A 114963-nucleotide genomic window follows, 5' to 3' on the forward strand; every position below is an offset into this window, starting at 1 on the left:
CCTGCCGCGCCGGACGATCCTGCTCCGGCACATCATGCGCAACTCGGTCATCCCGGTGATCACTTACCTCGGTATCTCCTTCGGCGGTCTGCTCGGCGGTGCGCTCATCACCGAGACGATCTTCAACTGGGACGGCATCGGACTCGCGCTGATCACGGCGATTCAGTCGCAGAACAACCCGATCATCGTCGGCGTGGTGACGTACAGCGTTGCTGTCTTCATCCTGCTGAACCTGATCGTCGATCTGCTCTACGCCGCACTCGATCCGCGAATCCGCCTCTCCTGACCCTCAGGGTCGTCCCGAATTAGGAGTCACACCATGACTGAGGTCGTCACGGGCATGGATGGGTCGGGTACCGCGGCCGGTCCGATCCCGGCCGCGCCGAGCGCAGCCGAACCGAGCGTCGCGAGGGTCAGCAACTGGAGCGAGATCCGCGCCCGCTTCCTCGCCAACAAGCTGGCCGTCGTCGGCCTGCTCATCATCGTCATCCTCCTGGTGGTGGCGGTGTTCGCCCCGCTCATCGCGCCTGCGGACCCGCTGCACCAGGATCTGATGAACACCCTGAAGGAACCGAGCGGCAAGCACTGGCTGGGGACCGACGCCCTCGGCCGTGACCAGCTCTCCAGGATCATCTACGGCAGCCGGATCGCCATGATCGTCGGCCTTGCCTCGATCCTGCTCGCCTGCGTCATCGGCGTCACCCTGGGTGCGATAGCCGGCTACTTCGGCCGCATCTGGGACACCGTGATCATGCGCGTGGCGGACGTGTTCTTCGCCTTCCCGCTGCTCGTCGGCGCGATCGTCATCATCCTGCTGATGGGTCGCGGCGTACTGCCCGTCGTGATCTCGCTGGGCATCTTCTCCTGGGCCACCTTCGCCCGTCTGCTGCGCAGCCAGATCCTGTCGGTGCGCGAGATGGACTACGTGCACGCCGCCAAGGCGCTGGGCGCGACCCGGCGCAGGATCGTGCTGAAGCACATCCTCCCCAACTCCGTGACGTCGGTGGTGGTCTACGCGGCCAGCAGCGTCGGCATCGCGATCGTGGCGGAGGCGTCGCTGTCCTTCCTCGGTGTCGGGGTCAGCCCCGAGGTCGCCGAGTGGGGAAACATGATCTTCGCGGGCAAGGACTTCATGGGGGTCAAGGACTACCTGTGGCTCTACCCCAGCCTGGCGATCGTCATCACCGCGCTCGGCTTCGTCTTCCTCGGCAACGGCCTGCGCGACGCGCTCGACCCGAAGCTCCGGTGAGGCGCCCCCATGAGTCGGACCCCCACGAGCTACGAGCAAGCAGGACGAAGGTGACGGCATGACCACGGTCGAAACGGCCGCCGAGAGCACTGGAACGACCGCCGCCGGCGGGCCCTTGCTCGAAGTGCGCGACCTCCACGTGGAATTCAAGACCCGCGACGGTGTGGCCAAGGCCGTCAACGGCGTCAACTACAGCGTGAGCGCCGGTGAGACGCTGGCGGTGCTCGGCGAGTCGGGCTCCGGCAAGTCGGTGACCGCCCAGGCGATCATGGGCATCCTGGACAGCCCTCCCGGGCGCGTCGCGCACGGCGAGATCCTCTTCCACGGGCAGAACATCCTGGCCCTGCCGGAGAGCGAGCGGCGCAAGCTGCGCGGCAACAAGATGGCGATGATCTTCCAGGACGCGCTGTCCTCGCTGAACCCGGTGCTCTCCGTCGGCTTCCAGCTGGGCGAGATGTTCCGCGCGCACCAGGGGGTGTCGAGGAAGGACGCGAAGAAGAAGGCCATCGAACTGATGGACCGCGTCCGGATCCCGGCGGCCCGGGAGCGGGTCGGTGACTTCCCGCACCAGTTCTCCGGCGGTATGCGCCAGCGCATCATGATCGCGATGGCGATCGCCCTCGAGCCCGACCTGATCATCGCGGACGAGCCGACCACCGCGCTCGACGTGACGGTCCAGGCCCAGGTCATGGACCTGCTCGCGGAGCTCCAGCGCGAGTCCAACATGGGTCTGATCCTGATCACCCACGACCTCGGCGTCGTCGCCGACGTCGCGGACAAGATCGCGGTGATGTACGCGGGCCGGATCGTCGAGACCGCCCCCGTGCACGAGATCTACGCACGGCCGGCCCACCCGTACACCAAGGGCCTGCTCAAGTCGATCCCGCGCCTGGACCAGAAGGGCCAGGAGCTCTACGCGATCAAGGGCCTCCCGCCGAACCTGCTGGCGGTTCCGTCCGGCTGCGCGTTCAACCCGCGCTGCGAGATGGCGCAGGACATCTGCCGGACCGATGTGCCGCCGCTGTACACGGTGACCGAGGCCGACGGCGCCGAACTGCCGGGCCGTGGCAGCGCTTGCCACTTCTGGAAGGAGACGATCCATGGCTGATCTCAGCAAGGACGATGAGACGACAGTCGAGGCCGTCGAGGCGGCGATCAACGCCCCGGTCGACCGCGGCGAGCCGATCCTCCAGGTCCGGAACCTGGTCAAGCACTTCCCGCTGACCCAGGGGATCGTGTTCAAGCGGACGGTCGGCGCGGTCAAGGCCGTCGACGGCATCTCGTTCGATCTCTACCAGGGCGAGACGCTGGGCATCGTCGGCGAGTCCGGCTGTGGCAAGTCCACGGTCGCCAAGCTGCTGATGAGCCTGGAGACGGCCACCGCGGGCGAGGTCCTCTACAAGGGCCAGGACATCACCAAGCTGTCGGGGAAGGCCCTCAAGGTCGTCCGCCGCAACATCCAGATGGTGTTCCAGGACCCGTACACGTCGCTGAACCCGCGCATGACGGTCGGCGACATCATCGGCGAGCCCTTCGACATCCACCCCGAGGTGGCGCCCAAGGGCAGCCGTCGCAAGAAGGTCCAGGACCTGCTGGACGTCGTCGGCCTCAACCCGGAGTACATCAACCGGTACCCGCACCAGTTCTCCGGCGGCCAGCGCCAGCGCATCGGCATCGCCCGCGGCCTGGCGCTCAACCCGGAAGTCATCATCTGTGACGAGCCGGTCTCCGCGCTCGACGTGTCGGTGCAGGCACAGGTCATCAACCTGATGGAGAACCTGCAGGACGAGTTCAACCTCTCCTACATCTTCATCGCCCACGACCTGTCGATCGTCCGGCACATCTCGGACCGGGTCGGCGTGATGTACCTCGGCAAGATGGCCGAGATCGGCTCCGACGCCGAGATCTACGAGTACCCGACCCACCCGTACACCCAGGCGCTGCTCTCGGCCGTCCCCGTCCCGGACCCCGAGGCCCGCGCCCACCGCGAGCGCATCATCCTGACCGGCGACGTCCCGTCCCCGGCCAACCCGCCCTCCGGCTGCCGGTTCCGCACCCGCTGCTGGAAGGCGCAGGACAAGTGCGCCACGGACGTCCCCCTGCTGGCGATCCCCGAACGCTTCAAGGACGTCGACTCCCCCGCGGCCCACGATTCGGCCTGCCACTTCGCCGAAGTCAAGGACGTGGTCGGCGCCGCGTAACGCTCGCAGTCGCGGTTCCACGGAAGGCGCCCCCGGCCCAAAGGCCGGGGGCGCCTTCCGTTGCCCCGCAGGGCCGGGTAGAGGGCGGGGGTTGGGGTGGTACGCGGCGCTTTCCGCGGGGGTGAGCTGCGGGTGCGGTTATGGCGGGGGTTCAGGCGGGGGTTCAGGCGGGGGTTCAGGCGGGGGTTCAGGCGGGGGTTCGGGCGGTGCGGAGGGGTGCGTCTGCGTCGCTGCGCTCCTTGACCGGGGGGAGGGGAGGGCCCTGGCGCTGCGCGCCCGGCAGGGGGGCGGGGCGCTGCGCTTCCCGGGAGGGGGCGGCGGGTAGGTGCGGGTGGGTTGGCGGCCCGGGTTGGGCGGTGCGGAGGGGTGCGTCTGCGTCGCTGCGCTCCTTGACCGGGGGGAGGGGAGGGCCCTGGCGCTGCGCGCCCGGCAGGGGGGCGGGGCGCTGCGCTTCCCGGGGGTGAGCTGCGGGTGCGGTTGTGGCGGGGGTTCGGGCGGGGGTTCGGGCGGTGCGGAGGGGTGCGTCTGCGTCGCTGCGCTCCTTGGCCGGGGGGAGGGGAGGGCCCTGGCGCTGCGCGCCCGGCAGGGGGGCGGGGCGCTGCGCTTCCCGGGCCGGCTGGTGGGGTTGCTTGCGTCGGGGTGCCCGGCTGAGGCGGGTGGTGGGAGGGGTGGGCATGCAGTCCCCTCTTCTCGGCAGGATGTGCGACCGGTGGGACTGGTTGTGACTCAAGTGGTTGGTGAGGCGACTTCTGGGAGGATGTGGATCACTTAGGAGGGATAGAACTCGCTATAGCCGAGCTCTGGGCCCACGAAGTGATCCACTTGTGTCTCGCAGGGGGTTAGCCCGCCGCAGCGCCCCATCACTGGTACCCACCCCTACCCCCGCGCGGGAAGCGCAGCGCCCCGCCTCCCTGCCGGGCGCGCAGCGCCGGGGCCCGCCCCTTCCCCCGGTCCAGGAGCGCAGCGACGCAGACGCACCACTTCGGACTGCCCGAACCCCGGCCGGGAGCTCACCCGCGGCCCACCCCTTGCCTCATGCCCACCCCCTGCCGCACGCCCGCCCCTGCCTCACGCCCACCCCTGCCGCACGCCCGCCCCTGCCTCATGCCCGCCCCCTGCCGCACGCCCGCCCTGCCTCATGCCCGCCCCCTGCCTCATGCCCGCCCCCTGCCGCACGCCCGCCCTGCCTCATGCCCACCCCCTGGCTCACGCCCGCCCCTGCCGCACGCCCGCCCCCCGCCTCATGCCCACCCCCTGCCGCACGCCCGCCCTGCCTCATGCCCACCCCCCCCGCCGCACGCCCGCCCCGCCTCACGTCCCCGCCAAGCTCGTTGTGGCGATGCGCATGTTCATGGCGCAGGGGATCGTGCCGTCCGGGAGGGCGAGGGAGGCCGCGCCCGCGGTGAAGGTCTCGCGCAGGGCGTCGATGGCCGCCGCCGGGAGGAGGCCGAGATCGTAGAGGGTGGAGAGGCTGACCCATACGTCGTCGAGCGGGCCGCTCAGGTCGATCCGTACGGTGTCCCACGTGACCGGCGCGAAGCCGGCCGGGGTGAGGATCGCGTCGAGGCCCGCGCGCTCGCGGGTCCGCGGGTCACCCATGCGGGGGATCCGGTCGGAGGCGGGCGCGGCGTCGACGACGGGGCGGGTGAGGGCGATGAAGAGCTCGTAGGCCTCGCCCCCGGCGGGTCCGCCGCCCAGCGCCAGCGCCAGCAGGCCGCCGGGGGCGAGCACCCGGGCCAGTTCGGCGGCGACCCGGTCGACGTCGTTCATCAGCATCAGCGCCATGTGGGAGACGCACGCGTCGAAGTGGTCGTCCGGGAAGGGCAGGTCCTGGGCGCGGGCCTCCAGGAGCGTGGCGCCGGCCAGCGCCGGGCGCCGGCGGGCGAGGGCCAGGTCGTCGGGGGAGAGGTCGACCCCGCTGAGCTCACGGTCACCGACCGGAGTGCCGGCCGCCACCTCCTCCAACAGGACCCCGTCACCGCACCCCAGGTCCAGCACCCGGCGCCGCCCCGCCACCAGGTCGCTGAGGAGCTGGTAGCTGGAGCGGCCGGTCGCGTCCCTGCCGCGGGACAGGGAGCGCGAGGTGGCTGCCGGGTGCTCGGCGTGGAACGTGCGCAGGAACGATTCTTCAGCTGGCGTCTTCACCCTTCTGACCCTAATTGGGGCGACCGCGCTGAGTGAGGCGTTGGCCCACGTGGGGTGTCGGCTGACGGTTCGTGGGGCGACACGGGTGCGCTAGAGGTGCGTCACTGATGGGTTTGCGGTGTCATGAGGGACTAAGTGTCATTTGTGACTCATGAGGAGGCACGCGATGCGCGGAGCCACGCGCTTGAAGTGGGCCGTCGGTGCGACGGTCGTCGCCCTGGCGGCCACCGCCTGTGGCGGCGGGGGCAGCGACAGCGGTGGTGGAGGCGGCGCCTCGGGGATCGTCAGTGCGTCGTGGGGAGACCCGCAGAGCCCGCTGGAACCGGCCAACACCAATGAGGTGCAGGGCGGCAAGGTGCTGGACATGCTCTTCCGCGGTCTGAAGAAGTACAACCCGAAGTCCGGCAAGGCCGAGAACATGGTCGCGGCGTCGATCACCACCACCGACTCGCAGAACTTCGCGATCAAGCTGAACCCCGGCTGGACCTTCAGTGACGGCGACAAGGTCACGTCCGACTCCTTCATCAACGCCTGGAACTACGGCGCGCTGCTGAAGAACGCCCAGAAGAACGCGAGCTTCTTCCGCTTCATCGACGGCTACGAGGCGGTCCACCCGGAGAAGGAGGGGGCGGCCTCGACCGCCCAGACGCTCAGCGGGCTGAAGAAGGTCGACGACCTGAACTTCACCGTGAAGCTCGGCGACAAGTTCTCCACCTGGCCGGACACGCTGGGCTACGCGGCGTACGACCCGCTGCCGAAGTCGTTCTTCGTCAACCACGCCGCCTGGCTGAACAAGCCGATCGGCAACGGTCCCTACACGGTGAACTCGTACACCAAGGGCCAGAGCATGAAGATGCGCAAGTGGGCCGGTTACAAGGGTTCGGACGCGGCCCAGAACGGCGGCATCGACCTGCGGGTCTACACCGACAACAACACCGCGTACACCGACCTGCAGGCCGGCAACATCGACCTGGTCGACGACATCCCCGCGTCGCAGCTGAAGAACGCGAAGGCGGACCTGGGCGACCGGTTCATCAACCAGCCGGCCGGCATCATCCAGACCGTGTCGTTCCCGCTGTACGACCCGAAGTGGTCGGGCGCGAACGCGGACAAGGTCCGCCGCGGTCTGTCGATGGCGATCAACCGCGCGCAGATCACCGAGCAGATCTTCCAGAAGACCCGTGAGCCCGCCAGCGACTGGACCTCGCCGGTGCTCGGCGAGGCGGGCGGCTTCAAGGCCGGGCTGTGCGGTGACGTCTGCACGTACAACCCGACCGAGGCGAAGAAGCTCATCACGGAGGCCGGCGGCCTGCCCGGCGGGCAGGTCACCCTGACGTCCAACGTGGACACCGGTTCGCACAAGGACTGGTCGGACGCGGTCTGCAACAGCATCAACAACGCGCTCGGCAACGACAAGGCCTGCGTCTTCAACCCGATCGGCACCTTCGCGGACTTCCGCTCGAAGGTCACGAACAAGCAGATGAACGGAATGTTCAGGACCGGCTGGCAGATGGACTACCCGCTGATCCAGAACTTCCTGCAGCCGATCTACTACACCAACGCGTCGTCGAACGACTCGCACTACACGAACGCGAACTTCGACAAGCTCATCAACGAGGCGAACGCCGAGCCGGACACCGCGAAGGCCATCTCGCTGTTCCAGGACTCGGAGAAGCAGCTCGCCATCGACATGCCGGCCATCCCGCTCTGGTACCAGAACGGCACCGGGGGCTACTCCACCAAGATCTCGAACGTGGCGCTGAACCAGTTCAGCGTCCCGGTCTACAACGAGATCAAGGTCAGCTGACCCGCGCGGTGGCCCGGCGCGGTGACCCCGTGCCGGGCCACCGCCCGACTTTGGGGAAGGCCCCATGGGACGCTATGTGATCCGGCGCCTGCTGCAGATGATCCCGGTCTTCATCGGCGCCACCTTCCTGATCTTCGTGATGGTCTACGCGCTCGGCGACCCGGTGGCCGCGTTCTTCGGCGACCGCGCTCCCGACCCCGCCACGGCCGCGCAGATCAGACACCAGTACGGCCTCGACCAGCCGCTGTGGCGGCAGTACGTCGACTACATGGGCAACATCTTCACCGGTGACTTCGGGACGGCCTTCAACGGGCAGCCCGTCACCGAGCTGATGAAGAGCGCCTTCCCGGTGACCCTGCGGCTGACGCTCGTCGCGATCTTCTTCGAGATCGTCATCGGCATCACCCTGGGCGTCGTCACGGGCATGCGCCGCGGCCGCCCAGTCGACACCTCGGTTCTGTTGATGACGCTGGTCGTGATCTCCATCCCGGTCTTCGTGCTCGGTTACGTGCTGCAGTACGTGATCGCGGTGCAGTGGGGCATCGGCGAGCCTTCGGTATCGCCGGAGGCGCCGCTCAACGAACTGATCCTGCCCGGCATCGTGCTGGCCCTGGTCTCGCTGGCGTACGTCACCCGCCTGACCCGGACGTCCATCGCCGAGAACACCCGCGCCGACTACGTCCGCACCGCCGTCGCCAAAGGGCTGCCCCGGCGCCGCGTCATCCTGCGCCACCTGCTGCGCAACTCGCTCATCCCGGTGATCACCTTCATCGGGACGGACATCGGCGGCCTCATGGGCGGCGCGATCGTCACCGAGCGGATCTTCAACATCCAGGGGGTCGGGTATCAGCTCTACCAGGGCATCCTCCGGCACAACTCAGCGACGGTGGTCGGCTTCGTCACCATCCTGGTGATCGTCTTCCTGCTGGCGAACCTGCTCGTCGACCTGCTCTACGCGGTCCTGGACCCGAGGATTCGGTATGCCTGAGTCGCATGACCCGTTCAATGAGCACGAGTCCGTCGCCCCCACCGGTATGGGCGGATCGATGGACCTGGCGTCCTCCGAGGCCCAGACGCTCGACCACGGGCCCGGCCACTCGCAGCAGGCGGGCGGCCCGACGGGCAAGCCCCGCAGCCTGTGGTCCGACGCCTGGCACGACCTGCGGCGCAACCCGATCTTCATCATCTCCGCGCTGCTGATCCTCTTCCTGATCGTCATCTCGCTGTGGCCGTCGCTGATCGCCAGCGGCAACCCGCTCTCGTGCGACCTGTCCAAGTCGCAGCAGGGCTCGTCGTCCGGCCACCCCTTCGGGTACGACAACCAGGGCTGCGACGTCTACACCCGCACCGTGTACGGGGCCCGCGCGTCGGTGACCGTCGGCGTCTGCGCCACCGCGGGCGTCGCGCTGCTGGGCGGCATCCTGGGCGGTCTCGCCGGCTACTTCGGCGGCGCGTGGGACGCGGTGCTCTCCCGGATCAGTGACATCTTCTTCGCCATCCCGATCATCCTCGGCGGTCTGGTCTTCCTGTCGGTCGTCACCAACTCCACGGTGTGGCCGGTCATCGGCTTCATGGTGCTGCTCGGCTGGCCGCAGATCGCCCGCATCGCGCGCGGTTCCGTGATCACCGCCAAACAGAACGACTACGTGCAGGCGGCCAAGGCGCTGGGGGCCAACCACTCCCGCATCCTGCTGCGGCACATCGCGCCGAACGCGGTCGCGCCGGTGATCGTGGTCGCGACCATCGCACTCGGCACGTACATCGCGCTGGAGGCGACGCTGTCCTGGCTCGGGGTGGGCCTCAAACCGCCGACCGTCTCCTGGGGCATCGACATCTCGGCGGCGTCCACCCAGATCCGCAACGCACCGCACATGCTGCTGTGGCCCGCGGGCGCGCTGAGCATCACCGTGCTCGCGTTCATCATGCTCGGCGACGCGGTGCGCGACGCCCTCGATCCCAAGCTGCGCTGACGGAGGCGTTCCATGACCAGCCTGATCACGCAGGCGGAGCAGGATCCAGGGGTCCCGCAGGGCGTCCTGCTGGAAGTGCGGGACCTGCACGTCGAGTTCCGAACCCGCGACGGCGTCGCCAAGGCCGTCAACGGGGTCGACTACACGGTGAGCGCGGGCGAGACGCTCGCGGTGCTCGGCGAGTCCGGCTCGGGGAAGTCGGTGACCGCGCAGGCGGTCATGGGCATCCTGGATTCGCCGCCCGGATTCGTCACCCAGGGCGAGATCGTCTTCCAGGGCCAGGACCTGCTGACGATGGGCAAGGAGGACCGCCGCAGGGTGCGCGGTGAGCGCATGGCGATGATCTTCCAGGACGCGCTGTCCTCGCTGAACCCGGTGCTGAGCGTCGGCGAGCAGCTCGGCGAGATGTTCACCGTCCACCGGGGGATGTCGCGCAAGGACGCCAAGACCAAGGCGATCGAGTTGATGGAGCGGGTGCGCATCCCCGCGGCCAAGCAGCGGGTGGGCGACTACCCGCACCAGTTCTCCGGCGGCATGCGCCAGCGCATCATGATCGCGATGGCGATGGCCCTGGAGCCCGACCTGATCATCGCCGACGAGCCGACCACCGCGTTGGACGTGACGGTCCAGGCCCAGGTCATGGAGCTCCTCGCGGAGCTGCAGCGCGAGCTGCGGATGGGTCTGATCCTGATCACCCACGACCTCGGTGTGGTCGCGGACGTCGCCGACAAGATCGCGGTGATGTACGCGGGCCGGATCGTCGAGACCGCCCCCGTGCACGACATCTACCGCAAGCCGGCCCACCCGTACACCAAGGGCCTGCTCAACTCGATCCCCCGACTGGACCAGAAGGGCCAGGAGCTCTACGCGATCAAGGGCCTGCCGCCGAACCTGCTGCACATCCCGCCGGGCTGCGCCTTCAACCCGCGCTGCCCGATGGCGCAGCCCGTGTGCCGGACCGACGTGCCGCCGCTGTACGACGTCAGCGAGACGCGGGCCAGCGCCTGCCACTTCTGGAAGGAGACCATCGGTGAGTGAGCCCACGACCCACTTGACGAAGGTGCCCGCCCCGGCGCCCGCCAGGGAGCCGATCCTGCAGGTCCGCGATCTGGTCAAGCACTTCCCGCTGACCCAGGGCATCGTCTTCCGCAAGCTGGTCGGCGCGGTGAAGGCGGTCGACGGGGTCTCCTTCGACCTCTACCGCGGCGAGACGCTGGGCATCGTCGGCGAGTCCGGATGCGGCAAGTCCACCGTGGCCCGGCTCCTGATGAACCTGGAGACGGTGACGGCCGGCCAGGTGCTGTACAAGGGCGAGGACATCAGCAAGCTGTCGGGGAAGGCCCTCAAAAGCGTCCGCCGCAACATCCAGATGGTGTTCCAGGACCCGTACACGTCGCTGAACCCGCGCATGACCGTCGGCGACATCATCGGCGAGCCCTACGAGATCCACCCGGAGGTCGCCCCGAAGGGCGACCGCCGCAAGGCGGTCGAGGACCTGCTCGACGTCGTCGGCCTCAACCCCGAGTACATCAACCGCTATCCGCACCAGTTCTCCGGTGGCCAGCGCCAGCGCATCGGCATCGCCCGCGGGCTGGCGCTGCGGCCGGAGATCATCGTGGCGGACGAACCCGTATCCGCGCTGGACGTGTCGGTGCAGGCGCAGGTGGTGAACCTGATGGGGCGGCTGCAGGACGAGTTCGACCTGTCGTACATGTTCATCGCCCACGACCTGTCGATCGTCCGGCACATCTCGGACCGGGTCGGCGTGATGTACCTCGGCAAGATCGTCGAGATCGGCGGCGACGCGGAGATCTACGAGCACCCCACCCACCCGTACACCCAGGCGCTGCTGTCCGCCGTCCCCGTTCCCGACCCGGACGCCCGCGAGCGACGCGAGCGGATCATCCTCGTCGGCGACGTGCCGTCCCCGGCCAACCCGCCGTCCGGTTGCCGGTTCCGCACCCGCTGCTGGAAGGCGCAGGAGCGCTGCACGCTGGAGGAGCCGCTGCTGGCCGTCCCGGCGGTCTTCCGCGGGCTCGACTCACCCGCCGCGCACGACAGCGCCTGCCACTTCGCGGAGGAGAAGCGGGTGGTCCCGACCGACGACTGACGACCGACGACTGACGACTGACGGACTGACCACCGACGGACTGACCACCGACGGACTGACCACCGACGGCTGCCGTCTGACGTCCTGGAGTGGACGCCGCACCCCCTCGACCTGATAGCGCACCTCCGGCCGACCGGGGCCGGCCGGCCAACCCGGGCGCGACGTCGGCGACCCGGCCTACTGCGCCGTCCCCTCGATCGCGGCCAGCGCCGGGTCCAGGACGATGTCCTCGCCCCGTGCCGCGATCGTCGGCTCCTCGGGGAAGTGGCACGCGGTGAGGTGGCCGTCCTGGTTGCCGCCGAGCTGGATCAGCGGCGGTTCCTGCGACGCGCACAGGTCGCGCGCCTTCCAGCAGCGCGTACGGAACCGGCAGCCGGACGGCGGATTGATGGGGGACGGGACGTCGCCCGCCAGCCGGATGCGCTCGCGGTCCGCACCGTCGATGTTGACCTCGGGGACGGCCGAGAGCAGCGCGTGGGTGTACGGGTGGCGGGGCCGGTTGTAGATGGAGTCGCGGTCGCCGACCTCGACGATCTTTCCGAGGTACATCACCGCGACCCGCTGGGTGAAGTGCCGCACGATGGCCAGGTCATGGGCGATGAACAGGAAAGCGATCCCCGTCTCCTCCTGGACCTTCCGCAGCAGGTTCACGACCTGCGCCTGGATCGAGACGTCGAGGGCCGAGACGGGTTCGTCGGCCACGATGAGTTTCGGTTCCAGGGCGAGTGCCCGTGCGACCCCGATGCGCTGGCGCTGGCCGCCGGAGAACTCGTGCGGAAAACGGTTGTAGTGCTCCGGGTTGAGACCGACGGTCTCCAGCAGTTCCCGGACGCGTTGTTCGCGGCCGCCCGCCGGATTGATGTCGTTGATCTCCATCGGGCCGCCGATGATGGTGCCCACCGTCTGCCGCGGATTGAGTGAGGAGTACGGGTCCTGGAAAATCATCTGGATTTCCGAGCGGATCGGCATGAGCTCCTTGCGGGTGGCGCGGGTGATGTCCCGGCCCCGGTAGGAGATCCTGCCGCCCGTCGGTTCCAGCAGCCGGGTGATCAGCCGGCCGGTGGTGGATTTGCCGCAGCCGGACTCGCCGACCAGACCGAAACTCTCGCCGGTGTGGATGGTCAGGTCGATACCGTCGACCGCCTGGACCGCGCCGACCTTGTGTTTGATCGGAAATCCCGCGTGGATCGGGAAATGCTTGGTGAGGCCGGTGACTTCCAGCAGCGCCTCTCCCGAGGCGCCGTCGCGCGGGGAAGGAACCGCGTCGGCTTTGGTGATGGTGGTTTCCTCGCTCATGATGCTCGCCCCAGTCGACCGGTCAGCCCAGCCGGGGCTGAATCTTCTCGATGAATACGGACCGCTTCTGCTCCGCGGTCAGGTGGCAGGCGGAACCCCGGCCGGCCGGCAGGTCCGGCCGCTCGGTGCGGCAGCGCGTACCGCCGACCAGTTCGGTGAACTCGCACCGGGGGTGGAACGCGCAGCCGGTCGGCGGATGGAGCAGGCTCGGCGGGGTGCCGGGGATCGGGCTCAGGGGTTCGTCGACGTTGGAGGAGAGCCGGGGCATCGAGCTCAGCAGACCCCAGGTGTAGGGGTGCTGCGGGGACTTGACGACCTCCCGCACCGAGCCGCGCTCGACGGCCCGGCCCGCGTACATCACCAGCAGATCGTCGGCGATCTTGGAGACGACGCCCAGGTCGTGGGTGATCAGGATGATCGCCGAGCCGAACTCCTGCTGCAGGTCCTTGAGCAGGTCCAGGATCTGCGCCTGGACGGTGACGTCGAGCGCGGTGGTCGGCTCGTCGGCGATGAGCAGGTCGGGGTTGCAGATGAGCGACATCGCGATCATCGCGCGCTGCCGCATCCCGCCGGAGAACTGGTGCGGGTAGTCGTTCACCCGGGTCTTCGGCTGCGGGATGCCGACTTTCTCCAGCATCTCGACGGCCTTCGCCCGACCTTCGCGCCGGCTCGCGCCGGTGTGCTTGATGAACGGCTCGGCGATCTGCCGGCCCACGGTGTAGTACGGCGAGAGCGCCGTCAGCGGGTCCTGGAAGATCATCGCCATCTTGTTGCCGCGCAGCTTCTCCAGGGTGCGGTTGCTCGCCCCCGTCAACTCCTGCCCGTCCAGCAGGATCTCGCCGGTGACGGTGGTGCTCATCGGGTTGTGCAGCCCGAGCACCGTCAGGTTCGTCACGGACTTGCCGGAGCCGGACTCGCCGACGATGCCCAGCGTCCTGCCGCGTTCGAGGTCGAAGGAGAGCCCGTCGACGGCCTTCACGATGCCGTCCTCGGTGGAGAACCGCACATGCAGATCACGCACGGAGAGGAACGGATCGGTCCCGGCCGGGGCCGGCCCTCCCTCGGTCTTGGTCATGGTGGTCACTGACGGGCTCCTAGAGGCGCACGCGCGGGTCGATGAACGCGTAGGTGGCGTCCACGATGATGTTGAACAGGACGATCAGGGCGGCGCTGAAGAGCATCACGCCCATGAGCATGGGCAGGTCCGTCCTGAGCACCGAGTCCACGGCCAGCCGTCCGATGCCCGCCAGCGAGAAGGTGAACTCGGTGATCATCGCGCCGCCCAGCAGGGTGCCGATGTCCAGGCCCAGCATGGTGACGATCGGGATGAGCGAGCCGCGCCAGGCGTACCGGAAGAAGACGTAACGGCTCGACATGCCCTTGGCGCGGGCGGTGCGGACGTGCTCCTCCTGCAACTGGTCGATCATCGTGGACCGGGACATACGCGTGTAGCCCGCGGTGAAGATGATCGACAGCACGCACCAGGGGATGAGCAGCCCGCTGAACCAGCCGACGGGATCCTCCGAGATCGGAACGTACTTGGGCTGGTCCATGATCTGGTTGTTGTAGACCAGCAGCGCCAGCACGATCGGGCCGACGAAGTAGATCTGCATCGAGCTGAGCACCAGCGAGACCGAGCTGAAGAACTTGTCGACGAAGGTGCCGCGGCGCCAGGCCGCCAGCATGCCGGCGCCGAGCCCGACGAGCAGGAAGACCACGATGCCGCCGGCCGCCAGCGAGAGCGTCAGCGGGAAGCGGTTGAGGATGGTCGGCCAGACCGGGTCGGAGTTGGCGAAGGAGTAGCCGAAGCAGGGGGCGGCGCAGTCGCCGACGCTGAAGTGGCGTCCCGCGAAGACGCCGACCATGTAGTGGAAGTACTGGACCGGGATCGGTTCGTCGAGGCCGAGGTTCCGGTGGATCAGCGCGATGTTCTCCGGCGTGCAGTTCTTGCCGCAGGACAGCAGCGCCGGGTCGTGCGGGATCGCGAAGAACAGGAAGTAGGTGAAGGCGCTGATGAAGAGCAGGATGACGAGCGCGCCGAGCGTCCGGCGTACGAGGAATCGAAGCATGGGTCGCAGCTCTCAGGGGACGGCGGCGGTGGGCGGTGCCGCCCCCGGCGGGACCGGTGGGCGGTCCCGCCGGAGGGCGTCTGCGGTGCTTACTGCTTGACGAAGAGCTTCGTCAGGTCGATCTGGGAGGTGATGTTGTTGTAGACGACGCCGCCGACCTTGGAGCCGAAGAGCTGGAGCTGCTTGTAGAAGACCGTCGGGACGGCCGGGATCACCTCGGTGGTGATGTAGGTGTTGAGCTTGAACCACTCGTCGGCGGCCTGCTTCGGGTCGGTGATCGCCTTGATGCGGTCGATCTCCGAGTTGATCTTCGGGTCGTTGACGTGCGAGTAGTTCGGCGCCTGGTCGGCGATGGTGCGGCCGTCGAAGACCGGCGGGATGACGGTCAGGGTGCTCGGCCAGTCCGCGCCCCACGCGCTCGCGTAGATGTCGTACGGGTTGTCGACCTTGCCGATCAGGTCGTAGTACGTGTCGGACGGCAGGTCCTTGCGCTGGACGTCGAAGCCCGCCTTCTTGAGCGCGTCCGCGATGGCGACCGAGTACTCCTGGCCCGCGGTGGTGTTGACGTACGCGTAGGTGATCTTGGTGTTCAGCTTCCCCGCGTCGGTGAGGATCTTCTTCGCGGCGACCTGGTCACCATCGGGCTTGGCGACCTTGCCCAGCGGGTCGGCCTTCTGGTAGCCGGCGAGGGTCGGGCTGATGAAGCCGCCCGCGTACTCGGCTCCGTACGAGGCGCCGAGGGCCTGCCAGACCGGCTTGGTCGGGATGGCCAGCGCGAGGGCCTTGCGGACCTGCAGGTCGGTGACCTTCTTCATGTTGAAGTTGATCTGGCCCACGAACGGCTGGTAGCCGGAGACCGTGCGCTTGAAGATCGACGCGGTCCCGACGACGGTGGGGGTGCTCTTGGTGTCGACGGCGTTGGAGAAGCTCAGCGACGTCTGGTTCTCACCGGCGTCCGACATCAGGCGCTTGGTGGAGTCCTCGTACTGGTGGTTGAACGTGATGTCGAAGGTGTCGACGTACTGGTGGCGCGCCGAGTCGGTCTTCGGGTCCCAGTTGGTGTTCTTCACGAGCGTCATGGCCTTGCCGCTCTCGAAGGACTTGATCTTGTAGGGGCCCGACGCGACCGGCGCCTTGTCGTACTTCTCCTTGGTGTCCTTCGCGGAGTCGACCACCGCGTACCCCGCCATGGCCAGCAGGTAGGGGGTGTCCGCCTGCGCCGCGGGGAAGTGGAAGACGATCGTCTTGGCGTCCGGGGTCTGCAGCACGGAGTCGGGCAGGTGGCCGCCCTTGTAGGGGCCGTCCGGCAGCAGCTTGCGGTAGTCGGACCCTGCGGTGTTGGCCAGCCACTGCTGGAGGTAGGCCGGGCCGTTGGTGACGAACGGGGCGAACAGCCGCTCCACCGACCAGCGGATGTCCTTCGAGGTGATCGGCGTGCCGTCCTCGAACTTGATGCCGTCCTTGAGGGTGTACGTCCAGGTCTTTCCGGCGTCGGACTGCTTGCCGCTGTCGGTGGCCAGGTCGCCCACGACGGTGTAGTGGCCCTTGCTGTCGAACTTGTACGTGGTCAGGCCGCGGTGCAGGAGGGTGGCGAGCGCGCCCTCGTTCGCGACGTAGATCTGAGCCGGGTCCAGGTGGGTGTAGCTGTCCCGTTCCAGGGCGTGCAGGGTGCCGCCGGGCTTGGCTCCCGCCACCTCCTCGGCCGGGCCGGTGGAGGCGGCGGCGTCCCCGAAGGTGATCTGGGACTGCTGCTGCTTCGCGTTCTCGTTCTGCTTGTCCTTGGTGTCGTTCTTGCCCGTACCGCCGCCGCCGCTGCTGCACGCGGTGAGCATGAGGGCACCCGCCGCCAGGGCCACCAGGGTGGCCTTCGTCCTACGCATGTGGACCGTCATGGCTGTCTCTACACCTACCTGTTCGTCGATGGTTGATGTGCTGACTGGCTGGCTTCAGCGCCCCGATTTCGGGTCGAACGCATCCCGGACCGAGTCCCCGAGCAGGTTGAACGCGACGATGAAGATCACCATGGCGATGCCGGGGAAGAACATGTAGGTGATGTCGTTCTGGGCGATGTCACCGCCCTTGGCGAACATCCGGCCCCAGTCCGGGGTCGGCTCGATGATGCCGACGCCCAGGAAGGAGAGGCCGGCCTCCGCGGTGACGAAACCGGGAAGCATGAAGGTGGCCTGCACCAGGATCGGTGTGACCAGGTTCGGCAGCAGTTCACGGCGGACGATGCGCCAGGACGAGGCACCGGTGACCTTGGCCGCCTCGATGAACTCCCGTTCCCGCAGGCTGAGTACCTGGCCGCGCAGGATGCGGGAGAGGCCCATCCAGCCGAGGAACCACTGGACGACGATCAGTGCGGTCACGCGCAGGTAGGTGGGCGTCTCGTCCTGCGGATCGACGAAGATCGCCACCACGATCGGCATGAAGGCGACGAAGAACAGCTGCGAGGGGAACGCCAGCAGCAGGTCCGAGAGACGGCCGATGAAGTAGTCGGCCTTGCCGCCGAGGTAGCCGGAGGTGATGCCGAGCAGGATGGCGGTCGTCACCGTGGCCACCGTGACCGCGACGCTGATGAACAGCGAGGTGCGGATCCCGTACAGCAGCTGGGTGAAGACGTCGCGGCCGAGCCCGGGCTCGATGCCGAACCAGAAGCTGCCGCTCACCCCGCCGTTGGGGGCCACCGGGTACCCGAACTCGTTGAGCAGGTCGGAGTTGTTCTGGCCGTAGAGGGTGTAAGGGTCCTTGCCGTAGAGCTTGGAGATCACCGGCGCGAGGATCGCGATGGCGAAGAAAAAAACGACTACGCACGCGGAAAGGACTCCTGTACGGTCGCGTTTGAAACGCCGCCACATGAGTCGGCCGGGGGAGAAGCCGACGATCTCGCCGGCCTGTCCGCCCAGGCCGTGGGTCTGGGCCGCCGGGTCGATGGAGCCGTCATCGGCTTCCGCGGCCACGGCCTGGGTTTGACTCGTCATAACGAATGCCCCCACACCAGGAGTCTGTCGTCGCGACGGAAACGCCGTCGCGGGTTGAGCGGACTTTGGCAATGGATTCATCCTCCAGTCAAGGGGGCGGCGGGCGAAGAAATGGCGCAGCGGCTCTTCTTTGGCGAAGATTGTGCAGATTGCTGCGGCCGCGTGCTTGACAGCGAGTCTTTGCGCACGGCAATTACGGATTTATGTGGATCAAACGCGTTTACACGTTGGCCACTTGACTGTCGCAACACCGATATACGGACGTAGCACTCTGGGCAGCGTACGGACGGGCGACGCCAGGGGGCCGGCAGACGGCGACCGCGGGGAATATGGCCGACTGTCGTCGGGGGAAAGGCTGTTCCCCTCCTTGATGTGCGGGTATATCTATGGGAACGGTGTGCCTGGGGGGAGACGGCCTTGTATCAGGGCAATGTGCTCGCGCGAGGAGCGCGGGTCGCGGGTGGGATCATTTGTGTCGTTCTTATTGCTGCAGAGATCATTTGGATCGGCCGGGACTTCAGCAATGTGGGCGCGAAAGACACGTTTCTGACCTGGATCGGCCGGATTTTCGCGGGTCAGGGGCACGCGCCCCTCGGAACGTCCATCACGGACCTGATTCTGGTGGTCGTCTATCTGGGCGCTCTGCTGGCGGCCGCGAGGCCGTCCGCCGCCGGGGCCTTCGTGACGGTCGGCCTGCTCACGTTCCTCTACCGGCTCCCGCTGCTGTGGATCCTGACCGAGGACAGCACCAGGGGGCTGCCCCTGCGGGACCGGGCGCTGTACACCGCGCTCGGCGCGGTCATCGCGGCCGTGGCGCTCATCGTCATCGCGGCCTCCGGACGCCGCCCGGCGGTCTCACCGGCCGACGGTGAACCGCCCGCCCCGCCGCGCACCGGGCCCGCGGTCTTCGCCGGGCTGCTGCTGACGCTCCTCGCGCTGGCGGCCGTCGCCTGGGAGGCGTACTACATCGACCGGTTCACCTCGGACCGGATGGGGCCCTTCTCGTACTGGCGCCAGTTCAGTGGTCAGCAACCGTCCGGCATCCTGCTCGCCCCGCCGGGTTTCTGGATCGACTGGGCGACGGCCGCGCTGTGCATGGTCGCCGCGATCCAGGCGTTCGCCAGGAAACCGATGGCGCGGCCGTTGGGCGTGGCGCTCGGCTGGGTGGCGGCCGGGTACGCGGTCTACACGCTGAACCTCTACGCCAAGCAGAAGCTGCTCTTCGAGTTCGACGACATCGGGACCCCCGACATCCTGCAGCAGCTCACCTCCCTCGCGGAGGTCGTCGCGGGGTTCCTGATCATCGTGTTCCTCGCGCTGCGCGGCACGTCCCGGCCGCCGGTGCCGGTGCCCGGAGCCTGGGGGGCGCCGGGCGGTCAGTACGGCGCATGGGGCGCACCGCCCGCACCCGCCCCGTACAACGACGCGCCGTACGGGCAGTCGGCGTTCGGCGGCCCGCCGCCGCTTCCGCCGGAGTACCCGCCGGACGCGCCACCGCGCCCGCAGTCACCGCCCGGTTGGTAAAGGCGGTGCCGCGGGCGCGGTCCGGATGGCTGGGGCTACGCGACGCCCAACGTCCGCTTCAGGAACGCGACCTGGAGCAGCAGCAGGTTCTCCGCGACCTCCTCCTGCGGGGTCATGTGCGTGACCCCGGAGAGGGGGAGCACCTCGTGCGGCCGGCCGGCGGCCAGCAGCGCGGAGGACAGCCGCAGCGAGTGCGCCACCAGGACGTTGTCGTCCGCGAGTCCGTGGATGATCATCATCGGCCGGACCTGGTCCGCCGCGCCCGACAACCCCTGGTCGGTGACGACGGAGTTGGCGGCGTACACCTCGGGCTGCTCGTCCGGGTGGCCGAGGTAGCGCTCCTGGTAGTGCGTGTCGTACAGCCGCAGATCGGTGACGGGCGCGCCGACGACCCCCGCGTGGAAGACGTCGGGCCGGCGCAGCACGGCGAGCGCGGAGAGGTAACCGCCGTACGACCAGCCGCGGATGCCGACCCGGTCCAGGTCCAGCGGGTACGACCCGGCCAGCGCGTGCAGCGCCTCGACCTGGTCGTTCAGCGTCACCGCGGCGAGATCGCGGACGACGGACTTCTCCCAGGCGGGGGAGCGGCCCGGGGTCCCGCGGCCGTCCGCGACGATCACCGCGAAGCCCTGGTCCGCGAACCACTGCGAGACCAGGTGGGCGTTGTGCGCGGAGACCACGCGCTGGCCGTGCGGCCCGCCGTACGGGTCCATGAGCACCGGCAGCGGCCCGTCCCCCTCCCGGTACCCGGTCGGCAGCAGGACCGCCGCCGGGATCCGGCGTTCGCCCGCCTCGGTCAGCCGGACGACCGCCCGCAGCGCCGGTTGCTGCGCGTGCGAGGTGATGACGGCGACGGGCTTGTCGTCCCGCAGCACCCGCGCCCGGGCGCCGGCGGTCTCCAGCGTCGCGGAGGTGAGCACCGTCAGGGCCCCGGAGCGGACCGCGGAGTGGACGCCCGGCTCGTCCGACACCCGGGTGACGCCGCGCTCGCCGACCCGGTAGACGTGGATCTCCCCGATCTCGGGGAGCTCCGCCGTGGCGCCGGCGGACGCCGAGACGAGGACGTCGTCCGCGGTGATGTCGAGCACCGCCCTGATGTGCAGCTGTGAACCGGTCAGCGGCCGGTCCCCGACGCACAGGACGCGGGCCCCGCCCTCCTCGGCGATCCGGACCAGCTTCCCGTTCGGCGTCCAGGCCGGCACCCCAGCGAAAAGATCAAGCCAATCCTGATCTTCCTCCGCGTGCACCGGGTGGGTGTGGCCGGAGCCGAGGTCGACGCTGAGGAAGAGCTGACTGCGCTGGTCACGGGCCTGGACCAGCAGGACGGGCGGGCCGGCCGCCGACCAGTGCACCCGGGCGAGGTACGGGTAGCGCTCCCGGTCCCACTCCACCTCGACCCGCGAACCGTCCAGGTCGACCAGGGCCAGCGTCACCACGGCGTTGGCCGTACCGGCCGCCGGGTAGGCGACCTCGGCCGGGCGGCGGTCCGGGTGGGCCGGGTCGGCGATCCACCAGCGCTGCACGGGGGACTCGTCGACCCGCGCCGCCAGCAGCCGCCCACCGTCCGGCGACCACCAGAAGCCGCGGCTGCGGGACATCTCCTCCTGCGCGATGAACTCCGCCAGCCCCCACGTCACCTCGGGTCCGTCCGGTTCCGCGAGGGGCCGGTCGTTCCCACCGTCGGCGTCGACGACCCGGAGCGCGCCCTCCGCCACGTACGCCACCCGGCGGCCGTCGGGCGAGGGCCGGGGGTCGACGACGGGACCCGCGGTGGACAGCTCACGCGCCGTCCCGGCCCGCAGCTCGGCCACGAACAGCCGACCCGAGAGCGCGAACGCCGCCAGTTCCACGGCTTGGTCCACCGCGTAGCCCACGACCCCCGAGGACCCCTCGCGGCTGCGCTCACGCCGCGCCCGCTCCTGCGCGGAGAGCTCCTCGCCGGCCCCCGCCAGCAGCGCCGCCGGATCGGCCGCGATCCGCTCCTGACCCGACCCCGGGTCCAAGACCCACAGCAGGTTCGACGCGTCGGTCCCCGACCGGGACCGCAGGAACACCACGCGCCCCCCGTCCGGCGAGACGGTGAACGCGCGGGGCGAGCCCAGGGTGAAGCGCTGGGTGCGGGCGTGCTGACGCGGGAACGAGAGCTCTTCAGTCATGGCACCGACCCTAGAGGCCTGCTCCGGGGGCTCACATGGTCTGGCGAAAAACCAGCTATGCGCCCCCGCGTGCTTCCGTGCACCGAGATATGCGGTGGCACGGAAAGTTATGATCAGTCGCCCTGTGTGGGTAAGGGTTAGTAGCAACTGGCAAGTGTCGTCGTGCCCCTGCGTACCTGGGAGGTGAGCCGTTGTGGCGCTTTCGATTTCGGCGGTGCTGCTGCTGCTGATCGTCGTGGCCCTGCTGGTCAAGAAGTCTGGGCTCAAAGGCGGTCACGCGGTGGTCTGCGTCCTGCTCGGCTTCTACTTGGCGAGCTCTTCCGCGGCCCCGACGATCCAGCAGTTCACGACGAGCGTCGCGGGCATGATCGGGGGCTTCAAGTTCTGAGGCTTACGCTCTCTCCATGAGCGATCTCCCTCCCCGGCGGCTGCTGCTCGTCCACGCCCACCCGGACGACGAGTCGATCAACAATGGCGCGACGATGGCCAAGTACGTGGCAGAAGGCGCCCATGTCACCCTCGTGACCTGCACTCTCGGCGAAGAGGGCGAGGTCATCCCGACCGATCTCGCCCATCTGGCCGCGGACCGGGACGACACCCTCGGGCGGCATCGCATCGACGAGCTCGCCGATGCGATGACGGAGCTGGGTGTCACCGATCACCGCTTCCTCGGCGGGGCCGGCCGCTACCGCGACTCGGGGATGATGGGGGTCGTCCAGAACGAGAACCCGGACTGCTTCTGGCAGGCCGACCTGGACGAGGCCGCCGGCCATCTCCTGGACGTCGTCCGCGAGATCCGGCCGCAGGTCCTGATCGCCTACGACCCGAACGGCGGCTACGGACACCCCGACCACATCCAGGCGCACCGCGTCGCGATGCGGGCGGCCGAGCTGGCCGAGGCCGAGGGCCTCGGCATCGAGAAGATCTACTGGAACTGCGTACCGCGCTCCGTGACGGAGGAGGGCTTCGCCGCCCTCGAGGCGGCCGGGAAGGCCATCCCGTTCGAGGGGATCGCCTCGGTCGACGACGTACCGGGTGTGGTGGACGACGCCGAGGTGACGGCCGCGATCGACGGGACCGCTTACGGGGAGCGGAAGGCGGCGGCGATGCGCGCGCACTTCACCCAGATCGCGGTGGACGGCCCGTTCTTCGCCCTCTCCAACGACCTCGGGCAGCCGCTCTTCGCCGCCGAGTACTACACGCTGGCCCGCGGTACCGCGGGCGCGGAGCGCGAGGACGACCTGTTCGCCGGGGTGGGGGTATGAGCGCCGGTAAGGGAGCCGTCCCGGGGGTGGCCGAGCCCGCGGGGATGAGCCGCGCGTGGCGGGTCGTGTCGTACGTCGCGCTCGGAGTGCTCGCCGCGCCGGTCGGCGGGGCGGGCGCGCTGGTCCAGGACGGCTGGTTCCCGGGCGGGCTGCTGCTCGCGCTGGCGGGCGTCGCGGGGTTGTTCTACGGCGGTGTGAAGCTCACCGGCACCCGGCTGGGTGTGGTGGCGCCGGGCGCCGTCTGGCTCGCCACCGTGATGCTGCTGAGCTCCGCCCGGCCCGAGGGCGACTTCCTCTTCGCGGCCGGTATCGGCCCGTACATCTACCTGTTGGGGGGAGTGCTGGTAGGTGTGGTCTGCTCCATTTTGCCGCTATTGCCCTCATCCGGGGCTAATGCCGCCCGACTTGGCGGCTGACCCGCTCTCCATGGTGTGCTGAGGCGAGCGTTCCCCCGGTCACGGGGATCGCTCCGGCGTCGCCCAGTATGGTGGTGCGCGCTGGCGAGCCGCCTGAGGATGGCCGTGAGGTGGCGAAGCTAACCGGGAGAACCTGCTTTGAGCCGTGAAACTGACAGTTCGTCCTCCGGGAACCAGGGGGGTCGCGGCGGCGCCGCGTACCCGTCGGGGACCCCGCCGTACGGAACCCGCCCGTTTCCGTCGCTGCACCCGCAGGAGGGGTCGCAGGACGGCGACGCCGCGCCCGAGGCGCCGGTGCCGCCGGCTGCCGAGGAGCCCAGGACCGAGACCACGATGACCACCCGGATCCGGATCAACATCCCCGGATCCCGGCCGATCCCGCCGCTGGTCATGCGCACCCCCGTCGAGGACCGCACGCCGCCCCCGCCGCCGCCCGCCGAGGACGGGCCGGGGCGCCCGGCGCCCGCTTGGAACGCCGTGCCGGCGCCCGCGCCGGCCGCCGAGCCGCCGGCCGAACCGGAGCCGGACGCGGCCCCCGGGCCGGAGCGGACCAGCGACTGGTTCGCCCCCCGCAAGGCCTCCGCGGCGACGCCGTCCCCCGCAGCCGACACGGCGCCGCCCGCGCCGCCGGCCGCCGGACAGCCGACGGCGGGCCCGTACCTGGCGCCGCCGATGGGCACTCCGCTCGGCGGCGCGGGAGCCGTCCCCGCGAACCGGGACGACGGCAGGGACGACACCCCGTGGCCCGGCTCGAACCCGCTGACCCCGCAGGACCCCGTGTTCGGCGACCCGTCCTACTCCGATCCCGGCTACGCCGACCCGGAGTTCAACGGCCCGCCGTTCGGACCGGGCGGAGCGCCCGGCGCGGGTGACCGCACCACGCCCTTCCCCGCCTACCAGCCGCCCGCGGGCCACTCCCCACAGGGACCGGCGGGCCCCACGGCCGGTCCGGTGACCGGCGCGGCGCGGCTCCCCGGCGCGGGCCAGGCCGCCCCCGGCGCTCCCGCCGCCCCCGGTTCCCCCGGTGGACGGGTGTCGGGTGACACGCTGGTCAGCGGTATCCCGACGGTGCCCGCCGGCCCCCGGACGCCGAAGCCCCCGGCCGCCGGTGAGGAGTCGTACCGCTTCGAGGCGGACAGCACTCCGGCGCCCAAGGGCCGCTCCAAGGTGCTGCTGGCGGGCGGCCTCCTGGTCTTCCTCGCGGGCATCGCCTACGGCGCCGGCCTGCTGATGAACCACGCGGAAGTGCCCAAGGGCACCACCGTCCTGGGCGTCGACATCGGCGGGAAGTCCCGTGACGAAGCCGTCAAGGCGCTCGACGCGAAGCTCGGCTCCCGCATCACCGCCCCGATCAAGGTGAAGATCGGCGGGCCGGACGCTGGAGCTCAAGCCCACGGTGGCGGGCCTGTCCATCGACAACCTGGCCACCGTCCGCTCCGTCGCGCACACCGACTACAACCCGGTTCCGGTGATCGGCTCGCTCCTCGGTGGCGCGCGGCCGGCGGAACCGGTGATGATCGAGGACGACGAGAAGCTGAAGTCCGCGCTGCAGAACCTGTCCAAGCAGGCCGGCGGCGGATCGGGCTCCGAGGGCATGGTGAAGTTCACCAACGGCAAGGCCGTCGGGGTTCCGGGCACCCCGCGGCAGGCCATCGACGTCGACGGGTCGATGAAGAAGATCACCGAGGCGTACCGGACGCGCGCCGAGACGGGCCGCGACCAGCCGGTGGAGCTGACCTCCACGACGGTGCAGCCCAAGGTCACCCGGGCCCAGCTCGACGAGGCGATCGCCGGCTTCGGCAAGACGGCGATGGCCGGGATCGTCACCGTGAAGGCCGACGGCTCGCACAAGGTCCCGTTCGGTCCGAACAAGTCGCTGCCCAAGTTCCTGACGATGGTCGCGGACGCCGACGGCAAGCTCCAGCCCTCCTTCGACCTGGCCGTGCTCAAGGACCTGTACGGCAAGTCGTACAACGGCGTGCTCATCGTGCGGGACAACGGCACGAAGACCGCCGTCACTCCGAAGGACGTCGCCGACGCGATGCTGCCGGCGCTGAACTCGTCGGACCCGTCGAAGAAGACCGTGGTGATCCCGCGCGTGGCGAAGTAGCGCGAGGCCCCCGGCAGTTCCCCGGCCGTGTCTTCCGCATGACATCTGTCATGCGGAAGACACGATGTCCGACACTGCCGGGAGGCCCAGCCGCTGCGCGAGGCTGATGCCATGACCGCACCAGCCGTACAGACCCCGACCGGCGGGCCCGCCACCGGCGAACCCGTGGTCGGATTCAGCGGCGTGAACAAGAGCTTCGGCCCTGTGCACGCTGTCGCCGACCTCACCTTGACCCTCCACCCCGGCGAGACCGTGGCACTGCTCGGTCCCAACGGGGCCGGCAAGTCCTCGGCCCTCGACCTGCTCCTCGGACTGCGCAACCCCGACTCCGGCACCGTCCGGGTCTTCGGCACCACCCCGGCACAGGCCATCGCCCAGGGCCGGGTCGGCGCGATGCTGCAGAGCGGCGGTCTGATGGAGGACGTGACGGTGCGGGAGATCATCTCCCTCGCCTGCGCGCTGCACCCCCGGGCCTACCCGGTGGACGAGGTGCTGGCCACCGCCGACCTCTCCGACATCGCCGAGCGCAAGGTCAACAAGCTCTCCGGCGGCCAGGAGCAGCGGGTCCGCTTCGCGCTCGCCACGGCGGGCGACAACGAACTGATCGTGCTGGACGAGCCGACCGTCGGGATGGATGTCACCGCCCGTCAGGCGTTCTGGGCCACGATGCGCCGCCGGGTCGACGAGGGCCGCACGGTGCTGTTCGCCACCCATTACCTGGAGGAGGCGGACGCGATCGCGGACCGGGTCCTGGTCCTGCACCGCGGCCGGCTCATCGCGGACGGCACCGCGGCCCAGATCAAGGCGCGGGCCGGCGCCCGCCGGATCACCTTCGACCTCCAGGGCGCGATCGACGAGCAGGCCCTGCGGGCGCTGCCGCACCTGGTGGGCGTCGAGGTGTCGGGGGCCACCGTCCGGATCCGTTCCGACGACGCCGACGCGACGGTGCACGCGGTCTACGGCCTCGGGCTCTACCCCCGCAACCTCGAAGTCGCCGGGCTCGGCCTGGAGCAGGCGTTCCTGGCCATCACCGACGCGGCGTCCGCCGAGGAGGCGGAAGAGCGATGAAGACTCTGATCAAGCTGGAGATCCTGCGCGTCCTGCGCAACAAGAAGTTCATGTTCTTCTCGGTGATCTATCCGCCGCTGCTCTTCCTGATCATCACGGCGGGCACCGACCCCCACGAGAAGCTGCCCGGCACCGACCTGTCGACGGTCGCGTACTTCATGGTCGCGATGTCCGCGTTCGGCGCCATGACGGCCGTCCTGATGGGCAACGCCGAGCGGATCGCCCGGGAGCGCGAGAAGGGCTGGGTGCGCCAGTTGCGGCTGACCGCGCTGCCCGGCCGGGGGTACGTCACCGCGAAGATCGCCTCGGCGGCCACCATCAGCCTGCCGTCGATCCTGCTGGTCATGGTCGTCGGCGCGGCCGTGAAGCAGGTGCGGCTCGACGCCTGGCAGTGGGTCGCGATCCTGCTGTGCAGCTGGGCCGGCAGCTTCGTCTTCGCGGCGCTCGGGGTGGCCATCGGCTATGTCGCCTCCGCCGACGTCGCCCGGCCGATCTCGATGATCGCCTACTTCGCGCTGGCCCTGCTCGGCGGCCTGTGGGTGCCCTTCTCGGCCTTCCCACAGTGGATGCAGGACATCGCGCAGTACCTGCCCGCCCGGCCCTACGCGGCGCTCGGCCAGGCCGTCGAGCTCGGCGACGCCCCGCACCTGAAGGACATCGCGATCCTGCTGGTCTATCTGCTGGTCTTCGCGGGCGGCGCGGCCTACCTGTACCGCAAGGACACCCAGAAGGCGTGACACCGTGAAACGCGTGAAGTCCGTGAACGTCGCAGACGGCGCCCGTGGCGCGTGGCGCGAGGAGCTGGAGGCCGCCGACTCCACCTCCATGGGCCGCGTGCCCGAGAACCGCCGGCAGGCGGTGGTCAAGCTGCTGTGGATCTCCATCTGGATGCTCTACCTGGGCGCTCCGCTGGACGATCTGGTGCACGGCGGCCACGGCCCCGTCGTGGTCGTGCCGGCCTCGCTGGGCCTGGCGGCCTTCGTGGTCGCCTATCTGGCACTGGTCTTCCTGCGCACCAACACCGAGGAGCAGGAGCGCTGGGTCCACTGGGTGCTGTGCGCCCTCGCCGTCCTGGCGCTGGCCACCTCGGCCACCCTGGGCGAGCCCTGGCTGGTGCTCTTCGTCTACGTGTCCGTGGTGTGCGGGGCGGTGCTGCCGCCGACGTGGTCCCGCTGGTCGATCCCGGCCGCCACGGGGGCGCTCGCCCTCGTCGGCTCCTTCGTCGACACCGCGGGGGACCTCTACCCCGCGCTGCTGATCCCCTGCCTGCTCGGCGGGTTCGCGATGGTGGGCATCAGGCACCTCGTCCAGACGATGCGCGCGCTGCGGGAGGCGCGGGAGACCGTGGCGCAGCTGGCCGCGACCGAGGAACGGCTGCGGCTCGCCCGCGACCTGCACGATCTGCTCGGGCACTCGCTGTCCCTGATCACGCTCAAGAGCGAGCTGGCCGGCCGGATGCTGCCGGGCCGGCCGGAGGACGCCGCGCAGCAGGTCGCCGACATCGAGAAGGTGAGCCGGCAGGCGCTCGTCGACGTCCGGGAGGCGGTGAGCGGCTACCGCCGTCCCACCCTGGCCACCGAACTGGCCGGCGCCCGCATCGCGCTGGCCGCCGCCGGGATCGCCGCCGAGCTCCCCGTGGAGCTGCCGCCCACCGCGGGAGCGCGGGCCGACGGCTCGGCCCCGCCGTCGCTCGCACCCGACACCGAGGGCGCGCTGGCCTGGGCATTGCGCGAAGCGATCACCAACGTCATCCGGCACAGCGGCGCGACCCGCTGCGTGATCACACTCGTCGAGCGGTCCGACGGCGGCTGCGCCGGCACGTTCGTCCTCACCGTCACGGACAACGGCCACGGGTCGGCAGACGGCCCCGGGAGCCCCGGCAACGGCCTGAGCGGTCTCGAGGAGCGCCTGCTGCTCGCCGGCGGGAGCCTGTCCACCGGCCCGGCCGCCCCCACCGGCTTCACGCTCAGCGCGAGCGTGCCGCGCCGCACCCCCGCGGTCACGGTCCCGCCCCTCGGCTGACCCGGTACGCGGCGCCGGGGTGCCCCGTTCGGCCGTATGCCGGTTTCCTCCGGGGCTCCGTCGGCAACCTATCTCCAGCCGAACGCCGCATCGGCCGGCGCCGGTCCGCCGATCGCCGTTCGTGTCCCAGGGCTCCAGGGAGAACGCATGGCTTCACCACGTGCCACGAGCACCGGCCCGGGGCCCGGCTCCGCCCGAGCGGGAGCGCTGCGCAGGCTCGGTGAATGGTGCGCCCGGCGCTTCGTCGTGGTCATCATCGTCTGGCTGGTCGCCCTGGCCGGGCTGCACGTCCTGCAGAACACCTTCGGCGGCACCTACTCGGACGACTTCAACCTGCCCGGCACCCAGTCGAACACCGGCCAGCAGGTGCTCCGGGAGAACGCCCCGTCCTCCAGCGGCACCGCCGGCCAGGTGGTCATGCACGACTCGAAGGGCCAGCTGGCCGTCGTCACGGACGAGATCAACCAGACCGTCGCCGCTCTCCAGAAGGTCCCGCACGTGACGTCGGTGGTGAGCCCGTTCTCGGCCTCGTCCGCACCGCCGACCGGTGCGATCTCCGAGGACGGCACGATCGGCTACATCACCGTCCGCTTCGACAAGAACCCCACGTCGCTGGGGGAGTCCCTCGTCGAAAACGTCGACGGCGCGGTCGCCCCGCTGCGGTCCGCGGGCATCGACGTCGAGTACGGCGGACCCCTCGGCGAGGCCGCCCGGCCCGACACCAAGGACTTCACCAGCGAGGCCATCGGGTTCGCCGTCGCGGTGGTCGTCCTGCTGGTGGGCTTCGGGAGTGCCATCGCCGCCGGTCTGCCGCTCGTCAGCGCGCTGATCGCGGTGATCGTCGGACTGAGCTGCCTGAGCCTGCTGGCGGCGGCCTCCACCTTCGCGAGCGTCTCGCCGACCCTGGCCACGATGATCGGGCTCGGCGTGGGCATCGACTACGCGCTGTTCCTGATCACCCGATACCGGCAGCTGCTGATGGACGGCGACGATCCGCCGGTCGCGGCGGGCCGGGCCGTGGCCACCAGCGGCCGGGCGGTCCTGGTCTCCGGCTGCACCGTGGTCGTCGCGCTGCTCGGCCTGTACGTGTCGCGGGTCAGCTTCATCGGCAAGCTGGGTGTGGCGGCGGGCGTCACCGTGGTCACGGCGGTGCTCGGCGCGCTCACCCTGGTCCCGGCGCTGCTCGGACTGATCGGCCGCCGGATCGACCGCTTCACCGTCCACAAGCCCGTGGCGGAGGGTACCGAGGGCCCGGGCGGCGAGGCGCACGGCGGCTGGCACCGGTACGCCAAGCGGGTGGAGCGGCGCCCCTGGTGGTTCCTGCTCGGCGGGGTGGTGGTGATCGCGGTCCTGGCGATCCCGCTGTTCTCGATCCGGCTCGGCCACATCGATGACGGCGCCGATCCGACCAGCTTCACCGACCGGCGGGCGTTCGACCTGATCAGTGAGGGGTTCGGGCCCGGTGCCAACGGCCCGCTGACCATCGTCGTCGACCAGAGCGACGTACCGTCCGCCGACCGGGACGCGCTGGCTACCTCGCTGCAGAAGGCACTCACCGGCGTGCCCGGTGCGGCGAGCATCAGCCCGCCGCAGCCCACCGACAACGGGCAGGTGCTGATCTCCACCGCCATCTCCGAGGTCGCTCCGCAGGACGCGGGCACCACGAATCTGACCAACCATCTCGAGGACGACGTCCTGCCGCAGGCGGTGTCGGGCACCGCCGCCCGCACCTATCTGACCGGGACGACCGCCGCCCAGGTGGACTTCCTGGACCTCATCTCCGCGCGGCTGCCACTGATCATCGCGGTGGTGGTGGGACTGGCCTTCCTCATCATCCTGGCCGTGTTCCGCGGTCTGCTGGTGGCACTCAAGGCGGCCGTGCTCAACCTGCTGTCGATCGCCGCCTCGTACGGGGTGGTGGTCGCGGTCTTCCAGTGGGGCTGGGGCGGCCCCTCGCTCGGGGTCAACGGCACCGTCCCGATCGAGAGCTATGTGCCGATGATGATGTTCGCCATCATCTTCGGGCTCAGCATGGACTACGAGGTGTTCCTGCTCTCGCGGGTGCACGAGGCCTGGGAGCGCACCGGGGACAGCAAGAACAGCGTCGCGCACGGTCTGGAGATCACCGCGCGGGTGATCACCTGCGCCGCCCTCATCATGGTGAGCGTCTTCGCCGCGTTCATCCTCAGTGACAACATCGTGGTCAAGATGCTGGGCCTGGGCCTGGCGGTGAGCGTGCTGATCGACGCCACCATCGTCCGGCTCCTGCTGGTGCCGGCGGTCATGACGCTGCTCGGCCGGCACGCCTGGTGGATGCCGCGCTGGCTCGACCGGGTTCTGCCGCACGTCAACGCCGAGGGCACGGCGGCCTGACGGCGGCGCGGCCCTACTCTGGCGGTATGACCCAGGCCAGTGCCGAGCCCCCCGCGCGGAACGTACGAGTCCTCCTCGCCGAAGACCAGTCGATGGTGCGGGAAGCGCTGGCCACCCTGCTGGGCCTGGAGGACGACATCGAGGTCGTCGCCCAGGTCGCGCGCGGCGACGAGGTGCTCGCGGCGGCCCGCGCGCACCGGCCCGACGTGGCGCTGCTCGACATCGAGATGCCCGGCCTGACCGGGATCGAGGCGGCGGCGGGGCTGCGCGCGGCGCTGCCGGACATCAGGATCGTCATCGTGACGACGTTCGGCCGCCCCGGGTACCTGCGGCGCGCGATGGAGTCCGGCGCCGAGGCGTTCCTCGTCAAGGACGCCCCGGCGTCCCAGCTGGCCGACGCGGTCCGGCGGGTGCTGCGCGGGGAGCGCGTCATCGACCCGACGCTCGCGGCGGCGGCGCTGGCCGACGGCGCGGACCCGCTGACCGCCCGGGAGCGGGACGTGCTGCGGGCGGCGGCGGACGGCTCGGTGAACGCGGAGGTCGCGCGGAGCCTGCTGCTCTCCGAGGGTACGGTCCGCAACTACCTCTCGACGGCGATCCAGAAGACGGGCGCCCGCAACCGGGCCGAAGCGGTGCGCATCGCCCGCGAGAAGGGCTGGCTCTGAAACGTTTCCGCGCGGCTCAGTTCAGCTGGGCGCGCGCCGATCTGGCCTGCCGCTGAATGGTCTCCGCGGTCTGCGGATCGATCCCCTTCAGCATGTCCGCGTAGGCCTCCATCTCGGACGCGCCCTGCAGGAAGTCGCCCCGCCGTACGAGGAGCTGGGCGCGTTCGTAGCGCAGCCGGGCCGGGTGCCGGGGGAGCAGCAGGGCCAGTTCGACGGCCCACAGCTGCACGCCGGTCTCCTCGGGCCTGGCGGCCGCCCAGGCACGGATGTTGTTCAGCACCCGCAGCACGATGTCGAGCGGGTCGGCGGGCACCAGCATGCCCGGCGTCGGCGGGGCGCCGGTCGCACCCGCGACGAGCAGCTCCGTGTCGTCGGAGGTGAGCACCCGGCCGCCGCGGAACGGGTCGGCGAGCACGAAGTGCCCGGCCGGATCGCCCAGCCCGACGACGAAGTGGCCGGGCAGCGCCACCCCGTAGACCGGCGCGCCGGCCCGCCGGCCGACCTCGATCCAGACCACCGACAGCAGGATCGGCAGGCCGCGCCGCCGCCGCAGCACCTCGTGCAGCAGCGAGGACTCCAGCCGCCCGTAGTCGGCGGGCAGCCCGGCGAAGCCGCAGGTGCCCCCGAGGAGCGCGGAGAGCGCGCGGGCCCAGTCGTCGGGCGTCGCGAGGCCGTAGGGCAGCATCCCGGCGAGCCGGTCGAGTTCGATCTGCGCCGCGTCCAGGCCGTTCTGACCGAAGTCCGGGTCGGCCTCCGCGCCGATCAGCAGGCACAGCTCCGCGAGGTCGGGCCGCTCCTCGCGGGCCGCCTCGGCGAAGCGCTCACGCCACTGGCCCGTCACGGCGACGGCCGGCGGTAGTGGTAGCCGTGGTGGGTGGTGAAGCCCATCCGGTCGTACAGCGCGCGCGCGGCGTCGTTGTCCGCCTCGACCTGGAGGTACGCGAAGGACGCGCCCTCCTCGACCGCCCGGCGGGCCAGCGCGGCCATCACCGCGGTGGCGAGCCCCTTCCGCCGGAACGCCGGCTCGACCTCGACGGCGCCGAACAGCGCCCACCGGCCGTCCACCACGCCGCGCCCGATCGCCCCGGGCGTGGTGGCGAACCAGACGGAGGGCCCGCCGAGCACGACGGCGAGCGCCTGTTCCGCCAGGTCACCCGTGCGGTGGTACGAGGCGAGCCAGGTGTCCGCCGGCTTCCGGGCCAGGGTGACGGCGTCCGCACCGGGCAGTTCCGCGACGGGCGCGAGGGGTGCGGTGCGGACCAGGGTGTCGGCCTCCCGGAGCCAGCCGCGCCGGTCCAGCTCCGCGGCGAGCGGCGCGTCGTCGGGGACCTGGAGGTACGGGGTCGTGCCGCGTTCGCCGTACCAGCGCACGACGGACTCCAGCGCCTCGTCCAGCGGTATCCGGGGATCACCGTAGGCGAGCACGGAATTGGCGCGTCGCGTGAAGGCGCCGGCGCTCCTCAGCGTCCACTCGCCCAGCCGCTCCTGCTCCGTCGCGGGCCAGGCCCGCGAGGCCGTCTCCTGGAGCTCCGCCACGCTCACCCGCGCGCTGCGGCGAACCGGAGCGGGGGGCACCACTTTGCCCGCGACCAGCGCGGATTCCTCGATCCGGACCGTTTCGCCGTCCCGGCGAGTGACGCACACCACGCCGTGATCCCACGATGCGAGAACACCGAGGGTGTCGCTGAACGTAGGCTGCCCGTCAGCGATCTCCAGTACCCGCCGTACCGAAACGCGTTTTCCCACGTCAGCAGGGCTGATGCGGACCACGAGCCGTCCTGTGGCGGCAAAATCCATAGTCATCAGTGCCCCTCTTGTTCGTCTCATGCCCAGGAACGGAGATACTAGGGGCGGGCATCGACGACGCCGCGCTCCCGCGCGAGATGAGCCCTACCGAGGAGGAACGACAGCGTGACCTACGTCATCGCGCAGCCTTGTGTCGACGTCAAGGACAAGGCGTGTATCGAAGAGTGCCCGGTCGACTGCATCTACGAGGGCTCCAGGTCCTTGTACATCCACCCGGACGAATGCGTCGACTGCGGCGCCTGTGAGCCGGTCTGCCCGGTCGAGGCCATCTTCTACGAGGACGACACCCCGGAGGAGTGGAAGGACTACTACAAGGCGAATGTGGAGTTCTTCGACGAGCTCGGATCGCCCGGTGGCGCCTCGAAGCTCGGCCTGATCGAGCGGGACCACCCCTTCATCGCCGTGCTGCCTCCGCAGAACCAGCCCGGCTGATCAAGACCGCACGTCGCGTCGGTCCCGTACGGGGAGGGTTCCGTACGGGACCGCCGTCGTTCTCCAGTCCAGGAAAGTGAGCACCAGCGTGGCGCCAGTCTCCGACCGTCTCCCCGTCTTCCCCTGGGACCGGCTAGAGCCGTACAAGGCCGCGGCCGCCGCACACGCCGACGGCATCGTCGACCTGTCGGTGGGCACCCCCGTGGACCCGGTCCCGGCCGTGATCCGCAGGGCGCTGTCCGCCGCGGCTGACAGCCCGGGCTACCCGCTGACGTACGGCACCGGATCGCTGCGGGACGCCATCGCCGCGTACCTGCGGGACCGGCTCGGCATCGCGGGCGCCGAGCCGGCGAACGTACTGCCGCTGATCGGCTCCAAGGAGCTGGTGGGCTGGCTGCCGACGCTGCTCGGGCTGCGCGAGGGCGACCAGGTCGCCTACCCGGAGCTGGCCTACCCGACGTACGAGATCGGGGCGCTCGTCGCCCGCGCCGAGCCGGTGACGTACGCCGACCCCGTCGCCGACCTCGACCCGGCGCGCGTCAAGCTGCTCTGGCTCAACACGCCGTCGAACCCGACGGGCCGGGTGCTGGACGCCACCGAGCTGCGCCGCATCGTGGCGTGGGCGCGCGAGCACGGCATCCTCGTCGTCTCCGACGAGTGCTACATCGAGCTGGGCTGGGACACCGCGCCGGTCTCCGTCCTGCACCCCGACGTGTGCGGCGGCGGCCACGACGGGCTGATCGCCGTCCACTCGCTCTCCAAGCGCTCGAACTTCGCCGGGTACCGGGGAGCGTTCCTGGCGGGCGACGCCGCCGTCGTCAAGGAGCTGCTGGGGGTGCGCAAGCACACCGGCATGATCGTCCCGGCGCCCGTGCAGGCCGCGATGATCGCCGCGCTCGGCGATGTCGAGCACGCCGTCGTGCAGAAGGAGCGCTACGCCCGGCGCCGGGCCGTCCTGCGGACCGCCTTCGAGGCCGCCGGGTTCCGGATCGAGCACAGCGAGGCCAGCCTCTATCTGTGGGCCACCCGCGGGGAGTCCTGCTGGGACACCGTCGGCGACCTGGCCAAGCAGGGCATCCTGGTCGCGCCCGGCGAGTTCTACGGTCCGGCGGGCGCGCACTTCGTACGGGTCGCGTTCACCGCGCTCGACGAGCGGGTGGACGCCGCGGTACGCCGGCTGGCCTGAGCCGGCCGGACGGTCCCGGCCGGACATTCCCGGACAGCGGGAAGGGCCCCGGGGAGCGCGCGCTCCCCGGGGCCCTTCTCCGTGCCGGCGCCGTGCTCAGCCGATCGGCAGGCCGTTCAGCGGCAGTCCGCTGGTCGGCAGCGAGTTCGTCGGGAGGGTGCTGACCGGGAGGGTGCTCGCCGACGGGAGCGAGGGGCCGCCCGGGAGGCTGGAGACCGGGAGGGTCTCGGCGGCGGGCAGGCCCGCGTCGCTCACGGACTTGGTGGTCGAGCCGAGGAGGTCGCTGGCCGAGCCCGCGGCGTCGCCCGTGACCTGCTGGGCGGCCGGGGCGACGGTCTTGCCGCCGGCGGTGGCCGCGCCGCCGGCCTGGTGGGAGGCGCCGTCGAGGGCGGTGCCGAGGCTCGCGCCGTCGAGGTTGGTCAGTCCACCCAGGTCAGCCGTCTGCGGCAGCCCGGCGGCCGAAGCGGCGCCGGCGCCCAGCAACGGAGCCGCGGCCGCACCGATCAGGAGGGCGGCACGGGCGATCCGACGCGAAAGGGGGAGGGACATGGTGCTCCTTTTACGGAGGGGACGGGACGCGTCCGCTGGGCGGACGTGCTGACTACCGCTCCAGAAGCCGGAAGGTTGCGGTCGTTCGAAGTAAAGAGTTGGCAATGCGTCGCATAATAGTGCTCCGGCAAAAGCGGCCATTCCGGTCACTTCGAGAATGGCTGAAGAACCGTCACACCGCTTGCGCCGCAAGGGAATTGGCGGCCAGTCGAGGGAATTCCCCGGCTTCGGGGTTTGGCACGGCCGCCATGCCCCTGCGGGTGACGCGCCGCACTATTGCGCGACCGTGATCCGCACGTCTCCGTCGGCCCTCTCGGCCGCACTGGTGTCGGACTTCTGCCAGCCCTTGCCGGAATCCGCCGCCCGCCACTGCTTGTCCTGGAACGAGACCTTCTCGACCTTCAGGTCGGCGGAGTGCGCGACCGCCCACTGCGCCAGCTCCCAGCCGCGGCGCTTCCGGTCCCCCTCCGCCGAGCCTCCGGCAGGGGCCGACGGCACCTGGACGGTCCGCTCGCGCGCCGTGCCGCCACCGGCCCGGCCCTCCGCCGGGCGCGGGGCGACCTGCGGTCCGAACTGGCGGGCCAGCTGCTTGCGCACCTCCGCGGCATCGCCCGGCGCGACGGTCTCGCCCGAGCCCCGGGTGCAGCTCAGCGCGCCGGGCTGCCGGCCGGTCAGCGCCGAGGTCAGCAGGGACGCGTCCGCCTCGTGCTTCGCGTACGCCTGGGGGAAGCCGCTCTTCTGCACCCGCTGGGCGGCCACGGTCAGCGGCAGCCGCGAGTAGCCGTCGATCTGCACCAGCCCGTCGAAGAACGCGTTCGTGGCGTGCACCGGGTCCATGATCTGACGCGGTGTGCCCCAGCCCTGCGAGGGCCGCTGCTGGAACAGGCCGAGCGAGTCCCGGTCGCCGTGGTCGAGATTGCGGAGCATCGACTCCTGCATCGAGGTGGCCAGCGCTATCGTCAGCGCCCGCGCCGGCAGGCGCCTGGACGTCGCGACCGCGGCGATCGTCGAGGCGTTCGCCGCCTGCTGCGGTTCGAGGTCCAGGGTGTCGCCGCCCGCCCGGACGGTGCACCCGGCGCGCTGCGCGCGGTTCTCGACGACGTAGTAGACGCCGTACCCGGCGATCCCGAGCAGGAGGAGGGCGGCGACGGCCAACCGCAGTCGGCGGCCGTGCCGGCGGGGGCGCCGTTCCGAGGTCGTCGATGGCTGGGACATGACGCCCACCGTACCCAAACACCGCTCCGGAGCCTCGAACGTCTACGCCGGGCGCGGGCCCGGCGCGGGCCGCCGACCCGGGCGTATCCGCCGGCCGCGCGCACCTCGCGGGCCGCCGTCGGGGGCCGCCGGTAGGGTCGGGGGCATGACCGCAAGCCCGCTCGACCTCAGCCAGGATGCCGCCGCCGTCACGGCGCAGCTCGTGGACATCCCCTCCGTCAGCCTCGCCGAGAAGGCGCTGGCCGACATCGTGGAGGAGGCGCTGCGCGCGCTTCCGCACCTGACCGTGGACCGGGACGGGGACGCGGTGGTGGCGCGGACCGACCTCGGCCGCGCCGAGCGGGTGGTGCTCGCCGGCCACCTGGACACCGTGCCGATCGCGGACAACCTGCCCTCCCGGCTCGACGCCGACGGACTGCTGTGGGGCTGCGGCACCACCGACATGAAGTCCGGCCTCGCCGTCCAGCTGCGCCTCGCCGCGACCCTGCCCGAGCCCAACCGCGACCTCACCTTCGTCTTCTACGACGCCGAGGAGATCGCGGCCCAGTTCAACGGCCTCAAGCGGCTCGTGGAGAAGCACCCCGAGTGGCTGGCCGGCGACTTCGCGGTGCTCCTGGAGCCCACCGACGCCCAGGTGCACGGCGGCTGCCAGGGCACCCTGCGGGTCAGGGTGCAGACCACCGGCCGCCGGGCGCACTCCGCGCGCAGCTGGCTGGGTGAGAACGCCATCCACAAGGCCGCGCCGATCCTCGCCCGGCTGGCCGCCTACGAGCCCCGCCGGGTGGTCATCGACGGGCTGGTCTACCCCGAGGGCCTGAACGCGGTGATGATCGAGGGCGGGCACGCCGGGAATGTGATTCCCGACACGTGCGCGGTGATCGTCAACTACCGGTTCTCGCCCGACCAGACCGAGGCCGAGGCGCTCGCGCACGTCGTCGAGGTCTTCGACGGGTTCGAGGTCGTGCCCACCGACAGCGCGCCCGGCGCGCTGCCCGGGCTCTCCCAGCCGGCCGCCGCCGCGTTCGTCGCGGCCATCGGAACGGAGCCCTTCGGCAAGGAGTCCTGGACCGACGTGGCCCGTTTCTCCGCCCTCGGCATCCCGGCGGTGAACTACGGTCCCGGCAATCCCAAGCTGGCCCACACCCGCGAGGAGAACGTGTCGGTGGCCGCCGTCCTGGAGGCCGAGGAGCGGCTGCGGGCCTGGCTCACCGCCTGACCGACCGGACGCCGCCGGGGGCACGGCGGGGGGCACGGCGGGAACCGTGGGGGCCGATATCAGCGTGATGTTCTCGCCGAGGTGTGATCGGATGAACGATCGTACGGGGGGAAGAAGGCCGTTCCATGGGACTGACCAGTCCGCTGTTCTTCGTGGTGCTCATCGTCGCGGCCGTCGCGGCCGTGGCGGGCGCCGTGCTGCTCTGGGGGCGCGTGCCGGGCCCCCGGCTGATCCGGCTGCCCGCCCGCGTCGGGATGATCGTGGTGTGCCAGCTGACGGCGGTCTTCGTGGTCATGGCCGGGGTGAACAACCAGTACGGCTTCTACGCCTCCTGGGACGACCTGCTGGGCGGCGGCAGCGGTGGCGGCAACCTGAACGCGAACGCCAAGCACAAGGCGCCGCCGCCGGGACCGGCGCAGCTGACGGTGAAGTTCGACGCGTACGCGCAGGGGTTCCGCAAGGCGGACGTGCACGGCTCGAAGTCCGGCGCGTCGGGGGACGTCATGGTCTGGACGCCGCCGCAGTACGACAAGAAGGAGTACGCGAACACCCGTTTCCCGGTGATCGTGGTGCTGCACGGCCTGCCCGGCAGTCCGCGCAGCTTCCTGCGCGCGATGCGGCTCGGCAAGATCATGGAGCGCCAGATAACCGAGGGCAAGGCCGAGCCCGCCATCCTCGTCCTGCCCACGATCACCCCGAAGGGCGCCAAGGCCGGCTGCACCGACGCGCCGAACCGCGGCAAGGGCGGCACCTGGCTCGGCCAGGACGTTCCGGACGTCGTCGCGCACAACTTCCGTACGCTGCCCGCCCCCAGCGGGTGGGCGGTGATGGGCATATCGACCGGCGGCTACTGCGCCGCCCGGCTCGCCCTGGACTACCCCAGCCGGTACGTGGCGGGCGCCGCGCTGGCCCCCGACAACCCCGCCGAGGGCCCCCGTTCGCCGCTGTGGCTGGCGCACAACACCAAGCCGAACGTGGACCTCCTGGTGGGATCGAGCGTCCAGGACCCCGAGAGCCCGCCGCGGTTCGCCGAATGGCTCGGGCACGCGGTCCAGGCACCGACGACGGTCACCCCCCTGCTGCTGGACACCGGTGGCCACAACTGGAAGACGTGGGGACGGATGTTCCCCGAGGCGCTCACCTGGGTGAGCAGCCACCTGGAGGCGCCACGCGCCGTGCCGCTGGCCAGCCCGGACGCGCCGTGATGCGTCGTACGCTGCTCGCATGAGTACCGCACGCAGGGACACGGGAAGCGCGCAGGAGGCGGCAGCGGCGGCCAACGAGGCGGCCGAGCACTCTTCTACGCCGGGACAGAGCTGGCCGGAGCGGCACACCGGACCGGTGGTCAGGCGGCGCGACCAGGTGCAGGCCGGCACCACCGACCAGCGGTTGCTGGACAGCCGCGACCCCGCGGAATGGGTGCACGGCGATCCCTGGCGGGTCATGCGCATCCAGTCCGAGTTCGTCGAGGGGTTCGGCGCCCTGGCCGAACTCGGCCCGGCCGTCAGCGTGTTCGGCTCCGCCCGCACACCGGTGGACTCCGTGGAGTACGCGGCGGGCATCGAGATCGGCCGGGCGCTGGCCGAGGCCGGCTTCGCGGTGATCACCGGTGGCGGCCCCGGCGCGATGGAAGCCGCCAACAGGGGCGCGGGCGAGGCGGGCGGGGTCTCCGTCGGGCTCGGCATCGAGCTGCCCTTCGAGCAGGGCCTCAACCCGTACGTCGACATCGGCGTGAACTTCCGCTACTTCTTCGTCCGCAAGACGATGTTCGTGAAGTACGCGCGCGGGTTCGTCGTGCTCCCCGGCGGATTCGGCACCCTGGACGAGCTGTTCGAGGCGATCACCCTCGTCCAGACGAAGAAGGTCACCCGCTTCCCGATCGTGCTGTTCGGCACCGCGTACTGGAGCGGCCTCGTCGACTGGGTCCGCGGCACTCTCATCGAGGGCGGCAAGGCCTCGGCGGCCGATCTCGACCTGTTCCACCTGACCGACGACATCGGCGAGGCCGTGGCCCTGGTGACGAAGGAGACCGAGGGCTGAGTTCCGGGTCTTCGGAAGCGCCGCCGGCTACGCCAGCCCGCGGCGGGCCACCGCGGGCGGGCGGTGGCCCGCGATGGAGGCCACCATGTCGAGGACCTGACGGGTCTCGGCGACCTCGTGGACGCGGTACACGCGGGCGCCGAGCCAGGCCGAGACCGCGGTGGTCGCCAGTGTCCCGACCAGGCGCTCCTTGACCGGGCGGTCCAGCGTCTCGCCCACGAAGTCCTTGTTGGACAGCGAGACCAGCACCGGCCACCCGGTCGCCGTCATCTCCGGGAGCCGCCGCGTCGCCTCCAGCGAGTGCCGGGTGTTCTTGCCGAAGTCGTGCCCGGGGTCGATGAGGACCGCGTCGCGTCGCACCCCGAGGGCGACGGCCCGCTCCGCGAGGCCCACGGTGACTCGCAGGATGTCCGCCATGACGTCCTCGTACCCCGCCCGGTGCGGGCGCGTGCGCGGCTCGGCGCCGCCCGCGTGGGTGCAGACCAGCCCGACGTCGTGGCGGGCCGCGACCTCGGCCAGCTTCGGGTCGACGCCGCCCCAGGCGTCGTTCAGCAGGTCGGCGCCCACCGCGCAGACCGCCTCGCCCACCTCGTGCCGCCAGGTGTCGACGCTGATCACGACGTCCGGGTGCCGCCGGCGCACCTCGGCGACGAAGGCGACTGTGCGGCGGATCTCCTCCTCGGCCGAGACCTCCTCGCCGGGGCCGGCCTTGACCCCGCCGATGTCGATGATCGCGGCGCCCTCGGACACCGCCCGCTCCACGCGCAGCAGGGCCGGTTCATCGGTGAACGTGGCGCCCTGGTCGTAGAACGAATCGGGTGTCCGGTTCACGATCGCCATGATGAGGAGCTCGTCGTCGCCGAACTCCCGCCTGCCCAGCCGCAGCATCTGCCTGTGCCTCCCTGTAGATCGTCTGCCGGCGACGATAGCCGTAGGAACCCCGCGGACCTGTCCGCCGGGGCGACCCGCCGCCCTGCGAGCGCCCGCGTCGGGTGCCGCCGGGGTGCCCCCCGCGGGCGGACGCCGCCCCTTCGACGCCCGGCCCCGGCCCCCACGGGCGGACCCGGCGTCAGCCGGGCATGGCACCATCGTGCCAACACATCGCGCGGCCCCGGGAGACGGTCTTGTTCTGGTTCATGCTCATCGCGCTGGTCGCGGTCGTCGCCGCAGTGGCACTGGCCGTACTCGGCGACGGCGGGACGCTCCGCGACGCGGATCCGGACCGGATCGACGACCGGCTGCCCGCCGACCGCCCGCTGGTCCGCTCCGACATCGACGCGCTGCGGCTGCCGGTGGCCCTGCGCGGCTACCGGATGCTCGACGCGGACGAGGTGCTCGACCGCCTCGCGGCGGAGCTCGCCGAACGGGACGCGCGCATCGCGGACCTGGAGGCGGCCCTGGCCGGCGCCCAGGCGACCGCCCTGGCCACGCCGTCGCTGCTGGACCCGCCGATGTCGCTGTCGGTCCTGGACCAGCCGCCCATGCGCCCGGCGCCGCCGTCCTCGCCGCCGGACGGCCCGCCCTCGCTGCACAAGGAGCGGCCGGAGGACCACCCCCATGAGTGAGCGCGCCGCGATCACCGGCGAGGACGGTCTCGCCCGCTGCCCGTGGGGGCTGTCGGCGCCGGAGTACGTGGAGTACCACGACGGCGAGTGGGGCCGCCCGGTGCGCGGCGACGACGCGCTGTTCGAGCGGCTGTGCCTGGAGGCGTTCCAGTCCGGGCTCTCCTGGATCACGATCCTGCGCCGCCGCGAGAACTTCCGCGCCGCCTTCGCGGGCTTCTCCATCAAAGCGGTCGCGGAGTTCACCGACGAGGACCGGGCCCGGCTGCTCGCCGACCCCGGCATCATCCGCAACCGCGCCAAGATCGACGCCTCCCTCGCCAACGCCCACGTGGCCGCCGGGCTGGGCGCCGGTGGCCTCGACGAGCTGATCTGGTCCCACGCCCCGGACCCGGCGGGCCGGCCGGTGCCGCGCACGCTCGACGACGTGCCGGCGACCACGCCCGAGTCGGTGGCGCTGGCGAAGGACCTCAAGAAGCACGGCTTCCGGTTCGTCGGGCCGACCACCGCCTACGCGATGATGCAGGCCTGCGGCCTTGTCGACGACCACCTGGCCGGCTGCCACGTGCGGGTCTTCTCCCCCTCGCCTCCGGCCGCCTAGGCCGTGTCTGACACATCCCGCCTGGCCCGGGACGCCTGGCACGCGCGCTTTCCCCCAGCTACCGCTGGGAGGGGCCCCCAGTTGTCGGGCCCGCCCCGGTACGTCCAGTACAGGGGCGACCCTCCGCCTTGGGATCGCATGCACCAGACGCCCCGGGCCCCGCCCTCCGGGCGGACGCCGGTATGTGTCAGACACGGCCTAGTGCTCTGGGCGGAAGGGTTTGCCTGGTTGGCGGCGTCCGGCGCGGTGTGGCGCACGGCGGAGGGTCGTCCTCGTACCGGGCGTACTCGGACGACTCCGATACCGCGGCGAAGTGCCGTGCCGGGCGTCGCGAACCGGTGAACCTCTCCGGCCAGAGCACTGGAACGCCTGGCGCGGCCCTTTGCTCGTCGGGGCTCAGCGGCCCAGGTAGCGCGGCGGCTCCTTCTTGAGGAATGCCTCCACGGCGATCCGGTGGTCCTCGGACGCGCCCGCGACCGTCTGGAGCTCGTCCTCCTTCTCCAGGGTCTCCAGGAGCGAGTGGTCCGTCCCGTACGCCAGCGACGCCTTGATCGCCGCGTAGGCCACCGTCGGCCCCGCCGCGAGGCTCCGTGCCACCTTCAGGGCCTCCGCGGCCAGCTCGGCGGCCGGGACCACCTTGTTGGCGATACCGAGCTCCAGGGCCTCCTGAGCGGTCACCTTGCGGGGGAAGAGCAGCAGATCGGCGGCGCGGCCGTGGCCGATCAGCCGGGGGAGGGTCCACGACGCGCCCGAGTCCGCGGTCAGCGCCACTCCGGCGAAGGACGTGTTGAAACTCGCGGTGTCGGCGACCACCCGGTAGTCCGAGGCGAACGCCAGCCCCGCCCCGGCGCCCGCGGCGACGCCGTTGATGCCCGCGACCACCGGCTTCGGCATCGTCGCGAGGGCGGTGACGATCGGGTTGTAGTGCTCCCGGACCGTCGACATCGTGCCGCCGGTGCCGGACTTCCGGTCCTCCATCAGCAGCCCTACGTGCTCCTTGAGGTCCTGGCCGACGCAGAACGCGCGACCGGTCCCGGTCAGCAGAACCGCCCTGACCTGGGGGTCCGCCGCCGCGCCCCGAACGGCCTCGCGGAGCGCCACCTTGGTCTCGACGTTCAGGGCGTTCATGGCATCGGGACGGTTCAAGGTGATGGTCGCGAGCCCGTCGCTCACCTCGTACAGCACGCTGTCGGACATGGATGATCCCCTTCGTCACGGCTCCGGTCCTGGCCAGCATGCCGGACATCGCGACGGGCGGACATGTGACGTACGTCAAACATTCAACGGGTCGATTGCGGCACGGAACGGGAGTGCTGAGGCGGTGTATCGCGGTCTCGTCACCGAATTGGCCGGTTTTGTGGGAGGGGTTTCTCGAACGGATGGGAACCGATGTTGGTCATCGGGTCGGGACATGCGGGATAATGGTCGAGAACCAATGTGTTCGAGTCCGAGCTGGTTTCAGGAAGGGGAACGAGCATGGCGGCCATGAAGCCGCGGACGGGTGATGGCCCGCTCGAGGTCACCAAGGAGGGGCGGAGCATCATCATGCGCGTTCCGCTCGAGGGCGGCGGACGGCTTGTTGTCGAGCTGACTCCTGACGAGGCGGATGCCCTCGGCGACGCGCTGAAGAAGGCCATCGCCTGACACGAGCGCGTTCCCGATAAACGTCACGGCCCCGATTCCTGACCGTTCCAGGTCCGGAACCCGGGGCCGCTGCCGTGTGCCGGCGCGGTCAGCCGCCCCGGCGGACCGCGCACAGCAGTCCGTCGTCGGTGGGCAGCAGGACCGGCGCGAACGCCTGGCTGTCCCGCACCGCGCGCATCAGCTCGCGCAGCCGCACGGCCTCGGCGTCCTGGTGTGCCGCGTCCAGGGTGCGGCCCTGGGCGAAGGTCCCCTCGAAGCAGACGAGTCCGCCGGGACGCAGCAGGCGCAACGATTCGTCGAGGTAGTCGAGGTACTCCAGCCGGTCCCCGTCGCAGAAGACGAGGTCGTAGCCCCCGTCCGCCAGCCGCGGGAGGACCTCCAGCGCGCGGCCGGGGATGAACCGCGCGCGGTTGGCGGCGAAACCGGCGTCCCGGTAGGCCTCGCGGGCCAGTTGCTGACGGTCGGGTTCCGAGTCGACGGTGGTCAGCACCCCGTCCGGGCGCATCCCGAGCAGCAGGTGGATACCGGACACGCCGGTTCCGGTGCCGATCTCGACGACGGCCTTCGCGTCGGAGGCCGCGGCCAGCAGCCGCAGCGTGGCGCCGGTTCCGGGGGACACGGGGCGCAGACCGGACTCGTGGGCACGGCGCCGGGCTCGTATCAGGGCGTCGTCTTCGGCGACGAAGGCGTCGGCGAACGCCCAGCTCGCCTGCCGGTTGCCGGTAATGGCCCTCTCCCTGTCCCCGTCGGTGATGCGGCCCGCCCGGCGACTGTATCCGCCCCCAGCTAACGCTGGGTGGTGCCCCCAGAGCTAACGCCGGGTGGTGCCCCCAGAGCTAACGCCGGGTGGTGCCCCCAGAGCTAACGCCGGGTGGTGGCCCCGGAGCCAGCGCCGGGTGGTGCCTCCGGAGTCAGCGCTGGGTGGTGCCCCCGGAGCCAGCGCCGGGTGGTGCCCCCGGAGCTGGTGTTGGGCTGCCCCCGGGGCCGGGAACCCGTTGAGGAGAGTACGCGTTAGTAGGGCGGGACCGAGAACGTGCGGTACGCGGGAAGTACGTCCGCGTAGCCGTCCGGACCAGGTCCCCGGCGAGACAGCGCACTTATCCGGAGCTAACGGGCGAGGTGGATATGGTAGTGGCTCTACTGGAGACCACCAGAGCCGACAGGGGAGGTGCGGCTGCGGCCGGTGATCGGGGAGTGCTTCGGCATATTCTCAGGTCTTCCGGACAGCCGAAATCCGTGACCAACACTGCTGACCGTTCACGCAACGACGTACCCGCCAACGCGACCTTCGCCAACGACGGGGAGAACCAGGCGTGGACGCCTCCTTCCTGGGAGGAGATCGTCAGCACGCACAGTGCCCGCGTCTACCGCTTGGCGTACCGCCTGACGGGCAACCAGCACGATGCCGAGGACCTCACCCAAGAAGTCTTCGTCCGCGTCTTCCGTTCCCTGTCCACGTACACGCCCGGCACCTTCGAGGGCTGGCTGCACCGCATCACCACCAATCTCTTCCTGGACATGGTGCGGCGACGTCAGCGGATCAGGTTTGACGCGCTCGGCGACGACGCGGCGGAGCGGCTCCCGAGCCGCGAGCCGTCCCCCGCGCAGCACTTCAACGACACGCACTTCGACGCGGACGTCCAGCAAGCCCTGGACACCCTCGCGCCCGAGTTCCGTGCCGCGGTCGTGCTCTGCGACATCGAGGGGCTGTCGTACGAGGAGATCGCCGCCACCCTCGGCGTGAAGCTCGGCACGGTCCGGAGTCGGATCCACCGCGGTCGTTCCCACCTGCGCAAGGCCCTTGAGCACCGTTCCCCCGCGGCCCGTCCGGGTCGTGCGCTGGCCGCCGCCATTCCGAATCCGGGCCTGGAGGGCGGAAGAACGTGAGCAGTAGCGGTACCGGCCAGCAACACGTCTCATCTGCCGAGCAGCATCTCGGCGACCGACTCGCCGCGTTCGTCGACGGTGAGTTGCCCGATGACACCCGGGATCGGGTGCTCGCGCATCTGGTGACGTGTCCCCAGTGCAAGACAGCCGCCGACGAGCAGCGCCGGCTGAAGAACGTCGTGGCGACCACGGCGCCTCCCACCCTGTCCGCCGGCCTGCTGGCCCGGCTCCAGGGGCTGCCGGGTGGTGGCGACGACGATGGAAGAGGCCCGTTCGACGGTGGCCTCTTCGGCGGTGGTGACGTCTTCGGGAAGAGCACGGTGGAGGAGTTCTCCTTCCTGTCCCCGGGTCCCGACCTCGCCGCACCGACCGATGTGCGCTCCCGCGGTTTCCGTATCCATGAGGTCGAGCGTCCGGTGTCGGGCCCCGGTTCCGCCTCGCGCGGCCGGCGGTTCGCCTTCGCGGCGGCCGGCGCCTTCTCCATGGCGGCCATCGCGCTCGGCGGCGCCCTCCCGATGGACGCGGCGATCGACAGCGGCGCCCGCCCCGAGGAGCAGGGTCCCGCGGTCGCCCCGCTCAGCGGCGCCGACCCGGTCTCCGAGCTCAAGCCGCTGCGGAGCGACCTGGTGAGTTCAGCGCAGGACCGCTACCTGCGGCACCCCCCGATGACGGGCGTGACTCCGGCCTCGCTGGCCCGTCAGCTGATGGCGCCCGTAGCGGCCACGACTCCCGCGCCGACCGCGCCGCCGACCCCGATGGCCGCTCCCGGACCCGCCGTCCACCGCTGACGTGGGCGTGCGGTCCTGACGTGTACGGCTGACGTGCTGACGCCATCCGGCCGTGTGTCGCTTGCGGACCTCCGTACACCGCCCGCAGGCTCGGGGAATGAGCGATGAGGCCGACCGGCCGCAGTGGTGGAGCCACCCGGCGGGCCCGGCGCCCGGCGCGAGTGGCGCGGGGACAAGAGGACCCGCACCGGACGAGGCGTTCCCCGACCCGTACCTGCTGAACCGGACGTCCGGTGGCCACCCCCACCCCGTTCCGGGCGGTCCGGCCCGTCCCCGTGGCGGCCGGGCTGCCCCGCTGATCGCGGGTGCGGCCCTGGTGGCGCTGCTCGCCGGCGGGATCGGCGGAGCGGCCGGTGTCTACGTCGAGCGGCACGGTGCCGAGGAGGCCACCGAGCCGGTGACGCTGCCCCAGGCCTCCGAGGTCAGTGTCGACCGTGCGCGCGACAGCGTCGCGGGGATCGCGGCCCGGACGCTGCCGGGCGTCGTCTACATCCATGTGAAGGGCGCCTCGGGCGAGGAAACCGGTACCGGGTTCGTGCTGGACACCAAGGGCCACATCCTCACCAACAACCATGTCGTCGGATCCGCCGGCAAGGACGGCGGTGACATCCAGGTCACCTTCACCGGCGGCCGGCGCGCCACGGCGAAGGTGGTCGGCGTGGACAGCGGCTACGACCTCGCGGTCATCGAGGTCAGTGGGGTGTCCGGGGCTGCGGCCGCTCGTCTTCGGCAACTCCGACTCGGTGCGCGTCGGCGACCCGGTGGTGGCCATCGGAGCCCCGTACGGCCTCGAGGGCACCGTCACCGCGGGCATCATCAGCGCCACCCGCAGGCCGGTCACCGCCGCCGGCACCACCGACGGCACGGACGTCAGCTATGTGGACGCGCTGCAGACCGACGCACCGATCAACCCCGGCAACTCCGGGGGCCCGCTCGTCGACGGGCGGGGAAAGGTGATCGGCATCAACAGCGCGATCCGGGCGGCCGACGACGGCGGCGGCCCGGCCGGCGGCCAGGGCGGCAGCATCGGCCTGGGCTTCGCCATCCCGGCCAACCAGGCGAAGCGCGTCGCCGAGGAACTGATCAACACGGGGAAGGCCACCCATCCGGTGATCGGGGTGAGCGTCGACATGACCTACGAGGGGGACGGCGCCCGGATCGGCGGCAAGGGGGACACCCCTGCGGTGACCCCCGGTGGTCCCGGCGACCAGGCCGGCATCGAGGCCGGCGACGTCATCACGGCAGTCGACGGCGAGCGGGTGCACCGCGGCGACGAGCTGGTCGTCAGGATCCGCAGCCACCGCCCCGGCGACCGCCTCACCCTCACCCTGCTGCGTTCCGGCGCGGAACGTACCGTCGAGCTGACCTTGGGTTCGGCCACCGGGAACTGACCCTTTACCCGGTGGCGACGTAGTGTTGGCCCAAGCCACTCCCACGCCGACCGCGCGGCCGGGTACGGTGAGTGAACCCGGACCCTGCCCACCCGGCTGTGGACGTCCCAAGGAGCTGCAAGGTGTTCTTCGACATAGGCCCGATGGAGATGATCGCGCTCGTCATCCTTGCGGTGCTCGTCTTCGGGCCGGACAAGCTGCCGAAGGTCATCCAGGACACGATGGCGTTCATCCGAAAGGTGCGGGCCTTCTCGGACAGCGCCAAGGAGGACATCCGCAAGGAGCTGGGGCCCGAGTTCAAGGACTTCGAGTTCGAGGACCTGAACCCCAAGACGTACATCCGCAAGAACATCCTGGAGAACGAGGAGCTCGGCCTCCAGGACCTGCGCAACGGGTTCGACTTCCGCAAGGAGATGGCCGAGGTCACCGATGCCGTGAACGGCACCGACACCACGGCCGCGGCCGCCTCCGCGGGTGCCGCGGGCGCCGTCGCGAGCACCCCTGACCGCCTCCGCAAGCGCGAGTCGTTGGACAAGGACGAGCCCCCGCCGTTCGATTCCGACGCGACCTGAGTCAACCCGTTTGTCCGGATCCACCCCTTGGGGTGGCTATTCTCCATGTGTTCGCCATCACCGTGCGCCGTTTTGGCCCCCGTGCCCGGCTTCGGTCCGGCAAAATGGCGAGTCGCCCAAAAGGGCATGGAGGAGGCGCCACCCCGATGGAGACGAAGACCGGCAGAGCGGATCGAGCGGTCGACGGCTACTTGATGGCCGATTTCCCGTGGTACGGGCTGGATGAGGCGTTCACCGGACGCCGTTGGCTCACCACGGTCGGCACCAGCGCGGACGGAACCGTGGAGCACGGCTCGATAGGGCATGGCGACGAACCGTCCATCAAGGCGGAGACCACCGACCCCGACGCGCAGCGGTTCGCCGTGGTCGTCACGGTCGCCCGGCGTCCCGGCCGCCGCAGCGCGGACGGCACCGGTGTACTGGAGGCCACCTCGGTGTCGTCGGCGGCCTGGCTGGCGGGCTCCGGGCTGCTGTCCTGCACCTGGCCCACCCACATGGAACGCGCACTGCGCCAGGACTGGCTCGACCAGCAGATCGCGACCGCCTGGGATCTGGCCGACGACCTGGCCGGCCCGCACTGGTCGACCCTCACGCTCCCGGTGGACGGCGAACCCACCGTGTTCCACTACCGGGAGTCCGAGTACGGCTGGGTCCTGGCGGGCTCCGCGCGCGGCGCCCACCTGGGCGCGTACGGGCGCGGCATGAGCGCGTACGGGCTGGGGCTGGCCGTGGTGAAGGACGTCACGACGTACGACGGCTGAGCGTGCTCATGACGGTGCCCCCGACCGCACGGCGGTCGGGGGCACCGTCATGAGCCGAGGGGCCGCTCAGAACTTGTTGCGCGGGGTGATCCCCAGCGACATGCCCGCCAGGCCGCGGGCCCGGCCGCCGAGCTTGCCGGCGATCGACTTGAGGGCGAGCGCGGCGGCGGAGTCCGGGTGGCTCAGGACGACCGGGCGGCCGTCGTCGCCGCCCTCGCGCAGCCGCACGTCGATGGGGATCTGGCCCAGCACCGGCACCGTCGCGCCCGTGGTCCTGGTCAGGCCCTCGGCGACCCGCTCGCCACCGCCGCTGCCGAAGACGTCGACGATCTCGTCGCAGTGCGGGCACGGCATCCCGGACATGTTCTCCACGACGCCGACGATCTTCTGGTGGGTCTGCACCGCGATGGAGCCGGCGCGCTCCGCGACCTCGGCCGCCGCCTGCTGAGGCGTCGTCACCACGAGGATCTCGGCGTTCGGGACGAGCTGCGCGACGGAGATCGCGATGTCGCCGGTGCCCGGCGGCAGGTCCAGCAGCAGGACGTCCAGGTCGCCCCAGTACACGTCGGCGAGGAACTGCTGCAGCGCGCGGTGCAGCATCGGCCCGCGCCACACCACGGGCGCGTTGCCCGGGGTGAACATGCCGATGGAGATGACCTTCACGCCGTGCGCCGACGGCGGCATGATCATGTTCTCGACCTGGGTCGGCCGGCCGTCGACACCGAGCATGCGCGGCACCGAGTGGCCATAGATGTCCGCGTCCACGACGCCGACCTTGAGGCCGTCGGCGGCCATCGCCGCCGCCAGGTTCACCGTCACCGAGGACTTGCCGACGCCGCCCTTGCCGGAGGCGACCGCGTAGACCCGGGTCAGCGAGCCGGGCTGCGCGAAGGGCACCTCGCGCTCGGCGGTGCCGCCGCGCAGGTTGCCGGCGAGCTCCTTGCGCTGCTCGTCGCTCATGACGTCGAGTTCGACGGTGACGCCGGTGACGCCCGGGACCGCCTCGACGGCCGTGGTGACGTTCGTGGTGATGGTCTCGCGCATCGGGCACCCCGACACCGTCAGGTACACGGCGACCTTCACGGTGCCGTCTTCCGCGATGTCCACGGATTTGACCATGCCGAGATCAGTGATCGGCTTGTGGATCTCCGGGTCGTTCACCGTCGCGAGCGCCGCGCGCACGGCGTCGGCGGTCGGAGCGGATCCGTGTGTGTCGGTAGCCATACGGTCGATGGTACGGCGCCTACCGGTCGGTTCCGGCGTCGCCTTCGTCACGCCGCTCCTCGAGCTCCTTCAGCAGATCCTGGAGCTCGGAACGGATCCAGTCGCGGGTGGCGACCTCCCCGAGATTCATCCGCAGCGACGCCACCTCCCGCGTCAGGTACTCGGTGTCGGCGATGCTGCGCTCGTTCTGTTTGCGGTCCTGCTCCTGGTTGACGCGGTCGCGGTCGTCCTGCCGGTTCTGCGCGAGCAGGATCAGCGGGGGCCGCGTAGGACGCCTGGAGCGAGAGCATCAGCGTCAGGAAGATGAACGGGTACCGGTCCCAGCGCATCGAGTCCGGGGCGAAGATGTTCCACAGCACCCACAGGATGATGAGGACGGTCATCCAGACGATGAAGCGCCCGGTGCCCAGGAAGCGCGCGATGCGCTCCGAGAACCGGCCGAACTCCTCCGGGTCGTAGGTCGGCAGCAGCCGCCGCCGGGTCGGCCGGGGCTGGTCCAGGCGCACCCGCGGCCGCGGCGGGCCGGCGGAGCCGGCCGAGGACTTCGCGCGCTCGCGCTCCACGTCAGCGGGCATCGTCGGGCTCGCTCTCGTCCGCGCGCGTGTCGCCCACGTGGTAGGCGGCCGTCGCACCGTGCAGATCGGTCTCGCGCCAGTCGTCGGGCAGCAGGTGGTCCAGCACGTCGTCGACCGTCACCGCGCCGAGCAGCGACCCGCTCTCGTCCACGACGGGCGCCGAGATCAGGTTGTACGTGGCGAGGTAGCTGGTCACCGCGGACAGCGGGGTACCGGGCGGCAGCGGCAGCAGGTCGGTGTCGACGATGGAGCCGACGAGGGTGAACGGCGGGTCGCGCAGCAGCCGCTGGAAGTGCACCAGGCCCAGGTACTTGCCGGTCGGGGTCTCGTCGGGCGGCCGGCACACGTAGACCTGGGCGGCGAGCGCGGGGGAGAGGTCCGGGTTGCGGACCCGGGCCAGCGCGTCGGCGATCGTGGCGTCCGGCCGCAGCACGATGGGCTCGGTGGTCATCAGGCCGCCGGCGGTGCGCTCCTCGTAGGAGAGCAGCCGGCGCACGTCGGCCGCGTCCTGCGGCTGCATCAGCGTCAGCAGGCGCTCCTGGTCGACCTCCGGCAGCTCGGAGAGCAGGTCGGCCGCGTCGTCCGGGTCCATCGCCTCCAGCACGTCGGCCGCGCGCTCCTCCTTGAGCTTGCCGAGGATCTCCACCTGGTCGTCGTCCGGCAGCTCCTCCAGGACGTCGGCGAGCCGGTCGTCGTCCAGGGCCGCGGCGACCTCGCCGCGCCGCTTGGGCGACAGGTGGTGCAGGACGTTCGCGAGGTCGGCGGGGCGCAGCCGCTCGAAGGTGGCGAGGAGGTTCTCGGCGCCCTGGCCGTGCTCCTCCAGCGAGAAGCCGGTCACGGCCGACCAGTCCAGCGTCAGGGTCTCCCCACGCCTGCGAAGGGCCCCGCCCTTGCCGCGGCGGACGAAGACCTTGTCGATCTCCCACTCACGGCGGGCCGGCAGCTGCACCATCGCGATGTCCAGCACCGTCACCTCCTCGCCGGTCGCGACGATCCTGACCCGTCGGTCGAGCAGTTCGCCGAGGACCAGGGTCTCCGTCGGCCGCTGTTCGAAGCGCCGCATGTTGACGACGCCGGTGGTGATCACCTGCCCGGACTCGACGCCCGTCACCCGGGTCATCGGCAGGAAGATCCGCCGCCGGGTGACCACCTCGACGACCAGCCCCAGCACCCGCGGCGGCTTCCCGCCGACCCGCAGCATCACCACGAGGTCGCGGACCCGGCCCACCTGGTCGCCGCCCGGGTCGAAGACCGCGACCCCCGAGATGTGCGAGATGAACACGCGCGGGGCACCTGCGGCCATCGGTGCCTCCTGGCGTCGTGCGGGTCACGGTTCGTCGCTGCCAGGCTAACCCGCCGGGATCTTGGGTGCCGCACGGCGCTGCTCCGCGGCGGACCCCGCTCTGCCTGCCGCGCGCGGAAGAGTCGGGTCCGGGTCTCGGCAGGGAGCTGTACGCTGCGGTAGCTTCGGGTCCCCCCACCCCGTTCCCCTGCCGCTGGAGGAAGAGAACACGTGTTTCCCGGCCGCCGATCCGCTGTTCTCCTCGGGGCGCTCTGCGCCGGACTGACACTCGCCGGCTGCGGCGGCGGCGATCCGGACGCGGGGACGAACGGAGTCGCCAAGCTGCCCCCCAAGACGATCGAGCAGCGGGCCCGCGAAGCCGCCGCGACGGCGCCGACCGTACGGCTCTCCGGCACCGTGGTCAGCAAGGGGAAGACGTACAAGCTCGACATGCGACTGCGGGCCAACGGCGGCGTCGGGGACGTCACGACGCAGAGCAGCACGTTCCAGCTGCTGCGGGTCGGTGACGACCTGTACCTGAAGGCGGGCGCCGACTTCTACGGCGACGAAGGCTCCGGCAAGGACAGCCAGGCCGCCGCGGCGAAGCTGAAGGACAAGTACGTCAAGGTGCCGACGGGCGACCCCGCCTTCCAGCAGTTCAGCGGCTTCACGGACAAGAAGGTGCTGCTCGACGCGCTCTTCGCGCTCAACGGTGAGCTGTCCACCGGCGACCACCGCAAGGTCGACGGCATCCGCACCATCGCCCTCGCCGCGGACGGCGGCGGAGGCGGCACCCTCGACGTCTCCCTCGAAGGCAGCCCCTACCCGCTGCGGTACGAGCGCGCGGGCGGTTCCGCCACCCTGACCATGGCCGACTGGGGCAAGGACTTCGCCCTGGCGGCGCCGGACGCCGCCCACGTCGTGGACTACGGCAAGTCCGTGACGGGCACGTCCGGCGGCTGACCGACCGGGGTCAGGCGCGCTTCCCGCGGCGCGCCAGCAGCCGCGGCAGCGCCTCCGGCATCGGCTGCCGGGTCGTGGCGGGGGAGGGGACGGGGGCGGCCGCACCCGAGCGGTCCGGCATCGCGCCCGGCTGCTCGCTCGGCGGTCCTGACGGTACGAGCCGCAGCACCTGGCACTCGCGCGCCCAGCGCGCGGTCATCGTCTCGGCGTCCGGAGCGTTCAGCCGCTTTCCCTTGAGCTCCTCGACGGCGGCGGTCCACGCGTCGCTGTCGGGGGCGAGCACGGAGACGGCGGCGGGCCACGCGACCAGCCGGCCGCCCTTGTCCTTGCTGCGCACGGTCACGACCGCGGTGCCGCCGTCGGCCAGTCCGGCGAGCGGCTGCTCCCCGGGGCCGCCGCCGACGAGGCACAGGGCGCCGTCCACCCACGCGTGCCACACCGCCTGCGGCGGCCGGCCGGCCGGGGCCTGGACCCAGACCAGGCCGGACTTCTTGGTGGCCTCCTCGACGAGGGCCGTCTGCTCGGCGGTTTCCGTCATGGGGCTCACCTTATGGGGTGCGCCCCCGCCCGCGGGGCCCCTGTCGGCGTCCCGTGCGGGCCCTCCACTCGCGTTCCAGGCTTCGGACGACAGGAGCATGCTCTTGTCACGGGCCTTACGCTGGTCGGTGACCCCGTTTTGACCGAGGAGAACCCGTGTCCGCCGAGCCGCGCACCGCCGCCCCGCCTGCCGCCGTGTCACCCGCGGCAGCCGTCGCGCACCGGCCGCTGGACCTCACGCTGCTGGCCGTCGCCATCGCCGGCGTCTCGTTCTCCGCCCCGCTGATCGCGGCGACCGCCGCCCCGGCGCTGGCCATCGCGTTCTGGCGGAACGCCATGGCGATAGGGGTGCTCACCCCGTTCGTGCTCCGCCGCAACCTCGGCGAGCTGCGCCGGATGGGCCGCCGCTCGCTGCTGCTGTCGGTGGCGGCGGGCGCCACTCTCGCGCTGCACTTCGGCCTGTGGCTGCCGAGCCTGTCGATGACGTCGGTCGCCACCTCGACCGCGCTGTGCACCACGACCCCGATCTGGACCACGATCATCCTGCGGATGCGCGGCCACCGGCCGCCCCGCCTGGTCTGGGCGGGCACGCTGCTGGCCGTGGTGGGCGTCATCATCCTGACCGGTATCGACATGTCGACCGACACTCGCGCGCTGGGCGGCGACGCGCTCGCGCTGGGCGCGGGCATGGCGGCCGCCGCGTACGTGCTGCTGGGCGCCGAGGTCCGCAGGAGCGCCAGCACCACCGCGTACACCTACATCTGCTACTCGACGACCGCGGCGGCGCTGCTCGTCGCGTGCCTGGTTTCCGGCGCCTCACTGGGCGGGTACAGCGGCGGGACCTGGCTCAAGCTCGTCGCGCTCACCGTCGCCGCGCAACTGCTGGGCCACTCGATCCTGAACCGGGTGGTGCACGGCCTCGGCCCGTCCACCACGTCGACGGCGATCCTCCTGGAGACGCCGGGCGCGGCCCTCATCGCGGCCCTCTGGCTGGGCCAGACGCCGCCGGCGATGGCCTACCCGGCCCTCGGAGTGATCCTGGCGGGCCTGGCCCTGGTGATCCTCGCGGACCGCCGGGATTCCGGCCCGGCCCCGGCGGACCTCCCGGCGACGCCCGGCGGAGCCTGAGCCACGGCCCGCCGCGCCGCCGCTACAACCAGCCGTTGCGCCGGAACCCGCGGTGGATGCTGAAGCAGATGGCGACCGTTGCGCACAGCACCATGGGGTATCCGTACCGCCAGTGCAGCTCCGGCATGTGGTCGAAGTTCATCCCGTACACGCCGGTGATCATCGTCGGGACGGCGAGGATGGCGGCCCAGGCGGTGATCTTGCGCATGTCCTCGTTCTGCGCGACGGTCGCCTGCGCCAGGTTGGCCTGGAGGATCGAGTTGAGCAGGTCGTCGAAGCCGACCACCTGCTCGTGGACGCGCGCCACGTGGTCGGCGACGTCGCGGAAGTACTTCTGGATCTCCGGGTCGATCAGCCGCATCGGCCGCTCGCTGAGCAGCTGCATCGGCCGCAGCAGCGGCGAGACCGCCCGCTTGAACTCCAGTACCTCGCGCTTGAGCTGGTAGATCCGGCCGGCGTCGCCACCGCGCGCGGACTTGCCCTGCGCGGCGGAGAAGACATCGATCTCCACGTCGTCGATGTCGTCCTGCACCGCCTCGGTGACGGCCAGGTAGTCGTCGACCACCTGGTCGGCGATGGCGTGCAGCACGGCAGAGGGGCCCTTCGCGAGCAGCTCCGGATCGTCCTCCAGCCGGTGCCGCAGCGCGCGCAGTGAGCCGTGGCCGCCGTGCCGGACGGTGATGACGAAGTGCCGGCCGGTGAAGACCATGACCTCGCCGCTCTCCACCACCTCGCTGGTCGCGGTGAGTTCGGTGTGCTCGACGTACCTGATGGTCTTGAAGACGGTGAACAGGATGTCGTCGTAGCGCTCCAACTTGGGGCGCTGGTGCGCGTGGACCGCGTCCTCGACGGCCAGCGGGTGCAGCCCGAACACCTCGGCGATGCCGGCGAACTCCTGCTCCGTGGGCTCGTGCAGCCCGATCCAGACGAAGCCCTCGCTGCGGCTGCCGCTGCGCACCTTCTCCAGGGCGGCGGCGGGGTCGATGTGGTCGCTGCAGCGCGCGCCGTCGCGGTAGACGGCGCAGTCCACCACCGCGCTCGTCGCACTGGGCGTACGCGTCGCGCCGTAGTCGTATGAAACGGCGCTCTTGCGCAGGGAGGGACGGACCACTGCACGCAGGTCACGGATCATCGACATGGCAAGCTCCTTCACGGACTGGCCGACGGCATGGAAGCCGCACTGAAATGCTGATCAAGGCAGGGTGATCACAAGGCAGTTCAGGGCGCTCTTCCGGCGCGGTGCCCATGGCAGGCGTTGATCCAGGGAGGAAGTCGGAACTTCGGTGACTCCCGTGTTTCCCGGCGACGGTGCCGGGTATGGAACGCGAGGGCTCAGCCGGCGAGGCGGCGGAAGGAAGAGCGGGCAGGACTGCACGGTCGACTATGATCCATGTCAACCCCACCTCCTCCGGCCGATCCCCGCTGAGGGATGACGTATGCCCATGGCAACGCCGGACTTCACGGCGGCCAACGCCCCACCTTAGCAAGCGCCTGGAGCGCTCCTGCCCGGCTTTGCCTCTTCCATACGCTTCCCCAGGTTTCCCCTACCTGCCGCGGGCGCGGCGGACCTATGCTCCGCGGTATGGGCGATCTTCTTCAGCTGGTCGAGGCGCGACTGCACTCGACGTTCGGTGAGCGGCACAGCAGGGCGGCGGTGACCTTCCTCGGCACCGACCGCATCGAGGTGCTGCGCTTCGTCGACGGTGACGTCCTGCGGTACGCCACGCTCGGCATGTCGCGGCAGCCGATGAGCGATCCCCTCGCCACCGTCGCCGACCCGCTGCGCGGCCCGCGCGCCGAGCTGGTGCTGTCGGTACGGGCCGGCCTCGCCCCCGTCGACCAGGTGCTGCGGCCGCTCGCGGTACTCGCCGCCTCCCCGCAGGTCGAGGGCGTCGTGGTGGCGCCCGGCGCCTCGTTGGACGTCGGCGGCCCGCTGTGGACCGACGCGCCGTTCTCCGCCGTGCTGGTCGCGGAGTCGGGCGGCCTCGTCGAGGACCTCGCCCTGGAGGACCCGTTGGACCCGGTCCGGTTCTTCCCCGTGCTCCCCATGACCTCGAACGAAGCGGCCTGGAAGCGCGTGCACGGCGGCGCCGCGCTGCAGGAGCGCTGGCTGAAGTACGGCACGGACCTGCGCGATCCGCTGCGGGCCTCGGTGCCGCTCGCCGACTGACCCCGCCGCGTGCCGTGAGCGTCGCCCAGCCGTTCGTACGGATGGACTCTCGACGCCGGACGGGTGATCGTCCTTGACGCGGGCACGTCGCGGGAGGACCGTTGGGCCCTATGAGGGGCGAACCCAGTTGCCCGAAGTGCGGTGGCCGGGTGCGCGCGCCCGGCCTCTTCTCCGATGCCTGGCAATGCGGCGCGCACGGGACCGTGCATCCGCTGCAGCCGGTCGTTCCGCCGAGCGTCGAGGCGCTCGGCGTCGTGGTGCACCGCGCGCAGGTCCCGGTGTGGATGCCCTGGCCGCTGCCGGTCGGCTGGCTCTTCTCCGGCGTGGCCTCCGCGGGCGACGACCGCAGCGGCGGGCGGGCGACCGCCGTGGCCTGCTCGGGGCCCGGCCCGCTCGGCGGCCCCGGCGAGCTGCTGCTGATCGCCGAGGAGCTGGGCGTGGGGCTGGGGGCGCGCTACGCGGGCATCCCCGGGCCCGATCCCGGTCCCTCGATGTGTGTGGACCAGTCCCCGCACACCAAGGTGCTGGCCGCGGGCCGGCCCACCCCGCTGTGGCACGTGAAGGACGCGCCCGGCGACCGGGCGGTCTTCGCGGGCGAGGCGCTCGGGCTGTGGCTCTGGGCGATCGTGTGGCCCGAGCAGTCCGGGCTGATGATGTACGACGAGCTGGTGCTCACCGATCTGCGGGACGCGGGGGCGGAGATCGACCTGCTGTCGTGCGGTGCCCTGTCCCCCCGGCTGCTCTCCTGAGATTCGCAGGTTCCCCGGCCCGCTATCCTTACTTTCCGAAAGCCTGTGCCGTATACCGCCTATCGCCGTTGGGAGCCGTGCCGCCGTGCGTATCGACCTGCACACCCACTCGACGGCTTCCGACGGTACGGACACCCCCGCCGAGCTGGTGCGCAACGCCGCGGCCGCGGGTCTCGACGTCGTCGCGCTCACCGACCACGACACGGTCGGCGGCCATGACGAGGCGGCCAAGGAGCTGCACGACCTGGGGTCGCCGCTGACGCTGGTGACCGGCGCGGAGCTGTCCTGCAAGGTCGACGGCATCAGCATGCACATGCTGGCCTATCTCTTCGACCCCGCCGAGCCCGAGCTGTTCCGCGAGCGCGAACTCGTCCGCGACGACCGGGTGCCGCGCGCGCGGGCCATGGTCGGCAAGCTCCAGGAGCTCGGCGTCCCGGTCACCTGGGAGCGGGTCGCCGCGATCGCCGGTGACGGCTCCGTGGGTCGGCCGCACATCGCGACCGCGCTCGTCGACCTCGGCGTCGTGGACAGCGTCTCGGACGCGTTCACGGAGCGGTGGCTGGCCAACGACGGCCGCGCCTACGTGGAGAAGCACGAGTTCGACCCGTTCGACGCCGTCCGGCTGGTCAAGGCGGCCGGGGGAGTCACCGTCTTCGCTCACCCGGGCGCACACAAGCGCGGCGAGACCGTTCCGGAGAGCGTCATAGCCGCACTGGCGGCGGCCGGACTCGACGGCATCGAGGTGGACCACATGGACCACGACGAGGCCACCCGGGCCCGCCTGCGCGGCTTCGCCGCCGAGACCGGGCTGCTCGCCACCGGCTCCAGCGACTACCACGGCAGCCGCAAGACCTGCCGGCTCGGCGAGTGGGTCACCGACCCCGAGGTCTACCGGGAGATCGCGCGCCGGGCGACCGGCGCCCTTCCGATCAGCGCCGTCTGACGCTCTTCCCCGCCCCCTGGCGGCCCCGACGCCCGCCCTCGGGCGGCGTCGACGCCCGGCGTACTGTTCGTTCTGCCGGACCGACCACCCCTGAAAGCCCCCACTGAACATGCTGGACATCACCCTCTTCGGGTCGGTATTCGTCACGCTCTTCGTGATCATGGACCCGCCCGGAATCACCCCGATCTTCCTCGCGCTGACCTCCGGGCGCGCCACCAAGGTGCAGCGCCGGATGGCCTGGCAGGCCGCCTCCGTCGCCTTCGGCGTCATCACCGTCTTCGGCCTCTTCGGCCATCAGATCCTCGACTACCTGAACGTCTCGGTGCCCGCGCTGCGGATCGCCGGCGGTCTGCTGCTGCTCCTCATCGCGCTCGACCTGCTCACCGGCAAGATGGACGAGCCGACGCAGACGAAGGACGTGAACGTCGCGCTGGTGCCGCTGGGGATGCCGCTGCTCGCCGGACCCGGTGCGATCGTCACGGTGATCCTGGCGGTGCAGAATGCCCACGGCTTCGGCCAACAGGCGTCGGTGTGGCTGGCGATCGCGGCCATGCACGTCGTGCTCTGGCTGGTCATGCGCTACTCGCTGGCGATCATCCGGCTCATCAAGGAGGGCGGGGTGGTGCTGGTGACCCGGCTCTCCGGGATGCTGCTCTCGGCCATCGCCGTTCAGCAGGTGGCCAATGGCGTGCTCGGGTTCGTACACGGCGAGGGCTGACGCGGTCCCGTGTCCCCGGACGCAAAAGCGCCCCTGTACGTCCTTCGTACAGGGGCGCCGTCGTCGAATGCTGTCTCAGATCGCCGGGCGGATGTAGATCCGCTGGCCGATGGCCGCGGCCTGCTGGACGATCTTGTTGACGGCGGCGGCGTCCACGACTGTGCTGTCCACAGCGGTGCCGTTCCGGTCGTCGAGTCGCATGATCTCGAAGCGCATGGTGCTTCTCCCTTCGTCGCACTGTCCATGAGTAGTCAACGAACCCCCTCGTTAAAACATTCCCTACGCTAACGAAAACTTTCCCGAGCCTAAGTACCCGCGAGTACGGGACAATGGCGACCTATGGACAACGACAACGCGCTGGCCGCCATGGCCGCCGGTATCGAGCGCACCAACGAGCTGCTGCAGCGGGTGCTGGCCGAAGTCGCCACCACTCCCGCCACCCACGCCGTGTTCGTGGACGCGGGCTACGTCTACGCCGCCGCGGGCCGCCTCGTCGCGGGCACCGAGGACCGCCAGACCTTCGAGCTGGACGCCGAAGGCATCATCGAGGCGTTCATCGACAAGGCCCGCGCGCTCTTCCCGGACAGCCGGCTGCTCCGCGTCTACTGGTACGACGGCGCCCGCCGCCGCATCCACACCCGCGAGCAGGAGCGCATCGCCGAGCTCCCCGACGTCAAGGTCCGGCTCGGCAACCTCAACGCCAGCCGCCAGCAGAAGGGTGTCGACTCCCTCATCCGCACCGACCTCGAATCCCTCGCCCGGCACCGCGCCATCAGCGACGCGGTCCTCATCGGCGGTGACGAGGACCTGGTGTCCGCCGTCGAGGCGGCCCAGGGGTACGGGGCGCGCGTGCACCTGTGGGGCATCGAGGCCACCGAAGGGCGCAACCAGGCGGACCCGCTGCTCTGGGAGGTCGACAGCCAGCGCGCCTTCGACCTGGAGTTCTGCAAGCCGTACGTGACCCGGCGCCCCGCACAGGAGTACGGCGACGGGCCGGTGCCCACGCGGGTGGACGTGCACTTCGTGGGCGCCCGCATCGCCGGCCAGTGGCTCACCGCCCGGGGCCGCGACACCCTCGCGGAACTGCTGCCAGGCCGGCCGTACCTGCCGCCCAACTACGACCAGGAACTGCTCGTCGAAGCCGAGGGCATGCTCGGCATCTCGTTGCGCGGCCACGCCGACCTGCGACGTTCGCTGCGCGACGGCTTCTGGGACCACCTCACCGCCCAGCTCTGACTCCTCACCCGCGACAGCGGCCCAGCCGGAAGGATCCGGGCCGCCGTGTCGCGCTCACTCGTCCTTCGGGCTCCAGAAATCGATCAGTGCCTCGGCCGTCGCCTCCGGCTGCTCCACGTTGGGCGAGTGCTCGGCGCCTTTGACGACCACTCTCCGCGCGCCCAGCCGCAGCGCCATGTCGTCCAGCCACTCCGGCGGCCACGCGTAGTCGATCGCGCCGGACAGCACCAGGATGCGGATCGGTACGGCGGCCAGCTCGGCGACCCGGTCGGGCTCCGTGATCAGCTGCTTGCCGGTCGCGATCAGCTGCTCCGGGACGTTGCCCATCCAGCGCCGGTACAGGAACTCACCCACGGCGGGCGGCACGTCCGGCGCGTCGGCGTTCTCCGCGTCCATCGCGCGCATCGCCTGCCAGACCCCCTCCATCCCCAGCGAGGGCAGCGCCTCGACGAGCATCCTCGTCCGCGCCTGCTGCTCGGCGTCGATGGCGGCAGGACCGGAACTCATGATCGTCAGCGAGTCCCACGACAGCTCGGGGGCGCCGATCGCCGCCGCCCGCACGATCAGCCCGCCCAGCGAGTGGCCCAGCACGTGCAAGGGCCCCGGAGCGCCCAGCGCCTCGGCCTGCGCGAGGACGTCGGCGGCCAGTTCGTCCTGCGCGTACGCGCTCTCCTCGGCCGGCCCGCCCGTCTCGTGCTGCCCCCTGCCGTCGACCGCGACCACCCGGTAGCCGGCCTGCGCCAGCGGTTCGAGCAGCGCGATGAAGTCCTCTTTGCTCCCGGTGAACCCGGGGACCAGCAGGGCGGTGCCCAGCACCGCCGTGCCCGCGTCCAGCACCGCGAACTCGCCCCTCGCGGTGGAGAGGCGGTACGCGCGGGCTCCTGCGGGCAGCTCGAGTGTCGGCGGTCGGCTCATGCCGTGAGATTACGCGAAGCGTGTGTACGACAGGTTGCGGACAGCGACGTAACACCGACCAACCGGCCGAACGCCGACGCCCCCGGTGAAGAACCGGGGGCGTCGGCGGTGCGTGCGGTGTCGTGCGGACCGGTCAGCCGTCGGCCGGCTCGGCCTTCGCGGGACGGGTACGGCGACGGCGGCGGGCCGGCTTGGCCTCGTCGCCCTCGGCGGCGGGAGTCTCGGCCGGAGCGGCCTCGGCCACTGCCACGGCCTCGGCCACTGCCACGGCCACCGGAGCGCCCTCGGCGGCCGGAGCGGCCGCGCGGGTACGGCGACGGCGGCGGGGAGCCGCCTTCGCCTCGCCTTCGGAGTCCGCCACGGCGGGTGCACCGACCACGGCCACGGCCGCGTCCACCGCGACAGCCGCGTCCACCGCGACGGCGGTCTCGGCCGCGGTGGTCTCCGCGGTGACGGTCTCGCCGGAACGGGTGCGGGTGCGCTGGCGCGGGGTGCGCGTGCGCGGCGGGCGCTCCTCGGTGACGGTCGCGGTCGCGGTCGTGGCCGCGGCCGCGGGCTTGCGCCCACCGCCCTTGCCACGTCCACCGGTCTCGCCCAGGTCCTCGACGGTCTCCGCGCCGAGCCCGGCACGGGTGCGGTCGGCCCGGGGCAGTATGCCCTTGGTGCCGGCCGGGATGTTGAGCAGCTCGTACAGGTGCGCGGAGGTGGAGTACGTCTCCTCCGGCTCGTCGAACGGCAGGTCCAGCGCCTTGTTGATCAGCTTCCAGCGCGGGATGTCGTCCCAGTCCACCAGCGTGATCGCGATACCGGTCCTGCCGGCGCGGCCGGTGCGGCCGACGCGGTGGAGGTACGTCTTCTCGTCCTCCGGCGACTGGTAGTTGATGACGTGCGTCACACCGTCGACGTCGATGCCGCGGGCGGCGACGTCGGTGCAGACCAGCACGTCCACCTTGCCGTTGCGGAACGCGCGCAGCGCCTGCTCGCGGGCGCCCTGGCCCAGGTCGCCGTGGACCGCGCCGGAGGCGAAGCCGCGCTGGGCGAGCTGATCGGCGATGTCGGCCGCGGTGCGCTTGGTGCGGCAGAAGATCATGGCGAGGCCGCGACCGTCCGCCTGGAGGATGCGGGAGACGAGCTCCGGCTTGTCCATGGAGTGCGCGCGGAAGATGTGCTGCGTGATGTTCGCGACAGTCGCGCCCTCGTCGTCCGGCGAGGTGGCGCGGATGTGGGTGGGCTGCGACATGTAGCGGCGGGCCAGGTTGATGACCGCGCCCGGCATGGTGGCCGAGAACAGCATCGTCTGGCGCTTGGGCGGCAGCATCGCCATGATGCGCTCGACGTCGGGCAGGAAGCCCAGGTCGAGCATCTCGTCGGCCTCGTCCAGGACGAGGGCGCGGACCGACTTCAGGTTCAGCTTGCGCTGCCCCGCCAGGTCCAGGAGGCGGCCGGGGGTGCCGACGACGATGTCGACGCCCTTCTTCAGGGCCTCGACCTGCGGCTCGTAGGCGCGGCCGCCGTAGATGGCCAGGACGCGCACATTGCGCACCTTGCCGGCGGTCAGCAGGTCATTGGTGACCTGCTGGCACAGCTCGCGGGTGGGGACGACGATCAGGGCCTGCGGCCCGTCGGGGAGGTCCTCGGCCTTGGCGCGGCCCGCTTCGACGTCGGCCGCGACGGTGACGCGCTCCAGCAGCGGCAGGCCGAAGCCCAGCGTCTTGCCGGTGCCGGTCTTGGCCTGGCCGATGATGTCATTGCCCGCCAGGGCGACCGGAAGGGTCATCTCCTGGATGGGGAACGGATGGATGATGCCGACGGCCTCAAGGGCTTCGGCGGTCTCGGAAAGGATCCCGAGGCTGCGGAAAGTCGTGGTGGTCAGGATGCTTGCCTCTTCTGTGAGACGCGGCACTGGGCTGTGAGGGGGGTCGAGCGTCCGCGTCCGGAAAGAACGCCGGGCGCTGACCGCGCAGGTGTCGTACAGCCGTGGGTGGCTGAGAAGCGCGGGACCACTGCCCTCGCACATGCCGCGAGTGGGCCCCTCCTGATGTCAGGAGGGCGGTCGGTGTAGGAGCCGATCGGGCCACCGACCGGGCATCCAGATACTGCGTGCAGTGCACAGGAAATTGCCGAAAATCGGCGGGGTGCATTACCACTCTACCCCGGAATCACGCAGCTGCACCCGATCAATTGTTTCCACCGGGACTGCGGGGGTGGTCCGGCGGGACGCGGACTTGGCTATTGTGCGCACCATGGAGACGCCTGACGAGACGACCGCACCTTCCGCCGGAATCGCTGCCCTGGACTGGGCCGGAGCCTCAGCGGACCCCCACTACCGGGCCGCGGTGGTCGATCTGCTGGGAGCGCTGGCGTACGGGGAACTGGCCGCGTTCGAACGCCTCGCGGACGACGCGAAGCTCGCGCCGGAGCTGGAGGACAAAGCTCAGCTGGCCGCCATGGCGGCGGCCGAATTCCACCACTTCGAGCGGCTGCGGGACCGGCTCTCGGAGATCGGGGCCTCCGCGAAGGAGGCGATGGAGCCCTTCGGCGCGGCCCCTGGACGAGTTCCACCGACAGACCGCCCCGTCGGACTGGCTGGAGGGTCTGGTCAAGGCCTACGTCGGGGACTCGATCGCCTCGGACTTCTACCGCGAGGTCTCGGCGCGGCTCGACACCGACACCCGCACGCTCGTGCTGGCCGTGCTGGACGACACGGGGCACGCCAGCTTCGCCGTCGAGAAGGTCCGCGCCGCCATCGAGGCGGACCCGCGGGTCGGCGGCCGGCTCGCGCTGTGGGCGCGGCGGCTGATGGGCGAGGCGCTGTCGCAGGCGCAGCGGGTCGTCGCCGACCGTGACGCGCTGTCCACGATGCTCGTCGGGGGAGTGGCCGGCGGTTTCGACCTGGCGGAGGCCGGCCGGATGTTCACCCGGATCACCGAAGCGCACACCAAGCGGATGGCGGCCCTGGGGCTGGCCGCCTGACCGACGGAACGCTCAGGGCTCAGGCTCGCCCCGCGACCGAGTGGCGGAGAAAGCGCCGGTCGTCCGCGGGGCGGACGAGCAGGCTGAGCAGCGCCGCCGCGACCAGCGCCGACACGGGGAGCGTGACCGCCGCGTGACCGCCGCCCAGGACGGTGCGGGTGATCAGGCCGCCGACCAGCGCCGCGATGGGGCCGGTGGCCAGGACGAGGGCGCGGGACGGGAAGCGCGCGGGCAAGAAGTGCGTGGCGGCGTAGGCGATGCCCAGACCGAGCGCGGCGAATGCGACTGCTTCCCACATGAACTGGGTCCTTCCCGAGGGGCCGACCGTTGCATAACGGTCCTACCCATTCGGGGCGCCGGACAAAACGGAGGGCCCGCACCCGGTTTCGGGTGCGGGCCCTGCGTCGTCGTCACATCGCCGCGCCGAAGCCGACCTTCCGGCTGGCGGGCTGACCGATCTCCACGTACGCGAGCCGGTCTGAGGGGATGAGGACCTTGTGGCCGTTCTCGTCCACCAGGCTCAGGAGCGACGAGGTGCCGGAGACGGCGTCCGCGACGGCCTTCTCGACCTCCTCGGCCGACTGCGCGCTCTCGATGCTGATCTCGCGCGGCGCGTGCTGCACGCCGATCTTGACCTCCACGGCTCTGTTACCTCCAGGTCTGGCGGTGTGCGCGTCTTCGCGCGGTACGCAGGAAACACTAGCCGGGCTCGGAGGTGTCGAATCCGAAGACGGGGAACGCCGGTAGCGAACAGCGACGGGGAATAACCTGCCGTGGGCACCCCCGGCGGCCGCCCCCGGTGGCCGTCAGCGCGGGCCGGCGACCGTCAGTGGTGGCCGTCCGTGCCGTGCAGCGGGAAGCCGGCGATACCGCGCCAGGCCAGCGACGTGAGCAGGTTGACGGCGGTGTCCCGGGGGATCTGGCTGTTGCTGGAGAGCCAGTAGCGGGCCACGACCTGGGAGACGCCGCCGAGGCCGACGGCCAGCAGCATCGACTGCTCGCGGGGCAGCCCGGTGTCCTCCGCGATGACCTCGCAGATCGCCTCGGCGCACTCCAGCGAGACCTTGTCGACACGCTCCCGCACCGCGGGCTCGTTCGTCAGGTCCGACTCGAAGACCAGCCGGAAGGCGCCGCCCTCGTCCTCGACGTACGCGAAATAGGCGTCCATGGTCGCCTCGACGCGCAGTTTGTTGTCGGAGGTGGAGGCCAGCGCGGTACGCACCGCTTGCAGCAGTGACTCGCAGTGCTGGTCGAGCAGCGCCAGATACAGCTCCAGCTTGCCCGGGAAGTGCTGGTACAGCACCGGCTTGCTGACGCCGGCGCGCTCGGCGATGTCGTCCATCGCGGCGGCGTGGTAACCCTGGGCGACGAACACTTCCTGGGCCGCGCCCAGGAGTTGTTCGCGCCGGGCCCGGCGGGGCAGGCGGGTGCCGCGCGGGCGTGCCTGAGTCTGCTCGATGGCTGTCACGCCGCCTCCCAATCTGTTGAAGGAACACTGCGGGTGCCATCGTACTTTTCGGTAACGGGGCTGTGCGCGGTGCGAGTGCACATTCTCACTAGCTGGGACCCTTCAGCGATAGTCCTCCTCGTCCAGCTCCACCACACGGCGTTGTTCCGCGACGTCCGCGGGATCGGCGGACGCGACGGGCGCTTCGGAGTCGCTCCCGGCCGGGGAGTCGTGCCGGGGGACGACTTCGGTGTGCTGTTCCGCGGCGTCGGCCTCAGGGGTTTCGATGTCCATCTCGGCGGCCGGATCGTCCGCGGCGGCCTCGAACTCATCCTCGGAAATCTGGATTTCGTCGGACACAATGACTCCCTTCCTCACTGTCGAGCGTAGGAGAGGGCGATCGCGGGCGCAGCCTGTGAGGGCGAACACACAGGCGCATGCGTGATCGTCTCGTAACATTGCCCCATGCCCTCGACGGAGTCTCCCCAAGCTGCGATCGCTCCCGCAGCCGTCCCCCCGCAGGGGCCGCGGCTCGGACCAGGGGAAACGCAGCGACATGTGAGCCTGCCCGGTCTCTCGCTGGTGGTCCGCGAGCGGACTTCGGAGCGGCAGGGACTCGAACCGGCCGTTCTGGTGCACGGACTGGGCGGTTCTTCGCAGAACTGGACACAGCTGATGGATCGGCTGGCGGACCGGCTCGACAGTCAGGCACCGGATCTGCCCGGCTTCGGCTTCTCGCCGCCGCCGGACGACGGCGACTACACGGTCGCCGGACACGCCCGGGCGGTGGTGCGGCTGATCGAGTCGGGTGGCCGGGGTCCTGTCCACCTGTTCGGGAACTCGCTGGGCGGCGCGGTGGCGACGAAGGTCGCGGCGGCCCGCCCCGACCTGGTCAGGACGCTGACGCTGGTCTCGCCCGCCCTACCGGAGCTTCCGCCGCAGCACACCGCCTGGCCGACGGCGTTCGTCTCGATGCCGGGGATCCCCGCGCTCTACCTGCGGGCGACCAGGGGCTGGGCGGCCGAGCGGCGGACGCAGGAACTGCTCGCGCTCTGTTACGGCGACCCCTCCTCGGTCGGCGACCGCGCGCGGGCGGAGGCGGTCGAGGAGTACGAACGGCGCATCGCGCTGCCGTACTTCTGGGACGCGATGGTGCGTTCGACACGGGGCATCGTCAACGCGTACACCTTGGGCGGACAGCACTCGTTGTGGCGGCAGGCGGAGCGCGTTCTGGCACCGACGCTGCTGGTCTACGGCGGGCGCGACAAACTGGTCTCCTTCCGGATGGCACGCAAGGCCTCGCTGGCGTTCCGCGACTCGCGGCTGGTGACGCTGCCCGACAGCGGGCACGTCGCGATGATGGAGCACCCTGACGTGGTGGCACGGGCCTTCCGGGACCTGCTCGACCACACGGGCGGGCACGGAACGCACGACATGCACGAAACGAACAGCGGCACGACGAGCGCTGCGGCGAGCAGGAGCTGATTCAGGGCGTGGGGAAGCACAGTGCGGGCGGCGGCCGACAGGGTCGTGACGGCGACATATCGAGCACCCTCGGCGGCGGCCGGTCAGGACAGGGCCGCAGACGGCGGGGCGATGTCGGCGTTCCCGTCTCCGTCCCGCCCCGGTCGCCGGCCCCGGGCGCCCGTTACGACGGCGGCTACGTCGTCGGCGACCACCCGGACTCCCGCCCGCACCCCGAGCACCCGGAGCACGCCGCCTGGGGTGCCCCGGAGGGCTGGGCGGCGGAGCACGGCCGCGACCGGCGCGCCGGGTACCGGCCGGACGAGCTCCCCGACCCGTACGACACCGGTCAGTGGCAGACGTTCGACGAGCCCGTCCTGCCCGCACCGGATCCGTACGACACCGGTCAGTGGCAGACGGCCGGCCGGCCCGGCAGCCCGGCCCCCGACCCGCACGACACCGGCCAGTGGCAGACGTTCGACGAGCCCGTCCTGCCGCCGCAGGCCTTCGAGTCCCCGTCCGGCCGCCGGATTCCGCGGCCGCGGGCCGAGCAGGAGCCGATTCCCGGGCAGGAGCCCGGCATGGACTCCGAGACACCGGCGGCTCCGGCCTCCGACACGGTCAGAAAGAACGGCGGCAAGGGCCGTACCTTCACCGGGATCGCCGCCGCCGCGGTGGTGACGGTGCTCGCCGTGGTCGTCACCGGGCAGGTCGGCGGCAGGGGCGCGGCCCACAGCGAGGCCGGGTCCTCCGGCAGCGCCAAGCGCGGCGACGACGACGCGGCCTCGCGGTCCAAGGACCGTCCGACGCCCGGCGCCGCGAAGGCGGACGCGCCGGCCGTCGTCGGTTACGACCAGCTGATGGCCCAGCAGTACCCGCTCGACCCCAAGCTGGCCCTGGGCGGCCAGTTCGAGACGATGCCGGGACACGACCCCGCGCCGGGCAAGGGCAAGGTGCTGCGCTTCCGGGTTGACGTCGAGAAGGGCCTGCCGCTTGATGCCGCGCTCTTCACCCAGACGGTCTTCAAGACGCTGAACGACTCGCGGAGTTGGGGACACGGCGGAACCAAGACGTTCGAACGGGTCTCATCCGGCCCGGCCGACATCGTCGTTACCCTCGCCAGTCCGGGCACAACCGCGAAGTGGTGTGCGAAGTCCGGTCTGGACACCACGGTTGACAACGTGTCATGTGACGCGGCGTCGACCGAACGCACCATGATCAACGCGTTCCGGTGGGCGCAGGGCGCCGACACGTTCGGCGTGGGCCGCATGCACGAGTACCGGCAGATGCTCATCAACCACGAGGTCGGCCACCGGCTCGGACACGGCCACACCGGCTGCCCGAAGGCGGGCGAGCTCGCCCCGGTGATGATGCAGCAGACGAAGTTCCTGTCGCTCGACGGCGGCCCCACCTGCAAGCCGAACGCCTGGCCGTTCCCGTAGACGCGGTCGGAAGTCCCGCCGATCAGACTTTGACATCGGCGGGATCATCGTTCACTCTTCTGGACATGTCGCATCGCCACGCCTCCGAGGACGCCAGCATCAAGCTGGTGCTCATCGGCGTGGCTGAAATCTGCGTAGCCGACATCCTCTGTCGGTGACCCACGGTTCGGTCGCGTAGAGGCTTTCCGCCTCCGCTCCGAGCTGTCCACCCGTGGGCAGACGCACCTCCCTGAGTCCGAGCCGTTCCCCCGTCGCGGGGAAGCGGCCGCTGCTGCCCGCGGGTCTTCGCCCATCCCGCCGTCACATCACGCAGCCGCGAAAGGCCGAACTCTCATGCGTCAACCGTCCCCCATATCCCGCCGCGTGGCAGCGGTAGCCGTCGGTCTGGCCCTCGCCGGAGGGGCCGCCGCCTGCGGCCCGGAGGACAGCAGCAGCGCCCAGGCCTCGTCCGACGGCAAGCCCGCCAAGGGCGGCACCCTCTACGTGCTGAACAACCAGGCGCAGGAGGACTTCGACCCGGCCCGCCTGTACACCTCGGGCGGCGGCAACGTCCCCTCGCTGGTCTACCGCACGCTGACCACCCGCACCCGCGCCAACGGCGCGGCGGGCTCCAAGGTCGCCGCGGACCTGGCCACCAACACCGGCGAGCCGAGCAAGGACGCCACCGTCTGGACGTACCACCTCAAGGACGGCCTGAAGTACGAGGACGGCACGGCCATCACGACCGCCGACATCAAGTACGGCATCGAGCGCTCCTTCGCGGCCGAGCTCTCCGGCGGCGCGCCCTACCTGCGTGACTGGCTGATCGGCGGCGCCGCCTACCAGGGCCCGTACAAGGACAAGAACGGCCTGGCCTCGGTGGAGACGCCGGACGCCAAGACGATCGTGTTCCACCTGAACAAGCCCGAGGGCGAGTTCCCGTTCCTGGCCACGCAGACCTCGTTCGCCCCGGTCCCGAAGGCGAAGGACACCGGCACCAAGTACGCCGAGCACCCGGTCTCCTCCGGTCCGTACAAGGTGGTCAAGAACGAGAACAACGGCGAGCACCTGGTGCTGGCACGCAACACCAACTGGTCCGAGGCCACCGACGACCAGCGCAAGGCGTACCCGGACAGCATCGACGTGCAGTCCGGCCTCGACCAGGCGGTGATCAACCAGCGGCTGTCCACCGGCTCCGGCAAGGACGCGGCGGCCGTCACCACCGACACCAACCTCGGCCCGGCCGAGCTGGCGAAGGTCAGCGGCGACAAGGCGCTGGCGAGCCGGGTCGGCACCGGCCACTTCGGCTACACCGACTACATCGCCTTCAACCCGAAGGTGAAGCCGTTCGACAACCCGAAGGTGCGCCAGGCCATCGCGTACGCGGTCAACCGCACCACCGTGGTCAACGCGGTCGGCGGCTCCTCGCTCGCCGACCAGGCCACCACGTACCTGCCCGAGCAGGCGTCCTTCGGCTACACGCCGTACGACCCCTTCCCAGCGGGCAAGACCGGCGACCCGGCCAAGGCCAAGCAGGTGCTGGCGGAGGCCGGCTACCCGAACGGGATCACCGTCTCGCTCACCCATGACGTCACCAAGGCCGACGAGCAGGGCCCGGAGGTCGCCACCGCCGTCCAGGACGCGCTGAAGGCGGCCGGCATCACCGTCAAGCTCGACGGCCAGGAGCACAAGGCGTTCGGCGACAAGATCCACAACGTGGCGACCGAGCCGGGCTTCTTCCTCACCGGCTGGGGCGCGGACTGGCCGTCCGGCGGTCCCTTCCTCGGCCCGATCTTCGACGGCCGGCAGATCGTCAAGGACGGCTACAACTTCAACAACGCGCAGCTGAACGACCCGGCGGTCAACCAGGAGATCGACCAGATCAACAAGCTGACCGACCTCAAGGCCGCGGCGGTCCGCTGGGGCGCCCTGGACAAGAAGATCGGTGAGCAGGCCGTCACCGTGCCGCTCTTCCACCCGGTCTACAAGCGGCTGTTCGGCAAGGACATCAAGAACGTCGTGATCAGCGACTGGACCGGCGTCCTGGACATCTCGCAGGTCTCGGTCAAGTGACCACCCAGGACCTGACGGCCGTCGGGGCGGGGGCGGTCGCCGATCCGGCCGCCCCCGCCCCGGGGGCCCGGCAGGTCTGGCGACGGCTGCGCGCACAGCGCGCGGCCGTCGCCGGCTCCGCCGTCATCGCACTCCTCGTCCTGGTGGCGCTCGCCGCACCCCTGCTGAGCGCCATCGAGGGCCAGAACACCACGGCCTACCACCCCGAGCTGATCGACTCCGCCTCCGGCGGCGTACCGCTCGGCTCCTTCGGCGGGATCAGCGGCGACCACTGGCTCGGCGTCGAACCCGGCACCGGGCGCGACATGTTCTCCCGGCTCGTGCACGGCGCCCAGATATCGCTGGCCGTCGCACTCGGCGCGACCGCCGTTCAGATCCTCGTCGGCGTCGGCACCGGCATCGCCGCCGGGCTCGGCAACCGCTTCGTGGACAACGTGCTCAGCCGCGTCACCGACGTCATGATCACCATGCCCGCGCTGGTCTTCGCCATCGCGCTGATGGCCGTGGTCCCCGACGGTTTTCCGCGCCCGCTGCTGCTCGCGCTCATCATCGGCTTCGTCGCGTGGGGCAGCATCTCCAAAATCGTCAGGGCGCAGGTGCTCACCCTCAAGTCGCTCGACTACGTGGCCGCCTCCCGGCTCGCCGGCTCCAGCCCCTGGCGCATCGCCCGCCGCGAACTGCTGCCATCGCTCGTGGCGCCCGTCATCACGTACGCCGCGCTGCTCGTCCCGGCGAACATGGTCATCGAGTCCGGCCTGTCGTTCCTCGGCATCGGCGTGAAACCGCCCACCCCGTCCTGGGGTCAGATGCTCTCCAGCGCCAACACCTGGTACGAGGCCGATCCCGCGTACGTGCTGCTGCCCGCCGCGATGCTCTTCGTCAGCGTGCTCGCCTTCACCGTGCTCGCCGACGGCGTCAGGACGGCGCTCGACCCGCGCGCCGCCAGCCGACTCCGCGTCGGCACCGGCCGCAAGCGCGAAGGGGCCGCGTCATGATCCGCTTCCTGCTGCGCCGCACGGTCTCCGCCGTGGTGGTCCTGCTGGTCCTGGCCGTCGTGCTGTACGCCGTGTTCTACCTGGCGCCCGGCGACCCCGCGCAACTGTCCTGCGGGCCCAAGTGCTCGCCCGCCCAGCTCGTGCAGATCCGCGAGCAGATGGGCCTGAACGACTCGGTGTACGCGCAGTTCTGGCACTTCCTGCAAGGCATCGTCACCGGTCACGACTACAGCACCGGCACCGGCACCGTGCACTGCTCCGCGCCCTGCTTCGGCCAGTCCTACCGCACCGGCGAGCTCGTCAGCGACATCCTCGTCGCGAAACTGCCCGCCACCGCCTCCCTCGCGCTCGGCGCGATGGTGCTGTGGCTGATCCTCGGCGTCGGCACCGGCGTGCTCTCCGCGCTGCGCCGCGGCCGGCCCACCGAACGGCTGCTCACCGGGCTCACGCTCGCGGGCACCGCCATACCGGTGTTCATCATCGGCATCCTGCTGCTGATGCTCTTCTGCTCGGTGCTGCGGTGGCTGCCCTACCCCACCTACGTGCCGTTCACCGACGACCCGCAGCAGTGGGCCTGGAACCTGCTGCTGCCCTGGCTGGCGCTCGCCCTCGCCGAGTCCGCCAAGTACGCGCGGCTGACCCGCAGTTCCATGCTGGAGACCCTCGCGGAGGACCACATCCGCACCTTCCGCGCCTACGGCGTCAGCGAGCGGGCGATCATCGGGCGGCATGCCCTGCGCGCCGCCCTCACCCCGGTGATCGCGCTGTCGGCGCTGGATCTGGGCGCGATGTTCGGCGGCGCGCTGCTGACCGAGTCGCTGTTCAACGTGCCGGGTCTCGGCCAGAAGCTCGTGCAGTCCGTCGAGCTCAAGGACCTGCCGGTCGTGGTGGGCATCGTGCTCGTCATGGGCTTCGCCGTCGTGATCGCCAACGCCGCCGCGGACGTGCTGTACGCGCTGGCCGACCGAAGGGTGGTGCTGGCATGAGCGCGGCCACCGACTCCGCTGTGGACCCGATCGCCCCAGCCGGCCTCGCCGAGCCGCTGGTGGAGGTGAAGGACCTCGTCATCGACTTCCCGACCGCGTCCGGCACCGTGCGCGCCGTCGACGGCCTGAACTTCCGGCTGGAAGCGGGCGGCGCCCTGGGCATCGTCGGCGAGTCCGGCTCGGGCAAGAGCGCCACCGCGTACGCCCTGCTGGACCTGCACCGGGGAACCGGCGCGCGGACCGCCGGCACGGTGCGCGTCGCCGGGACGGACGTGCTCGCCGCCGGCGACGCCGAGCTGCGGCGGCTGCGCGGCGGCCGGGCGGCGATGGTCTTCCAGGACCCGCTCTCCTCGCTCGACCCGTACTACGCGATCGGCGACCAGATCGCCGAGGTCTACCGGGTCCATGTGAAGGCCACCCGGCGGGCCGCCCGCGAGCGGGCCGTCCAGGTGCTGGACCGGGTCGGCATCCCGGACGCGGCCCGGCGCTCGCGCGCCCGGCCGCACGAGTTCAGCGGCGGCATGCGGCAGCGCGCGCTCATCGCCATGGCGCTGGCCTGCGAACCGCGGCTGCTCATCGCCGACGAACCGACCACCGCGCTCGACGTCACCGTCCAGGCCCAGATCCTCGACCTGCTGCACGAACTGCGCGCCGAGACCGGCATGGGGCTGCTGCTCGTCACCCACGACCTGGGGGTGGTGGCCGGCAGCGTCGACGACATCCTCGTCATGCGGAACGGCACCGCCGTCGAACACGGACCGGTGAGCGCCGTACTGGACGAGCCGCGCGAGCCCTACACACGGGCGCTGCTGGCGGCGGTGCCGCAGGTGGACACGGCCCGGCCGGCGGCCCTCGTGAAGCAGCGGACGGCGCCGGAAGAAGCGGCGCCACTCCTCGAAGCGGTAGGCCTACGACGGGAGTTCGGCAAGCGCGGTCGCACCGTGACCGCCGTGGACGGTGTCTCCCTGACCGTCCGGCGCGGCGAGACGCTCGGCATCGTCGGGGAGAGCGGCAGCGGGAAGACCACCCTCGGCCGGATGCTGGTGCGGCTGCTGGACCCCACGGACGGTGAACTCCGCTACGGCGGCCGAGACATCGGCTCGCTCGGCGACAAGGCGCTGCGGCCGCTGCGCCGCGAGCTGCAGATGGTCTTCCAGGACCCGGTCTCCTCGCTGAACCCGCGGCGCAGCATAGGCGAGTCGATCGCCGATCCGCTGCGGGCGACGGGCGGGATGGACGACAAGGCGATCGTCGAACGGGTCAGGGAGCTGCTGGAGCGGGTCGGTCTCGAACCGGACTGGTACCACCGGTACCCGCACGAGTTCAGCGGCGGCCAGCGGCAGCGCGTCGGCATCGCGCGGGCGCTGGCGCCGTCCCCGAAGCTGATCGTCTGCGACGAGCCGGTCTCGGCGCTCGATGTGACGACGCAGGCCCAGGTCGTGGCGCTGCTCGGCGAGCTGCAGCGCGATCTGGGGCTCTCGCTGGTCTTCATCGCGCACGACCTGGCGGTGGTGCGCCAGGTCAGCGACCGGGTCGCGGTCATGCGGGCCGGGAAGATCGTCGAGGAGGGTCCGGCGGACGCGGTGTACGACGCGCCCCAGCACGCCTACACCCAGGGCCTGCTGGCGGCCGTGCCGGTGCTCGACCCGGCCGAGTCCGCGGCGCGCCGCGCGGGCCGCAAGGGGCTCGCGGGGGTCTGAGAACGACCACCGTCGGCTGAGCGAAGTGTGGTGTTCCGCGCACTTTAAGCGACACCAACGCATTGTGGTGCGAGAAGTTACGACCGTTCACCCCTTCCGGTGGCGCGGCGGACAACCGTCCGTCGCGCCACTGTCGTCCCGGCATACCGTCGTCGCGCCGGGCAGACGTATCCGCCCTTCCCCGGCCGATGGCTCCGGCGGACCGGCGAAGGAAGGGGGCGCACACATGCGCATCGCGTTGCTCACCGAGGGTGGCTACCCGTACGCACGGGGTGAAGGCGGCGCTTGGTGCGACCGGCTCGTGCGCGGGCTTCCGGGCCACGAGTTCGAGGTGTACGCCCTCAGCAGGTCCGAGCGGACGGAGGCCGGGGGACAGGTCGAACTGCCCCCGCAGGTGCGCCGGGTACGCAGCGAGCGCCTGTGGGGCGCGCCGCCCGAGAACCACGGCAACCGGGTCCGGACGGCCCACCGCCACCGTTTCCTGCACCACTACGGGGAGTTGGCCGCCGCGCTGACGGGCGGCGGTGCTCCCGGCGTCCTCGGCATAGCCGACGCGGGATCCGACGGCTATGGGGGCGCCCGGGCGGACCGTTTCGCCTCCGGTCTGTACGGGCTGGCCGAACTCGCCCGCGAGGAGGGCGGCCTGCCCGGGCTGCTCCGGTCGGAGCACGCGTTACGCGCCCTGGAGAGCGCCTGCCGCGCCCCCGGCGTACGACCCCTGCTGACGGGGCTCGGGGTGGCGGACCTGCTCGCCGCCGCCGAACTCCTCGAACGCGCGCTGCGACCGCTGTCGGCGCCCTGGTACGAGCCGGACGAACTCGGCGCCGCAGATCTGTGCCACGCCGTCTCCGGCGGGCCCGCGACCCTTCCCGGGCTGCTGGCCAAACGGTTCTTCGGAACGCCGCTCCTGGTCACCGAGTACGGCGTCCGGCTGCGCGAGGCGCTCCTCGCGCACCGCGCGTCCGGCCTCTCGGCCGCGGTCCGCGCGCTGCTCACCGCGTTCCACCGGCTGCTCGCCGGCGAGTCCTACCGCGAGGCCGCGCTGATCACCCCGGGCAGCACCCACGCCCGCCGCTGGCAGGAACGCTGCGGCGCGGACCGTCTGCGGCTGCGGACCGTCTACCCGGGCATGGAGTCGGCCCGATTCGCCCGCGCCGGGGAGGCCGCGGAGGCGGCCGGGACCGGCGCCGCCACCGGCCACCCCGACCCCACCCTCACCTGGGTCGGCCGTCCGGACCCCTCGAAGGACCTCATCGCGCTCCTGCACGCCTTCGACGCGATACGCACGGCGGAACCGGGCGCCCGGCTCCGGATCCTGTACGTCCGCGGCGGCGTCGACTCCTACCTGGCGGGCTGCCGCACGCTGGCCGCCCAGCTCTTCCCGGACGAGGCGCGGGACGCGGTGACCGTCGGGGAGAGCCCCGTCACCTTCGAGGAGATCGGCTCGCCCGGCGTCCCGCAGCTCGCGGACGCGTACGCGTCCGGGGACGTCGTCGTCCTGTCCAGCATCGTCGAGGGGTTCCCGTTGAGTCTCGTCGAGGCGATGTTCTGCGGGCGGGCGACGGTCTCCACCGACGTGGGCGCCGTCCGCGAGGTCATCGGCGGCACAGGGCTCGTCGTACCGCCGCGCAATCCCGCGGCGCTCGCCGACGCGTGTCTCGCGCTGCTGCGCGAGCCCGAGCGCGCCGCCCGGCTCGGCGCCGCGGCGCGCGAGCGGGCGCTCGCACTCTTCACGGTCGAGCGGTGCGTGGGCGCGTTCCGCGAGATCTACCTGGAACTGGTCGCGCACTGGCCCGTGCGCCGCGAGCCGCTGCGCGACACCGACGGTGTGCCGCGCCCCTTCGCGGAACCCGCCGAGGCCCACGTCCCCGGCCGCCTCACCCCAGCGCTCCCCGCCCCGGCCTGGGCCCGCCACCCCCAACCCGCGGGCCTCCCGTTGGGCGACCGCCCATGACCACCCCCCGCGGCTCCGCCCAAGCCGCCCTCCTCGCCCGCATCATGGCCTCCGGCCTGCCGGACGAGCCCGCGGCGGAGCGGGCCGCCGCGGAAGCCGAAGCGGCGGCGGAGGGCCTGGCCGACTGCGTCGAGCGTGTCGCCTCCGGCGGGGTGGGTGACGCGGAGCCGGCTTCGGTCGGCGGGGTCGGCGAGGTGGAGCCGGCTTTGGCTGGCGGGGCGGAGTCGTTCGAAGGTGTTGGCGAGGGCTTGGGGGACTGTGTCGAGCGTGTCGCCTCCGGCGGGGTGGGTGGCGTGGAGCCGGCTTCGGTCGGCGGGGTGGGTGACGTGGAGCCGGCTTCGGCCGGTGGGGCGGAGTCGTTCGACGTTGTTGCCGAGGGCTTGGGGGACTGCGTCGAGCGTGTCGCCTCCGGCGGGGTTGGTGGCGTGGAGCCGGCGTCGGCCGGCGGGATCGGTGACGCGGAGCCGGCTTCGGCGGGTGGGGCGGAGTCGGCCGAAGTTGTTGCCGAGGGCCTGGCCGACTGCGTCGAGCGTGTCGCCTCCGGCGGGGTCGGTGACGCGGAGCCGGCTTCGGCGGGTGGGGCGGAGTCGGCCGAAGTTGTTGCCGAGGGCTTGGGGGACTGTGTCGAGCGTGTCGCCGCTGGCGGGGTGGGTGACGTGGAGCCGCTAGTGGCCGAGACCGTGGTCCCGCGTCCGACCCTCCGCTCGGTGGGCGACGTGGAGCCGCTCGACGGGGGCGCGCCCGCCGCGCCGGCCGCGGCCGGCGGGATGCCCGGTTCGGCCGCGGCCGAGTCCGACACGCGGCTCGCCGCCCAGGCGACCCGGCGGCGGGGGCCCGCTGATCCTGTGCGGAGCATGATGCATCGGCACGAGGAGCTGTGTGCCGGGGCCGTGGACGTGTTGGAGATAGCCGCCGGGCTGGAGGCGCAGGGGGTGACGGACCGGGTGGCGGGGCGGTTCCGGCATCGGGACGTGTTCTCGCTCGCCGAGGAGTTGTACGCCCGCGTCCCGCACGGCGCCGCGGGCGAGCGGACCGGGTCGGGCCGTGTCGGCCCGGTACGGGTCGGCGTGCTGCACGTGGTGCCCGGCGCGGGCTGCGCGGCGGCGGCCGCGTTCGCGGTGCGGTCGCCGGCCGTCGGCGCCGTGGTCGCCCTGCTCGTCGCGCTGACCACCTGGGCGGCGCTGCGACGCGGCCCGCTGCGCACGGAAAGCGCCGGCGGGGCGCTGTGGGGCGGCTGGCTGCTGGCGTTCGCGCTGTGCGGCGGCCCGCTGCTGACGGGGCTGCTCGGGGCACCGCTCGACCCGCCCGCCACCGCCCCGTTCGTGGCACTGGCCCTCACCCTGGCGCCCGCCGCCTGGTGTGCGCACCGCTTCGCGCTGCGGGCACGGGCCGAGCTGGCGTCGAGCCGCGGGCTCGGCGAGTTCGCCGCCCGGGCGCGCCCGCTGCTTGTCGGGACCCTCGCGCTGTACCTCGTGGTGCTGCTCGCACTCCTGTGGGCCGCCGCCGCACTGGCCGGTCCGGCCGGCGTCGCGGGGGCGGGCGCACTGGGGATCCTGCTGTTCATGGCCCGGCTGCTCGCGGTGCACGGCTTCACCAGGGCGGCGGCCTGGGGGACCGGCGTGGCGGCCGCCGCCGAGGCCGCCGCGCTCGGAGCGGCCGCACTGCACCACGTGCCAGGCCTGGCGGCCCTCTCGACTCCGGTCGAACTGGTCGGCCCGGCCGCGATCCCCGTCCTGGCCTGCGGCTGCGCCGCCACCGTCCTCGTGACGCACGCCTTCCGCACCCTCACCCGGGCCTCGGCGCACGGCACCGGAGCCCGCACAGCCTCGCCCACCCGCCCCCGTCCCGCAGACCTCCGCAACCCCAACCAGGAGCAACGTTGATCACGCACCGAACCACCGCGCCGCGCCCACCGCGCGAACCAGAGCAGGTACGTCCCCTGGGAGGTGTCGACCGATGAGAGTGCTGCTGCTCGGAGCCGATGGATTCCTCGGACGGCACGTGGCCGAACGGCTGCTCGCCGACCCCGCCGTACAGCTGACCGCGCTGGGGCGCAGCGATGACGCCGACGTGCGGTTTGACCTGGCGAGCGGGGCGCCGGGGGCGCTGGCACGGTTCCTGGACGCCGTGCACCCGGGCGTCGTCGTCAACTGCGCGGGCGCCACCCGCGGCGGGGCCCGCGAGCTGACCCGGCACAACACCGTGGCGGTGGCGACCGTGTGCGAGGCGATGCGGCGCAGCAGTACCGGCGCGCGCCTCGTCCAGGTGGGATGCGCCGCCGAGTACGGGCCCTCACCGGCCGGTGCGTCCACCGCCGAGGACGCGGTGCCGCGGCCGGGCGGCCCGTACGGGGTGAGCAAGCTCGCCGCGTCCGAGCTGGTGCTGGGATCGGGTCTCGACGCGGTGGTGCTGCGGGTGTTCAGCCCGATCGGTCCGGGCACGCCGACGACTTCACCGCTGGGACGGCTGGCCGAGGCACTGCGCCGGGCGATGCAGAGCGGTGACGGCGAGTTGAAGCTCGGCGGGCTCGCCGTGCAGCGCGACTTCATCGACGTCCGGGACGTCTCGCGCGCGGTGCACGCGGCATCGTTGTCCGCCGCGCAGGGTCTGGTGAACATCGGGTCGGGCCGGGCCGTACGTATGCGTGACATGGCCGCCGGCCTCGCGCACGTCGCGGGGTACGACGGCACCCTGCACGAGCTGGACGAGCCGCAGGCGGCTCCCGGCCCGCCCCCGTACCCCGATGGCTGCGGCCTCTGGCAGCAGGCGGACGTGCGGACGGCCCGGGACCGCTTGGGCTGGCGGCCTCGTATCGGCCTCGAGGAATCGCTGGCCGACGTCTGGATGGAGGCGGCATGCCGCGTCTGACACCACCGCACTTCTGGGGCACCGGGCTGCGCGACCGCTCCGGCGGCGCCGGCCCGGGGACGGGCGGCCAGGCCCGTTCCGACCGGCTCGGCTTCGGCGTCCCGGTGACCGCGCATCCGCTGGTGGCACCGGCCGAGTGGGGCGAACTCGCCCGCCCGGGAACGCCGCTGCACTGGGTGGTGCTGAACGTGGCGGGCGGCCCCGGCACCCGGCCCGACCCGCTGTACACGGAGGCGGTGGCGCGGGTCCGGGAGAGCGGGGTGCCGGTCCTCGGCCATCTGGACGCCGCGCTCGGCACCCGGCCGTTCGGCGAGCTGGTCTCGGACGCCTCCCGCTACCTCGACTGGTACCGGGTGGACGGCTACTACCTGGACCGCGCGCCGACGGAACGCACCGAGCTGCACGAGTGCCGGCGGTTGACGACGACGCTGCGGGCGCTGCTGGCGGGCGACGACGGCGAGACCGGGCAGCAGGAGGGCGGTGCCGGGCACATCGTGCTGGGCCACGGCACGCATCCGCACCCCGGCTACGCCGAGATCGCCGACCAGCTGGTGACGTTCTCCGGCCCCTGGAGCCGTTACCGCTGGTCCGAGGCGCCGCAGTGGACGGCCGCCTACCCGCCGGAGCGCTTCGCGCACCTCGTGCACGGGATGCCGCGGTCGCATCTGGTGACGGCGATGCGGATCGCCCGCTGGCAGGGCGTGGCGACCGTCTGTTTCACCGACCGCACGGACCGGGACGGGGCCGACCCGTGGGAGGGGCTGGCCGGCTACTGGGACGAATCGGTGCGAACGTTGCGGAAGCAGCCGCCGCCCAGCATTTGAGCCCATTCGGTCTCGCTCCTCGGACCGGGTGTCTCGGAATGAAGACCGGCGTGGCAGTGTTACGGAGAGAACCACCCGTACACCCGTATGCCTACCGATCCGGAGTCCCCGTGTCGCTGCCACCCCTGGTCGAGCCGGCTGCCGAGCTCACCGTCGACGAGGTCCGCAGGTACTCGCGCCACCTGATCATCCCCGATGTGGGGATGGACGGACAGAAGCGGCTGAAGAACGCCAAGGTGCTGTGTGTCGGCGCCGGCGGCCTCGGCTCGCCGGCCCTCATGTACCTGGCCGCCGCCGGTGTCGGCACGCTCGGCATCGTGGAGTTCGACGAGGTCGACGAGTCGAACCTGCAGCGCCAGATCATCCACAGCCAGGCGGACATCGGCCGTTCCAAGGCCCAGTCCGCGCGCGATTCCGTCCTCGGCATCAACCCGTACGTGAACGTCGTTCTCCACGAGGAGCGCCTCGAGGCCGAGAACGTCATGGAGATCTTCTCCCAGTACGACCTGATCGTCGACGGCACGGACAACTTCGCGACCCGCTACCTGGTCAACGACGCGTGCGTGCTGCTGGACAAGCCCTACGTCTGGGGCTCGATCTACCGCTTCGACGGTCAGGCGTCCGTCTTCTGGAGCGAGCACGGCCCGTGCTACCGCTGCCTGTACCCGGAGCCCCCGCCCCCCGGCATGGTCCCCTCCTGCGCCGAGGGCGGCGTGCTGGGCGTGCTCTGCGCGTCCATCGGGGCGATCCAGGTCACCGAGGCGATCAAGCTGCTCGCCGGCATCGGCGACCCGCTGGTCGGCCGTCTGATGATCTACGACGCCCTGGAGATGACCTACCGCCAGGTCAAGGTCCGCAAGGACCCGGAGTGCGCGGTCTGCGGTGAGAACCCGACCGTCACCGAGCTGATCGACTACGAGGCCTTCTGCGGCGTCGTCTCCGAGGAGGCCCAGGAGGCCGCCGCGGGCTCGACGATCACTCCGAAGCAGCTCAAGGAGTGGATCGACGACGGCGAGAACATCGAGATCATCGATGTCCGCGAGCCGAACGAGTACGAGATCGTCTCCATCCCGGGCGCCAAGCTCATCCCCAAGGGCGAGTTCCTGATGGGCACCGCCCTGCAGAACCTGCCCCAGGACAAGCGCATCGTCCTGCACTGCAAGACGGGTGTCCGCTCCGCGGAAGTCCTCGCCGTCCTGAAGTCCGCGGGCTTCGCGGACGCGGTGCACGTCGGCGGCGGCGTCATCGGCTGGGTGCACACGATCGAGCCGCACAAGCCGGTCTACTAGTCGCGCACACGGAGGGGCCCGCACACCGTCATCGGCGTGCGGGCCCCTCCCGCGTACTCACGAACAGGTCGTGCCCTTGGCCGGCACCTTCCCGTCCAGCAGATAGGCGTTGACGGTCTTCGTCATGCAGGCGTTGCCGCTGTTGTACGCGCCGTGCCCCTCGCCCTTGTACGTGATCTCGACCCCGACGTCCGCACCGAGCCCAGCCGCCATCTTCCCGGCGCCCTCGTACGGCGTGGCGGGGTCGCCCGTGTTGCCGACGACGAGCAGGGGCGCGGCGCCCGGGGCGCTCACGTCCGGCGTCGTCCAGTTCCCCTGCACCGGCCAGCCGGTGCAGGCCGGAAGGCTCCAGGCCAGGAAATCGCCGAAGACCGGCGAGGCCCGACGGAACGCGGGCAGCTTCTCCTTCACCTGGTCCTGGGTGTAACGCTGCTTTGCGTCGGCGCAGTTGACCGCGGTGTTGGCCGGCATCAGGTTGTTGTAGCGGCCCTTCTCGTCCCGGCCGGCGAACGAGTCGGCGAAGGCGAGCAGCAGGTTGCCGTGACCGGTCGCCTTGGCCTCGTTGAGCGCCATGGTCAGGTACTTCCAGTCGTCCTTCGAGTACAGCGTGGCCGCGATCCCGTTGGTCGCGATGGTCTGGGTGACCTCGCGGCCGTCGTTGGTCGGCAGCGGCTTCCCGTCGAGCTTCGCCAGGAACGCGGCGATCCACTGGTCGCCGGCCTGCCGGCTGTGGCCGGTCGGGCAGTCGGCGGTGTGCTTCGCGCAGTCCGTCATGTAGTTGTCCAGCGCGAGCTGGAAGCCCTTCGCCTGGCCGATACCGGCCTGCTCCGGGTCGAGCGTCGGGTCGACCACACCGTCGAGGACCGCGCGGCCCACCTTGCGCGGGAACAGGTGGGCGTAGACGCCGCCGAGCTCCGTCCCATACGAGATGCCGAAGTAGTGCAGCCGGTCATCGCCCAGGACCTGGCGCATCAGATCCATGTCGCGAGCGGCACTGACCGTGTCCACGTGCGGCAGCACGTCACCGGAGTTCTTCACGCACGCCGCCACCAGCTTCTTCAGGTCCGCCTGCTGCGCCCGCATCTCCTCGGGCGTGTCAGGGGTGCCGTCGACCGACCGGGAGGCGTCCGTGGCCCGGTCGTCCAGGCACGTGACCCCCCGGCTCTCGCCGACGCCGCGCGGATCGAAGCTCACCAGGTCGTAGCGCGACCGCAGCTTCGCGTAGTCCTTGCCGAACGACGGCAGCGCGGCCACCCCGGACCCGCCGGGGCCACCGAAGTTGAACACCAGCGACCCGATCCGGCCGCTGCCGCCCGTGGCCTTGGCGCGGATCATCGCGAGGCCGATGGTCGGCCCGTCCGGCTTCGCGTAGTCCAGCGGCGCCTTGAGCGTCGAGCACTGCCACTCGCTCCCCGGCGCCTTGCCGTCCGCCCCCTGCGCCACACTCGGCGCCGGGCACCGCCGCCAGCTCAGCTTCTGCCCGGTCAGCGAGCCGGGCAGGGCGGCCTGCGCCCCGGCGGACGGCGTTTCGCCGCCCGTCGCGGAGGCCGTCGACGACGGCTTGTCGTCAGCGGCCTTGGAGTCCCCGCCCGTACACCCCGCGGCCCCCAGCGCCATGACCAACGCGACACCGACCACCACGTCGCGCCGCACGCGTACGTTGCTCATGAATCCTTCTCCCACCCGTTGTTCTCAATGCCCGGATGATCCCATACGGGCGGATAGTTCTGCGCGTGATCAGGGCGGGGGCGCGTGGCGGACGCGGTCCGGGGGATCAGCGGACGATGCTCTGGATTTCGCGGACGGTGACGGGCTTGGGCTCGTCGATGACGCCGTTGGGCAGCCCGTCGCCCGCGCCGTTGGAGCCGACCCAGGTAACCGTCCACGTCGCGGTGACGTTGAGCTGGTACGCGCCGGAGCGCGCGGTCGAACGGAGATACGTGACGCCGCAGGGCGGGTTGCCGGCCGCGCCCTTGGAGTACGCGGCGCCCACCGTGCCGTCGGAGGCGATCGGGCATTCACCCGAGCCGGGGAACACGGTCGCGTCGGGTGTACCGGGCTCGATACGCACGCTGCTCGCCTTCGCGGTGGTCTCCGCCCAGATCTGGCGGCCGCCCCCGAGATCCACGGACGCGCGGACCTTCACCGGCGTGTACTTCTCCTTCAGCCATACCCAGGTCGGCAGGTTGACCGTCTGCGCCGTCGCCGGGCTCATGGTGATCGTCACGCCCGGGAGGCGCGTGCTCGCGTAGGCGAGCTTGGAGAGCATCTCCGGAGTGATCACGTGCCTCGTCCCGGCCGGCGGCGGATCGCCGTTCGGCACCCACTTCGGATTCTGGTCGTTGCAGGACATCTGGTCGAACTCGCTGGCGGCGGGGTTGGTGGACACCGCCCACCACTGGCCCTTGCCCTCCTGCTCGACGTTGAAGTCCTTGTAGCCCTTCTCACCGGGGTAGTCGAAGCCGTCCTGGTAGTGCGCGAGGTCCTGACCCATGGCGGTGGAAAAGCTTCCATGGACCTGGGGCGACACCTCCTTGTAGCTCTGGGTGTACTTGTCCTTGAACTCCTGCGCGCCGTACTTCGGCCCGAACCAGCACGGTGGCGGCGTCCAGGACGTATCCACCGAGGCGATCTGCTTGCGACCGGGATCGGTGGCGCCGGGCGTCACGGGGACGACGCTGTAGCCGGCGGCGGCGTTCAGGTTGCCTTCGTGGTTGCCGCCCTTCACCTGGGTCGTGGGCGGCTTGGGCAGGTCCTCGTCGGCGTAACTCGTTCCCGCCGCGGCTACGACAGCGACAGCGGCGAGGGCCAACGCCCTTCGCAGCGGCACCGCGTGTCCTATTGCTTGCACTGCTGGGCACTCTCCTTCACCACGATGGACTGGGCCTGCCACAGATCGACAGTGGGCCGGAACTTCGTCAGAACGATCTCGTAGAACGCGTAGCTCTTGACGCTCTCCGCGTTGACGTGGACCTTCCCGGTCGGGATCTCCTTGCTGAACAACTTGGCCTGGTTCTCGCAGAACGTGACCTTGGCGGAGGTCTTGTTGGACGCGATCTGGACCTCGGGCCGGTAGTAGCGGTCGGTGCCGGTGAGGGTCCGCTTCAGGTCCACTCGGAGCTTGATGTAGCTCTTCCCGTACGAAAGGGCCTTGTCCGTGGCGTAGGTCTGCAGGCCGCTTTCCGCGAAGCTCTGCTTGACGACCCCGTGCACGAGGGACTGCATGAAGTTCGCCGTCGTGCTCAGCACCAGCGCCTGCGTGTGGTCCGCCGGTGCCTGCCAGTCGAAGTTCAGTTTCAGGTCGGCCGGTAGCGCCAGGGCCGGGTCGATCGTCGGGGCGCCGGTTGCCGCGGGGGTGGTTGCCGGTGCGGAGGGCGCGGTCGTCGCGACGCCTGGGATCTTGTCGCCGTCGTCGGATCCGCCCCCGCCCCCGCCGCAGGCGGTGAGCAGGAGGGCGGTCGCGGTCGCGAGGGCGGCGGCGGTGAGCGCTGTGGGGGCTCGCATGAAGGTGAAGGGCTCCCGGTCGGTGGGTGGGCACCGGCGGGTCAGCTCTGTGTACGTCCCCGTGGTCCCCGTACGTAGGACGTACGACGTTACCCAAGCAACGCAGGAGGCGCGAGGGAGAGCCTGTGCCTAACGCGTCACGGTCATGTCACTGTCGGCGTTCGGGGCCGGGGGGCGTCACCAGTAGCGGCCCTCGATCATCGCCTCCAGCGACGTGCGGTGCATGATCAGGTCGTCCGGGTCGGCGGGCAGGGGGCGTTCGCCGAAGTGGAGCTGGCGGTAGCCGATGCGGAGCATCACGTTGGCGTGCCGGATGGCCGCGTAGAGGGTGTGGAAGTCCAGGTCGCGAGGGGTGTGGCCGGTGGCGTCGCGGTAGCGGTCGGTGATGGCGTCGCGGGTCATGAAGTCGGGGAGGCCCGGGTGGCCGGTCTGCTCCGTGAGGTCCTGGAAGAAGCGGTGGAGGTAGATCATCCAGGCGACGTCGAGCTCGCGGGGACCGAGCGCGGCCATCTCCCAGTCGAGGACGGCCACCGGTTCGAAGCCCGCGTAGAGAATGTTGCCGATACGGGCGTCGCCCCAGCTCAGGACGGTGGGGCCGGGGTCTGCCGGCCAGATTTCGTCGAGCCGGTCGAAGGCGCGCTCGATGAGCGGCGAGCGGGGGTGGCCGTCGATGACCCAGTGGTAGTACTCGCGTTGGGCCGCGACGTGGTCGCGCAGCGCGTCGCCGGACGCTCCGGCCAGGAACGCGACCGACTCGACCGGGACGGTGTGCAGTTCGGCCAGTACGTCGACGGTGGAGTGCTGCAGGTGCTCGCGGTCGGCGGGGTCGGCGTCGTAGAGCCAGTTGTCGCCGTAGGTGTACGGCATGACGTCGGGCGGCACCCGCCCCTCGACGCGCTCCATGACGAAGAACGGCGCGCCGAGCGGCGCCGGGTCGGTCTCCAGGCACAGCAGGGCCGGGACGGGTGCCTTGCTGTGCCGGGCGACGGCCTCGATGGTGCGGTACTGGCGCTCCATGTCGTAGACGGGGAAGGCCGCGTGGCTGTCCGGGTCGGCGGCCAGCCGCAGGACGCAGTGGCGCAGTTGCTGGCGGGCGGTGCCGCTCCTGTGCGGGACGGCGAGGTCGAACAGGACGGTCTCGCTGGACATGCCGTTGGAGGACGGGACCCGGAAGGAGCGGGTGTGCGCGCCGGGCTCGCGCGCGTGCAGCCAGGCGTCGAGCCGCTGCCGGAGGAGCTGGGGATCGCGGGTGCTGGTGGTCATGCGCGGCGCGGGGGGCGGGGTCGGGCTCGACACGGTTCCTCCTTGCGGGCCTTGCCGGACAGGGGCTTCGGCTACCCCCCATTCTTTGCCGGGTTCGGAGGGGGATACGCGGCCGTGCTCCAACGGGCTACGCGTTGACGAACGGAAGTTGACGGACGGAAGTCGACGGACAGGTGGGCGGGGGCCGGACAGGGGTCACGGCGCCACCGAGTCGAAGCCGGTGAACCCGCTGGGGTCGTGCCGTCCGAAGCTGCCGTGCTCGAAGATGCCATAGCCGGTGGCGCCGTCCCAGGTGAAACGGGCCGCGTGGTCGATGACGCCGTACGCCGCAAGCCCCAGCCCCGCCGGGTCCGACAGGTCGTACGCGCGGCGGTCCAGCCAGCCGCGGCCCTTCCACTCGCCGTGCTGCCAGTCACCGGCCGGTGGATATCCGGCGCCGACCGCCAGCGGACTGCCGCCGAGCAGCTCGGCGTGAATCTCGATCGGCTTGCGGTCGGCTCCGGTGAGGTGGATGACGGCCGACTCGGGGTGGCGGGTGCCGGAGCGGTAGGTGATGTCGACGTGGGCGCGGCCCAGTTGCTCGTCGGGGCGGCCGGCGTCGGCGGGATGGACGAGGACGGCGCTGTCGAGGGTGCGGTAGCCGTCGGCGTCCTCCTGGAGGATCACCATGACGAAGCGGTCCTCGAAACGGATCGGTATCCACAGCCAGTGGAAGCCCTCGGTGCGGAACTCCTCGGCGGCCCGGCCGGGCGCCTCGCCGGGGATGGGGCGGACGCCCCAGCTGCGGTCGCGGGTGGCGGTGAAGCGGCCGCGCTCCACGGTGATCTCCCGGCCGCCCGCACGGATCACGCCGTGGCAGCTGCCCGCCTGGCAGAACCGGTGGGCCTCGAGGAAGAGCCGGTCGCCGGTGTACTGGATGTGGTGCGGCTCCTCGACGGCCGGGAAGTCCGCCTCCCAGACCAGGTCGTAGGAGAGACCCGCAGCCTCGTCCCCGCCGCAGTCCCCGTCCCCGCCCCCGTCTTCGTCCGGGGCCTGCTCCTCGCACACCAGTCGCAGCCGCTCGAGCGGTTTCTGGACCTCGATGCGCAGGGGGCCGACCTGTTGCCGCATCCGGTCCTCGCCGAGCGCGTCCGATGCTCTGACGGCGATGAGCCGGTCGCCCTGGAGGAGGGTCGCGTAGGCGTCGGTGACGCCGAGGTTCGGGTAGACGCCGAGGCCGGTGATGAGCAGTGCCCGGCCTTCGTGGTCGAAGACCTGGAAGATCGACCGGTCGTAGGCGTTGCGGTCGCCGCTGGCGACATGGCGCATGGAACGGGCGATCTGGTGCACGGGGTACTCGTCCAGCGGAACGGGTCGTTGGGGCACGGCCGTCTCCTCCTCGGTGTCGAGAACTCACTGACGGTACGTCAGCTGAGGAGGCCGGGCCTAGTGCTCTGGCCGGAATGGTTTGCCTGGTTCGCGGCGTCCGGCGCGGTGCGTCGCACCGCCGCGTCGTCGCTCGCCGCGTTCTCCTTGCCCGCCTCGTCCTCGATCATCCGCTCGATCGGGTTGGTGGCGATGCTGCCGACCACCGAGGCGAGGACGATGGAGCCGATCAGCAGGACGGTCGACAGCCAGACCATGGTGGAGACCGGGAGGATGAAGGCCAGCACGATCCGCGCGACGCACTCGGTCAGCAGGGAGAGGCCCCAGATCTTGCTGAACAGCAGCTCCGCGCGGCGGAAGCGCGGATCCACGGCCGCTTCCAGCCGGTCCCAGGCGCGGACGTTGGCGGCCTTGCCCTTGGTCATGAACGGCTTCAGCCCCGCGGACATCAGGGGCTTCCCGGCGGCGGCCGCGATCACTGTCAAGATCCCCACGACGCTGCTGAGGGCCGAGTCCTTGACGATCATCAGACGCGCGTCGCCGGTGACGAAGCTGAGGACGATGCCCACGAGGTTGACCGCCAGCATGATGCCTGCCAGCCCGTTGAACGACCGGTCGCGCGCCGCCCCGGCGACGGTGCGGATGGCGGGGACGATGCTGCTCAGCATGAGTGACGGGACCAGGCCGAGGCCGAAGCCGTCGTGCAGCAGGTAGTAGGAACCGAGCGGCACGGCGATGTCGAGGGCGAGCGGCTTCACCATCGTGACCAGCGGGTTCGGCGCCTGCTCGGCCGCGGCAACCTCTTCGGGACCGGCCTGCGTCTGCTGCTGCACCTGCGTCATGTCCGGGCTCCTCCGTGAGAACTTCTTGTAGGAAGAGCCTCGCGCGGAGGGGGGTTCACCCGACAGAGATGGATCTCCAGCCTTCGGCAGTACAAATGTCCTGGCCACCACGTCCCTGCCGTCCGTCGCCAGAAGTCGCCGGAAGGCGCCCCGGCCGGAGCACTAGAGATCGCCCCTGCGGCTCAGGTAGTTGAAGGAGAGCCACCCCGGCAGGACGGGGAGCCAGAACGTCAGGAGACGGAAGAGCAGCACCGCCGGAGTGGCGACCGTGCCCGGGAGGCCCGCCGCGATCAGACCACCGGTGAGGGCGAACTCGACCGCGCCGACGCCGCCGGGGGTCGGCGCCGCGGAGCCGAGGGCGTTGCCGGCGAGGAAGACGACCGCGATCGTCGAGTAGCTGAGGCTGCCGCCGAAGGAGCGTACGCAGGCGTCGAGACAGATGATGAAGGTGACGGTGACCATCAGCGTGCCGCCGATGCCCGTCAGCAGCTTCGCCGGACGCTGCAGCACGTCGAGCATGCGCGGGATGACCCCCGCGAACAGCGCCCGTACCCGGGTGGAGACGAACTTGCGCAGCGTCGGGATCGCCGTCCCGACCAGCACCAGCACACCCGCGGTGAGGAGCCCGGCCATGACCGTGCGGGACGGGGAGAGGGACGGCGTCTTCTCGGTGCCGGTGATGTAGCCGAACGTCAGCAGCAGCAGAATGTGCGAGCCGAGACCGACCAGCTGGGACGCGCCGACGCTCGCCACCGCGAGGCCCGGCCGCACGCCCGTCTTCTGCAGGTAGCGGGTGTTGAGGGCGACGCCGCCGACCGCCGCCGGGGCGACGAGTTTCACGAAGGATCCGGCGATCTGCGCCATGACCGTCCTGAACAGCGACAGCCGCTCCGGGACGAAACCGGCCAGGGCGCACGCCGCTGCCACGTAGCTGAGCGCGGCGCCCAGCACGGCGATGGCCGCCCAGCCCCAGTTGGCGCGGGAGATCGTGTCGGCGATCGGCACCGAGCTGATCTGCGACAGCAGGAAGTACGCGGCGAAGGCACCCGCGATGACGGTGACCAGCGTGCGCGGCTTGATCCGCTCCAGGCGGACCGGCTCCACCGGGGCCTGCGGCCGGATGAGCAGCACCTGCTGGCGGATCCGGGAGAGCAGATCCTCCTCGCGGGCCTCGTCCTGGGCCACTTCGATGGCCCGTTTCTCGGCCCGCTTCTCGGCCTTGGTCGAGCCACGCGAGGGAGCGGCCTCGGCCGCCGAGAGGCGCGCCTCCTTGTCGGCCGCCGACGCGGCGAGCACGGCGTCCCGCTCGCGCTGCGCCCGCTCGCGGTTCAGTTGCTTGAGCTCCGCGCGGGTGGACCGGCTCAGCGCGATCGGCTGGAGCAGCGGCAGGGAGTTCGCGACGGCGTCCGGGCCGAGGACGGCGACGGCCGTCTTGACCGCCCGCTCCGGGCCGACGCGCAGCGCGACGGTGGTCAGCAGTTGGGCGATGTCCATCCGCAGCACGATGTCGCCGGCCGCGATCTCGCCGCCGCGCAGGTCCGTCAGGAAGACCTTGCCGGAACGATCCACCAGCAGGGAGTCGCCGATCAGCCGCCGGTGCGCGATGCGCCGCGACTGGAGTGCCTTGACCTGCTGCCAGGCGTTGGACAGCAGCTCGTAGGTGAGCTCGTCGTCCGGCAGCGCGTTCAGCCGGCGGCCGCCGATGTGCTCGTAGACGAGCATGACGGCGTCCGGGCCCAGCTCGGAGGTGGCGATCAGTTTCGGCGCGTTGGCCCCGGCGGCGATGGCCGCGTACGCGAGCAGCGCCTCCTGCTCCAGGGTCTGGCGCAGCGACTGCAGGCTGCGGCGCTGGTTGATGCCGCGCAGCGAGATCCGGCGCCACACCCGGTAGAAGAAACCGTGTGCCTGCTGCTCGCGGTCCACGACGGTGACGTCGAGCGGCGGTCCGTCCTCCAGCGTGACGAGGTAGCCGCGGCCGCGCTCGGAGTCGGGGGTCTCGGGGACCTCGTCGTCCGCGCGGCGGGTGGTCAGCGGGGCGAAGCCGACGCGGCGCAGACCGGCGAGCAGGTTCTGGCCGGTCGGCCGGACGTTCGGTGAGCCGACCGAGTACAGGGTGCCGTAGGCGACGGTCCAGCCGATGAGCACCGTCACGATGATCGAGAACGGCGTCGTGTAGCCGCCGACCAGCACCGCGAACGCGTCCAGCAGCAGCACGACCCACAGCAGCACCCGCCAGCGCGGGCGCCGGGCCATGCCGACGGCCGTCATGTACGCGATGACCGGCGCCAGATAGCCGTGCACGGGGTCGGTGATCCCGCCGCCGCCCGGCGCGATCTGGGTCATCGCGGCCCTGATCGGGTCCGGGGCGGCGTTGGTCACCCACAGGTCGGTGGCGAGCGCCACGCCGTGGGCGAGGACGGCGGCGAGCACACCGTCGGCGATCCGCAGCCCGTCCCGTTTGATCAGCCGCTCGATCGCGAAGGCGACCGGGACGATCAGTACGGCGATGCTCGCGGTGAGGCCGGCGAAGGTGCTGAGCGCGTCGGGCGCGTTGCGCGCGCCCTTGGCGATGTCCGCCTCGACGCCGTTGGTGGTGGCGTGGGCGAAACCGGCGATGGCCATGACGACGGCGATGCCGAGCAGGCCGAGCAGGAACCGCATGAGGTCGGCGGGGCGGTGTACGCGAGCGGCGAGCAGCGGCTCGTCGCTGGAGACGTCGTCGCTGTGGACGACCTCGGGCTCGTCGGAGGGATCGGATGATACGGAGGGGTTCGTGACGCTCGCGGCTTTCGTCGCCTTCGCGGCAGGTGCTCCCGGTTCCGGATCGGGGGCGCCGTTTCTGTTGCCCTCGGTGTCGCCGTCGGCGCCGGGCGTCCCCCCATCGGGCGACGGCACGTCAGCGGCGCGGTCGGCCGAAGTGGCCGCCGCGTCCTGTTCGTGCTGTCCCGCTGCCTCGTCCTGCTCGCTTATCAACTGTCACCCCGCCGACGATGGTGGCATGAAGCGGTCCGGGGATGCGCGCTGAACCCCCCGTTGTCGGTGGCCTGAGGCAGGATGAGCCGGATGAGTGAGCGGACAGACGAGGACACCGCGCCCTCCGAATACGCCGAGCGGGTGCTCGAAACCGCCGAGGCCATCCCGCCGGGCCGGGTGATGACCTACGGGGACGTCGCCGAGTGGCTCGACGAGGGCGGGCCGCGGCAGGTCGGCCGCGTCATGGCGCTGTACGGGGGCGCCGTGCCGTGGTGGCGCGTGGTGCGCTCCGACGGCCGGCTGCTGCCGGGCCATGAGCTGCGGGCGCTGGCGCACTACCGGGAGGAGGGCACGCCGCTGCGGGAGGCGGTGCGCTCCGCCGAGGGCCATGTGCCGCGCGTCGACATGCGGCGGGCCCGGTGGGACGGCGCGCCCGCCGGGAAGTGACGACCGGATGCTCACGGTTCCCAGCTTCGGCCATGGCGGACCGGAACATGCGGTGGGACGTCCGTACGGAGTACGTGAAGGCATCCGCGGATGAGGTGAGCGGGCATGCGGTCGAGTACGTGACCGACTCCACGTCCGAACACGGGTGGGAGTGGCTGCGGCGCGTGTGCCGGGAGGCGTAGCGTCGACAGCCGGCCGCACCGGCGCCACCGTCCGGAGCACCGGGCAGCCGCGGCGCCCGAGCCACCCGCTCCCCCCGGAGCACGTGCGGCACTCATCCGACCTGAAGCACCCGAGCCACCCACAGCAACTACGGAACCGGCGAACCACGTGACCTCCTCCTCCCTCCGACCGGCGCACCGCGCGCCGCACCGGGGGATCGACACGGGCACCGGCGCCTACCGTCTGCTGCGGACCCCGCCCGAGCGGACCGCGCCTCCTGTTCTGGACGCGTCACAGCGCGCGGTGGTTGAGCACCGGTCGGGACCGCTGCTGGTCCTCGCGGGGCCGGGCACCGGGAAGACCACGACCCTCGTCGAGGCGGTCGCCGAACGGGTGCGGCTCGGCACCGCCCCCGAGCGGATCCTCGTCCTGACGTTCAGCCGCAAGGCGGCCGTCGAGCTCCGGGACCGGATGGCCGCCCGGATGGGCGGCACGGCCACCGCGCAGGCGACCACGTTCCACTCCTTCTGCTACGCCCTGCTCCGCGCGCACCAGGACCCGGAGCTCTTCGCCGATCCGCTGCGGCTGCTCTCCGGGCCCGAGCAGGACGTCGTCGTCCGTGAGCTGCTGACGGGACAGACCGCGCTGGAGAAGGACGGGCGCGGCCGCATCCGCTGGCCCGACGACCTACGGGCCGCGCGCACCACCCGCGGCTTCGCGGACGAGGTGCGCGCCGTGCTCGCGCGCAGCCGGGAGCTGGGCCTGGGGCCGGCGGCGCTACAGGACTTCGCCCGGCGGATCGGCCGCCCGGACTGGTCGGCGGCGGCCTCCTTCCTCGCCGAGTACCTGGACGTCCTCGATCTCCAGGGCGTCCTGGACTACTCCGAGCTCCTGCACCGGGCGGTGCTGCTCGCGGAGCGCCCGGAGGTCTTCGAGGCCCTGGCCGGGCAGTACGACGCGGTCTTCGTCGACGAGTACCAGGACACCGATCCCGCGCAGGTCCGGCTGTTGCGCGCGCTGGCCGGCCAGGGCCGCACCCTCGTCGCCTTCGGCGACCCGGACCAGTCGATCTACGCCTTCCGCGGCGCCGACGTGAACGGCATCCTCGAGTTCCCCGACGCCTTCCCGCGCCCTGACGGCAGTCCCGCCCCCGTCCACGTCCTCACCGTCTCGCGCCGGGCCGGCGCCGGGCTGCTGGACGCCACCCGCCTCGTCACCCGCCGGATGTCGCTGCCCCGGCTGCCGGCGGCGGCCGTCCGCGCCCACCGCGAGCTGACCGCGGTCCGGGACGGCGGCACGGTCGCCGTCCGGACGTACCCGATGGCGGGCGCCGAGCTCGACGGCATCGCCGACACCCTGCGCCGCGCCCATTTGGAGGACGGCGTCCCGTGGCGTGACATGGCCGTCCTGGTCCGCGCCGGCGCCCGCTCCCTCCCGGGCCTGCGCCGCGCGTTGACCTCCGCCGGAGTCCCCGTCGAGATAGACGGTGACGATCTCCCGCTCCGGCACGAACCCGCCGTCGCCCCGCTCCTGCTGGCGCTGCGCGTCGCCGCCGCGGGCGCGCAGGCGGCGCCTGTGGTGCCCGCCCAGACGCGCTCCGGCGAGCCGGAGGAAGCCGAAGAAGCGGCGGAACCGGAAGTGGACGAAGCGGACGAAGCGTCCGTGACGCACGCCATCAGCGTCGAGGACGCGATCACCCTGCTGACGTCACCCCTCGGCGGCATGGACGCCGCCGACCTGCGCCGTCTGGGGCGGGCCCTGCGGGAGGAGGAACGGGCAGCCGGCCGCACCGTGCCGCGGCCCTCGGACCTGCTGATCGCGGAGGCGCTGGCGGAGCCGGAGCGGCTGGTGGCGCACGATCCGGCGTACGCGCGCGGCGCGCAGCGGCTCGGGCTGCTGCTGCGCAAGGCGCGGGAACTGATGGCGGGCGGCGGCACCGCCGAGCAGGCGCTGTGGGAGCTGTGGGACGGGTCGACGTGGCCGCAGCGGCTGGAGCGGTCGGCGACCCGTGGCGGAACGGCCGGGCGGAACGCGGACCGGGACCTGGACGCGGTGTGCGCGCTGTTCGAGACGGCGGCGCGCGCCGAGGAGCGGACCGGCGGCCGGGGCGCGCTGAACTTCCTGGAGGAACTGGACGCGCAGGACATCGCGGCCGACACGCTGAGCCGCCGGGCCGTCCGCACCGACGCCGTGCGCCTGATGACCGCGCACCGGTCCAAGGGCCTGGAGTGGCGGCTGGTGGTGGTCGCCGGGGTGCAGGAGGGCCTCTGGCCCGACCTGCGCCGCCGGGGTTCGCTGCTCGAGGCCGACCGGATCGGCCGCGACGGCCTCGCGGAACCGCTCACCCCGGCCGCGCTGCTGGCCGAGGAGCGGCGGCTGTTCTACGTGGCGGCGACCCGAGCCAAGGAACGGCTCGTCGTCACGGCGGTCAAGGCGGCGGCCGACGACGGCGACCAGCCGTCCCGTTTCCTGACCGAGCTCGGCGTCGAGCCGCAGGACGTCACGCATCGCGCGCGCCGTCCGCTGGCCGTCTCCGCGCTCGTCGCGGAGTTGCGCGCGACCACCGTCGACCCGGCCGCTTCCCCGGCGCTGCGCGACGCCGCCGCGCTGCGGCTGGCCCGGCTCGCCTCGCTGAACGACGCCGGGCACGCGCTCGTGCCGTCCGCGCACCCCGACCGCTGGTGGGGCCTGTACGAGCCGACGCGCTCGGCCGTTCCGCTGCGCGACCGCGACCAGCCGGTGGCGCTGTCGGGCAGCGCGCTCGACCAGCTCGCCAATACCTGCTCCTTGCAGTGGTTCCTCGGCCGTGAGGTGAAGGCGGAGCCGCCGTCGACCGCGGCGCAGGGGTTCGGCAACGTCGTGCACGTGCTGGCCGACGAGGTCGCGTCCGGGCGCACCCCCGCCGACCTGGACGTGTTGATGGCCCGGCTGGACTCGGTCTGGGACGCCCTGGCCTTCGACGCGCCCTGGAAGTCCCTGCAGGAGAAGCGGAACGCGCGGGACGCGCTGGAACGCTTCCTGCACTGGCACGTGATGGAGCGCGGCCGGACGCCCGTGGCCACGGAGCACGGCTTCGACGTCGTCCTCGAGGCCGGCGAGGTGGAGGTCCGGATCCGCGGCAGCATGGACCGGGTCGAGGCGGACGCGGACGGCAACGCCTACGTCGTCGACTTCAAGACCGGGAAGTCCAAGCCGACGGCGAAGGAGGTCGAGCGGCACCCGCAGCTCGCCGTCTACCAGCTCGCGGTCCGTGAGGGCGCGGTCGACGAACTCTTCGGCGGCCAGCGCCCACTGCCGGGCGGTGCCGAGCTCGTGCAGTTGCGCCTCGGCGCGGCGAAGAAGGACGGCGGCGACACCGTGCCGGCCGTCCAGCGCCAGCAGCCGCTCGCGGGGAAGCGGGAGGAGGCGGGTGGCGAGGGGGAATGGGTGGTGGAGGAGCTGCTGGCCGGCGCCGCCGGCCGGGTCCTGGACGAGCGCTTCACCCCCGCCACCGGCCAGCACTGCACGCACTGCGCGTTCCGCGCGTCCTGCAGCGCCCAGCCGGAGGGCCGGCACGTCGTGGAGTAGTCCGCGGGGCGGCCACGTGACCTGTGCCTCGGCGGTGCAACCCTTTCGCCTGTTCGTGCGTCAGTTCGATGTAAGGGCAAGTGCGGTTATGTGGTTCGGTGTTGAGGAAAGTGGCCGTCGTGGCGTTGAGGCGCAGTGTTGTCGTAGGCGTAGTGGTCTGCGTTGCGGCCGTGGGTGGGCTGTCCGGCTGTCAGGGGACGGCGGAACGCGGCAGAGCCGTCCACGCGGCGTCGAATCCGGCGAACGCGTCCCGCGCGGCGTCGGACGACTCGCTGGACGGGCTGACGGCGCCGCAGATATCGCGCCGGATGTGGGACGCGATGGACACGACGAGCTCCATGACGCTCGAATTCGCCGGAGTGCTCCGCGCCAAACCGCTGCAGATGAAGGTCGCGATGACCGTCAAGGGCACCTGCGCCTCCGCGGTGCGGCAGGAGGGCTGGATGATGCAGGTCATCCGGGTCGACGACGGGACGGCGTACATCAAAGGGGATGCCGGCTACTGGACGGCGATGGGCGCCAAGGGCAAGACCATCGGGGAGCTGGCGGGCAACCGGTGGATCAAGTTCCCCAGCAACTCCGCCCCGGGCCGGCGGCTGGCCGGATCGTGCGACCTGAACACCGTCCTCGGCAGGATCAAGCCGAACCACGCCGCCTCCACCAAGGGTGGCGCCGGCACGGTCAACGGTCGGCCGGTCGTCATCATCAGGCAGAAGGAGTCGTCGGGGACCAGCACGCTCTCGGTGGCGGCGAAGGGCAAGCCGTACCTGTTGAAGATCGCGTCGGCCGACGCGATGACCATCACCTTTGGAGCGTTCGACCAACCGCTCCACGTCACGGCTCCGCCCGCGAACCAGACGATCGACCTCAGCCTGTTCGGCGGGGACTCGGGCCTGGACGTCTGAGCCGGCCCGCGGGGATCGAGTTGTGGGCAGCCGGGTCAAACCCGTTGTGTCCGCATGCTTATCTTGTGCTTATCAGTGTGATGCGTGTGGGTGGAGGGGAATCCGGTGGCAGTACAGCGGAACGTCGTGGCGGCCTCACTGGTCTGTGCGGCCCTGGTCGGCGGGCTGACCGGCTGTGGGGGCGACACGTCGGACGACGCGGTGATCGGGTCCCAGGTGAAGCCGACGGTCTCGGCGAGCACCAAGGCGCCGACCGGGCTCGACGCCCTGACCGCGAAGCAGGTCTCGGACAAGGCCGAGGCGGCGCTCACGTCCGTCACCGCGGTGAAGGTGGACTTCGCGGCAGTGGTTGACGGCAAGCCCGTGCAGTTGAAGGCCTCCATGTCCAAGGCCGGCGAGTGCGCCGGGGCGATGAGCCAGGGCAAGGAGACGATGCAGTTCATCGGAACGCACCACACCAGCTACATGAAGGCCAACGACGCCTTCTGGCGCGACACGGGCGAGACGGACGACGCCGCCGCGCTCCGCATGCTGCACGGCAAGTGGGTGAAGGTGCCGGGTGACGCCGCCAAGGACGAGGACCTCGCGGCCTTCTGCGACCTGGACTCGTTCCTCGAGAACCTGACGTCGGAAGACGACGCCGAGGAGAGCTACAGCAAGGGCGCGCCGACCACGGTCGCCGGACAGCCGGTCGTCACGGTCATCGAGAAGAAGGTCCGCAAGGGCAAGAGCGAGAAGGTGACGATCTACGTCGCGGCGCAGGGTGAGCCGTACCCCTTGAAGCTCGTCATGGAGGACGGCGAATCGCCGGGCCATGTGACCTTCGCCGAGTTCGACAAGCCGGTCAGGGCGGTGGCCCCGCCCGCCTCGCAGACGCTCGACATCGCCAAGCTCCAGGACGGGGGCGGCAAGAACGTCTGACGGTCGCCTGGACGCGCCTCCCACCGGTGACCCCCCGGCGGGAGGCGCGTCCGCCCAGGTGGCCGCCGGTTGTCGGTGGGGCCGGATAGCCTCACTGGGGTGGCAGCACGCATCACGGACCCCGAGCAGCTCAAGGCGCTCCTCGGCATCCCCTTCACCCCGGAGCAGATGGAGTGCGTCACGGCGCCCCTCGCGCCGAACGTGATCGTGGCGGGGGCCGGCTCCGGGAAGACGACGGTGATGGCCGCCCGTGTCGTCTGGCTGGTCGGGACGGGGCAGGTCGCCCCGGAGGAAGTGCTCGGCCTGACGTTCACCAACAAGGCCGCGGGGGAGCTCGCCGAGCGGGTCCGCAGGGCGCTCGTCCAGGCCGGGATCACCGATCCGGATCCGATCGGGCCGCCGGGTGCCGGAGAGACGCCCGGAGCGGACGCGACCGGTGAGCCGCTGATCTCGACGTACCACGCGTTCGCGGGCCAACTGCTCAAGGAGCACGGGCTGCGCATCGGCCTCGAACCCACCGCCCGGCTGCTCGCCGACGCCACCCGCTACCAGCTCGCCGCGAAGGTGCTGCGGGCCGCGCCGGGCCCGTACCCGGCGCTGACCAAGAGCCTGCCCTCGCTGGTCAGCGACCTGCTGGCGCTCGAGGGCGAGCTCAACGAGCACTTGGTCCCGCCGGGCCGGCTGCTCGCCCACGACGCCGACTGGCTCGACACCCTGGCCCCCGTCAAGCTCACCAACGCGGATCTGCGCAAGCTGCCGGAGACCGCGCGGGCCCGCCGGGACCTCACCGGGCTGGCCGCCGCCTACCGCGAGCAGAAGCAGCGCCGCGACCTGCTGGACTTCGGCGACCAGATCGCCCTGTCGGCGACGGTGGCCCGCACCCGCCCGGAGGTCGGCGCGATCCTGCGCGAGCAGTACAAGGTGGTGCTGCTCGACGAGTACCAGGACACCTCCGTCGCCCAGCGGCTGCTGCTCGCCGGGCTGTTCGGCGGCGAGGGCACCGGCCACCCGGTCACCGCCGTCGGCGACCCCTGCCAGGCGATCTACGGCTGGCGCGGCGCCTCCGTCGCCAACCTGGACGACTTCCCCGCCCACTTCCCGAACGCCGACGGCACCCCCGCCCGCCGTTTCTCGCTCAGCGAGAACCGCCGCAGCGGCGGCCGCCTCCTGGAACTCGCCAACGGCCTCGCCACCGAACTGCGGTCCCGGCACGAAGGCGTCGAGGCGCTGCGCCCCGCCCCCGGCGCCGAGCGCGACGGGCTGGTGCGCTGCGCGCTGCTGTCCAGCCAGGCCGAGGAGATCGAGTGGCTCGCGGACTCCCTCGCCCACCTGGTGCGCACCGGCACCGAGCCGGGCGAGATCGCCGTCCTGTGCCGTACGACGGGCCACTTCGCCGACATCCATGCCGCGCTGGTCGCCCGTGACATCCCCGTCGAGGTCGTGGGCCTGTCCGGGCTGCTCCACCTGCCCGAGGTCGCCGACCTCGTCGCCGTCTGCGAGGTCCTGCACGATCCGACGGCGAACGCGTCGCTGGTCCGGCTGCTCACCGGCCCCCGCTGGCGGATCGGCGCCCGGGACCTGGCGCTGCTCGGGCGCCGGGCCCGGGTCCTCGTCCGGTTCGGGGCCGGCGGCGCGGAGGACGACCCCGAGCGCCGGCTGGCGGCGGCCGTCGAAGGCGTCGATCCCGCCGAGGTGGTCTCGCTCGCCGACGCCCTGGAGACGTTCCTGGACGGCGACCCGGGCGACGAGCTGCCGTTCTCGCCCGAGGCGCGGGTCCGGTTCGCCCGGCTGGCGGCCGAGATACGGGACCTGCGGCGGGCGCTGGCCGACCCGCTGATGGACGTCCTGCACCGGGTGCTCGCGGTCACCGGCCTGGAGGTCGAGCTGTCCGCGTCCCCGCACGCCCTGGCGGCCCGCCGCAAGGAGACGCTGAACGCCTTCCTGGACATAGCGGCCAACTTCGCCTCCCTCGACGGCGAGGCGACCCTCCTGGCGTTCCTCGGCTTCCTGCGCACCGCCGCCCAGTACGAGAAGGGGCTGGACAGCTCGCTGCCCGGCGGCGAGAACACGGTGAAGGTGCTCACCGCCCACAAGTCGAAGGGCCTCGAATGGGACGTCGTGGCCGTCCCGGGGCTGGTGAAGAAGGGCTTCCCGAACGAGCGCGGCCGCGAGCTGTGGACCGCCAACGCCAAGGTGCTGCCGCACCCGCTGCGCGGCGACGCGGCGACCCTCCCCGATGTCGACGAGTGGTCGAAGGCGGGTCTCGACCGGTTCCGGGACGCGATGAAGGAGCACAACCGGATCGAGGAGCTCCGCCTCGGCTACGTGACCTTCACCCGGCCCCGCTCGCTGCTGCTCGGTTCCGGGTACTGGTGGGGGCCCACCCAGAAGACCCCGTACGGCCCGTCCGCCTTCCTGGACGCGCTGCGCGTGCACTGCGAGGCCGGCCACGGCGAGATCGAGCACTGGACCGAGCCCCCCGCGGAGGACGCCGTCAACCCGGCGTTGGAGACCTCCGTCGAGCGCGCCTGGCCGCTCCCGCTCGACGCCACCGCCCTCGACCGCCGCCGCAAGGCGGCCAGGACGGTCCTCGCGTACCTGGACGCGCCGCGGGAGCACGCGTTCGCGGACGTGTTCACGGGCACCGACGCGGACACGGACGCCGAGGCGCCGGCGGAGGACGAGCCGGTGTGGGCGGACGACGAGGAGTGGGAGGACGCCGACTGGGACGAGCTCTCGGCGGAGCGTCCCGAGGGCTTCGAGCATCCGGGGGACCCCGATCCGGAACCGGGACGTCCTGCCGACCCCGGCCATCCGCTCGCCGAGCACACCACCGGCGGCGAGGCCCCCGCACGGGCGCACCTGCTCCCCGAGGAGTCCCGTCTCGTCGCCTCCTGGGACCGCGACCTCGACGCCCTCGCCGGGGAGCTGCGGCGTGCGCGGGCGACCGTCCGGGACGTGCCGGTGCCCCCCGTCCTCACCGCCTCGCAGTTGATGCGGCTGGCCGCCGATCCGGACGGGTTCGCCCGCGAGCTCGCCCGCCCCATGCCGCGCGCCCCGCAGCCCGCCGCGCGCCGCGGCACCCGCTTCCACGCCTGGGTCGAGTCCCGCTTCGACGAACGGCCGCTCTTCGCCCCCGAGGACCTGCCCGGGGTCGAGGGCGGGGACGAGATCGACGACGAGCGGGACCTCGCCGCCCTCAAGGAGGCGTTCCTCGGCACCCCGTACGCGGACCGCACGCCCCACCGTGTCGAGGCGCCCTTCCAGCTGGCGCTGGCCGGCCGCATGATCCGCGGCCGCATCGACGCCGTCTACCGAACGGAAGACCCGCAGGCCCCGGATGGGGCCACCTACGAGATCGTCGACTGGAAGACCAGCCGCTCCCGGTCCGGCGACCCCCTCCAACTGGCCCTCTACCGCCTCGCCTGGGCCGAGCAGCACCAGCTGCCGCTGCACCGGGTGACCGCCGCGTTCCTCTACGTCCGTACCGGCGACGTCGTCAGGCCCGCGTCCCTGCCGGACCGTGCCGCCCTGGAGCGGCTGCTGCTCGACGAGCCGGGCTGAGCCGCCGCCTGAGCCCGCCGCCTGAGCCCGTCGCCCGAGCCGACACCTCCGGCCGGAGGTGTCCGGCGCGCCGGTTAGGCTCGATGCCATGAGTACCGCCCCGGACAGCGCTGTCCACGCCTACATCGACGCCCACCGTTCCGCGTTCCTCGCCGACCTCGCCGAGTGGCTGCGGATCCCGTCCGTCTCGGCGGATCCCGCCCGCGCGGACGACGTGCTGGGCAGTGCGCGGTGGCTGGCGGCGAAGCTGGCCGAGACCGGCTTCCCGACCGCCGAGGTCTGGGAGAGCGACGGTCTGCCGGCGGTCTTCGCCGAATGGCCGTCCGGCGACCCGCAGGCGCCGACCGTGCTGGTCTACGGCCACCACGACGTGCAGCCCGCCGCCCGCGAGGACGGCTGGGACACCGACCCCTTCGAGCCGCACACCGCCGACGGCCGCATCTACGCCAGGGGCGCGGCCGACGACAAGGGGCAGGTGCTCTTCCACACGCTCGGCCTGCGCGCCCACCTCGCCGCGACCGGCAGGACCGCGCCGGCCGTGAACCTCAAGCTGCTGATCGAGGGCGAGGAGGAGTCCGGCTCACCGAACTTCCTCGCGCTGATCCGGCAGCGCGCCGACCGGCTGGCCTGCGACGCGGTGATCGTCTCCGACACCGGCATGTGGTCCGAGGACACCCCGACCGTCTGCACCGGCATGCGCGGTCTGGCCGACTGCCAGGTCGACCTGTACGGGCCGGACCAGGACATCCACTCGGGCTCGTTCGGCGGCGCGGTGCCCAACCCCGCCACCGAGGCCGCCCGGCTGGTCGCCGCGCTGCACGACGACGACCGGCGGGTGGCGATCCCGGGGTTCTACGACGGGGTCCTCGAGCTGACCGATCGCGAGCGCGAACTCTTCGCGGCGCTGCCGTTCGACGAGTCGCGGTGGCTGAGCACCGCCAAGTCCCACGGAGCGCTCGGCGAGGCCGACCACACCACTCTGGAGCGCATCTGGGCCCGGCCGACCGCCGAGGTCAACGGCATCCACGGCGGCTACCAGGGCCCCGGCGGCAAGACGATCGTCCCGGCCTCCGCCCACCTGAAGCTGTCCTTCCGGCTGGTCGCCGGCCAGGACGCGGGCGCGGTGCAGCAGCTCGTCACCGACTGGGTCGCCGCCCGGCTCCCCGCCGGCATCCGCCACGAGGTCACGTTCTGGGGCACCACCCGGCCCTGCCTGACCCCGCTCGACCATCCGGCGCTGCAGTCGGTCGTCCGCTCGATGGGCCGGGCCTTCCAGCAGGAGATCCTCTTCACCCGCGAGGGTGGTTCGGGACCCGCGGCCGATCTGCAGGACGTGCTGGGTGTGCCGGTGCTGTTCCTGGGAATCTCCGTACCGTCCGACGGTTGGCACTCGGTGAACGAGAAGGTCGAACTCGACCTGCTGTTCAAGGGTGTGGAGACCGCCGCCTACCTCTGGGGCGACCTCGCCGAGAACTGGCGCCCCGCCGCGGCGGGGACCACCGGGTGACCGCCGGCGCCGCCGCCGGCGCGCCCCACCGACACCGGTCACTGACCACGACAGCCGCGCTACCGCGTACGGGACGTACGCACGGGGAGTTGGAAGCAGCCTTGTCCGAGATCGACCTGTCCACCCAGCCGCTGGCCCTGGCCCAGACGGGCGTGGACCGCGCCGCCCACCACCGGCTCGACGAGGCCTGGCTGGCCGCCGCCTGGAGCCATCCGACGACCCGGGTCTTCGTCGTCTCCGGCGGCCAGGTGCTGGTCGAGGAGAAGGACGGCCGCACCGAGCTGGTCATGGTCCCGGCCTTCGACGCGCCCGAGACCGAGACCCACCGCTACTTCCTCGGCATCGGCGAGGACGGCGTGCGGTACTTCGCGCTGCAGAAGGACGCGCTGCCGGGCCGGATGGACGACGTGGCGCGGGCGGCCGGGCTGCGCGAGGTGGCCGGGCTGCTCTCCCCGCTGGAGGCGGGCCTGATGGTGCACGCCGTCGCGCTGGAGAACTGGCAGCGGGCGCACCGCTTCTGCTCCCGCTGCGGTGAGCGCACGGTCATCGCCGCCGCCGGCCACATCAGGCGCTGCCAGGCGTGCGGCGCCGAGCACTACCCACGCACCGACCCGGCCGTGATCATGCTGGTGACGGACGACCAGGACCGCGCGCTGCTGGGCCGCCAGGCGCACTGGCCCGAAGGGCGCTTCTCGACGCTCGCGGGCTTCGTGGAGCCGGGCGAGTCGCTGGAGCAGGCCGTGGTGCGCGAGACGGCGGAGGAGGCGGGGGTGACGGTCGGCGACGTGACATATGTCGCGAGCCAGCCGTGGCCCTTCCCGTCGAGCCTGATGCTCGGGTTCATGGCCCGCGCCACGTCGCCGGACATCCAGGTGGACGGCGAGGAGATCCACGAGGCCCGCTGGTTCTCCCGCGAGGACCTGCGCAAGGGCATCGAGTCCGGGGAGATCCTGCCGCCGGGCGGTATCTCGATCGCGGCCCGGCTGATGGAGCTCTGGTACGGCGGCCCGTTCCCGACGGCAGCCGCCTGACCGTCACGGAAGCGGACAGCACTCCGCCGGGGCGCGGGCGCGCCCCGGCGGATGCGGGTGGGATCAGACGCGTCGGGTCAGACGCTGAGCTTCTGCTTGACCTGGGCCAATGACGGGTTCGGGAGCGCCGATCCGTCCGGGAAGAGGACGGTGGGGACCAGCTGGTTGCCGCCGTTGACCTTCTCGACGAACGCCGCCGACTCCGGGTCGTTCTCGATGTTGATCTCCGTGTAGCCGATGCCCTCGCGGTCCATCTGGCTCTTGAGCCGACGGCAGTAGCCGCACCAGGTGGTGCTGTACATCGTCACAGTGCCCGACATGGGTGTCCGCTCCTCACAAGCCGGTGGAATCTTCGATCTGCTCAACGCCTACCCCGCTCCCGGCATTCCTGCGGCCCCACCGCCACCGGTTTCCCACCCTTCGCGGTCGGATCATCACACCTCGGCTGTGGATAACTTTCCCGACCGCCTCCCTGGACCTGGCAGCATGGCGGGGTGACCGCACCAACGCACACCTCGCTCTTCCCGGCAGTCCCGGACTCTCCCGACGCCGTGCTCGACGGGCTCGACCCCGAACAGCGCGAGGTCGCCACCGCGCTGCACGGGCCGGTCTGCGTGCTGGCCGGGGCGGGCACGGGCAAGACCCGGGCGATCACGCACCGGATCGCCTACGGGGTGCGGGCGGGGATACTGCAGCCCGGCAGTGTGCTGGCGGTCACCTTCACCGCCCGCGCGGCGGGGGAGATGCGCGGAAGGCTGCGCCAGCTCGGCGCGGGCGGCGTCCAGGCGCGTACGTTCCACTCCGCCGCGCTGCGCCAGCTCCAGTACTTCTGGCCGCGCGCCATCGGCGGCGAGATGCCGCGGCTCGTCGAGCGCAAGGTCCAGCTCGTCGCCGAGGCCGGCGCCCGCTGCCGGATCCGGCTGGACCGCAACGAGCTGCGGGACGTGACGGGCGAGATCGAATGGTGCAAGGTCACCCAGACCGTTCCCGAGGACTACCCGGCCGCCGCCGCGAAGTCCGGCCGCGAGGTCCCCCGGGACCCGGCCGAGATCGCCAAGATCTACACGGCGTACGAGCAGCTCAAGCGGGACCGAGGCGTCATCGACTTCGAGGACGTGCTGCTGCTCACCGTGGGCGTCCTGCAGGAGCGCCCGGATGTCGCGGACACCATCCGCTCCCAGTACCAGCACTTCGTCGTCGACGAGTACCAGGACGTCAGCCCGCTCCAGCAGCGGCTGCTCGACCTGTGGCTCGGCGGCCGGGACAACATCTGCGTCGTCGGCGACGCCTCCCAGACCATCTACTCCTTCACCGGCGCCACCCCCGAGTACCTGCTCGGCTTCCGCTCCCGGCACCCGGAAGCCACCGTCGTGAAGCTCGTCCGCGACTACCGCTCCACCCCGCAGGTCGTGCAGCTGGCCAACGGGCTGCTCTCCCAGGCCAAGGGCCAGGCGGCCCAGCACCGGCTGGAACTGATCTCGCAGCGCGAGCCGGGCCCCGAGCCCGGCTACACCGAGTACGTGGACGAGCCCACCGAGGCCGAGGGCACCGCCCGCCGGATCAGGGAACTCATCGCCGGCGGCGTGCGGCCCAGCGAGATCGCCATCCTGTACCGCATCAACGCCCAGTCCGAGGTCTACGAGCAGGCGCTCGCCGACGCCGGGGTGCCGTACCAGCTGCGCGGCGCGGAGCGGTTCTTCGACCGCCCCGAGGTCCGCGAGGCCGGGCTGCTGCTGCGCGGCGCCGCGCGTGCCGGGGCCGGGACCGATCCCGGGATGGCCGGCACGGACGTGCCCGAGCACGTCAGGGCCGTCCTCGGCTCCCGTGGCTGGACGGTCGAGGCCCCCGCCGGATCGGGCGCGGTCCGGGACCGCTGGGAGTCGCTGGCCGCGCTGGTCCGGCTCGCCGACGACTTCGCGCTGGCCCGTCCCGAGGCCACCTTGTCGGACCTCGTCGCGGAGCTGGACGAGCGGGCGAGCGCCCAGCACGCCCCGACCGTCGAGGGCGTCACGCTCGCCTCGCTGCACGCCGCCAAGGGCCTGGAGTGGGACGCGGTGTTCCTCGTCGGTCTCACCGAGGGCATGATGCCGATCACCTACGCCAAGACCGACGAGCAGGTCGAGGAGGAGCGCCGGCTGCTGTACGTCGGCGTCACCCGGGCCCGGCTGCACCTCTTCCTGTCCTGGGCGCTCTCCCGCTCGCCGGGCGGTCGTGCCACCCGCAAGCCCTCCCGCTTCCTGGACGGCCTGCGGCCCGGTTCCGCGACGCGTGGCACCGGCAACCGCTTCGCGGCCGGTGGCGGCGGCATCGAGCGCGGAGCGGCGGCCGCTGCCGCCGCCAAGCGCAAGCGCGGCCCGGTGCGCTGCCGGGTCTGCGGCCGCACCCTGTCGGAGGCCGGCGAGATCAAGCTGATGCGGTGCGAGGACTGCCCGTCGGACCTGGACGAGGGGCTGTACGAGCGGCTGCGCGAGTGGCGCATGGAACAGGCCAGGGAACTGGGGCAGCCGGCGTACTGCGTCTTCACCGACAAGACGCTGCTGGCCATCGCCGAGGTCCGGCCGGAAGGGGCGGCCGAGCTCTCCGCGATCGCCGGGGTCGGCAGCCGAAAACTGGACAAGTACGGCGCCGAGGTGCTGGCACTGTGCACCGGCGGCGAACCGGCCGCGGCACCCGGTGACGAAGCTGTTGCAGAAGAACCCGAAAAATAGTTTGCGCGCGGCGCGGAAGTCCCCATAGCCTTCCGGAGCACGGTCACTGCGGCTCTTCCAAGAGCCGGGGAGATCGTGATGTACTGAGTAAGCACGACAAGCCCTACGAGACGCCGAGAGGAGGCGAAGACCCGTGACCATCAAGTTCGAGAACGTGAAACTGACCGATCGTCCGGTCGTCATCGCCACCTGCACGCTCGGCGCCCCGCTGCCCGGCACCGGCATGTCCGGAGCCCCGGCTCTGCGTCTGGCCTCCCTCGCGGAACTCTCGATCCGTGAGCGCGGCGAGCGAGCGACCAAGGCACCGGCAGTAGTGGAGAGCAAGGCCTCGGCCTATGTCTTTACGCCCGGCGGTGCCGGTCACAGCACAAATGGACAGAAGCAGCAGCACCTCTCGATGTGGGCCTTCCGCGGGCTCGAACCCTGGAGCGATCCAGTCTGATCGACGATCAGACCGGCACCTTCCAGGGCCGCGGAATCCCAGACCGGGATCCGCGGCCCTTCTGTTTTCTCCAGCCGAAACAACCGGCCCACCGGCCGGACCAGACAGACGAGGAACACCACGACCGTGCCTGCCACCCAGCACGCCCCGTCCGTATCGCCCACAGCCCCGCTCCCCCTGCCCGCGGTCCACTCGGAGGTCCCGTTGCTGCCCCTGACCGAGCTCGATGACGAAATCGAGCGCCTCGGTGTACCCGTCCCCTGCCGGACCTACGACCCGGAGGTCTTCTTCGCGGAGTCCCCGGCCGACGTCGAGTACGCCAAGACGCTGTGCCAGACCTGTCCCGTCCGCGAGGCATGCCTCGCCGGTGCGAAGGACCGCCGTGAGCCTTGGGGCGTCTGGGGTGGAGAGCTCTTCATCCAGGGCGTCGTCGTAGCCCGCAAGCGGCCCCGTGGCCGTCCGCGCAAGAACGCAGTAGCGGTGTGAACACCGGCACCGTAGGAACCGTCGACCGACCCGTGACGCACGACCCGAAGAAGCAGGTCCCCATGAACCCGTCCACAGAAGTGGCGCCGCCCGCCACCGAAGCCCCCCGCCACACTTCCGGCGCCTACAGCGCCCGCCAGAACAGGAACCTCGAAATGCAACTCATGCCAGAAGCCTTGGCACGTGCCCATATGCAACAACGCCTCTACGAGGCCGAGCACGAACGGCAGGCCCTTCGCCTGGTGTCGGCACGCCGACTGCAGCGCCGGGCCGAACGTGTCTCGCTGCGCGCCCGCCGCGCGCTGGCGATGGCCGTCATGCAGTAACCAGCGGTAGCCACGCTCCAACGGCCGCACACCCGCGGCCGAGTTCCACCACTCCGTGTCACAGCGAACACCGCGGGGCCGGTCCGAAAGGACCGGCCCCGCGGTGCGTTACGACGTCTTATCGGGCACTCGGAGAGGTATCGTCACCAAGTGGACCAGAAGACTCAGCACAACCGGGTCGGGACTGCCCAGACGACGACGTGCGCGCGCTGCGGCGCCGTCGAGGACGGTCTGCCGATCACCTGGACCTGCTCCGTGGAGAACAGCCGGCGCGTCTATTTCTGTGACCGGTGCGGCCGGGAGAACCTCCGCAGTATCGAAGGTCGTCTCGACTCCTCCTGGTGGTAGCGGACCACAGGACGGCTACGCCGACTCCGCCGCCCCACCGGCGTCGAAGCCCGGCAGCCACTCCAGGAGTTCATCGCGCAGCCGCACCGTCGCGCCCAGCTGGCACAGGACGCCGATGGTGCTCAACGTCACGCGGTGGATCAGCAGATACGACGGCGGCAGGTTCAGCTGCTTGCCCAACTGGTGGGCGGGCGAGCGCGGATCGGCGATCCGTGCCGCCTGGGCGCGCATCCAGCTGCGGACGAAGGTGAACTCCTCGGATCCGGCCGGCTCGATGATCGGCCGCAGATAGTCCAGCACCGCGTCCGGGCGCAGCTTGATCGACGGCCGGACGAATCCCTCCTGCCGCAGCATCGCGTGCACCGAGTCGGCGTCGCCCTCCAGCGCGAGGCGCAGCGCGGTGCCGATCGGCAGTGGCAGCCCCTCGGGCAGCCGGTCCACCGTCCCGAAGTCCAGCACGCCGAGCCGCCAGCCCGCGGCGGGGCCGTCGTCCACCAGCAACCGGAAGTTTCCCGGGTGCGGGTCGGCGTGCAGCAGCCCGGTACGCGCCGGGCCCGCGAACAGGAAGCGCGCCAGCAGCTGGCCGGCCCGGTCGCGTTGCTCCGGAGTGCCCTTGGCGATCACCTCGGCCATGGGCACGCCGTCCATCCACTCGGTGACCAGGACCTGGTCGGCCTGGTGCACCACCCCGGGCACCAGGACGTCGGGATCGCCGGCGAACTCCGTGGCGTGGGCCTGCTGGGCCTGCGCCTCCAGCTCGTAGTCCAGTTCCTCCGAGACCCGGTCGCGCATCTCGGCGATGAGCGGCTTGATGTCCATCCCCGGGATCATCGGTCCGAAGAGCCGCGCCACCCGGCCCAGTTGGGCCAGGTCGGAGAGGAGCGCGGCACCGGCGCCCGGGTACTGCACCTTCACGGCCACCGCCCGGCCGTCGTGCCACACCGCGCGGTGCACCTGGCCGATCGAGGCGGCCGCGGCCGGGGTCTCGTCGAACGTGGTGAACAGCTCGCGCCAGTCGGCGCCCAACCGCTCGGCGAGCACCTTGCGCACGGTGCTCGCGGGCATCGGCGGCGCGGAGTCCTGCAGCTTGGTGAGGGCGGCGCGGTACGGACCGGCCACGTCCTCGGGCAGCGCGGCCTCGAACACCGACAGCGCCTGGCCGAACTTCATGGCCCCGCCCTTGAGCTCGCCGAGCACCTTGAACAGCTGCTCGGCGGTGGCTTCCTGCAGTTCGCTCGCGACGACCTCGGCGGGACGACCGCCCAGTCGCCTGCCCAGCCCGAGTGTGGCGCGGCCCGCGAACCCCAGGGGGAGCGCGGCCAGTTTCGCGGTGCGAGTCACCGCCTTACGAGGAAGATCAGACATGCGCTCCTCTTTCCCGTCGGTCACCTGGCCATTGTGCCCCTCCGCACTCGCGGCGCGGCGGGCAGCACCGTTCTCGCGTCACCTCCCGCGCCGCAACCGCATCGGATGTCACCGGGCACCGGCCGTACTTCCATGGACAGCCGGGCCAGCGCGATCTCCACCCGGGCGCCGGAACTCGGGGGAGCGCCGCCGTCCAGGAAGGCCAACGCATGCGCGGTGGCCAGCCCCGCGACGACCGTCGCCAGGGCGATGTCGCAGGCCGGAACCCCGGGCGCCCGCCCGGACCTGAGCTGGGCGAGCATCCGCGGCCAGGCGGGATCCTCGTCCGCCAGCCGCAGCGCCAGACAGCCCGCACACCCGGTACGGCCCGGAACGACGAGCGGGCCCACTACACCCATGCCCTCGACGACGCCCGTATAAAGGTGCGGGATGCCCGCTGTGAGCAATCGCTCAGTCTCCCGGGGCTCCGGGGCGTAGGCGGCCAGCCCGTCGCGCGGTGCCACCACGACGAGCGAGAGCCGGGGATCCGCCGGCTCCCGTCCGGCCCGGGGGCCCCGCCGCCCGAGCGCCGCCGCGCGCGGATCGGGCGCGGCCCGGCGCACCGCCCCGCGGGCCGCCGCGTCCCGCCGCTCCCCGATGTGCTCGGCCGGGATCCCCGCCGGGCTCACGTCCCACGGCTCCACCCGGCCGCAGTCCAGCACCTCGACCCGGCCGACGCCGGCCGCCGACAGCAGCGCGGCCACGGCCGCCCCGACCCGGCCCGCGCCGCGCACCCGCACCCGCGCCACCCGCCGGTCCCGCATCCGGCCGGCCGCGCCGCCCGCGCCCGCGTGGACGACGGAGAGCGCCGCGAGGTCGGGCCGCAACCGGTCGATGGCCGCCGTCCGATGGCGGACCGCCTCGGAGAGCCGGGCGTGTGCCGTCGCGTCGTCCAGCACGCCGCCTTCGGCGAGCAGCCCCAGCAGCTGCCGCACCTGCCGCGCGTCCAGCCCCAGTGCCACGGCGTCCCGCGTCAGCGAAGCCGCCCCGCGGGTGCCGTCCAGCAGATCAAGGAATCCCGCCGCCGCGCCGTCGACCTGGTCGAGGACGACGGCATGGGCCGGATCAATTCCGAACTGAACGCTCTCGCGGTCGCGCCAACTGCGCCGCATGGCGGTTTTGAGCATGGGACGCATGGCCACCCCCGGTAGACGCCGGCGAATCCATTTCAAGATCCGCAGCAGTTCCGCATCGTCGTTATGCGGCAGTCACAGAATGCACGCGGGTGCCCACAGAGAAGCAGAGTTATCCACAGCCTGTGGGGGATAGTCGTTCAATATGCGCACGAAGCGAGGGGATTCCCGCGCCAACCGGCCTGGGGACGGGACTTCCCGCACCCCCAGCCGGTAACGTCGGAGCGTGTCCGCCGACCCCGCGCATGACCTCTCCCGTCAGCAGTCCCTCACCTCCCGGACGAGTGAGGTCGAAGTGCGTCGCAGCGCCCGAAGGCGCCGGACTGTCTCGGCCTACCGCGAGGGTGACCGCACCGTGGTCCTCATTCCGGCCCGGATGTCGGTCGCCGAGGAGCAACGCTGGGTGACGGTGATGCTCGAGAAACTCGCGACGCAGGAGAGCAAGCGGATCCTCGGCGACGACGAGCTGTCCAGCCGGGCCGCCCTGCTCTCCGAGCAGTACCTGGACGCCCGCGCCGAACCGGACTCCGTCCGCTGGGTCACCAACCAGAACTCGCGGTGGGGATCCTGCACCCCCTCCGAGGGCAGCATCCGTCTCTCGCACCGGCTGCAGGGCATGCCCGAGTACGTCATCGACTACGTTCTGCTGCACGAACTCGCGCACCTGCTGGTTCCGGGCCACGGCCCGAGCTTCTGGAAGCTGCTGGAGTCGTACCCGAGGACCGAACGGGCCCGCGGGTATCTGGAGGGCGTCGTAGCCGCCGGCCGGCTGCCGCAGCTGCCGACCGTCCGCGAGGAATAGCCGCTGTCGGGGGCAGGGGCTAGCCTGTCGCAACGCACATGCATTTACGGGATGGGGGACGGTCGTTCGTATGGCCAGGGAATTCCAGCGTGGCCACAAGGCCAAGATCAGTGATCTCACGGCGGGGACGGATCTGTACATCGGTGTGCAGATCGCCGGGCCCGGCCTGTCGTTCGACATCAGCTGCTTCGGGCTCGACGAGAAGGAGCAGCTGTCCGACGACAGTTACTTCATCTTCTTCAACCAGCCCAAGTCGCCCGAGGAATCCATCCAGCAACTCGGCGCGCAGGCGGGGGACAGCGAGTCCTTCCGCGTGACGCTCGACCGGATTCCCCCGAAGATCCGCAAACTCTCCTTCACCGCGACCATCGACGGCAACGGCCAGATGTCGCAGGTGGGCCCCGGATACATCCGGATCGTCGCCGGCGGTGCGGAGGTCGCGCGCTACAGCTTCACCGGCGCCGAGTTCAGCACCGAGCGCGCGGTGATGCTCGCCGACGTCTACCTCAAGGACGTGTGGCGCTTCGCCGCCGTCGGCCAGGGCTTCGACGGCGGGCTGGACGCGCTGCTGCGCAACTTCGGCGGCGAGGTCGCCGAGGAGGCACCGGCCGCCGCGCCGCCGCAGCAGGGCGGCGCCCCCGGCTTCGCCCCGCCGCCCGGCGGTGCCGCACCCGCCCCCTCGTTCGGCACACCGGCCGGCCCGCCGCAGCCCGCTCCGGCCTTCGGCGCCCCGCCCGGCCCCCCGCAGCCGGCCGCCGCGCAGGGCTTCACGCCGCCCCCGGGCAACCCGTCGATACACCAGCAGCAGACCATGATCGCGCCGCTGGCGGCCCCGCCGCAGGCTCCCGGCCAGCCGCAGTTCGGCCAGGTCCCGCCGCCGGGGCCGCCGCCGGGCCAGCAGTTCGGCCAGCCCCCCGGCCCGCCGCAGTACGGGCAGCCGCAGTTCGGCCAGCCGCCGGGCCAGCCCCAGTTCGGCCAGGTGCCGGGCCAGCCGGCTCCGTACGGCCAGCCGCAGGCCGGCCAGCCGGCCGGCGGGATCTCCGGCGCCCTGCAGAAGTTCCGCGAGACGCCCACCGGCCAGCGGTGGACGCAGCAGAACAACAAGATGGTGCGGGCCGACCTCTCGCAGGCCGGCGGCCAGCCGGTGCTCGCCCGCCAGGGCAGCATGGTGCTCTACCAGGGCAAGGTCGAGTACAGCTACAAGGGCGCCGGGTTCGCCGGCCGGATCGTCGGCGGCGCCACCGGCCAGGAGATGCAGCTGATGCGCTGCACGGGCCAGGGCCAGGTCTTCTTCGCGGAGAACGGCGCCCATCTGCACCCGATCGAACTCCAGGGCGACGCCATCTGCGTCTCCTCGGAGAACGTGCTCGCGTTCGACGAGAGCCTGCAGTACGAGGTGCGCCGGATCGAGGGCCACGGTATCCCCGGCGGCGCGCTCTTCACGATGCAGTTCCAGGGCACCGGGACGATCATCGTCAAGACCCACGGCACCCCCGTGGTGCTGCCGGTCACCCCGACCACGTACGCGGACTGCAACGCGATCGTCGCCTGGTCGGCGGCGTCCCAGGTGATCATCTCCAGCCAGGTCCGGCTGCGCAGGAACGCCTACCCCGGCCACAGCGGAGAGACCGTGAACCTCCAGTTCCGCGGCGCTCCCGGCAACTTCATCGTCGTCCAGCCCTACGAGGTGTGACCCGCAATGGACCAGCAGATGATCGCGGGCTACGCACCGGCCCCGGTGACCGCCCGGATGGACACCCACGGCTCGGCGATGCTCAAGGTCGCCATGCAGACCGGCCAGGACCTGTTCGCCCGCACGGGCTCGATGGTCGCCTACGAGGGCTTCGTCCAGTACGAGCCCAACCCGCCCGCCGTCCGGCAGATGGCCTCACAGTGGCTCACCGGTGAGGGCGCGCCGCTGATGAAGTGCACCGGCGACGGCCTGCTCTACCTGGCCGACTACGGCGCCGACGTGGTGTGCGTGAACCTCAACAACGAGTCCCTGTCGGTCAACGGCACCAACCTGCTCGCCTTCGACGCGCACCTCCAGTGGGGCGTCGAGCGGGTCAAGGGGCTCGCCAAGTTCGCCGGGCAGGGCCTGTTCAACGTGGGGGTGAAGGGCACCGGCTGGGTCGCCATCACCTCGCGCGGCACACCGATCGTCGTCGACTGCGGAAGCGGCGCCGACGAGACCTACGTCGACCCGGACGCACTCGTGGCCTGGTCGTCGGGGCTCAAGATGAAGGCCAAGCGCAGCTTCAAGGCGTCCTCCCTGATCGGGCGGGGCAGCGGCGAGGCGTTCCAGATCGCGTTCTCCGGCCAGGGCTTCGTCGTCGTACAGCCCAGCGAGGACAGCACAGACCGCCTCCGGGCACGGGGCTGAGGGGGAGCGACCGATTATGCAGAGCCCACTTTTCGCGAACACCGAGGTCCAGTCGAACGACCTCTACGCACTCCAGAACCCGTACCTGCTACGGGTCAAGCTGGAGGGCAACTCCGGCCGTGACTGCCTCGCCCGCAAGGGCGCGATGGTCGCCTACCAGGGCATGATCGAATTCGACGGCGAGTTCCAGTCGCGCAATCAGGGCGGCGCGCGCATGGCCACCGGCGAGGGCCTGGATCTGATGCGCTGCTCCGGGCAGGGCACGGTGTACCTCGCCAACCTGGCCCAGCACATCCACGTCGTGGACGTCGACCATGACGGCCTCACCGTGGACAGCGCCTACGTGCTCGCCCTCGACTCCGGGCTGCACTGGGACGTGATCGCCGTGGACAGCCAGTTTGGCCTGTCCGGCACCGGCGCCTACAACCTGAACATCTCGGGCCAGGGCAAGGTCGCGCTGATGACCTCGGGCAAGCCGCTGCTGATGCCGGTCACCCCGGACAAGTACGTCTCCTGCGACGCCGACGCGGTGGTCGCCTGGTCGTCCTCGCTGCGGGTCCAGATGCAGGCGCAGACCAGCAGTTCCTCGGTCTACCGCCGGCGCGGCAACACCGGAGAGGGCTGGGAGCTCAACTTCGTGGGCCAGGGATACGTCCTGGTGCAGCCCAGCGAGCTGATGCCGCCGCAGAACGCGCAGATCGGTCAGGGCCTGCGCGCCCAGTTCGGGGTGGGCCAGCAGGGCGCCCACGCCCAGAACCAGGGCAACATCTGGACCAACAACCGCTGAGCCGCACACCGCCACGGGCCGTGCCCGCGCGCCGCCTCAGAGCAGCGCGCGGGTACGGGCCAGCAGCGTTTCCACCGAGCCGTCGGCGACCGAGCCGACCTCGTCATAGGCGTACCAGCGCAGGTCCAGCGACTCGTCACTGATCGCCTCGACCGCGCCGGCCGGCGCGATCGCCGCGTACTGCACGTCCAGGTGCCAGGCGCAGGGCGTCAGGTGCCGGTCCAGGTTCACCGGTCCCGGACGCAGCAGCGTCAGCCCGGGGATGCCGGACTCCTCGGTGGCCTCGCGCAGCGCGGCGGCCGCCAGTGTGGCGTCCTCCGGCTCGCAGTGGCCGCCCATCTGCAGCCACATCCGCAGCTTCCGGTGCAGCGTCAGCAGCACCCGACCGCTCGCCGGGTCCACCACCAGCGCGCTGGCGGTGATGTGCCCCGGCTGGGACGCCTTCCACATGCCGTCGGGCGTGCCGTCGAGGTGGTCCAGGTACTCCAGCCGCAACTTCTCCTGGCCGGGGTCGGGTGCGTCCCACTCCTTCAGGACGCGCACCGCGTCCGCGTGCAGACTCACTTGCCCTCGTCGTCCTTG

105 protein-coding genes and 3 pseudogenes (2 of these 108 only partly in view) are annotated in these 114963 nt (G+C 71.5%); 68 read left to right on the top strand and 40 right to left on the bottom strand.

Going from position 1 to position 114963, the window contains the following annotated elements:
* The 4 genes in view from M2266_RS23190 to M2266_RS23205 are tightly spaced (at most 58 nt apart) and all read left to right on the top strand, a layout consistent with a single transcriptional unit that may run on beyond the window.
* Positions 1 to 286: the end of an ABC transporter permease gene (locus tag M2266_RS23190; protein WP_277439911.1), read on the top strand. It extends 638 nt beyond the left edge of the window; only the last 286 of its 924 coding nucleotides appear in the window; its start codon lies off the left edge, out of view; its stop codon occupies positions 284 to 286.
* A gap of 33 nt (positions 287 to 319) precedes the next feature.
* Positions 320 to 1249, top strand: coding sequence for an ABC transporter permease (locus M2266_RS23195; RefSeq protein WP_277439912.1), 930 nt, complete (start codon positions 320 to 322; stop codon positions 1247 to 1249).
* A 58-nt stretch (positions 1250 to 1307) separates the two neighbouring features.
* Entirely contained in the window at positions 1308 to 2357 is a 1050-nt protein-coding gene (locus M2266_RS23200; RefSeq protein ID WP_277439913.1) for an ABC transporter ATP-binding protein, read from the top strand.
* Entirely contained in the window at positions 2350 to 3450 is a 1101-nt protein-coding gene (locus tag M2266_RS23205; RefSeq protein WP_277439914.1) for a dipeptide ABC transporter ATP-binding protein, read from the top strand. The genes M2266_RS23200 and M2266_RS23205 overlap by 8 nt, the downstream gene beginning before the upstream one ends.
* A gap of 1311 nt (positions 3451 to 4761) precedes the next feature.
* Here the strand turns inward: M2266_RS23205 and M2266_RS23210 are convergent.
* Positions 4762 to 5595 (bottom strand): methyltransferase domain-containing protein, encoded by an 834-nt coding sequence (locus M2266_RS23210; RefSeq protein ID WP_277439915.1) that lies wholly within the window; start codon positions 5593 to 5595, stop codon positions 4762 to 4764.
* A gap of 166 nt (positions 5596 to 5761) precedes the next feature.
* Here M2266_RS23210 and M2266_RS23215 point away from each other — a divergent pair, with 166 nt between their 5' ends.
* The 5 genes from M2266_RS23215 (at position 5762) to M2266_RS23235 (ending at position 11482) form a co-directional block, all read left to right on the top strand.
* Positions 5762 to 7402 carry an ABC transporter substrate-binding protein gene (locus M2266_RS23215; protein ID WP_277439916.1) on the top strand — a complete coding sequence of 547 codons (1641 nt, stop codon included), beginning with the start codon at positions 5762 to 5764 and terminating at the stop codon, positions 7400 to 7402.
* A 64-nt stretch (positions 7403 to 7466) separates the two neighbouring features.
* Positions 7467 to 8390 carry an ABC transporter permease gene (locus M2266_RS23220; RefSeq protein ID WP_277439917.1) on the top strand — a complete coding sequence of 308 codons (924 nt, stop codon included), beginning with the start codon at positions 7467 to 7469 and terminating at the stop codon, positions 8388 to 8390.
* Positions 8383 to 9372 carry an ABC transporter permease gene (locus M2266_RS23225; RefSeq protein ID WP_277439918.1) on the top strand — a complete coding sequence of 330 codons (990 nt, stop codon included), beginning with the start codon at positions 8383 to 8385 and terminating at the stop codon, positions 9370 to 9372. The genes M2266_RS23220 and M2266_RS23225 overlap by 8 nt, the downstream gene beginning before the upstream one ends.
* 12 nt (positions 9373 to 9384) lie before the next feature.
* Positions 9385 to 10410 (top strand): ABC transporter ATP-binding protein, encoded by a 1026-nt coding sequence (locus M2266_RS23230; RefSeq protein WP_277439919.1) that lies wholly within the window; start codon positions 9385 to 9387, stop codon positions 10408 to 10410.
* Positions 10403 to 11482 (top strand): dipeptide ABC transporter ATP-binding protein, encoded by a 1080-nt coding sequence (locus M2266_RS23235; RefSeq protein ID WP_277439920.1) that lies wholly within the window; start codon positions 10403 to 10405, stop codon positions 11480 to 11482. Before M2266_RS23230 ends, M2266_RS23235 begins: the two co-directional genes overlap by 8 nt.
* A 177-nt stretch (positions 11483 to 11659) precedes the next feature.
* Here the strand turns inward: M2266_RS23235 and M2266_RS23240 are convergent, their stop codons facing one another.
* The 5 genes from M2266_RS23240 to M2266_RS23260 all read right to left on the bottom strand — a co-directional run bounded on the left by M2266_RS23240 (position 11660) and on the right by M2266_RS23260 (position 17828).
* Positions 11660 to 12778, bottom strand: coding sequence for a dipeptide ABC transporter ATP-binding protein (locus tag M2266_RS23240; RefSeq protein WP_277439921.1), 1119 nt, complete (start codon positions 12776 to 12778; stop codon positions 11660 to 11662).
* A gap of 22 nt (positions 12779 to 12800) precedes the next feature.
* Positions 12801 to 13862, bottom strand: a complete 1062-nt coding sequence (locus M2266_RS23245) for an ABC transporter ATP-binding protein (RefSeq protein ID WP_277439922.1) — start codon at positions 13860 to 13862, stop codon at positions 12801 to 12803.
* Positions 13863 to 13872: 10 nt separating this feature from the next.
* On the bottom strand, positions 13873 to 14847 hold the full coding sequence (locus M2266_RS23250) for an ABC transporter permease (RefSeq protein WP_277439923.1): 975 nt from the start codon (positions 14845 to 14847) through the stop codon (positions 13873 to 13875).
* A gap of 89 nt (positions 14848 to 14936) precedes the next feature.
* Positions 14937 to 16727, bottom strand: coding sequence for an ABC transporter substrate-binding protein (locus M2266_RS23255; RefSeq protein WP_277439924.1), 1791 nt, complete (start codon positions 16725 to 16727; stop codon positions 14937 to 14939).
* A 66-nt stretch (positions 16728 to 16793) separates the two neighbouring features.
* Positions 16794 to 17828 carry an ABC transporter permease gene (locus M2266_RS23260; protein WP_277439925.1) on the bottom strand — a complete coding sequence of 345 codons (1035 nt, stop codon included), beginning with the start codon at positions 17826 to 17828 and terminating at the stop codon, positions 16794 to 16796.
* Positions 17829 to 18353: 525 nt separating this feature from the next.
* Here M2266_RS23260 and M2266_RS23265 point away from each other — a divergent pair.
* The gene (locus M2266_RS23265) at positions 18354 to 19352 is read left to right on the top strand and encodes a hypothetical protein (RefSeq protein ID WP_277439926.1); all 999 of its coding nucleotides are present in this window, start codon (positions 18354 to 18356) and stop codon (positions 19350 to 19352) included.
* Positions 19353 to 19387: 35 nt separating this feature from the next.
* Here the strand turns inward: M2266_RS23265 and M2266_RS23270 are convergent, their stop codons facing one another.
* On the bottom strand, positions 19388 to 21508 hold the full coding sequence (locus tag M2266_RS23270; RefSeq protein WP_277439927.1) for a prolyl oligopeptidase family serine peptidase: 2121 nt from the start codon (positions 21506 to 21508) through the stop codon (positions 19388 to 19390).
* Between the two features lie 193 nt (positions 21509 to 21701).
* Between M2266_RS23270 and M2266_RS23275 the strand changes: the two genes are divergently transcribed.
* The 3 genes from M2266_RS23275 to M2266_RS23285 are packed head-to-tail and all read left to right on the top strand — an operon-like array spanning position 21702 to position 23189.
* On the top strand, positions 21702 to 21896 hold the full coding sequence (locus tag M2266_RS23275) for a hypothetical protein (protein WP_269271241.1): 195 nt from the start codon (positions 21702 to 21704) through the stop codon (positions 21894 to 21896).
* 16 nt (positions 21897 to 21912) lie between these two features.
* On the top strand, positions 21913 to 22773 hold the full coding sequence (gene mshB, locus M2266_RS23280; RefSeq protein ID WP_277439928.1) for an N-acetyl-1-D-myo-inositol-2-amino-2-deoxy-alpha-D-glucopyranoside deacetylase: 861 nt from the start codon (positions 21913 to 21915) through the stop codon (positions 22771 to 22773).
* The gene (locus M2266_RS23285) at positions 22770 to 23189 is read left to right on the top strand and encodes a DUF6113 family protein (RefSeq protein WP_277439929.1); all 420 of its coding nucleotides are present in this window, start codon (positions 22770 to 22772) and stop codon (positions 23187 to 23189) included. The genes mshB and M2266_RS23285 overlap by 4 nt, the downstream gene beginning before the upstream one ends.
* A 119-nt stretch (positions 23190 to 23308) precedes the next feature.
* Here M2266_RS23285 and M2266_RS32415 read toward each other — a convergent pair whose 3' ends face one another.
* Complete coding sequence (locus M2266_RS32415) at positions 23309 to 23926, bottom strand: hypothetical protein (RefSeq protein WP_346780925.1); 618 nt, start codon at positions 23924 to 23926, stop codon at positions 23309 to 23311.
* Positions 23927 to 24585: 659 nt separating this feature from the next.
* On the opposite strand from M2266_RS32415, the gene M2266_RS32420 reads away from it, so the two are divergent.
* The 6 genes from M2266_RS32420 to M2266_RS23315 all read left to right on the top strand — a co-directional run bounded on the left by M2266_RS32420 (position 24586) and on the right by M2266_RS23315 (position 31427).
* A complete protein-coding gene (locus M2266_RS32420; protein ID WP_346780926.1) occupies positions 24586 to 25299 on the top strand; it encodes a hypothetical protein in 714 nt (237 codons plus the stop codon).
* 111 nt (positions 25300 to 25410) lie between these two features.
* On the top strand, positions 25411 to 26367 hold the full coding sequence (locus M2266_RS23295) for an ABC transporter ATP-binding protein (protein ID WP_277439930.1): 957 nt from the start codon (positions 25411 to 25413) through the stop codon (positions 26365 to 26367).
* Positions 26364 to 27104 carry an ABC transporter permease gene (locus tag M2266_RS23300; protein WP_277439931.1) on the top strand — a complete coding sequence of 247 codons (741 nt, stop codon included), beginning with the start codon at positions 26364 to 26366 and terminating at the stop codon, positions 27102 to 27104. The genes M2266_RS23295 and M2266_RS23300 overlap by 4 nt, the downstream gene beginning before the upstream one ends.
* An 88-nt stretch (positions 27105 to 27192) precedes the next feature.
* Complete coding sequence (locus M2266_RS23305) at positions 27193 to 28389, top strand: sensor histidine kinase (RefSeq protein WP_277441319.1); 1197 nt, start codon at positions 27193 to 27195, stop codon at positions 28387 to 28389.
* 147 nt (positions 28390 to 28536) lie between these two features.
* Positions 28537 to 30762, top strand: a complete 2226-nt coding sequence (locus M2266_RS23310; RefSeq protein WP_277439932.1) for an MMPL family transporter — start codon at positions 28537 to 28539, stop codon at positions 30760 to 30762.
* Positions 30763 to 30788: 26 nt separating this feature from the next.
* Complete coding sequence (locus M2266_RS23315; protein WP_277439933.1) at positions 30789 to 31427, top strand: response regulator transcription factor; 639 nt, start codon at positions 30789 to 30791, stop codon at positions 31425 to 31427.
* A gap of 16 nt (positions 31428 to 31443) precedes the next feature.
* Here M2266_RS23315 and M2266_RS23320 read toward each other — a convergent pair whose 3' ends face one another.
* Both M2266_RS23320 and M2266_RS23325 read right to left on the bottom strand, forming a co-directional pair.
* On the bottom strand, positions 31444 to 32268 hold the full coding sequence (locus M2266_RS23320; protein WP_277439934.1) for a transglutaminase-like domain-containing protein: 825 nt from the start codon (positions 32266 to 32268) through the stop codon (positions 31444 to 31446).
* Positions 32265 to 33224 carry a GNAT family N-acetyltransferase gene (locus M2266_RS23325; RefSeq protein WP_277441320.1) on the bottom strand — a complete coding sequence of 320 codons (960 nt, stop codon included), beginning with the start codon at positions 33222 to 33224 and terminating at the stop codon, positions 32265 to 32267. Before M2266_RS23325 ends, M2266_RS23320 begins: the two co-directional genes overlap by 4 nt.
* A 114-nt stretch (positions 33225 to 33338) precedes the next feature.
* Here M2266_RS23325 and fdxA point away from each other — a divergent pair, with 114 nt between their 5' ends.
* Both fdxA and dapC read left to right on the top strand, forming a co-directional pair.
* Complete coding sequence (fdxA, locus tag M2266_RS23330; RefSeq protein ID WP_277439935.1) at positions 33339 to 33665, top strand: ferredoxin; 327 nt, start codon at positions 33339 to 33341, stop codon at positions 33663 to 33665.
* A gap of 88 nt (positions 33666 to 33753) precedes the next feature.
* Positions 33754 to 34851, top strand: a complete 1098-nt coding sequence (gene dapC, locus M2266_RS23335) for a succinyldiaminopimelate transaminase (RefSeq protein WP_277439936.1) — start codon at positions 33754 to 33756, stop codon at positions 34849 to 34851.
* A gap of 96 nt (positions 34852 to 34947) precedes the next feature.
* On the opposite strand, the gene M2266_RS23340 is transcribed toward dapC, so the two are convergent.
* Entirely contained in the window at positions 34948 to 35400 is a 453-nt protein-coding gene (locus M2266_RS23340) for an ATP-binding protein (RefSeq protein ID WP_277439937.1), read from the bottom strand.
* A 273-nt stretch (positions 35401 to 35673) separates the two neighbouring features.
* Positions 35674 to 36615, bottom strand: coding sequence for a heavy metal transporter (locus tag M2266_RS23345; protein WP_277439938.1), 942 nt, complete (start codon positions 36613 to 36615; stop codon positions 35674 to 35676).
* A 145-nt stretch (positions 36616 to 36760) separates the two neighbouring features.
* Here M2266_RS23345 and dapE point away from each other — a divergent pair, with 145 nt between their 5' ends.
* The 3 genes from dapE to M2266_RS23360 all read left to right on the top strand — a co-directional run bounded on the left by dapE (position 36761) and on the right by M2266_RS23360 (position 39871).
* A complete protein-coding gene (dapE, locus tag M2266_RS23350; RefSeq protein ID WP_277439939.1) occupies positions 36761 to 37831 on the top strand; it encodes a succinyl-diaminopimelate desuccinylase in 1071 nt (356 codons plus the stop codon).
* 125 nt (positions 37832 to 37956) lie between these two features.
* A complete protein-coding gene (locus tag M2266_RS23355; protein ID WP_277439940.1) occupies positions 37957 to 39036 on the top strand; it encodes an alpha/beta hydrolase-fold protein in 1080 nt (359 codons plus the stop codon).
* A gap of 19 nt (positions 39037 to 39055) precedes the next feature.
* A complete protein-coding gene (locus tag M2266_RS23360) occupies positions 39056 to 39871 on the top strand; it encodes a TIGR00730 family Rossman fold protein (protein WP_277439941.1) in 816 nt (271 codons plus the stop codon).
* A 27-nt stretch (positions 39872 to 39898) separates the two neighbouring features.
* On the opposite strand, the gene folP is transcribed toward M2266_RS23360, so the two are convergent.
* Complete coding sequence (gene folP, locus M2266_RS23365) at positions 39899 to 40759, bottom strand: dihydropteroate synthase (RefSeq protein ID WP_277439942.1); 861 nt, start codon at positions 40757 to 40759, stop codon at positions 39899 to 39901.
* A gap of 236 nt (positions 40760 to 40995) precedes the next feature.
* On the opposite strand from folP, the gene M2266_RS23370 reads away from it, so the two are divergent.
* Together M2266_RS23370 and M2266_RS23375 are read left to right on the top strand one after the other, a co-directional pair.
* Positions 40996 to 41436, top strand: a complete 441-nt coding sequence (locus M2266_RS23370; protein WP_277439943.1) for a cell division protein DivIVA — start codon at positions 40996 to 40998, stop codon at positions 41434 to 41436.
* Positions 41429 to 42034: a DNA-3-methyladenine glycosylase I gene (locus M2266_RS23375; protein ID WP_277439944.1), complete on the top strand. Its 606-nt coding sequence runs from the start codon at positions 41429 to 41431 to the stop codon at positions 42032 to 42034. Before M2266_RS23370 ends, M2266_RS23375 begins: the two co-directional genes overlap by 8 nt.
* Positions 42035 to 42430: 396 nt before the next feature.
* Here the strand turns inward: M2266_RS23375 and M2266_RS23380 are convergent, their stop codons facing one another.
* Positions 42431 to 43231 (bottom strand): enoyl-CoA hydratase-related protein, encoded by an 801-nt coding sequence (locus M2266_RS23380; protein ID WP_277439945.1) that lies wholly within the window; start codon positions 43229 to 43231, stop codon positions 42431 to 42433.
* 279 nt (positions 43232 to 43510) lie between these two features.
* On the opposite strand from M2266_RS23380, the gene M2266_RS23385 reads away from it, so the two are divergent.
* Entirely contained in the window at positions 43511 to 43678 is a 168-nt protein-coding gene (locus M2266_RS23385; RefSeq protein ID WP_069464762.1) for a DUF3117 domain-containing protein, read from the top strand.
* A gap of 88 nt (positions 43679 to 43766) precedes the next feature.
* Here the strand turns inward: M2266_RS23385 and M2266_RS23390 are convergent, their stop codons facing one another.
* The gene (locus M2266_RS23390; RefSeq protein WP_277441321.1) at positions 43767 to 44432 is read right to left on the bottom strand and encodes an O-methyltransferase; all 666 of its coding nucleotides are present in this window, start codon (positions 44430 to 44432) and stop codon (positions 43767 to 43769) included.
* Positions 44433 to 44803: 371 nt separating this feature from the next.
* On the opposite strand from M2266_RS23390, the gene sigE reads away from it, so the two are divergent.
* From sigE to M2266_RS23415, 5 genes and pseudogenes are all read left to right on the top strand, one after another.
* Positions 44804 to 45565 (top strand): RNA polymerase sigma factor SigE, encoded by a 762-nt coding sequence (gene sigE / locus M2266_RS23395; RefSeq protein WP_277441322.1) that lies wholly within the window; start codon positions 44804 to 44806, stop codon positions 45563 to 45565.
* On the top strand, positions 45562 to 46353 hold the full coding sequence (locus M2266_RS23400) for a zf-HC2 domain-containing protein (RefSeq protein ID WP_277439946.1): 792 nt from the start codon (positions 45562 to 45564) through the stop codon (positions 46351 to 46353). The genes sigE and M2266_RS23400 overlap by 4 nt, the downstream gene beginning before the upstream one ends.
* 295 nt (positions 46354 to 46648) lie before the next feature.
* Positions 46649 to 47744, top strand: a pseudogene (locus M2266_RS23405) (trypsin-like peptidase domain-containing protein); the annotation flags it as partial.
* A gap of 122 nt (positions 47745 to 47866) precedes the next feature.
* The gene (locus M2266_RS23410) at positions 47867 to 48316 is read left to right on the top strand and encodes a sec-independent translocase (RefSeq protein WP_277439947.1); all 450 of its coding nucleotides are present in this window, start codon (positions 47867 to 47869) and stop codon (positions 48314 to 48316) included.
* Between the two features lie 146 nt (positions 48317 to 48462).
* Positions 48463 to 49077 carry a hypothetical protein gene (locus M2266_RS23415; RefSeq protein ID WP_277439948.1) on the top strand — a complete coding sequence of 205 codons (615 nt, stop codon included), beginning with the start codon at positions 48463 to 48465 and terminating at the stop codon, positions 49075 to 49077.
* Positions 49078 to 49143: 66 nt separating this feature from the next.
* Here the strand turns inward: M2266_RS23415 and M2266_RS23420 are convergent, their stop codons facing one another.
* The 3 genes and pseudogenes from M2266_RS23420 to M2266_RS23430 all read right to left on the bottom strand — a co-directional run bounded on the left by M2266_RS23420 (position 49144) and on the right by M2266_RS23430 (position 52179).
* Positions 49144 to 50301, bottom strand: coding sequence for an Mrp/NBP35 family ATP-binding protein (locus M2266_RS23420; RefSeq protein WP_277439949.1), 1158 nt, complete (start codon positions 50299 to 50301; stop codon positions 49144 to 49146).
* Positions 50302 to 50320: 19 nt separating this feature from the next.
* Positions 50321 to 50876 (bottom strand): annotated as a pseudogene (locus M2266_RS23425) (DUF1003 domain-containing protein).
* Entirely contained in the window at positions 50866 to 52179 is a 1314-nt protein-coding gene (locus M2266_RS23430; protein WP_277439950.1) for a CBS domain-containing protein, read from the bottom strand. The pseudogene M2266_RS23425 and the gene M2266_RS23430 overlap by 11 nt, the downstream one beginning before the upstream one ends.
* A gap of 210 nt (positions 52180 to 52389) precedes the next feature.
* Here M2266_RS23430 and M2266_RS23435 point away from each other — a divergent pair, with 210 nt between their 5' ends.
* Positions 52390 to 53121, top strand: a complete 732-nt coding sequence (locus tag M2266_RS23435) for a hypothetical protein (protein WP_277439951.1) — start codon at positions 52390 to 52392, stop codon at positions 53119 to 53121.
* Between the two features lie 10 nt (positions 53122 to 53131).
* Here the strand turns inward: M2266_RS23435 and M2266_RS23440 are convergent, their stop codons facing one another.
* The gene (locus M2266_RS23440) at positions 53132 to 53659 is read right to left on the bottom strand and encodes a hypothetical protein (RefSeq protein ID WP_277439952.1); all 528 of its coding nucleotides are present in this window, start codon (positions 53657 to 53659) and stop codon (positions 53132 to 53134) included.
* Positions 53660 to 53853: 194 nt separating this feature from the next.
* Here M2266_RS23440 and M2266_RS23445 point away from each other — a divergent pair, with 194 nt between their 5' ends.
* Positions 53854 to 54786, top strand: a complete 933-nt coding sequence (locus M2266_RS23445; RefSeq protein ID WP_277441323.1) for a DMT family transporter — start codon at positions 53854 to 53856, stop codon at positions 54784 to 54786.
* Between the two features lie 22 nt (positions 54787 to 54808).
* On the opposite strand, the gene M2266_RS23450 is transcribed toward M2266_RS23445, so the two are convergent.
* Positions 54809 to 55924 carry a magnesium and cobalt transport protein CorA gene (locus M2266_RS23450; RefSeq protein WP_277439953.1) on the bottom strand — a complete coding sequence of 372 codons (1116 nt, stop codon included), beginning with the start codon at positions 55922 to 55924 and terminating at the stop codon, positions 54809 to 54811.
* Between the two features lie 444 nt (positions 55925 to 56368).
* Between M2266_RS23450 and M2266_RS23455 the strand changes: the two genes are divergently transcribed.
* The 4 genes from M2266_RS23455 (at position 56369) to M2266_RS23470 (ending at position 59366) form a co-directional block, all read left to right on the top strand.
* A complete protein-coding gene (locus M2266_RS23455; RefSeq protein WP_277439954.1) occupies positions 56369 to 56956 on the top strand; it encodes a suppressor of fused domain protein in 588 nt (195 codons plus the stop codon).
* A gap of 110 nt (positions 56957 to 57066) precedes the next feature.
* Positions 57067 to 57705, top strand: coding sequence for a DUF6758 family protein (locus M2266_RS23460; RefSeq protein ID WP_277439955.1), 639 nt, complete (start codon positions 57067 to 57069; stop codon positions 57703 to 57705).
* Between the two features lie 85 nt (positions 57706 to 57790).
* Entirely contained in the window at positions 57791 to 58648 is an 858-nt protein-coding gene (locus tag M2266_RS23465) for a PHP domain-containing protein (RefSeq protein ID WP_277439956.1), read from the top strand.
* 109 nt (positions 58649 to 58757) lie between these two features.
* Entirely contained in the window at positions 58758 to 59366 is a 609-nt protein-coding gene (locus M2266_RS23470; protein ID WP_277439957.1) for a MarC family protein, read from the top strand.
* A gap of 75 nt (positions 59367 to 59441) precedes the next feature.
* Here M2266_RS23470 and M2266_RS23475 read toward each other — a convergent pair whose 3' ends face one another.
* Positions 59442 to 59582, bottom strand: coding sequence for a hypothetical protein (locus tag M2266_RS23475; RefSeq protein ID WP_187145002.1), 141 nt, complete (start codon positions 59580 to 59582; stop codon positions 59442 to 59444).
* A 123-nt stretch (positions 59583 to 59705) separates the two neighbouring features.
* Between M2266_RS23475 and M2266_RS23480 the strand changes: the two genes are divergently transcribed.
* Positions 59706 to 60602 carry an NYN domain-containing protein gene (locus tag M2266_RS23480; protein ID WP_277439958.1) on the top strand — a complete coding sequence of 299 codons (897 nt, stop codon included), beginning with the start codon at positions 59706 to 59708 and terminating at the stop codon, positions 60600 to 60602.
* 54 nt (positions 60603 to 60656) lie between these two features.
* Here the strand turns inward: M2266_RS23480 and M2266_RS23485 are convergent, their stop codons facing one another.
* Together M2266_RS23485 and M2266_RS23490 are read right to left on the bottom strand one after the other, a co-directional pair.
* The gene (locus tag M2266_RS23485) at positions 60657 to 61517 is read right to left on the bottom strand and encodes an alpha/beta fold hydrolase (protein ID WP_277439959.1); all 861 of its coding nucleotides are present in this window, start codon (positions 61515 to 61517) and stop codon (positions 60657 to 60659) included.
* A 133-nt stretch (positions 61518 to 61650) separates the two neighbouring features.
* A complete protein-coding gene (locus tag M2266_RS23490; RefSeq protein ID WP_277439960.1) occupies positions 61651 to 63534 on the bottom strand; it encodes a DEAD/DEAH box helicase in 1884 nt (627 codons plus the stop codon).
* A gap of 226 nt (positions 63535 to 63760) precedes the next feature.
* Between M2266_RS23490 and M2266_RS23495 the strand changes: the two are divergent.
* Positions 63761 to 64490, top strand: a pseudogene (locus M2266_RS23495) (ferritin-like fold-containing protein).
* 19 nt (positions 64491 to 64509) lie between these two features.
* Here the strand turns inward: M2266_RS23495 and M2266_RS23500 are convergent.
* The 4 genes from M2266_RS23500 to M2266_RS23515 form a co-directional block, all read right to left on the bottom strand.
* Positions 64510 to 64788: a hypothetical protein gene (locus M2266_RS23500; protein WP_277439961.1), complete on the bottom strand. Its 279-nt coding sequence runs from the start codon at positions 64786 to 64788 to the stop codon at positions 64510 to 64512.
* A 112-nt stretch (positions 64789 to 64900) separates the two neighbouring features.
* A complete protein-coding gene (locus tag M2266_RS23505; protein WP_277439962.1) occupies positions 64901 to 65131 on the bottom strand; it encodes a DUF3107 domain-containing protein in 231 nt (76 codons plus the stop codon).
* Positions 65132 to 65316: 185 nt separating this feature from the next.
* On the bottom strand, positions 65317 to 65958 hold the full coding sequence (locus M2266_RS23510; protein WP_277439963.1) for a TetR/AcrR family transcriptional regulator: 642 nt from the start codon (positions 65956 to 65958) through the stop codon (positions 65317 to 65319).
* A 102-nt stretch (positions 65959 to 66060) separates the two neighbouring features.
* Positions 66061 to 66297: a hypothetical protein gene (locus tag M2266_RS23515; protein ID WP_277441434.1), complete on the bottom strand. Its 237-nt coding sequence runs from the start codon at positions 66295 to 66297 to the stop codon at positions 66061 to 66063.
* A gap of 105 nt (positions 66298 to 66402) precedes the next feature.
* On the opposite strand from M2266_RS23515, the gene M2266_RS23520 reads away from it, so the two are divergent.
* The 12 genes from M2266_RS23520 to moeZ all read left to right on the top strand — a co-directional run bounded on the left by M2266_RS23520 (position 66403) and on the right by moeZ (position 81511).
* Complete coding sequence (locus M2266_RS23520; protein WP_277439964.1) at positions 66403 to 67422, top strand: alpha/beta hydrolase; 1020 nt, start codon at positions 66403 to 66405, stop codon at positions 67420 to 67422.
* Between the two features lie 8 nt (positions 67423 to 67430).
* Entirely contained in the window at positions 67431 to 68843 is a 1413-nt protein-coding gene (locus M2266_RS23525; RefSeq protein ID WP_277439965.1) for a DUF3152 domain-containing protein, read from the top strand.
* Between the two features lie 65 nt (positions 68844 to 68908).
* Complete coding sequence (locus M2266_RS32425) at positions 68909 to 69001, top strand: Ms4533A family Cys-rich leader peptide (RefSeq protein WP_346780927.1); 93 nt, start codon at positions 68909 to 68911, stop codon at positions 68999 to 69001.
* A 175-nt stretch (positions 69002 to 69176) separates the two neighbouring features.
* A complete protein-coding gene (locus M2266_RS23530) occupies positions 69177 to 70895 on the top strand; it encodes an ABC transporter substrate-binding protein (protein WP_277439966.1) in 1719 nt (572 codons plus the stop codon).
* Positions 70892 to 71890, top strand: a complete 999-nt coding sequence (locus M2266_RS23535) for an ABC transporter permease (RefSeq protein ID WP_277439967.1) — start codon at positions 70892 to 70894, stop codon at positions 71888 to 71890. Before M2266_RS23530 ends, M2266_RS23535 begins: the two co-directional genes overlap by 4 nt.
* Positions 71887 to 72876 carry an ABC transporter permease gene (locus M2266_RS23540; protein WP_277439968.1) on the top strand — a complete coding sequence of 330 codons (990 nt, stop codon included), beginning with the start codon at positions 71887 to 71889 and terminating at the stop codon, positions 72874 to 72876. Before M2266_RS23535 ends, M2266_RS23540 begins: the two co-directional genes overlap by 4 nt.
* Positions 72873 to 74576, top strand: a complete 1704-nt coding sequence (locus M2266_RS23545) for an ABC transporter ATP-binding protein (RefSeq protein WP_277439969.1) — start codon at positions 72873 to 72875, stop codon at positions 74574 to 74576. The genes M2266_RS23540 and M2266_RS23545 overlap by 4 nt, the downstream gene beginning before the upstream one ends.
* A 226-nt stretch (positions 74577 to 74802) precedes the next feature.
* The gene (locus tag M2266_RS23550; protein ID WP_277439970.1) at positions 74803 to 76530 is read left to right on the top strand and encodes a DUF3492 domain-containing protein; all 1728 of its coding nucleotides are present in this window, start codon (positions 74803 to 74805) and stop codon (positions 76528 to 76530) included.
* Positions 76527 to 78413: a hypothetical protein gene (locus M2266_RS23555; RefSeq protein WP_277439971.1), complete on the top strand. Its 1887-nt coding sequence runs from the start codon at positions 76527 to 76529 to the stop codon at positions 78411 to 78413. The genes M2266_RS23550 and M2266_RS23555 overlap by 4 nt, the downstream gene beginning before the upstream one ends.
* 73 nt (positions 78414 to 78486) lie before the next feature.
* Positions 78487 to 79398, top strand: coding sequence for an NAD(P)-dependent oxidoreductase (locus tag M2266_RS23560; RefSeq protein WP_277439972.1), 912 nt, complete (start codon positions 78487 to 78489; stop codon positions 79396 to 79398).
* Positions 79386 to 80222, top strand: coding sequence for a spherulation-specific family 4 protein (locus tag M2266_RS23565; RefSeq protein ID WP_277439973.1), 837 nt, complete (start codon positions 79386 to 79388; stop codon positions 80220 to 80222). The genes M2266_RS23560 and M2266_RS23565 overlap by 13 nt, the downstream gene beginning before the upstream one ends.
* Positions 80223 to 80332: 110 nt before the next feature.
* Positions 80333 to 81511, top strand: coding sequence for an adenylyltransferase/sulfurtransferase MoeZ (gene moeZ / locus M2266_RS23570; protein ID WP_277439974.1), 1179 nt, complete (start codon positions 80333 to 80335; stop codon positions 81509 to 81511).
* 57 nt (positions 81512 to 81568) lie between these two features.
* Here the strand turns inward: moeZ and M2266_RS23575 are convergent, their stop codons facing one another.
* The 7 genes from M2266_RS23575 to M2266_RS23605 form a co-directional block, all read right to left on the bottom strand.
* A complete protein-coding gene (locus tag M2266_RS23575) occupies positions 81569 to 83179 on the bottom strand; it encodes an alpha/beta hydrolase (RefSeq protein WP_277439975.1) in 1611 nt (536 codons plus the stop codon).
* Positions 83180 to 83285: 106 nt separating this feature from the next.
* Positions 83286 to 84362: a hypothetical protein gene (locus M2266_RS23580; RefSeq protein WP_277439976.1), complete on the bottom strand. Its 1077-nt coding sequence runs from the start codon at positions 84360 to 84362 to the stop codon at positions 83286 to 83288.
* A complete protein-coding gene (locus M2266_RS23585; protein ID WP_277439977.1) occupies positions 84350 to 85015 on the bottom strand; it encodes a hypothetical protein in 666 nt (221 codons plus the stop codon). Before M2266_RS23585 ends, M2266_RS23580 begins: the two co-directional genes overlap by 13 nt.
* A gap of 177 nt (positions 85016 to 85192) precedes the next feature.
* Complete coding sequence (locus M2266_RS23590; RefSeq protein ID WP_277441324.1) at positions 85193 to 86278, bottom strand: phosphotransferase family protein; 1086 nt, start codon at positions 86276 to 86278, stop codon at positions 85193 to 85195.
* Positions 86279 to 86473: 195 nt separating this feature from the next.
* Positions 86474 to 87643, bottom strand: coding sequence for a hypothetical protein (locus M2266_RS23595; protein ID WP_277439978.1), 1170 nt, complete (start codon positions 87641 to 87643; stop codon positions 86474 to 86476).
* A 41-nt stretch (positions 87644 to 87684) separates the two neighbouring features.
* Positions 87685 to 88485, bottom strand: a complete 801-nt coding sequence (locus M2266_RS23600) for a VC0807 family protein (RefSeq protein WP_277439979.1) — start codon at positions 88483 to 88485, stop codon at positions 87685 to 87687.
* A gap of 162 nt (positions 88486 to 88647) precedes the next feature.
* Positions 88648 to 91458, bottom strand: coding sequence for a flippase-like domain-containing protein (locus M2266_RS23605; RefSeq protein ID WP_277439980.1), 2811 nt, complete (start codon positions 91456 to 91458; stop codon positions 88648 to 88650).
* An 81-nt stretch (positions 91459 to 91539) separates the two neighbouring features.
* Here M2266_RS23605 and M2266_RS23610 point away from each other — a divergent pair, with 81 nt between their 5' ends.
* Together M2266_RS23610 and M2266_RS23615 are read left to right on the top strand one after the other, a co-directional pair.
* Entirely contained in the window at positions 91540 to 91905 is a 366-nt protein-coding gene (locus M2266_RS23610; protein ID WP_277439981.1) for an MGMT family protein, read from the top strand.
* Positions 91906 to 92283: 378 nt separating this feature from the next.
* Positions 92284 to 95634, top strand: a complete 3351-nt coding sequence (locus M2266_RS23615) for an ATP-dependent DNA helicase (protein ID WP_277441325.1) — start codon at positions 92284 to 92286, stop codon at positions 95632 to 95634.
* A gap of 190 nt (positions 95635 to 95824) precedes the next feature.
* On the opposite strand, the gene M2266_RS23620 is transcribed toward M2266_RS23615, so the two are convergent.
* Positions 95825 to 95962 carry a hypothetical protein gene (locus M2266_RS23620; protein ID WP_277439982.1) on the bottom strand — a complete coding sequence of 46 codons (138 nt, stop codon included), beginning with the start codon at positions 95960 to 95962 and terminating at the stop codon, positions 95825 to 95827.
* Positions 95963 to 95972: 10 nt separating this feature from the next.
* Here M2266_RS23620 and M2266_RS23625 point away from each other — a divergent pair, with 10 nt between their 5' ends.
* From M2266_RS23625 to nudC, 5 genes are all read left to right on the top strand, one after another.
* A complete protein-coding gene (locus M2266_RS23625) occupies positions 95973 to 96539 on the top strand; it encodes a hypothetical protein (protein WP_277439983.1) in 567 nt (188 codons plus the stop codon).
* Positions 96540 to 96644: 105 nt separating this feature from the next.
* Positions 96645 to 97460, top strand: a complete 816-nt coding sequence (locus M2266_RS23630; RefSeq protein WP_277439984.1) for a hypothetical protein — start codon at positions 96645 to 96647, stop codon at positions 97458 to 97460.
* A 99-nt stretch (positions 97461 to 97559) separates the two neighbouring features.
* Positions 97560 to 101024, top strand: coding sequence for an ATP-dependent DNA helicase (locus M2266_RS23635; protein ID WP_277439985.1), 3465 nt, complete (start codon positions 97560 to 97562; stop codon positions 101022 to 101024).
* Between the two features lie 88 nt (positions 101025 to 101112).
* Positions 101113 to 102531 (top strand): M20/M25/M40 family metallo-hydrolase, encoded by a 1419-nt coding sequence (locus M2266_RS23640; RefSeq protein WP_277439986.1) that lies wholly within the window; start codon positions 101113 to 101115, stop codon positions 102529 to 102531.
* 101 nt (positions 102532 to 102632) lie between these two features.
* Positions 102633 to 103562 carry an NAD(+) diphosphatase gene (gene nudC / locus M2266_RS23645; protein WP_277439987.1) on the top strand — a complete coding sequence of 310 codons (930 nt, stop codon included), beginning with the start codon at positions 102633 to 102635 and terminating at the stop codon, positions 103560 to 103562.
* Between the two features lie 77 nt (positions 103563 to 103639).
* Here nudC and M2266_RS23650 read toward each other — a convergent pair whose 3' ends face one another.
* Entirely contained in the window at positions 103640 to 103882 is a 243-nt protein-coding gene (locus M2266_RS23650) for a mycoredoxin (protein WP_277439988.1), read from the bottom strand.
* Positions 103883 to 104056: 174 nt separating this feature from the next.
* Between M2266_RS23650 and M2266_RS23655 the strand changes: the two genes are divergently transcribed.
* From M2266_RS23655 to M2266_RS23675, 5 genes are all read left to right on the top strand, one after another.
* Positions 104057 to 106270, top strand: coding sequence for an ATP-dependent DNA helicase UvrD2 (locus M2266_RS23655; protein WP_277439989.1), 2214 nt, complete (start codon positions 104057 to 104059; stop codon positions 106268 to 106270).
* 133 nt (positions 106271 to 106403) lie between these two features.
* Positions 106404 to 106712 carry a hypothetical protein gene (locus tag M2266_RS23660; protein ID WP_277439990.1) on the top strand — a complete coding sequence of 103 codons (309 nt, stop codon included), beginning with the start codon at positions 106404 to 106406 and terminating at the stop codon, positions 106710 to 106712.
* A gap of 177 nt (positions 106713 to 106889) precedes the next feature.
* Positions 106890 to 107198 (top strand): WhiB family transcriptional regulator, encoded by a 309-nt coding sequence (locus M2266_RS23665; RefSeq protein ID WP_277441326.1) that lies wholly within the window; start codon positions 106890 to 106892, stop codon positions 107196 to 107198.
* Between the two features lie 62 nt (positions 107199 to 107260).
* Positions 107261 to 107524: a hypothetical protein gene (locus M2266_RS23670; RefSeq protein ID WP_277441327.1), complete on the top strand. Its 264-nt coding sequence runs from the start codon at positions 107261 to 107263 to the stop codon at positions 107522 to 107524.
* A 150-nt stretch (positions 107525 to 107674) separates the two neighbouring features.
* A complete protein-coding gene (locus M2266_RS23675; RefSeq protein WP_277439991.1) occupies positions 107675 to 107872 on the top strand; it encodes a hypothetical protein in 198 nt (65 codons plus the stop codon).
* A gap of 15 nt (positions 107873 to 107887) precedes the next feature.
* On the opposite strand, the gene M2266_RS23680 is transcribed toward M2266_RS23675, so the two are convergent.
* Together M2266_RS23680 and M2266_RS23685 are read right to left on the bottom strand one after the other, a co-directional pair.
* On the bottom strand, positions 107888 to 109237 hold the full coding sequence (locus M2266_RS23680) for an AarF/ABC1/UbiB kinase family protein (protein WP_277439992.1): 1350 nt from the start codon (positions 109235 to 109237) through the stop codon (positions 107888 to 107890).
* A gap of 20 nt (positions 109238 to 109257) precedes the next feature.
* Entirely contained in the window at positions 109258 to 110403 is a 1146-nt protein-coding gene (locus M2266_RS23685; protein WP_277439993.1) for a TOMM precursor leader peptide-binding protein, read from the bottom strand.
* A 232-nt stretch (positions 110404 to 110635) separates the two neighbouring features.
* Here M2266_RS23685 and M2266_RS23690 point away from each other — a divergent pair, with 232 nt between their 5' ends.
* The 4 genes from M2266_RS23690 to M2266_RS23705 all read left to right on the top strand — a co-directional run bounded on the left by M2266_RS23690 (position 110636) and on the right by M2266_RS23705 (position 114381).
* On the top strand, positions 110636 to 111211 hold the full coding sequence (locus M2266_RS23690; RefSeq protein ID WP_277439994.1) for a M48 family metallopeptidase: 576 nt from the start codon (positions 110636 to 110638) through the stop codon (positions 111209 to 111211).
* A 70-nt stretch (positions 111212 to 111281) separates the two neighbouring features.
* On the top strand, positions 111282 to 112904 hold the full coding sequence (locus M2266_RS23695; RefSeq protein WP_277439995.1) for a TerD family protein: 1623 nt from the start codon (positions 111282 to 111284) through the stop codon (positions 112902 to 112904).
* 6 nt (positions 112905 to 112910) lie between these two features.
* On the top strand, positions 112911 to 113594 hold the full coding sequence (locus M2266_RS23700) for an AIM24 family protein (RefSeq protein WP_277439996.1): 684 nt from the start codon (positions 112911 to 112913) through the stop codon (positions 113592 to 113594).
* 16 nt (positions 113595 to 113610) lie between these two features.
* Positions 113611 to 114381, top strand: a complete 771-nt coding sequence (locus tag M2266_RS23705; protein ID WP_277439997.1) for an AIM24 family protein — start codon at positions 113611 to 113613, stop codon at positions 114379 to 114381.
* 36 nt (positions 114382 to 114417) lie between these two features.
* Here the strand turns inward: M2266_RS23705 and M2266_RS23710 are convergent, their stop codons facing one another.
* Together M2266_RS23710 and M2266_RS23715 are read right to left on the bottom strand one after the other, a co-directional pair.
* Entirely contained in the window at positions 114418 to 114945 is a 528-nt protein-coding gene (locus tag M2266_RS23710; RefSeq protein WP_277439998.1) for an NUDIX hydrolase, read from the bottom strand.
* Positions 114942 to 114963, bottom strand: partial view of a zinc-dependent metalloprotease gene (locus M2266_RS23715; RefSeq protein WP_277439999.1) — the 3' end only. Its footprint extends 1424 nt past the window's final position; the window shows 22 of its 1446 coding nt (coding positions 1425-1446); its start codon lies beyond the right edge, outside the window; the stop codon is at positions 114942 to 114944. The genes M2266_RS23710 and M2266_RS23715 overlap by 4 nt, the downstream gene beginning before the upstream one ends.

The sequence above is a fragment of the Streptomyces sp. SPB162 genome, from assembly GCF_029504575.1.
Taxonomy (GTDB): domain Bacteria; phylum Actinomycetota; class Actinomycetes; order Streptomycetales; family Streptomycetaceae; genus Actinacidiphila.

Coding starts and splice junctions, on each gene's coding strand:
- M2266_RS23340 (WP_277439937.1), bottom strand. CDS start 35,400: ATGTCCCTCCCCCTTTCGCGTCGGATCGCCCGTGCCGCCCTCCTGATC.
- M2266_RS23385 (WP_069464762.1), top strand. CDS start 43,511: ATGGCGGCCATGAAGCCGCGGACGGGTGATGGCCCGCTCGAGGTCACC.
- M2266_RS23450 (WP_277439953.1), bottom strand. CDS start 55,924: ATGTCGATGATCCGTGACCTGCGTGCAGTGGTCCGTCCCTCCCTGCGC.
- M2266_RS23585 (WP_277439977.1), bottom strand. CDS start 85,015: ATGCGAGCCCCCACAGCGCTCACCGCCGCCGCCCTCGCGACCGCGACC.
- M2266_RS23250 (WP_277439923.1), bottom strand. CDS start 14,847: ATGCTTCGATTCCTCGTACGCCGGACGCTCGGCGCGCTCGTCATCCTG.
- M2266_RS23485 (WP_277439959.1), bottom strand. CDS start 61,517: ATGAGCCGACCGCCGACACTCGAGCTGCCCGCAGGAGCCCGCGCGTAC.
- sigE (WP_277441322.1), top strand. CDS start 44,804: ATGGTAGTGGCTCTACTGGAGACCACCAGAGCCGACAGGGGAGGTGCG.
- M2266_RS23325 (WP_277441320.1), bottom strand. CDS start 33,224: ATGGATTTTGCCGCCACAGGACGGCTCGTGGTCCGCATCAGCCCTGCT.
- M2266_RS23500 (WP_277439961.1), bottom strand. CDS start 64,788: ATGTGGGAAGCAGTCGCATTCGCCGCGCTCGGTCTGGGCATCGCCTAC.
- folP (WP_277439942.1), bottom strand. CDS start 40,759: ATGCTGCGGCTGGGCAGGCGGGAGTTCGGCGACGACGAGCTCCTCATC.
- M2266_RS23610 (WP_277439981.1), top strand. CDS start 91,540: ATGAGCCGGATGAGTGAGCGGACAGACGAGGACACCGCGCCCTCCGAA.
- M2266_RS23475 (WP_187145002.1), bottom strand. CDS start 59,582: ATGCGCTTCGAGATCATGCGACTCGACGACCGGAACGGCACCGCTGTG.
- M2266_RS32425 (WP_346780927.1), top strand. CDS start 68,909: ATGTCGCATCGCCACGCCTCCGAGGACGCCAGCATCAAGCTGGTGCTC.
- M2266_RS23480 (WP_277439958.1), top strand. CDS start 59,706: ATGGACAACGACAACGCGCTGGCCGCCATGGCCGCCGGTATCGAGCGC.
- M2266_RS23220 (WP_277439917.1), top strand. CDS start 7,467: ATGGGACGCTATGTGATCCGGCGCCTGCTGCAGATGATCCCGGTCTTC.
- M2266_RS23600 (WP_277439979.1), bottom strand. CDS start 88,485: ATGACGCAGGTGCAGCAGCAGACGCAGGCCGGTCCCGAAGAGGTTGCC.
- M2266_RS23555 (WP_277439971.1), top strand. CDS start 76,527: ATGACCACCCCCCGCGGCTCCGCCCAAGCCGCCCTCCTCGCCCGCATC.
- M2266_RS23545 (WP_277439969.1), top strand. CDS start 72,873: ATGAGCGCGGCCACCGACTCCGCTGTGGACCCGATCGCCCCAGCCGGC.
- M2266_RS23205 (WP_277439914.1), top strand. CDS start 2,350: ATGGCTGATCTCAGCAAGGACGATGAGACGACAGTCGAGGCCGTCGAG.
- M2266_RS23540 (WP_277439968.1), top strand. CDS start 71,887: ATGATCCGCTTCCTGCTGCGCCGCACGGTCTCCGCCGTGGTGGTCCTG.
- M2266_RS23685 (WP_277439993.1), bottom strand. CDS start 110,403: ATGCTCAAAACCGCCATGCGGCGCAGTTGGCGCGACCGCGAGAGCGTT.
- M2266_RS23670 (WP_277441327.1), top strand. CDS start 107,261: ATGAACCCGTCCACAGAAGTGGCGCCGCCCGCCACCGAAGCCCCCCGC.
- M2266_RS23650 (WP_277439988.1), bottom strand. CDS start 103,882: ATGTCGGGCACTGTGACGATGTACAGCACCACCTGGTGCGGCTACTGC.
- M2266_RS23700 (WP_277439996.1), top strand. CDS start 112,911: ATGGACCAGCAGATGATCGCGGGCTACGCACCGGCCCCGGTGACCGCC.
- M2266_RS23360 (WP_277439941.1), top strand. CDS start 39,056: ATGAGTACCGCACGCAGGGACACGGGAAGCGCGCAGGAGGCGGCAGCG.
- M2266_RS23230 (WP_277439919.1), top strand. CDS start 9,385: ATGACCAGCCTGATCACGCAGGCGGAGCAGGATCCAGGGGTCCCGCAG.
- M2266_RS23440 (WP_277439952.1), bottom strand. CDS start 53,659: ATGACGGAAACCGCCGAGCAGACGGCCCTCGTCGAGGAGGCCACCAAG.
- M2266_RS23705 (WP_277439997.1), top strand. CDS start 113,611: ATGCAGAGCCCACTTTTCGCGAACACCGAGGTCCAGTCGAACGACCTC.
- M2266_RS23305 (WP_277441319.1), top strand. CDS start 27,193: ATGGGCCGCGTGCCCGAGAACCGCCGGCAGGCGGTGGTCAAGCTGCTG.
- M2266_RS23490 (WP_277439960.1), bottom strand. CDS start 63,534: ATGTGCGAGGGCAGTGGTCCCGCGCTTCTCAGCCACCCACGGCTGTAC.
- M2266_RS23255 (WP_277439924.1), bottom strand. CDS start 16,727: ATGCGTAGGACGAAGGCCACCCTGGTGGCCCTGGCGGCGGGTGCCCTC.
- M2266_RS23240 (WP_277439921.1), bottom strand. CDS start 12,778: ATGAGCGAGGAAACCACCATCACCAAAGCCGACGCGGTTCCTTCCCCG.
- M2266_RS23560 (WP_277439972.1), top strand. CDS start 78,487: ATGAGAGTGCTGCTGCTCGGAGCCGATGGATTCCTCGGACGGCACGTG.
- M2266_RS23565 (WP_277439973.1), top strand. CDS start 79,386: ATGCCGCGTCTGACACCACCGCACTTCTGGGGCACCGGGCTGCGCGAC.
- M2266_RS23345 (WP_277439938.1), bottom strand. CDS start 36,615: ATGTCCCAGCCATCGACGACCTCGGAACGGCGCCCCCGCCGGCACGGC.
- M2266_RS23420 (WP_277439949.1), bottom strand. CDS start 50,301: ATGGCTACCGACACACACGGATCCGCTCCGACCGCCGACGCCGTGCGC.
- M2266_RS23695 (WP_277439995.1), top strand. CDS start 111,282: ATGGCCAGGGAATTCCAGCGTGGCCACAAGGCCAAGATCAGTGATCTC.
- M2266_RS23415 (WP_277439948.1), top strand. CDS start 48,463: ATGGAGACGAAGACCGGCAGAGCGGATCGAGCGGTCGACGGCTACTTG.
- M2266_RS23625 (WP_277439983.1), top strand. CDS start 95,973: ATGACGCTCGAATTCGCCGGAGTGCTCCGCGCCAAACCGCTGCAGATG.
- M2266_RS23460 (WP_277439955.1), top strand. CDS start 57,067: ATGAGGGGCGAACCCAGTTGCCCGAAGTGCGGTGGCCGGGTGCGCGCG.
- mshB (WP_277439928.1), top strand. CDS start 21,913: ATGAGCGATCTCCCTCCCCGGCGGCTGCTGCTCGTCCACGCCCACCCG.
- M2266_RS23300 (WP_277439931.1), top strand. CDS start 26,364: ATGAAGACTCTGATCAAGCTGGAGATCCTGCGCGTCCTGCGCAACAAG.
- M2266_RS23575 (WP_277439975.1), bottom strand. CDS start 83,179: ATGAGCAACGTACGCGTGCGGCGCGACGTGGTGGTCGGTGTCGCGTTG.
- M2266_RS23470 (WP_277439957.1), top strand. CDS start 58,758: ATGCTGGACATCACCCTCTTCGGGTCGGTATTCGTCACGCTCTTCGTG.
- M2266_RS23225 (WP_277439918.1), top strand. CDS start 8,383: ATGCCTGAGTCGCATGACCCGTTCAATGAGCACGAGTCCGTCGCCCCC.
- M2266_RS23520 (WP_277439964.1), top strand. CDS start 66,403: ATGCCCTCGACGGAGTCTCCCCAAGCTGCGATCGCTCCCGCAGCCGTC.
- M2266_RS23680 (WP_277439992.1), bottom strand. CDS start 109,237: ATGTCTGATCTTCCTCGTAAGGCGGTGACTCGCACCGCGAAACTGGCC.
- M2266_RS23195 (WP_277439912.1), top strand. CDS start 320: ATGACTGAGGTCGTCACGGGCATGGATGGGTCGGGTACCGCGGCCGGT.
- M2266_RS23295 (WP_277439930.1), top strand. CDS start 25,411: ATGACCGCACCAGCCGTACAGACCCCGACCGGCGGGCCCGCCACCGGC.
- M2266_RS23640 (WP_277439986.1), top strand. CDS start 101,113: ATGAGTACCGCCCCGGACAGCGCTGTCCACGCCTACATCGACGCCCAC.
- M2266_RS23260 (WP_277439925.1), bottom strand. CDS start 17,828: ATGACGAGTCAAACCCAGGCCGTGGCCGCGGAAGCCGATGACGGCTCC.
- M2266_RS23375 (WP_277439944.1), top strand. CDS start 41,429: ATGAGTGAGCGCGCCGCGATCACCGGCGAGGACGGTCTCGCCCGCTGC.
- M2266_RS23270 (WP_277439927.1), bottom strand. CDS start 21,508: ATGACTGAAGAGCTCTCGTTCCCGCGTCAGCACGCCCGCACCCAGCGC.
- M2266_RS23530 (WP_277439966.1), top strand. CDS start 69,177: ATGCGTCAACCGTCCCCCATATCCCGCCGCGTGGCAGCGGTAGCCGTC.
- M2266_RS23215 (WP_277439916.1), top strand. CDS start 5,762: ATGCGCGGAGCCACGCGCTTGAAGTGGGCCGTCGGTGCGACGGTCGTC.
- M2266_RS23380 (WP_277439945.1), bottom strand. CDS start 43,231: ATGTCCGACAGCGTGCTGTACGAGGTGAGCGACGGGCTCGCGACCATC.
- dapE (WP_277439939.1), top strand. CDS start 36,761: ATGACCGCAAGCCCGCTCGACCTCAGCCAGGATGCCGCCGCCGTCACG.
- M2266_RS23200 (WP_277439913.1), top strand. CDS start 1,308: ATGACCACGGTCGAAACGGCCGCCGAGAGCACTGGAACGACCGCCGCC.
- M2266_RS23355 (WP_277439940.1), top strand. CDS start 37,957: ATGGGACTGACCAGTCCGCTGTTCTTCGTGGTGCTCATCGTCGCGGCC.
- M2266_RS23315 (WP_277439933.1), top strand. CDS start 30,789: ATGACCCAGGCCAGTGCCGAGCCCCCCGCGCGGAACGTACGAGTCCTC.
- M2266_RS23590 (WP_277441324.1), bottom strand. CDS start 86,278: ATGACCACCAGCACCCGCGATCCCCAGCTCCTCCGGCAGCGGCTCGAC.
- M2266_RS23550 (WP_277439970.1), top strand. CDS start 74,803: ATGCGCATCGCGTTGCTCACCGAGGGTGGCTACCCGTACGCACGGGGT.
- M2266_RS23455 (WP_277439954.1), top strand. CDS start 56,369: ATGGGCGATCTTCTTCAGCTGGTCGAGGCGCGACTGCACTCGACGTTC.
- M2266_RS23285 (WP_277439929.1), top strand. CDS start 22,770: ATGAGCGCCGGTAAGGGAGCCGTCCCGGGGGTGGCCGAGCCCGCGGGG.
- M2266_RS23310 (WP_277439932.1), top strand. CDS start 28,537: ATGGCTTCACCACGTGCCACGAGCACCGGCCCGGGGCCCGGCTCCGCC.
- M2266_RS23430 (WP_277439950.1), bottom strand. CDS start 52,179: ATGGCCGCAGGTGCCCCGCGCGTGTTCATCTCGCACATCTCGGGGGTC.